Origin of the sequence: Nonomuraea sp. NPDC049624, assembly GCF_040675255.1 — a bacterium.
Taxonomy (GTDB): domain Bacteria; phylum Actinomycetota; class Actinomycetes; order Streptosporangiales; family Streptosporangiaceae; genus Nonomuraea.
Genome location: NZ_JBFAOR010000006.1, coordinates 109757 through 223773, shown reverse-complemented (window position 1 = coordinate 223773; position 114017 = coordinate 109757). Strand labels below are relative to the sequence as shown.

103 protein-coding genes and 1 tRNA gene (1 of these 104 cut by a window edge) are annotated in these 114017 nt (G+C 71.7%); 67 read left to right on the top strand and 37 right to left on the bottom strand.

Going from position 1 to position 114017, the window contains the following annotated elements; genetic code table 11:
• From AB0J76_RS25695 to AB0J76_RS25630, 14 genes are all read left to right on the top strand, one after another.
• A protein-coding gene (locus tag AB0J76_RS25695) for a UDP-N-acetylmuramoyl-L-alanyl-D-glutamate--2,6-diaminopimelate ligase (protein WP_352325066.1) crosses the window boundary here: on the top strand, window positions 1–126 show its 3' portion. 1407 nt of this gene lie to the left of the window's left edge; the window shows 126 of its 1533 coding nt (coding positions 1408–1533); the start codon falls outside the window, past its left edge; its stop codon occupies window positions 124–126.
• Complete coding sequence (murF, locus tag AB0J76_RS25690) at window positions 123–1553, top strand: UDP-N-acetylmuramoyl-tripeptide--D-alanyl-D-alanine ligase (RefSeq protein ID WP_352325067.1); 1431 nt, start codon at window positions 123–125, stop codon at window positions 1551–1553. The genes AB0J76_RS25695 and murF overlap by 4 nt, the downstream gene beginning before the upstream one ends.
• A complete protein-coding gene (mraY, locus tag AB0J76_RS25685; RefSeq protein ID WP_352325068.1) occupies window positions 1550–2608 on the top strand; it encodes a phospho-N-acetylmuramoyl-pentapeptide-transferase in 1059 nt (352 codons plus the stop codon). Before murF ends, mraY begins: the two co-directional genes overlap by 4 nt.
• Window positions 2605–3975, top strand: a complete 1371-nt coding sequence (gene murD / locus AB0J76_RS25680) for a UDP-N-acetylmuramoyl-L-alanine--D-glutamate ligase (RefSeq protein WP_352325069.1) — start codon at window positions 2605–2607, stop codon at window positions 3973–3975. Before mraY ends, murD begins: the two co-directional genes overlap by 4 nt.
• A 94-nt stretch (window positions 3976–4069) precedes the next feature.
• Window positions 4070–5275, top strand: coding sequence for a putative lipid II flippase FtsW (gene ftsW, locus AB0J76_RS25675; protein WP_352325082.1), 1206 nt, complete (start codon window positions 4070–4072; stop codon window positions 5273–5275).
• Between the two features lie 12 nt (window positions 5276–5287).
• Window positions 5288–6364: an undecaprenyldiphospho-muramoylpentapeptide beta-N-acetylglucosaminyltransferase gene (gene murG, locus AB0J76_RS25670; protein WP_352325070.1), complete on the top strand. Its 1077-nt coding sequence runs from the start codon at window positions 5288–5290 to the stop codon at window positions 6362–6364.
• On the top strand, window positions 6361–7758 hold the full coding sequence (gene murC / locus AB0J76_RS25665) for a UDP-N-acetylmuramate--L-alanine ligase (RefSeq protein ID WP_352325071.1): 1398 nt from the start codon (window positions 6361–6363) through the stop codon (window positions 7756–7758). The genes murG and murC overlap by 4 nt, the downstream gene beginning before the upstream one ends.
• A gap of 73 nt (window positions 7759–7831) precedes the next feature.
• A complete protein-coding gene (locus tag AB0J76_RS25660) occupies window positions 7832–8494 on the top strand; it encodes an FtsQ-type POTRA domain-containing protein (RefSeq protein WP_352325073.1) in 663 nt (220 codons plus the stop codon).
• Between the two features lie 335 nt (window positions 8495–8829).
• The gene (gene ftsZ, locus AB0J76_RS25655; protein WP_352325074.1) at window positions 8830–10335 is read left to right on the top strand and encodes a cell division protein FtsZ; all 1506 of its coding nucleotides are present in this window, start codon (window positions 8830–8832) and stop codon (window positions 10333–10335) included.
• A gap of 151 nt (window positions 10336–10486) precedes the next feature.
• Window positions 10487–11179 (top strand): YggS family pyridoxal phosphate-dependent enzyme, encoded by a 693-nt coding sequence (locus AB0J76_RS25650; RefSeq protein ID WP_352325075.1) that lies wholly within the window; start codon window positions 10487–10489, stop codon window positions 11177–11179.
• Between the two features lie 138 nt (window positions 11180–11317).
• Window positions 11318–11818: a cell division protein SepF gene (gene sepF / locus AB0J76_RS25645; protein WP_125630470.1), complete on the top strand. Its 501-nt coding sequence runs from the start codon at window positions 11318–11320 to the stop codon at window positions 11816–11818.
• Between the two features lie 80 nt (window positions 11819–11898).
• Entirely contained in the window at window positions 11899–12192 is a 294-nt protein-coding gene (locus tag AB0J76_RS25640) for a YggT family protein (protein WP_125630468.1), read from the top strand.
• Window positions 12193–12300: 108 nt separating this feature from the next.
• On the top strand, window positions 12301–13176 hold the full coding sequence (locus AB0J76_RS25635) for a DivIVA domain-containing protein (protein WP_352325076.1): 876 nt from the start codon (window positions 12301–12303) through the stop codon (window positions 13174–13176).
• Window positions 13177–13238: 62 nt separating this feature from the next.
• The gene (locus tag AB0J76_RS25630) at window positions 13239–15053 is read left to right on the top strand and encodes a hypothetical protein (RefSeq protein ID WP_352325077.1); all 1815 of its coding nucleotides are present in this window, start codon (window positions 13239–13241) and stop codon (window positions 15051–15053) included.
• A 140-nt stretch (window positions 15054–15193) separates the two neighbouring features.
• On the opposite strand, the gene AB0J76_RS25625 is transcribed toward AB0J76_RS25630, so the two are convergent.
• Complete coding sequence (locus AB0J76_RS25625; protein WP_352325078.1) at window positions 15194–15700, bottom strand: hypothetical protein; 507 nt, start codon at window positions 15698–15700, stop codon at window positions 15194–15196.
• A gap of 179 nt (window positions 15701–15879) precedes the next feature.
• Window positions 15880–19020, bottom strand: a complete 3141-nt coding sequence (ileS, locus tag AB0J76_RS25620; RefSeq protein ID WP_364390657.1) for an isoleucine--tRNA ligase — start codon at window positions 19018–19020, stop codon at window positions 15880–15882.
• A 428-nt stretch (window positions 19021–19448) separates the two neighbouring features.
• Here ileS and AB0J76_RS25615 point away from each other — a divergent pair, with 428 nt between their 5' ends.
• From AB0J76_RS25615 to AB0J76_RS25605, 3 genes are read left to right on the top strand one after another with little or no spacing between them, the layout of a single operon-like run.
• Complete coding sequence (locus tag AB0J76_RS25615) at window positions 19449–19850, top strand: TraR/DksA C4-type zinc finger protein (RefSeq protein WP_352324926.1); 402 nt, start codon at window positions 19449–19451, stop codon at window positions 19848–19850.
• 26 nt (window positions 19851–19876) lie between these two features.
• A complete protein-coding gene (gene lspA / locus AB0J76_RS25610; protein ID WP_352324927.1) occupies window positions 19877–20422 on the top strand; it encodes a signal peptidase II in 546 nt (181 codons plus the stop codon).
• Window positions 20415–21344 carry an RluA family pseudouridine synthase gene (locus tag AB0J76_RS25605; RefSeq protein ID WP_352324908.1) on the top strand — a complete coding sequence of 310 codons (930 nt, stop codon included), beginning with the start codon at window positions 20415–20417 and terminating at the stop codon, window positions 21342–21344. The genes lspA and AB0J76_RS25605 overlap by 8 nt, the downstream gene beginning before the upstream one ends.
• A gap of 8 nt (window positions 21345–21352) precedes the next feature.
• Here AB0J76_RS25605 and AB0J76_RS25600 read toward each other — a convergent pair whose 3' ends face one another.
• Genes AB0J76_RS25600 through AB0J76_RS25575 form a run of 6 tightly spaced genes read right to left on the bottom strand, consistent with a single transcriptional unit; the run spans window position 21353 to window position 28099 of the window.
• Complete coding sequence (locus AB0J76_RS25600; RefSeq protein WP_352324910.1) at window positions 21353–22651, bottom strand: protein kinase; 1299 nt, start codon at window positions 22649–22651, stop codon at window positions 21353–21355.
• Window positions 22652–22660: 9 nt separating this feature from the next.
• On the bottom strand, window positions 22661–22972 hold the full coding sequence (locus AB0J76_RS25595; protein ID WP_352324911.1) for an AzlD domain-containing protein: 312 nt from the start codon (window positions 22970–22972) through the stop codon (window positions 22661–22663).
• Window positions 22969–23631, bottom strand: a complete 663-nt coding sequence (locus AB0J76_RS25590) for an AzlC family ABC transporter permease (RefSeq protein WP_352324912.1) — start codon at window positions 23629–23631, stop codon at window positions 22969–22971. Before AB0J76_RS25590 ends, AB0J76_RS25595 begins: the two co-directional genes overlap by 4 nt.
• Before the next feature lie 10 nt (window positions 23632–23641).
• Window positions 23642–24505 (bottom strand): AraC family transcriptional regulator, encoded by an 864-nt coding sequence (locus AB0J76_RS25585; protein ID WP_352324913.1) that lies wholly within the window; start codon window positions 24503–24505, stop codon window positions 23642–23644.
• On the bottom strand, window positions 24502–26250 hold the full coding sequence (locus AB0J76_RS25580; RefSeq protein WP_352324915.1) for a protein kinase: 1749 nt from the start codon (window positions 26248–26250) through the stop codon (window positions 24502–24504). Before AB0J76_RS25580 ends, AB0J76_RS25585 begins: the two co-directional genes overlap by 4 nt.
• Window positions 26251–26260: 10 nt before the next feature.
• Complete coding sequence (locus tag AB0J76_RS25575; protein WP_352324916.1) at window positions 26261–28099, bottom strand: serine/threonine-protein kinase; 1839 nt, start codon at window positions 28097–28099, stop codon at window positions 26261–26263.
• A gap of 286 nt (window positions 28100–28385) precedes the next feature.
• On the opposite strand from AB0J76_RS25575, the gene AB0J76_RS25570 reads away from it, so the two are divergent.
• Window positions 28386–29276: a chorismate mutase gene (locus AB0J76_RS25570; RefSeq protein WP_352324917.1), complete on the top strand. Its 891-nt coding sequence runs from the start codon at window positions 28386–28388 to the stop codon at window positions 29274–29276.
• Window positions 29277–29353: 77 nt separating this feature from the next.
• Here AB0J76_RS25570 and AB0J76_RS25565 read toward each other — a convergent pair whose 3' ends face one another.
• Together AB0J76_RS25565 and AB0J76_RS25560 are read right to left on the bottom strand one after the other, a co-directional pair.
• Complete coding sequence (locus AB0J76_RS25565; protein WP_352324918.1) at window positions 29354–30490, bottom strand: SGNH/GDSL hydrolase family protein; 1137 nt, start codon at window positions 30488–30490, stop codon at window positions 29354–29356.
• Window positions 30491–30679: 189 nt separating this feature from the next.
• The gene (locus AB0J76_RS25560) at window positions 30680–32041 is read right to left on the bottom strand and encodes an amino acid permease (protein WP_352324919.1); all 1362 of its coding nucleotides are present in this window, start codon (window positions 32039–32041) and stop codon (window positions 30680–30682) included.
• Window positions 32042–32210: 169 nt separating this feature from the next.
• Here AB0J76_RS25560 and dnaE point away from each other — a divergent pair, with 169 nt between their 5' ends.
• On the top strand, window positions 32211–35738 hold the full coding sequence (gene dnaE / locus AB0J76_RS25555; RefSeq protein ID WP_352324920.1) for a DNA polymerase III subunit alpha: 3528 nt from the start codon (window positions 32211–32213) through the stop codon (window positions 35736–35738).
• A gap of 214 nt (window positions 35739–35952) precedes the next feature.
• Window positions 35953–37323, top strand: a complete 1371-nt coding sequence (locus tag AB0J76_RS25550; protein WP_352324921.1) for an amidase — start codon at window positions 35953–35955, stop codon at window positions 37321–37323.
• On the opposite strand, the gene AB0J76_RS25545 is transcribed toward AB0J76_RS25550, so the two are convergent.
• Window positions 37320–37832, bottom strand: a complete 513-nt coding sequence (locus AB0J76_RS25545) for a hypothetical protein (RefSeq protein ID WP_352324922.1) — start codon at window positions 37830–37832, stop codon at window positions 37320–37322. The two genes, AB0J76_RS25550 and AB0J76_RS25545, sit on opposite strands and share 4 nt — an antisense overlap.
• Before the next feature lie 63 nt (window positions 37833–37895).
• On the opposite strand from AB0J76_RS25545, the gene murA reads away from it, so the two are divergent.
• Together murA and AB0J76_RS25535 are read left to right on the top strand one after the other, a co-directional pair.
• Window positions 37896–39206, top strand: a complete 1311-nt coding sequence (murA, locus tag AB0J76_RS25540) for a UDP-N-acetylglucosamine 1-carboxyvinyltransferase (protein WP_352324923.1) — start codon at window positions 37896–37898, stop codon at window positions 39204–39206.
• A gap of 52 nt (window positions 39207–39258) precedes the next feature.
• On the top strand, window positions 39259–41484 hold the full coding sequence (locus tag AB0J76_RS25535; RefSeq protein WP_364390651.1) for a transglycosylase domain-containing protein: 2226 nt from the start codon (window positions 39259–39261) through the stop codon (window positions 41482–41484).
• A gap of 17 nt (window positions 41485–41501) precedes the next feature.
• On the opposite strand, the gene ybaK is transcribed toward AB0J76_RS25535, so the two are convergent.
• The gene (ybaK, locus tag AB0J76_RS25530) at window positions 41502–41957 is read right to left on the bottom strand and encodes a Cys-tRNA(Pro) deacylase (RefSeq protein ID WP_352329324.1); all 456 of its coding nucleotides are present in this window, start codon (window positions 41955–41957) and stop codon (window positions 41502–41504) included.
• A 62-nt stretch (window positions 41958–42019) separates the two neighbouring features.
• Entirely contained in the window at window positions 42020–42757 is a 738-nt protein-coding gene (locus tag AB0J76_RS25525) for a helix-turn-helix transcriptional regulator (RefSeq protein WP_352329320.1), read from the bottom strand.
• A 55-nt stretch (window positions 42758–42812) separates the two neighbouring features.
• Between AB0J76_RS25525 and AB0J76_RS25520 the strand changes: the two genes are divergently transcribed.
• On the top strand, window positions 42813–44039 hold the full coding sequence (locus AB0J76_RS25520; protein WP_352329318.1) for an MFS transporter: 1227 nt from the start codon (window positions 42813–42815) through the stop codon (window positions 44037–44039).
• Here the strand turns inward: AB0J76_RS25520 and AB0J76_RS25515 are convergent.
• From AB0J76_RS25515 to AB0J76_RS25505, 3 genes are all read right to left on the bottom strand, one after another.
• Complete coding sequence (locus tag AB0J76_RS25515; protein WP_352329316.1) at window positions 43966–45699, bottom strand: trypsin-like peptidase domain-containing protein; 1734 nt, start codon at window positions 45697–45699, stop codon at window positions 43966–43968. The genes AB0J76_RS25520 and AB0J76_RS25515 overlap by 74 nt on opposite strands.
• A gap of 103 nt (window positions 45700–45802) precedes the next feature.
• Window positions 45803–46804 carry a non-homologous end-joining DNA ligase gene (gene ligD, locus AB0J76_RS25510; protein WP_352329315.1) on the bottom strand — a complete coding sequence of 334 codons (1002 nt, stop codon included), beginning with the start codon at window positions 46802–46804 and terminating at the stop codon, window positions 45803–45805.
• A gap of 48 nt (window positions 46805–46852) precedes the next feature.
• Complete coding sequence (locus AB0J76_RS25505) at window positions 46853–47047, bottom strand: hypothetical protein (RefSeq protein WP_352329314.1); 195 nt, start codon at window positions 47045–47047, stop codon at window positions 46853–46855.
• Window positions 47048–47415: 368 nt separating this feature from the next.
• Here AB0J76_RS25505 and hisD point away from each other — a divergent pair, with 368 nt between their 5' ends.
• From hisD to hisF, 9 genes are read left to right on the top strand one after another with little or no spacing between them, the layout of a single operon-like run.
• Window positions 47416–48732 (top strand): histidinol dehydrogenase, encoded by a 1317-nt coding sequence (gene hisD / locus AB0J76_RS25500; protein ID WP_352326345.1) that lies wholly within the window; start codon window positions 47416–47418, stop codon window positions 48730–48732.
• Window positions 48729–49817: a histidinol-phosphate transaminase gene (locus AB0J76_RS25495; protein WP_352326346.1), complete on the top strand. Its 1089-nt coding sequence runs from the start codon at window positions 48729–48731 to the stop codon at window positions 49815–49817. Before hisD ends, AB0J76_RS25495 begins: the two co-directional genes overlap by 4 nt.
• The gene (gene hisB, locus AB0J76_RS25490; protein ID WP_352326348.1) at window positions 49814–50407 is read left to right on the top strand and encodes an imidazoleglycerol-phosphate dehydratase HisB; all 594 of its coding nucleotides are present in this window, start codon (window positions 49814–49816) and stop codon (window positions 50405–50407) included. Before AB0J76_RS25495 ends, hisB begins: the two co-directional genes overlap by 4 nt.
• Window positions 50404–50559 carry a hypothetical protein gene (locus AB0J76_RS25485; protein WP_352326349.1) on the top strand — a complete coding sequence of 52 codons (156 nt, stop codon included), beginning with the start codon at window positions 50404–50406 and terminating at the stop codon, window positions 50557–50559. Before hisB ends, AB0J76_RS25485 begins: the two co-directional genes overlap by 4 nt.
• Window positions 50556–51191, top strand: a complete 636-nt coding sequence (gene hisH / locus AB0J76_RS25480) for an imidazole glycerol phosphate synthase subunit HisH (protein WP_352326350.1) — start codon at window positions 50556–50558, stop codon at window positions 51189–51191. Before AB0J76_RS25485 ends, hisH begins: the two co-directional genes overlap by 4 nt.
• Window positions 51188–51517 (top strand): hypothetical protein, encoded by a 330-nt coding sequence (locus AB0J76_RS25475; RefSeq protein WP_352326351.1) that lies wholly within the window; start codon window positions 51188–51190, stop codon window positions 51515–51517. The genes hisH and AB0J76_RS25475 overlap by 4 nt, the downstream gene beginning before the upstream one ends.
• Entirely contained in the window at window positions 51518–52240 is a 723-nt protein-coding gene (priA, locus tag AB0J76_RS25470) for a bifunctional 1-(5-phosphoribosyl)-5-((5-phosphoribosylamino)methylideneamino)imidazole-4-carboxamide isomerase/phosphoribosylanthranilate isomerase PriA (RefSeq protein WP_352326353.1), read from the top strand.
• 32 nt (window positions 52241–52272) lie between these two features.
• Entirely contained in the window at window positions 52273–52662 is a 390-nt protein-coding gene (locus AB0J76_RS25465; protein ID WP_352326354.1) for a Rid family hydrolase, read from the top strand.
• Window positions 52659–53420 (top strand): imidazole glycerol phosphate synthase subunit HisF, encoded by a 762-nt coding sequence (gene hisF, locus AB0J76_RS25460; protein ID WP_352326355.1) that lies wholly within the window; start codon window positions 52659–52661, stop codon window positions 53418–53420. The genes AB0J76_RS25465 and hisF overlap by 4 nt, the downstream gene beginning before the upstream one ends.
• A 207-nt stretch (window positions 53421–53627) precedes the next feature.
• On the opposite strand, the gene AB0J76_RS25455 is transcribed toward hisF, so the two are convergent.
• The 3 genes from AB0J76_RS25455 to AB0J76_RS25445 form a co-directional block, all read right to left on the bottom strand.
• Window positions 53628–54989, bottom strand: a complete 1362-nt coding sequence (locus AB0J76_RS25455) for a glutamine synthetase family protein (protein WP_352326356.1) — start codon at window positions 54987–54989, stop codon at window positions 53628–53630.
• A 62-nt stretch (window positions 54990–55051) separates the two neighbouring features.
• Window positions 55052–55213 carry a hypothetical protein gene (locus AB0J76_RS25450; RefSeq protein WP_185844438.1) on the bottom strand — a complete coding sequence of 54 codons (162 nt, stop codon included), beginning with the start codon at window positions 55211–55213 and terminating at the stop codon, window positions 55052–55054.
• A gap of 163 nt (window positions 55214–55376) precedes the next feature.
• A complete protein-coding gene (locus AB0J76_RS25445; protein WP_352326357.1) occupies window positions 55377–56036 on the bottom strand; it encodes a TIGR03085 family metal-binding protein in 660 nt (219 codons plus the stop codon).
• A gap of 117 nt (window positions 56037–56153) precedes the next feature.
• Between AB0J76_RS25445 and AB0J76_RS25440 the strand changes: the two genes are divergently transcribed.
• Complete coding sequence (locus AB0J76_RS25440; protein WP_352326370.1) at window positions 56154–57956, top strand: ABC transporter ATP-binding protein; 1803 nt, start codon at window positions 56154–56156, stop codon at window positions 57954–57956.
• Window positions 57953–59731 carry an ABC transporter ATP-binding protein gene (locus tag AB0J76_RS25435; RefSeq protein WP_352326359.1) on the top strand — a complete coding sequence of 593 codons (1779 nt, stop codon included), beginning with the start codon at window positions 57953–57955 and terminating at the stop codon, window positions 59729–59731. Before AB0J76_RS25440 ends, AB0J76_RS25435 begins: the two co-directional genes overlap by 4 nt.
• 10 nt (window positions 59732–59741) lie before the next feature.
• Here AB0J76_RS25435 and AB0J76_RS25430 read toward each other — a convergent pair whose 3' ends face one another.
• Complete coding sequence (locus tag AB0J76_RS25430; protein ID WP_352326361.1) at window positions 59742–60131, bottom strand: ATP-binding protein; 390 nt, start codon at window positions 60129–60131, stop codon at window positions 59742–59744.
• Window positions 60124–60960: an MEDS domain-containing protein gene (locus AB0J76_RS25425; RefSeq protein WP_352326362.1), complete on the bottom strand. Its 837-nt coding sequence runs from the start codon at window positions 60958–60960 to the stop codon at window positions 60124–60126. Before AB0J76_RS25425 ends, AB0J76_RS25430 begins: the two co-directional genes overlap by 8 nt.
• Window positions 60961–61101: 141 nt before the next feature.
• On the opposite strand from AB0J76_RS25425, the gene AB0J76_RS25420 reads away from it, so the two are divergent.
• The 9 genes from AB0J76_RS25420 to trpA all read left to right on the top strand — a co-directional run bounded on the left by AB0J76_RS25420 (window position 61102) and on the right by trpA (window position 67605).
• Window positions 61102–61476 (top strand): STAS domain-containing protein, encoded by a 375-nt coding sequence (locus AB0J76_RS25420; protein WP_352326364.1) that lies wholly within the window; start codon window positions 61102–61104, stop codon window positions 61474–61476.
• A gap of 8 nt (window positions 61477–61484) precedes the next feature.
• Window positions 61485–61820, top strand: a complete 336-nt coding sequence (hisI, locus tag AB0J76_RS25415) for a phosphoribosyl-AMP cyclohydrolase (protein WP_352326366.1) — start codon at window positions 61485–61487, stop codon at window positions 61818–61820.
• A 10-nt stretch (window positions 61821–61830) separates the two neighbouring features.
• The gene (locus tag AB0J76_RS25410; RefSeq protein WP_352326367.1) at window positions 61831–62475 is read left to right on the top strand and encodes a TIGR02234 family membrane protein; all 645 of its coding nucleotides are present in this window, start codon (window positions 61831–61833) and stop codon (window positions 62473–62475) included.
• 107 nt (window positions 62476–62582) lie between these two features.
• Window positions 62583–63356 (top strand): DUF4190 domain-containing protein, encoded by a 774-nt coding sequence (locus tag AB0J76_RS25405; protein WP_364390643.1) that lies wholly within the window; start codon window positions 62583–62585, stop codon window positions 63354–63356.
• A 144-nt stretch (window positions 63357–63500) separates the two neighbouring features.
• On the top strand, window positions 63501–64070 hold the full coding sequence (locus tag AB0J76_RS25400; RefSeq protein ID WP_364390641.1) for a CD225/dispanin family protein: 570 nt from the start codon (window positions 63501–63503) through the stop codon (window positions 64068–64070).
• A gap of 20 nt (window positions 64071–64090) precedes the next feature.
• On the top strand, window positions 64091–64522 hold the full coding sequence (locus AB0J76_RS25395; RefSeq protein ID WP_352331286.1) for a DUF2752 domain-containing protein: 432 nt from the start codon (window positions 64091–64093) through the stop codon (window positions 64520–64522).
• Between the two features lie 119 nt (window positions 64523–64641).
• Window positions 64642–65481 carry an indole-3-glycerol phosphate synthase TrpC gene (gene trpC / locus AB0J76_RS25390; protein ID WP_125630391.1) on the top strand — a complete coding sequence of 280 codons (840 nt, stop codon included), beginning with the start codon at window positions 64642–64644 and terminating at the stop codon, window positions 65479–65481.
• A 38-nt stretch (window positions 65482–65519) separates the two neighbouring features.
• Window positions 65520–66725, top strand: coding sequence for a tryptophan synthase subunit beta (trpB, locus tag AB0J76_RS25385; protein ID WP_364390904.1), 1206 nt, complete (start codon window positions 65520–65522; stop codon window positions 66723–66725).
• A gap of 85 nt (window positions 66726–66810) precedes the next feature.
• Complete coding sequence (gene trpA, locus AB0J76_RS25380) at window positions 66811–67605, top strand: tryptophan synthase subunit alpha (RefSeq protein ID WP_352331346.1); 795 nt, start codon at window positions 66811–66813, stop codon at window positions 67603–67605.
• 83 nt (window positions 67606–67688) lie between these two features.
• Here the strand turns inward: trpA and AB0J76_RS25375 are convergent, their stop codons facing one another.
• Window positions 67689–69416, bottom strand: coding sequence for a beta-galactosidase family protein (locus AB0J76_RS25375; RefSeq protein ID WP_352329687.1), 1728 nt, complete (start codon window positions 69414–69416; stop codon window positions 67689–67691).
• Window positions 69417–69522: 106 nt separating this feature from the next.
• Between AB0J76_RS25375 and AB0J76_RS25370 the strand changes: the two genes are divergently transcribed.
• From AB0J76_RS25370 to AB0J76_RS25340, 7 genes are all read left to right on the top strand, one after another.
• On the top strand, window positions 69523–70362 hold the full coding sequence (locus tag AB0J76_RS25370) for a helix-turn-helix transcriptional regulator (protein ID WP_352329685.1): 840 nt from the start codon (window positions 69523–69525) through the stop codon (window positions 70360–70362).
• A gap of 144 nt (window positions 70363–70506) precedes the next feature.
• Complete coding sequence (locus AB0J76_RS25365) at window positions 70507–71016, top strand: MauE/DoxX family redox-associated membrane protein (RefSeq protein WP_352329684.1); 510 nt, start codon at window positions 70507–70509, stop codon at window positions 71014–71016.
• Complete coding sequence (locus tag AB0J76_RS25360; RefSeq protein WP_352329682.1) at window positions 70988–71752, top strand: thioredoxin domain-containing protein; 765 nt, start codon at window positions 70988–70990, stop codon at window positions 71750–71752. Before AB0J76_RS25365 ends, AB0J76_RS25360 begins: the two co-directional genes overlap by 29 nt.
• 27 nt (window positions 71753–71779) lie before the next feature.
• A complete protein-coding gene (gene lgt, locus AB0J76_RS25355; protein ID WP_352329680.1) occupies window positions 71780–72796 on the top strand; it encodes a prolipoprotein diacylglyceryl transferase in 1017 nt (338 codons plus the stop codon).
• Complete coding sequence (locus AB0J76_RS25350) at window positions 72793–73497, top strand: VIT1/CCC1 transporter family protein (protein WP_352329678.1); 705 nt, start codon at window positions 72793–72795, stop codon at window positions 73495–73497. The genes lgt and AB0J76_RS25350 overlap by 4 nt, the downstream gene beginning before the upstream one ends.
• Window positions 73498–74330: 833 nt before the next feature.
• The gene (locus tag AB0J76_RS25345) at window positions 74331–75338 is read left to right on the top strand and encodes a hypothetical protein (protein WP_364390637.1); all 1008 of its coding nucleotides are present in this window, start codon (window positions 74331–74333) and stop codon (window positions 75336–75338) included.
• Entirely contained in the window at window positions 75338–75928 is a 591-nt protein-coding gene (locus tag AB0J76_RS25340) for a hypothetical protein (protein ID WP_352327947.1), read from the top strand. The genes AB0J76_RS25345 and AB0J76_RS25340 overlap by 1 nt, the downstream gene beginning before the upstream one ends.
• Before the next feature lie 48 nt (window positions 75929–75976).
• On the opposite strand, the gene AB0J76_RS25335 is transcribed toward AB0J76_RS25340, so the two are convergent.
• A complete protein-coding gene (locus AB0J76_RS25335; RefSeq protein ID WP_352327946.1) occupies window positions 75977–77518 on the bottom strand; it encodes a bis-aminopropyl spermidine synthase family protein in 1542 nt (513 codons plus the stop codon).
• Between the two features lie 313 nt (window positions 77519–77831).
• On the opposite strand from AB0J76_RS25335, the gene gltB reads away from it, so the two are divergent.
• The 7 genes from gltB (at window position 77832) to pyk (ending at window position 89710) form a co-directional block, all read left to right on the top strand.
• A complete protein-coding gene (gene gltB / locus AB0J76_RS25330) occupies window positions 77832–82337 on the top strand; it encodes a glutamate synthase large subunit (RefSeq protein WP_352327945.1) in 4506 nt (1501 codons plus the stop codon).
• Window positions 82338–82350: 13 nt separating this feature from the next.
• Window positions 82351–83829, top strand: coding sequence for a glutamate synthase subunit beta (locus tag AB0J76_RS25325; protein ID WP_352327944.1), 1479 nt, complete (start codon window positions 82351–82353; stop codon window positions 83827–83829).
• Between the two features lie 102 nt (window positions 83830–83931).
• A complete protein-coding gene (locus AB0J76_RS25320) occupies window positions 83932–84513 on the top strand; it encodes a helix-turn-helix domain-containing protein (protein ID WP_352327607.1) in 582 nt (193 codons plus the stop codon).
• Between the two features lie 90 nt (window positions 84514–84603).
• A complete protein-coding gene (locus AB0J76_RS25315) occupies window positions 84604–86049 on the top strand; it encodes an MDR family MFS transporter (protein ID WP_352327606.1) in 1446 nt (481 codons plus the stop codon).
• 150 nt (window positions 86050–86199) lie between these two features.
• On the top strand, window positions 86200–87897 hold the full coding sequence (locus tag AB0J76_RS25310) for a S8 family serine peptidase (RefSeq protein ID WP_352327605.1): 1698 nt from the start codon (window positions 86200–86202) through the stop codon (window positions 87895–87897).
• Window positions 87894–88244 carry a DUF2784 domain-containing protein gene (locus tag AB0J76_RS25305; RefSeq protein WP_352327604.1) on the top strand — a complete coding sequence of 117 codons (351 nt, stop codon included), beginning with the start codon at window positions 87894–87896 and terminating at the stop codon, window positions 88242–88244. The genes AB0J76_RS25310 and AB0J76_RS25305 overlap by 4 nt, the downstream gene beginning before the upstream one ends.
• A 35-nt stretch (window positions 88245–88279) precedes the next feature.
• Entirely contained in the window at window positions 88280–89710 is a 1431-nt protein-coding gene (gene pyk, locus AB0J76_RS25300) for a pyruvate kinase (RefSeq protein ID WP_352327603.1), read from the top strand.
• A 102-nt stretch (window positions 89711–89812) separates the two neighbouring features.
• Here pyk and dapD read toward each other — a convergent pair whose 3' ends face one another.
• The gene (gene dapD / locus AB0J76_RS25295; protein WP_352327602.1) at window positions 89813–90775 is read right to left on the bottom strand and encodes a 2,3,4,5-tetrahydropyridine-2,6-dicarboxylate N-succinyltransferase; all 963 of its coding nucleotides are present in this window, start codon (window positions 90773–90775) and stop codon (window positions 89813–89815) included.
• A 24-nt stretch (window positions 90776–90799) separates the two neighbouring features.
• A complete protein-coding gene (locus tag AB0J76_RS25290; protein ID WP_352327601.1) occupies window positions 90800–91222 on the bottom strand; it encodes a pyridoxamine 5'-phosphate oxidase family protein in 423 nt (140 codons plus the stop codon).
• Window positions 91223–91452: 230 nt separating this feature from the next.
• Here AB0J76_RS25290 and AB0J76_RS25285 point away from each other — a divergent pair, with 230 nt between their 5' ends.
• Window positions 91453–92046 (top strand): TIGR03086 family metal-binding protein, encoded by a 594-nt coding sequence (locus tag AB0J76_RS25285; RefSeq protein WP_352327600.1) that lies wholly within the window; start codon window positions 91453–91455, stop codon window positions 92044–92046.
• Between the two features lie 96 nt (window positions 92047–92142).
• Here the strand turns inward: AB0J76_RS25285 and AB0J76_RS25280 are convergent.
• Window positions 92143–92215: transfer RNA gene (locus tag AB0J76_RS25280), tRNA-Leu, on the bottom strand.
• An 89-nt stretch (window positions 92216–92304) separates the two neighbouring features.
• On the opposite strand from AB0J76_RS25280, the gene AB0J76_RS25275 reads away from it, so the two are divergent.
• The 3 genes from AB0J76_RS25275 (at window position 92305) to AB0J76_RS25265 (ending at window position 95896) form a co-directional block, all read left to right on the top strand.
• A complete protein-coding gene (locus AB0J76_RS25275; RefSeq protein WP_352327599.1) occupies window positions 92305–92889 on the top strand; it encodes a response regulator in 585 nt (194 codons plus the stop codon).
• Between the two features lie 151 nt (window positions 92890–93040).
• Window positions 93041–94333 carry an ABC transporter substrate-binding protein gene (locus tag AB0J76_RS25270; RefSeq protein ID WP_352327598.1) on the top strand — a complete coding sequence of 431 codons (1293 nt, stop codon included), beginning with the start codon at window positions 93041–93043 and terminating at the stop codon, window positions 94331–94333.
• A 255-nt stretch (window positions 94334–94588) separates the two neighbouring features.
• Window positions 94589–95896: an ABC transporter substrate-binding protein gene (locus AB0J76_RS25265; protein WP_364390631.1), complete on the top strand. Its 1308-nt coding sequence runs from the start codon at window positions 94589–94591 to the stop codon at window positions 95894–95896.
• Between the two features lie 3 nt (window positions 95897–95899).
• Here the strand turns inward: AB0J76_RS25265 and AB0J76_RS25260 are convergent, their stop codons facing one another.
• Window positions 95900–96568 carry a hypothetical protein gene (locus tag AB0J76_RS25260; protein WP_352331106.1) on the bottom strand — a complete coding sequence of 223 codons (669 nt, stop codon included), beginning with the start codon at window positions 96566–96568 and terminating at the stop codon, window positions 95900–95902.
• Window positions 96569–96938: 370 nt separating this feature from the next.
• On the opposite strand from AB0J76_RS25260, the gene AB0J76_RS25255 reads away from it, so the two are divergent.
• A complete protein-coding gene (locus AB0J76_RS25255; protein WP_364390629.1) occupies window positions 96939–98234 on the top strand; it encodes an ABC transporter substrate-binding protein in 1296 nt (431 codons plus the stop codon).
• Window positions 98235–98292: 58 nt separating this feature from the next.
• On the opposite strand, the gene AB0J76_RS25250 is transcribed toward AB0J76_RS25255, so the two are convergent.
• The 6 genes from AB0J76_RS25250 to AB0J76_RS25225 all read right to left on the bottom strand — a co-directional run bounded on the left by AB0J76_RS25250 (window position 98293) and on the right by AB0J76_RS25225 (window position 103571).
• On the bottom strand, window positions 98293–98694 hold the full coding sequence (locus AB0J76_RS25250) for a hypothetical protein (RefSeq protein WP_352331021.1): 402 nt from the start codon (window positions 98692–98694) through the stop codon (window positions 98293–98295).
• Window positions 98695–98753: 59 nt separating this feature from the next.
• The gene (locus AB0J76_RS25245; RefSeq protein ID WP_352331023.1) at window positions 98754–99551 is read right to left on the bottom strand and encodes an ABC transporter ATP-binding protein; all 798 of its coding nucleotides are present in this window, start codon (window positions 99549–99551) and stop codon (window positions 98754–98756) included.
• Window positions 99548–100486, bottom strand: a complete 939-nt coding sequence (locus AB0J76_RS25240; RefSeq protein WP_352331025.1) for an ABC transporter ATP-binding protein — start codon at window positions 100484–100486, stop codon at window positions 99548–99550. The genes AB0J76_RS25245 and AB0J76_RS25240 overlap by 4 nt, the downstream gene beginning before the upstream one ends.
• A complete protein-coding gene (locus tag AB0J76_RS25235) occupies window positions 100476–101474 on the bottom strand; it encodes a branched-chain amino acid ABC transporter permease (RefSeq protein WP_364390627.1) in 999 nt (332 codons plus the stop codon). Before AB0J76_RS25235 ends, AB0J76_RS25240 begins: the two co-directional genes overlap by 11 nt.
• A 16-nt stretch (window positions 101475–101490) precedes the next feature.
• On the bottom strand, window positions 101491–102651 hold the full coding sequence (locus tag AB0J76_RS25230; protein ID WP_352328460.1) for a branched-chain amino acid ABC transporter permease: 1161 nt from the start codon (window positions 102649–102651) through the stop codon (window positions 101491–101493).
• Window positions 102652–103169: 518 nt separating this feature from the next.
• Window positions 103170–103571 carry a hotdog fold thioesterase gene (locus AB0J76_RS25225; RefSeq protein WP_352328462.1) on the bottom strand — a complete coding sequence of 134 codons (402 nt, stop codon included), beginning with the start codon at window positions 103569–103571 and terminating at the stop codon, window positions 103170–103172.
• A gap of 80 nt (window positions 103572–103651) precedes the next feature.
• On the opposite strand from AB0J76_RS25225, the gene polA reads away from it, so the two are divergent.
• The 3 genes from polA (at window position 103652) to rpsA (ending at window position 109234) form a co-directional block, all read left to right on the top strand.
• Window positions 103652–106342 carry a DNA polymerase I gene (gene polA / locus AB0J76_RS25220; protein ID WP_352328459.1) on the top strand — a complete coding sequence of 897 codons (2691 nt, stop codon included), beginning with the start codon at window positions 103652–103654 and terminating at the stop codon, window positions 106340–106342.
• Window positions 106343–106504: 162 nt separating this feature from the next.
• Window positions 106505–107560: a polysaccharide deacetylase family protein gene (locus tag AB0J76_RS25215; RefSeq protein ID WP_352328458.1), complete on the top strand. Its 1056-nt coding sequence runs from the start codon at window positions 106505–106507 to the stop codon at window positions 107558–107560.
• Between the two features lie 192 nt (window positions 107561–107752).
• Window positions 107753–109234: a 30S ribosomal protein S1 gene (gene rpsA / locus AB0J76_RS25210; protein ID WP_352358288.1), complete on the top strand. Its 1482-nt coding sequence runs from the start codon at window positions 107753–107755 to the stop codon at window positions 109232–109234.
• A gap of 108 nt (window positions 109235–109342) precedes the next feature.
• On the opposite strand, the gene AB0J76_RS25205 is transcribed toward rpsA, so the two are convergent.
• Window positions 109343–110092: an SDR family oxidoreductase gene (locus AB0J76_RS25205; protein WP_352328857.1), complete on the bottom strand. Its 750-nt coding sequence runs from the start codon at window positions 110090–110092 to the stop codon at window positions 109343–109345.
• 127 nt (window positions 110093–110219) lie between these two features.
• Window positions 110220–110960, bottom strand: coding sequence for an SDR family oxidoreductase (locus AB0J76_RS25200; protein WP_352328855.1), 741 nt, complete (start codon window positions 110958–110960; stop codon window positions 110220–110222).
• 123 nt (window positions 110961–111083) lie between these two features.
• Here AB0J76_RS25200 and AB0J76_RS25195 point away from each other — a divergent pair, with 123 nt between their 5' ends.
• Window positions 111084–111683: a TetR/AcrR family transcriptional regulator gene (locus tag AB0J76_RS25195; protein ID WP_352328853.1), complete on the top strand. Its 600-nt coding sequence runs from the start codon at window positions 111084–111086 to the stop codon at window positions 111681–111683.
• Between the two features lie 142 nt (window positions 111684–111825).
• On the opposite strand, the gene AB0J76_RS25190 is transcribed toward AB0J76_RS25195, so the two are convergent.
• Both AB0J76_RS25190 and AB0J76_RS25185 read right to left on the bottom strand, forming a co-directional pair.
• Window positions 111826–112032 (bottom strand): 4-oxalocrotonate tautomerase family protein, encoded by a 207-nt coding sequence (locus AB0J76_RS25190; protein WP_352328851.1) that lies wholly within the window; start codon window positions 112030–112032, stop codon window positions 111826–111828.
• A 196-nt stretch (window positions 112033–112228) separates the two neighbouring features.
• Window positions 112229–112963, bottom strand: a complete 735-nt coding sequence (locus AB0J76_RS25185; protein ID WP_352328850.1) for an SDR family oxidoreductase — start codon at window positions 112961–112963, stop codon at window positions 112229–112231.
• Between the two features lie 111 nt (window positions 112964–113074).
• On the opposite strand from AB0J76_RS25185, the gene AB0J76_RS25180 reads away from it, so the two are divergent.
• The gene (locus AB0J76_RS25180) at window positions 113075–113779 is read left to right on the top strand and encodes a TetR/AcrR family transcriptional regulator (protein WP_352328848.1); all 705 of its coding nucleotides are present in this window, start codon (window positions 113075–113077) and stop codon (window positions 113777–113779) included.
• Window positions 113780–114017 lie beyond the last annotated feature (238 nt).

The window sequence follows — 114017 nt, the reverse complement described above, 5'->3', positions numbered from 1 at the left end:
ATCGTCGTCGCGGGCAAGGGTCACGAGCAGGGCCAGTACGTCTCAGGCGAAGTGATCCCGTTCGACGACCGCGAAGTGGTCGCCGAAGCGATCGACGCACGCAAGGAAAGCAGGAAGCACCGATGATCCCGTTGCCGCTGGCCAGGATCGCCGAGATAACCTCGGGCGCCCTGTCGGGCATGGCAGACCCCCGCGCCGTGGTGCGCGGGCCCGTAGTGATCGACTCACGCGCGGTGGAGCCGGGATCGCTGTTCGTCGCCCTCGCCGGCGAGCGGGTCGACGGCCACGACTACGCCGCGCAGGCGATCCGGGCCGGAGCGGTCGCCGTCCTGGCCTCCAGGCCGGTCGACGCGCCGGCGGTGATCGTCCCCGACGCCGCGGTCGCGCTGGCCGCGCTGGCCGCCGCCCAGGCCGCCGCGCTGCCGCAGGCCACCGTGATCGGCGTGACCGGCTCGGCGGGCAAGACCAGCACCAAAGACCTGCTGGCCAGGCTGGCCGGCCGGATGGGCCCGACCATCGCGCCCGTCGGCAGCTTCAACAACGAGCTCGGCCACCCGCTGACCGTGCTGCGCGCCGACGTCGACACCCGGTTCATGGTGCTCGAACTGGCCGCCCGCAACATCGGCCACATCGCGGACCTCACCCGCATCGCGCCGCCGACGATCGGCGTGGTGCTCAACGTCGGCACCGCCCACCTCGGCGTGTTCGGCGGCAAGGAGGCCATCGCCAAGGCCAAGGGCGAGCTGGTGGAGGCGCTGCCGCGCACCGGGGTGGCGGTGCTCAACGCCGACGACCCGCTGGTGTCGCAGATGGCCGCGCGCACCGACGCGCGCGTCACGTACTTCGGGCGCGGCGAGGGCGCGGCCATCAGGGCCGAGCAGGAGACGGTCGACGGGCGCGGGCGCGCCTCGTTCACGTTGCGCACCCCGTCCGGGGCCGCGCCGGTCACGCTCCAGCTCTACGGCGCCCACGCGGTGGAGAACGCCCTGGCCGCCGCCGCCGCGGCCTACGAGCTGGGCCTGCCGGTCGCCACGATCGCCGAGGAGCTGTCGGAGGCCACGCCGCGCAGCCGCTGGCGCATGGAGGTCACCGACCGGCCCGACGGCGTCACGGTGGTCAACGACGCCTACAACGCCAACCCCGACTCGATGCGGGCCGCGTTCGACATGTTCGGCGTGATGGGGCAGCAGCGGCGGCGGTTCGCGGTCATCGCGGCGCTGCGCGAGCTGGGCGAGGAGAGCGCGGCGCTCAACGCCGAACTGGGGCGGCTGGCGGGCGGTTCGGGCCTGACGGGCCTGGTCGTCGTCGGTCCCGACGCGGGCCCGGTGCTGGAGGGCGCGAACGAGGCGGCCTCGGCCGCCGCGGGACCGCCAGGTGGCGAAGGGCCATATGCTCCCCAGATGACCCGGATCGTACACGTCCCTGATGCCGAGGCAGCGGCGGCCGCACTGGCCGGCCTGCTGCGCCCCGGCGACGCGGTGCTCGTCAAGGGCCCCCGCGCGATGGGCCTGGAACGCACGGCGGAGCTCCTTCTCGGAGGTGCCGCTCAGTGATCAACATCGTCATCGCCGGCGCGGTGGGCCTGGTCCTGTCGATGCTGGGGACCCCCTTGGCGATCAGGCTGTTCTCGCGGCGCGGCTACGGCCAGGAGATCCGCGAGGAGGGAGTGCAGGCCCACCTGGGCAAACGCGGCACCCCGACCATGGGCGGCATCGTCTTCGTGCTGGCCGCGCTGCTGGCCTACGGCGGCTCCCACCTGGCCACGCTGTCGCCGCCGACGGTGTCGGGCATGCTCGTGCTGTTCCTGATGACCGGCCTCGGCGCGGTCGGCTTCCTCGACGACTTCATCAAGATCTACAAGCAGCGCAGCCTGGGCCTGCGCAGCGGCGCCAAGGCCCTGGGCCAGCTCGTCGTCGGCGCCGTGTTCGCCGTGCTGATCACCCGCCAGCCCAACGTCTACGGCATCACCCCCGCCGAGACCCGGCTGTCGTTCCTGCGCGACATCGGCCCCTCGATCGGCATCGTCGGCTTCACCATCTGGGTGCTGTTCATGATCGTCGGGTTCTCCAACGCCGTGAACCTCACCGACGGCCTCGACGGCCTGGCCAGCGGCGCGACCGGCGTCGTGCTCGGCGCGTACGTGCTGATCGGCAACTGGCAGCTCCGCAACAACTGCATCGACCAGCTCGGGCCCAACTGCTACTGGGTGCGCGACCCGCTCGACCTGTCGGTGGTGGCCGCGGCCGTGCTGGGGGCGCTGGTCGGGTTCCTGTGGTGGAACGCCCCGCCGGCGAAGATCTTCATGGGCGACACCGGCTCGCTGGCCCTGGGCGGCGTGCTGGCCGGCCTGGCCATCGCCACCCGTACGCAGCTCCTGCTGATCATCCTGGCCGGGCTGTGCGTGATCATCACGGCGTCCGTCATCATCCAGGTCGGGTTCTTCAAGATGACCGGGAAACGGGTGTTCAGGATGGCGCCGCTGCAACACCACTTCGAGCTGAAGGGCTGGGCCGAGACCACGATCGTGGTGCGGTTCTGGCTGATCGCCGGGCTCTGCGCGGCGCTCGGGCTCGGGCTGTTCTACGTCGAGTGGATGCCCAAGCCATGACGTTGACGTGCGTGGCCGGGCTCGGCGTCTCCGGCACCGCGGTGGCCGGGGCGCTGGCCGCGCGCGGCGAGCGGGTCGTGGTCGTGGAGGCCGTGGAGGGTGAGCGGCAGCTGGCCGCCGCGGCCGAGCTGGCCCGCGCCGGGGTCGAGACCAGGTTCGGCGAGATGGTGCTGCCCGAGGGCACGACCAGGCTCGTCACCACCGGCTGGGCCCCGCACCACCCGCTGGTGGCCGCCGCGCTGGCGGCCGGCGTCGAGGTCGTCGGCGAGGTGGAGCTGGCCTGGCGGCTGCGCCCCTCGCACGCCGCCCCCTGGCTCGCGCTGACCGGCACCAACGGCAAGACCACGGCCGTGCGCATGCTCACCTCGATCCTCCAGGCCGCCGGGCTCGACGCCCTGGCCGTGGGGAACGTGGGCGTCCCGGTCGTCCAAGCCGTCGCCGAGCCGTACGACGCCCTGGCCGTCGAGCTGTCGAGTTTCCAGCTCCACTGGTCCAGCAGCCTGGCCCCGCACGCCGCGGCGATCCTGAACATCGCCCCCGACCACCTCGACTGGCACGGCTCCATGGCCGAGTACGCCGCCGCCAAGGGCCGCATCTACGAACGCGCCGGCACCGTGATCTACAACGCCGACGACCCCGAGTGCGCCCGCCTGGCCGAGCCGTACGAGGGCGCCGTCGGCTTCACGCTGCGGGCGCCGCGCAGCGGCCAGCTCGGCGTGGTCGAGGACCTGCTGGTCGACCGGGCGTTCGTGGAGGACCCGGTCGAGGCGGCCGAAGAGCTGGCCACCTTCGCCGACATCCGGCCCCTGGCTCCCCACAACGTGGCCAACGCCCTGGCCGCCGCCGCCCTGGCCCGCTCGCTCGGCGTCCCGTCCGAGGCCGTGCGGCTGGGCCTGCGCGCCTTCAAGCCCGACCCCCACCGCCTGGCCCACGTCGACCGGGTCGGCGACGTCGACTACGTCGACGACTCCAAGGCCACCAACCCGCACGCCGCCGCGGCCGCGCTGAGCGCCTACCCCTCGATCGTGTGGGTGGCGGGCGGTCAGCTCAAGGGCGCCGACGTCGACGACCTGGTCCGGCGGGCGGCGTCCCGGCTGCGCGGCGCGGTGCTGCTGGGCGCCGACCGCGCGGCGATCGCCGAAGCACTCGCGCGACACGCGCCGAATGTCCCCGTCGTGGACATCCCGGGCCAAGACACTGGTGTGATGGACACCGTCGTCACCGAAGCCGCGCGCCTGGCCTCCCCCGGGGACACCGTGCTGCTCTCCCCAGCGGGCGCCTCGCTCGACATGTTCCCCGGCTACCCGGCACGAGGGGAGGCCTTCGCCCGTGCCGTCCACGAGCTGAGGCGGCGGCGTGAGCAGTAGCACCGGCACCGCCGGCGCCCGTCCGGCCGCCGGCGAGCCCGCCCGGTCCAAGGCCCAGGAGGGCCCGGCCAGCTGGGTCCGCGAGCAGCGCGCCGTGCTGAAGGAACTGCTCGACAAGCCGCTGACGACCTACTACCTGATCATCATGTGCAGCGCGCTGCTGCTCGCGCTCGGGCTCATGATGGTGTTGTCGGCCTCCGCGATCGAGGCCCAGCAGAAGACCGGCAACCCGTTCTCGTGGTTCATCAAGCAGTCGTTGTCGGCCGGCGTCGGCGTGCCCGTGATGTACGCCTGCTCGCGCCTGCCGCCGAAGTTCTTCCGCTGGGCGGGCTACCCGCTCATGGCGCTGGCGGTGCTGGCGCTGGTCATGGTGCTGTTCATCGGCGAGTCCGAGCTGGGCGCGCAGCGGTGGATCTACCTCGGCCCGTTCACCCTCCAGCCGTCGGAGCCGGCCAAGCTGGCGCTCGTGCTGTGGGGGGCCGACCTGCTGGCCAGGCGGGCCAGGCAGGGCCGGATCGAGTGGCGGCAGATGCTGATCCCGCTCATGCCCGGCACCGCGATCCTGGTCGTCATGGTCCTGCTCGGCCGCGACCTGGGCACCACCCTCGTGCTCTTCATGATCTTCCTGGCGCTGCTGTGGGTGGTGGGGGCGCCGGTCAAGCTGTTCGGCGGCATCCTCGCGCTGGCGGTGCTGGCCGCGGTCATCATGATCAAGGTGGAGCCGTACCGGATGGCGCGCATCGGGGCCTTCCTCGACCCGTGGGCCGACGCCCAGGGCGCCGGCTACCAGGCCGTGCAGGGGCAGATCGCGATGGGCTCGGGCGGCTGGTTCGGGCTCGGCCTGGGCAGCAGCCGCCAGAAGTGGAGCTGGCTGCCCCACGGCGAGAGCGACTTCATCTTCGCCATCCTCGGCGAGGAGCTGGGCCTGATGGGCACGCTGATCGTGGTGGCGCTGTTCGGCCTGCTCGGCTACGCGGGGCTGCGGGTCGCGGTCCGGGTCAACGACGGCTTCGTCCGCCTGGCCGCGGCCGCCATGGTGGCCTGGATCGTCGGGCAGGCGACCGTCAACATGGGCGCCGTGCTCGGCGTGCTGCCCATCACCGGCATCCCGCTGCCGCTGGTCTCCTACGGCGGATCGTCCCTGCTCCCCACGCTCGCCGCACTGGGCATCCTGCTGTCGTTCGCCAAACGCGAGCCCGGCGCGCGCGAAGCCTTGGCCGCGCGTGGCCCCGGACCCGCCGCACGGGGCCTAAGCTGGCTGGGCCTGGGGGGTACGTCCAGAGGCCGAGTGAGACGTTAGGGAGTGACCGAGATGAGGGTGGTCCTCGCCGGTGGGGGGACGGCCGGGCACATCGAGCCCGCGCTCGCCCTTGCGGACGCGCTGCGCCATCTTGACCGGAGCGTCGGCATCACCTGCGTGGGCACCGAGCGCGGCCTGGAGACGCGGCTCGTGCCCGCCAGGGGCTACGATCTCGAACTGGTGCCGGCCGTGCCGCTGCCCAGGGCGATCACCCCGAGCCTGCTGACCGTGCCGGGCCGGCTGGCCGGGGCGATCAACGCCGTGTCGGGCGTGCTCGACCGGGTCGGCGCCGACATCCTGGTCGGGTTCGGCGGCTACGTCGCCACGCCCGCCTACCTGGCGGCCAAGCGCAAGGGCCTGCCGATCGTCGTCCACGAGGCCAATCCCCGTCCCGGTCTGGCCAACCGGCTGGGCGCCCGGCTGACCGACCACGTCTTCACCGGCTTCCCCGACGCCGCGCTGCCCAAGGCCGAGTTCATCGGCACCCCGCTGCGCCGCGAGATCGTCACCCTCGACCGGCTGTCCACCGGCGACAAGGCGCGCTCCTGGTTCGGGCTGGAGAACGACCGGCCCACGCTGCTGGTGTTCGGCGGCTCGCAGGGCGCCAGGTCGCTCAACGAGGCCGCGCTGGCCGCCGCGCCGGTGCTGCGCGGGGCCGGCATCCAGGTGCTCCACGTGCTCGGCCTGAACAACACCGTCGAGCACGAGCCGCCGCCCGGCGACCCCCAGTACGTGCTGCTGCCCTACGTCGACCGCATGGACCTCGCCTACGCCGCCGCCGACGTCGCGCTGTGCCGCAGCGGGGCCCTGACCTGCGCCGAGCTGACAGCCGTGGGGCTGCCGGCCGCGTACGTGCCGCTGCCGCACGGCAACGGCGAGCAGACCGTCAACGCCGAGCGCGTCGTGCGCGGCGGCGGCGGCCTGATGGTCGGCGACGCCGACCTGTCACCCGATTGGATCATCCAGAACGTGCTGCCCATGCTCCACGACCCCGAACGGGTCGCCGTCATGTCGGAGGCCGCCTCCCGGCTGGGGCGCAAGGACGCCGATATCATGCTTGCCAGGAAAGTGTTGGAGATAGCCCGATGAGTCTCGTCAAGCTGGTCGATCCCGTAGCCGTCGAAGACCTCGGCCGCGTGCACTTCATCGGCATCGGCGGCGCGGGCATGTCGGGCATCGCCCGCATCCTGCTCAAGCGCGGCGTCCGCGTCACCGGAAGCGACGCGCGCAGCTCCGAGCTGGTGACCGAGCTGCGCGAGCTGGGCGCGACCGTGCACATCGGGCACGCCGCCTCGCACATCCGGGACGTCGACACCGTGGTCGTCTCCACCGCCATCCGCGACTCCAACCCCGAGCTGGGCGAGGCGCTCAGGCAGGGCCTGCGGATCATCCCGCGGGCCGCCGCGCTGGCCTCGGTGATGGGCGGCCGCACCGGCGTGGCCATCGCCGGCACCCACGGCAAGACCACCACCACCTCCATGCTGACCGTGGCGCTGCAGAAGTGCGGCGCCGAGCCGTCCTACTGCGTGGGCGGCCAGCTCGTCACCACCGGGCTGGGCGCCGACGAGGGCGCGGGCCGGGTGTTCGTGGCCGAGGCCGACGAGAGCGACGGCTCCTTCCTCATGCTGGCCCCCGACATCGCCGTGGTGACCAACGTCGAGGCCGACCACCTCGACAACTACGGCGACCCGCGCGCGGTGCACGACAGCTTCGCCCGCTTCGCCGACCGGGTGGGCTCGCTGCTCATCGTCTGCGCCGACGACCCGGGCGCCGCCGAGCTGGCCGGGCGGGCGCGCGAGCGCGGGCTGCGGGTCAGGACCTACGGCGAGCGGGGCGAGGACTACCGGGTGACCGGCGTGCGCCCCGACGGCTTCGGCACGGTCTTCTCCATCGAGGGCAGGGGAGACGTGCGGCTGGCCGTCCCCGGGGCGCACAACGCCCTCAACGCCACCGCCGCCATCGCCGTGGCCGACGAGCTGGGGCTGGCGTTCGAGGACATCAGAGACGGCCTGGCGGCCTTCACGGGGGCCAAGCGGCGCTTCGAGGCCAAGGGCGAGGCGGGCGGCGTCGCGGTGTTCGACAGCTACGCCCACCACCCGACCGAGCTGGCCGCCGACCTGCGGGCCGCGCGCGACGTCGTGGCCTCCTACTCGGGCACCGGCCGGGTCATCGCGATCTTCCAGCCCCACCTGTACTCGCGCACCCGGTTCTTCGCCGACGAGTTCGGCGCCGCGCTCGGGCTGGCCGACGAGGTCATCGTGCTCGACGTCTACGGCGCGCGGGAGGACCCCGAGCCCGGCGTGTCCGGCGCGATGGTGGCCGGGCGCGTGCCGCTGCCCGCCGAGCGGGTGGCCTACGCCCCCGACCGGGCGGCGGTGCCCGACCTGGTGGCCGGGCGGGCGCGTCCGGGTGACATCGTGCTCACGATGGGGGCGGGCGACGTGACCGAGCTCGGGCCGCAGCTCGTGGCGCGCCTGTCCTGAGCCGTGCGGGCGTGGCGGGCGGGCGCCGGGCGGTCCGGCGGCGTACGTTCGAAGCCGGCGTGCGAGGAGGGCGATGAAGGCGCGTAACGCGTTCCTGGTGCTGTTGACGGCGGGGGTGGTCGGCTCGGCCGCCTGGCTGGTGTTCTTCTCGCCGGTGCTGGGCGTGCGGTCGATCGAGATCGTGGGAAATCTCACAGTCACCAGCGAGCGCATCAAGCAGCAGGCCGCCGTGCCCGACCTGCACCCGCTGGCCACGGTCGACCTGGCCGACGTCCAGGCGCGCGTGCTCGGCATCCGGCAGCTCGCGACGGCGAAGGTCGACCGGGTGTGGCCGGGCACGCTCAGGATCGAGGTGGTCGAGCGCGAGCCGGTCGCGGTGATCCCCGCGGGCGGCCGGTTCGCGGTGGTCGACAAGCAGGGCGTGGTGATCGAGGTCAAGGACACGTCGCCGTTCATGCTGCCGTTGCTCAAGGTCGACCGGCCGGCCGCCGGTGACCCGGCGACCATGGCGGCGCTCCAGGTCGTCCAGGCGTTGCCGCCCGTGGTGGCGGGCAAGGTCCGTCAGGTGCGCGCCGCCTCGGCCGAGGGCGTGACGCTGGAGCTGTCCGACGGCCGTACCGTCCTGTGGGGCGGGGCCGACAGGCCGCAGGAGAAAGGCCGCATCCTGGTCTCGCTCCTGAGCCGCAAGGCCACCCTGTACGACGTCAGCTCTCCCGACGTCGTCACCTTGAAGTGATCACGAGTGTCAGGGTCTGGCAACTCCGTGGCAAGGGCATCGCGTGCCTGTGCGAGGTGGGGGTCGCGGCGTGAGAGCCTGTAGATCGGAGCTTCGGCACAGGAAGGCCCCGACCAGGCGCGACTCCGGAGCGAATCGGACAGCCCGCGACACGCCGGACGTGCTTGCGGCGCGGTTAGTTGACCCGCCTGGTAGGGGCCTCCTACTGTCCGTATCAATCCTCAGGTTGACATAAATCTAAATCTCAACCTGAGGTTGAGAGTTACGAAAACTGAGAAAAAGCGGAGACGATCCGCACCGAAATGGCAAGTCAACGAGCGGAAAGGCCCCTCGTCGTGGCAGCACCGCAGAACTACCTCGCGGTCATCAAGGTCGTCGGCATCGGCGGCGGCGGAGTGAACGCCGTCAACCGGATGATCGAAGAGGGACTCAAGGGCGTCGAGTTCATCGCCATAAACACCGACGCCCAGGCGCTGCTGATGAGTGACGCCGATGTGAAACTCGACGTGGGCCGCGAGCTCACGCGCGGACTGGGCGCCGGAGCCAACCCCGACGTGGGGCGCAAGGCGGCCGAAGACCACCGTGAGGAGATCGAGGAGGTCCTCAAGGGGGCCGACATGGTCTTCGTCACGGCCGGCGAGGGCGGCGGCACGGGCACCGGCGGCGCGCCGGTCGTGGCCAACATCGCCCGCTCGCTCGGCGCGCTGACGATCGGCGTGGTGACCCGGCCCTTCAGCTTCGAGGGACGGCGTCGCGCCTCGCAGGCCGAGGCCGGCATCGAGACACTGCGCGACGAGGTCGACACCCTCATCGTGATCCCCAACGACCGGCTGCTGTCGATCTCCGACCGCCAGGTGAGCGTGCTCGACGCGTTCAAGGCGGCCGACCAGGTGCTGCTGTCCGGTGTCCAGGGCATCACCGACCTGATCACCACGCCCGGCCTGATCAACCTCGACTTCGCCGACGTCAAGTCGGTCATGTCGGGTGCGGGCTCGGCGCTCATGGGCATCGGCCACGCGCGCGGCGACGACCGGTCGGTCGCCGCCGCCGAGATGGCGGTCTCCAGCCCGCTGCTGGAGGCGAGCATCGACGGCGCCCACGGCGTGCTGCTGTCGATCGCGGGCGGCTCCGACCTCGGCCTGTTCGAGATCAACGAGGCGGCCCAGCTCGTCTCGATGGCCGCCGCGCCCGACGCCAACATCATCTTCGGCACGGTCATCGACGACGCGCTCGGCGACGAGGTGCGGGTCACCGTGATCGCGGCGGGCTTCGACGACGTGCCGCCGCCGGTCGAGAAGCCGCTGCCCAGGCCCGCGGCCCGGCCGGCCGCGCAGCCCGCGGCGCCGGTGTCGTCCTCGGCACTGCGGCCCGGGGTCCCGGCTTCGCCCAGCGTGAAGTCCGAGCCGCCCGCGCCGCGCCCTGAGCCGAGGCCGGAGCCGCGTCCTGAGCCGCGTGCCGAGCTGCGGCCGGAGCCGCGCCAGGAGTTCAGGCCCGAGCCGCGCCAGGAGTTCAGGGCGGAGCCCCGGCAGGAGTTCAGGCCCGAGCCGCGCCCCGAGCCGCGTCCGGAGCCGCGCGAGTTCAGGCCGGAGCCGCGTCCCGAGTCCCGCCCGGAGCCGCGTCCGGAGCCGGTGCGCCCGGTGGAGTCGGTCCAGCCCGCCGAGCCCGTCGCCGCACTCGGCGACGACGAGCCGCAGGCCCCGGTCTCCATCCCGAGGCCCACGCCCGAACCGGCCAACCCGCCCACGCCCATCACCTCCCGCATGTCGGAGCCTCCCAAACGTCCTCGGGTGATCTTCGAGGAGCAGGAGGAGGAGCTCGACGTCCCCGACTTCCTCAAGTAGCTCACCACCCACCGCCGCTCCCCGCAGGCATCCGGGAGCGGCGCCGTCGTGTGTGCCGGGATCCGACCCGCGGCACGGAAAGGGGGCCATCGTGGCGTACGGCGTGCAGGCCGAACTGCGAGGCGATGGAGGCAGGGAGAGGGAGGCAGGCGTGCGGAGGGACGAGATCGCGGCCGGTCTCACCGAGATCGAGGCCCGCATCGGCGCGGCCTGCCACGCGGTGGGCCGCGACCGCGGCGAGGTCACCCTGATCGCGGTCACCAAGACCAGACCGGCCGAAGACGTGCGCATCCTGTGCGAGCTGGGTGTGCGCGACGTCGGCGAGAACCGCGACCAGGAGGCCGCGCCCAAGGCGCACGAGCTGGCCGGCCTGCCGCTGACCTGGCACTTCGTCGGCCAGCTGCAGACCAACAAGGTGCGGTCCGTCGTCGGGTACGCCGACGTGATCCACTCGCTCGACCGCCTCCGGCTGCTGGAGGCGATCAGCAAGGAGGCCGTGCGGCAGGGTCGCAAGGTCGGCTGCCTGATCCAGGTGGCGCTCGACGACGACCCCTCCAGGGGCGGCGCCCGGCCCGCCGACGTGCTCGCGCTGGCCGACGAGGTGGCGCTGGCCGACGGGGTGTGGCTGGGCGGCGTCATGGCGGTCGCCCCGCTGGGGGTGGAGCCCGGCCGCGCGTTCGCCGTGCTGCGCGAGGTCGCGACCCGCGTCCAGGAGCAGCATCCGCGGGCCACGATGGTCTCCGCGGGCATGAGCCAGGACCTCGACGAGGCGGTCGCGTACGGTGCGACACACGTGCGGATCGGTACGGCGTTGCTCGGCCGTCGCAAGCCCTTCGTCAGGTAATGTCCCCTCAAGTGGGTCTTCAGGCCCATGATCAAGTAGAGGTCGATCCGCGGTGAGCTCCAAGGGGGTACGGCTGCCGCCTCGGCCCCGGCGACGGGTCCGAGCCAGTGCGACCATGAGCAGGAGGACGACGTAGCGATGGCCGGCGCGATGCGCAAGATGGCGGTCTACCTCGGTCTCGTGGAGGACGACCGCTACGAGAGGTACGAGACCTACACCGACGAGTACGCCTACGACGACGATGTCCAGCGGACCGGCGAGGAACGGCCCGTGGCGGTCCAGGACCGCGACGAGGAGGCCGACTCCGGGGTCCCCGCGCCCAGGCCCGCCACGACGATCCTGGAGCGCCGTACGACCGACCTGGCGCGCATCACGACCCTCCATCCCCGGACCTACAACGAGGCCCGAACCATCGGAGAGCACTTCCGCGACGGCACCCCGGTCATCATGAATCTGACCGAAATGGTTGACAGCGACGCGAAGCGGCTCGTGGATTTCGCGGCAGGTCTGGTCTTCGGCCTACATGGAAGCATTGAACGTGTTACCAACAAGGTGTTCCTGTTGTCCCCTGCCAATGTCGAGGTGACCGCCGAGGACAAGGCCCGAATCGCGGAACGCGGGTTCTTCAACCAGAGTTAGAGTCTCTGTATGTCCATCGCACCCAACCGGGTCCACGCGCGGCCGGGAGGGCACACCAGAAGTGGAGGCGCGGCCGGGCCGTGGAGATCGTGAGTGGGATCTTGGTCGTAGTCCTGTCTCTGTATTTGGTACTGCTCATCGGCAGGATGATCTTTGAGACGGTGCAGGCGTTCGCCCGGCAGTGGCGGCCTTCCGGGGTCGTGCTGGTGCTGGCGGAGGCCACGTACACCGCGACAGACCCACCTCTCAAATTCCTCCGCCGTTTCATTCCTCCGCTCCGGTTGGGTACGGTGGCCTTTGACCTAAGCTTCACTGTCCTGTTCATCGTCGTTCTGATCTTGATCCAGATCGCTGGGTCACTGGGCGGCCGGTGAGGCGGGCTGGTGGGGTGGCCGGTCGTGATCCAACTCGTGTCCGCGCTGAAGTGATTCGGGTTCACCGTCCCTCCGGACAGACTCCAAGCGCGCCAAGGAGACCAAAAAATGCCGCTGACGCCCGCTGATGTGCGGAACAAGCAGTTCAGTACCACCCGGCTGCGGCCGGGCTACGACGAGGAGGAGGTCGATGCCTTCCTCGACGAGGTGGAGGCTGAGCTCGACCGCCTGATCCAAGAGAACGAGGAGCTACGCGCCAAACTGGCCGAGTGCCTGCGTGGGAAGGTGCCGGGCGGCATGGGCATGCCCATGGCCTCCGCGCCCGTCCAGGAGCAGCCGAAGCCGGAGATGATGGCGCCGCCGCAGCCGGAGCCCATGCGGGCCCCCGAGCCGCAGCCGATGCGCGCCCCCGAGCCGCAGCCCGTGGCCATGAGCATGCCTCCCGCCGAGGACAACATGGACACCGCGGCCCGCGTGCTGGCCCTCGCCCAGCAGACCGCCGACCAGGCGATCGCCGACGCCCGCCGGGAGGCGGACGAGACGGTGACCCGCGCCCGCCGTGAGGCCGACGAGATCCTCACCAAGGCCCGCCGCCAGGCCGAGCAGGTCATCGGCGACGCCCGTGCCCGCGCCGAGACGCTCGAGCGCGACGCGCAGGAGCGCCACCGCCAGGCGATGGGCTCGCTGGTCCAGACCCGCGACGAGCTCGAGCGCAAGGTCGAGGAGCTGCGCAGCTTCGAGCGCGAATACCGCAGCCGCCTCAAGCTCTACCTGGAGAACCAGCTCGCCGAGCTCAACGTCTCCGCGGAGGGCAGCGGCGGGTTCCCGGTCATGTCCGGTCCGCAGGGTCAGGCTCCCGCCATGTCGCACGCGGTTCCCCAGGGTGGTCAGCAGCCTCTTCCCGGTGGCCCCAACCCGTTCGGCGGCGAGGCTCCGCAGGGCGCCTTCCCCGGCGGCGACGGTCCGCACAACGACCGCCGGTAAAGTAACGGGTCACTAGGACCTGTCACTCGAAAGAGCCCCCTGTGATCCTTATCAGTGCTGGTTTGGTGCTCGCGGCGGTCGTGCTGCTGATCGCGGGCTTCGTACTGGCTAAGCCGTTCCTGATCATGTGGTCCATCGTGGTCAGCGTGCTGTCCGCGCTGTTCCTGGTGATCGGGGCGTTGCTGCGGCGTCACGAGCTGTTTCCCGGTGGTGGGCGGGCCGCTGCGCCGGCCACCCCTCCGGCCCCGCTCCCGCCGCCCGGCCTGCCGTACAACCAGACCGGTCCTGCCGGGCCCCAGCCGCACCCGCGGCCACAACCCCACCCGCATCCGCACCCGCAGACGCTTCAGCGGACCGCCGTTCCGGCCTCCGCGCCTCGCCGCCCCGCGGCGAGCGGCATCTCGCCGGACGCGATCGTGCTGGTGATCCCGGGCCGCAAGAGATACCACGTGCCGGGCTGCCGCCAGCTGGCCGGACGGGATCACGAGGAGCTCACCCACGAGGAGGCACGCGAGGAGGGCTTCACGCCCTGCACCACGTGCCTTCCGGACGCCGCGCTCGGCGGACGGCAGTTGCCGCCTGCCGCCGACCCCGAGCCCGTCGTCGCCCCCGGCCCCGGTGCCACCCCCTCCGCCGTGGCGGAGAGCCGGGCCGAGACCTCCGCGGAGACCCGGGACCTGCGCCCGCCGGTCGTACCGCCGAAGCCCGACACGAAGGCTTCCACCCCCACCCCGGAGCCCGCCGCCCCCCGCGAGGAGGGCGCCACCGGGTGGTTCGGCCGTCCGGCCGCCGCCGCGCAGGCGAGCGACCCGGCCAAGTCCCCCTCCTCCGCCGCCGCGCCCGATTCCGAGGCCGGTCCGGACGACGAGCAGGGGGAGATCCAGACTTCCTACTTCCGGCCGCCGTCGGAGCGCGAGCGGCCCGCGCGTCCCTCTTCGCCTTCGCCGGACGACGCCAAGGGCCCGTCGGCCGCCCCTTCGAGCCCTGCTGCGGCCTCCACGACTGCGGCCTCCACGAGTTCGCCGGCCCCTGGCCCGTCCAAGAGCGCGCCCAAGAGCCCGTCCGAGAAGCCGTCGGCTGTTGGGGCGGTTGAGGGTGAGGCTCCGGCTTCGTCGGCCAAGGGCGCGGCTCCCGCCAAGCCCGGTGCGGGTGCGGCGGCTTCAGGGCAGACGGGCGGTGAGGCGGCTGTTTCCGGCAAGCCGGCGGTTGAGAGCAAGCCGGGCAAGCCGTCCTCGGCCGCCCGGCCGTCGCCCACCGACCGGCCCGCCGACCGGCCAGCGCCGGCTGCTGACCGGCCCGCCGACCGGCCCGCGCCGACTGCTGACCGCCCCATCGACCGGCCCGCGCCGGCTGCTGAGCGGCCCGGACGGCCCGCCGAAGCGTCCGCCGACGACGGCGACGACATGTCCGATCCCGACACGGCGCCGCAGCCTCGCGTGACGGCCTCCGGGCTGCCTGTGCAGCCGGAATCCTCGGGTGGGGCTGCCGGGGCGTCCGAGCGGCCTTCTGGGGCTGCGCCGGCCCCTTCCGCCCGTCCGGCGGGAACGGCCGCCCCGGCGCCGAAGGCCGAGGGCAAGGACGCCAAGCCCGGCACGGCCGCCGGCAAGGAGAGCGCGGCGAAGGGCGAGACGTCCGGCGGCAAGCCCGGCAACACGGGCGAGGGCTCGAAGGGCGAGACCGGCGGCACGTCCGGGCCCGGCGGGAGCTCAAGGACGGTCAAGGTCATCACCGGCACCCGTCGCTACCACAGCGCCACCTGCCCACTGATCAGGGGCGCGGGGGAGACGGGCGTGGAGACCATGACGATCCCCGAGGCCGAGGACGCCGGCCTGACCAGCTGCCCGGTGTGCCAGCACGACCGCGACCCGGCCGAGTAACACCCGCCCACCCCGGCCCCGCTGCGCATCCGCCGGCGGGCCGGGCTCAGGGACGTCCACGTCCATCTGGCCATTTGTCCGCCCTTCTCTGGACGAGGTACCGCCGGGAAGGCCCGAACGCCCCCGCGACCGGGCGGAGCTCACCGCGCTCTCCACGCGGCCGCCGTCCGGCTGGTGGACTTGGCTGTGACGGGACCGGCCTGGGGGGCGGGCCACACCTGGATCAGGTACTCCTCGACGGGGGCGTCGTCGTCCCGGGGGTCGCCGTCGTCGCGGTTGCGTCCGTGGACGCGCAGCCGGTAGTCGCCGGGGCCGGGCAGTTCCAGCTGTGCGGCCGGGTTCTCCCCGCCGCCCGTCGTCGCGAAGTCCATGAACGCGGAGCGCCAGGCCACCGACACCTCGGCGACGTCCTGCCAGTCGTCGGCGGCCAACGGCGGGGCGGCGTCCCACAGTTCGGCGGTGACGCCGATGTCGCCGATCTCCTGGCCGCACACGACGCGCGCGCCGTCACCGCCAGGATCGGCCTGGACGAGGCCCGTCGCGGTCATGTCCCACTCGAACTCCGCCACGAGCTCCTCGCCGGTCAGATCGACGGTGGACGCGTCGACGAACACCTGAGCGGAAGCACGGCGGATCAGACTCGGCACGGGACCGGATCCCTTCGTCACGCGGCAGGAGGCGGCCACACGCGTCGGGGACGCCACCGAGGTGATCGGTGGCGCCCCGCGCGGTGGCCGGTCGGACCGTGCCCGCCACGCCGTCGACCGGTCCGGGAGCGAGGGCTCCGCGGGCCGGTCCGGGAGCGAGGGCTCCGCGCAGGCCGGGGTCAGGCGCGGCGGAGGTGGAACGTCAGGCCCAGGTCCTCGTCGCGGTGGGCCGGGAGGTCCTCCTGGGCGCCCTCGGTGAGGGACGCGGCCAGGACCTCCTCGGCGACCGTGCCGCCGCCGGAGCGCAGCGCGGCGGCCAGGTCGGGCGAGGAGGCCGTCCACCACAGGTCGATGCGGTCGGTGATCGACAGGCCGGAGGACTTGCGGGCCTCCTGGACCAGGCGGATCACCTCGCGCAGCAGGCCCGCGCGGCGCAGCTCGTCGGACAGCTCCAGGTCGAGGGCGACGGTCTCGCCGGTGCCGGTGCCGATGGCGCCGGTCTCCACGGCCCAGCCCGCGCGCGGCTGCTCGGTGACGATCACCTCGTCGGGGCCGAGCATGATCTCGCCCAGCTCGTCCGCCTCGATCATGACGGGGGTGCCGCCACGCAGCGTGCGGGCCACGCGGGTGGCGTCGGCGGCGGTCACCGCGGCGGCCACCAGCTTGGTACGCGACCCGAACCGCTTCCCGAGCGCCCGGAAGTTCGGCTTCACCGTGTACGACACGAGATCGGCGTCGAATCCGGACATGTCCTCAAGGGCCTGGACGTTCAGCTCGTCCGCCACCAGCCCCCGCAGCTCGGCGGGCAGCGACGGCCAGCCGTGCGCGCCCACCAGCGCCCGGCGCAGCGGCTGCCGCGTCTTCACGCCGGAGGAGGCGCGCGCCGAGCGGCCCAGCTCGACCAGCCGGCGCACCAGGGCCATCTGGTCCGACAGCGCCGGGTCGAGCAGGTCCTCGCGCACCTGCGGCCAGCTGGTCAGGTGGACCGAGGAGGGCGCGCCGGGCGCGCGCAGCACGTCCCAGAGGTAGTCGGTGACGAACGGCGTGATCGGCGCCATCAGCCGGGTGACCGTCTCCAGGCACTCGTACAGGGTGGCGAACGCCTCGCGCGAACCCTGCCAGAAGCGGCGGCGGGAGCGGCGGACGTACCAGTTGGACAGGTCGTCGAGGAAGTCGGCCAGGCGGCGGCCGGCGCGCTGGGTGTCGTACTCGTCCAGGGACGCGGTGACCTCGGCGACCGTCCGGTGCAGCTCGGCCAGCACCCAGCGGTCCAGCAGCGGACGCTCGGCGGCCGGGGGAGCGGGCTCGGACGGGCTCCAGGACTCGGCGTTGGCGTACAGGGTGAAGAAGGAGGAGGTGTTCCACAGGGTCAGCAGGACCTTGCGGACGATCTCCTCCAGCGCGTTGTGCCCCACCCGGCGGGCCGCCCACGGCGATCCGGAGCAGGCCATGAACCAGCGCAGCGCGTCGGCGCCGTGCTGGTCCATCAGCGGGATCGGCTCCAGGATGTTGCCCAGGTGCTTGCTCATTTTGCGGCCGTCCTCGGCCAGGATGAGGCCGAGGCAGAGCACGTTCTCGTAGGAGGACTGGCCGAAGACCAGCGTGCCGACCGCCATCAGCGAGTAGAACCAGCCGCGGGTCTGGTCGGTGGCCTCGCAGATGAACTGCGCGGGGTAGACGCCCTCCGGCTTGCCGTGCTCGCCCCACTGCGCGAACGGCATCGAGCCCGAGTCGTACCAGGCGTCGATGACGTCGGGCACGCGGGTGGCGAGCGCGCCGCAGAAGGGACAGTCGAAGGTCACGTCGTCGACGTAGGGGCGGTGCGGGTCGAGCGCGGAGACGTCCTGGCCGGCCAGCGTGCCCAGCTCGGCCAGCGAGCCGACACAGGTGACGTGGCTCTCGTCGGCCGAGCACACCCACAGCGGCAGCGGCGTGCCCCAGTAGCGCGAGCGCGACAGCGACCAGTCGACGTTGTTGCGCAGCCACTCGCCGAACCGGCCCCACTTGATGGTCTCGGGGAACCAGTTGGTGTTGGCGTTCTCCGACAACATCTGGTCCTTGACCGCGGTGGTGCGGATGTACCAGGACGGGAGCGCGTAGTACAGCAGCGCGGTGTGGCAGCGCCAGCAGTGGGGGTAGGCGTGCTCGAAGTGCGTGCCCCGGTACAGCAGGCCGCGCCGGCGCAGGTCCTCGGTGAGCTCCTCGTCGGCGTCCTTGAAGAAGCGGCCGCCGACCATGGGGACGTCGTCGAGGAAGCGGCCGTCGGGGCCGATCGGGTTGACGATCGGCATGTCGTACCGCTTGATGACGGCCATGTCGTCGGCGCCGAAGGCGGGGGCCTGGTGGACCAGGCCGGTGCCGTCCTCGACGGTGACGTAGTCGCCCAGCACGACGTAGTGGGCGCCGGGGATGTCGACCAGGTCGAAGGGGCGGCTGTAGCGGGTGCGCTCCAGCTCGCGGCCCGTGCAGCGGGCCACCTCGGTGACGTCCTCGCCGAGGACGGACAGCAGCGGCTCGGCCACCACCAGCACCTCGCCGTCCGCGGTCCTGGCCGCGACGTAGGTGACGTCGGGGTGCACGGCGACGGCCGTGTTGGACACCAGCGTCCAGGGCGTGGTGGTCCAGATCAGCAGCGCCGCGCCCAGCTCGGCCAGCGGCCCGGACGTCACGGGCATGCGCACGTAGACCGACGGGCTGGAGACGTTCTCGTAGCCGCCCGGCTGGCCCAGCTCGTGGTCGGACAGGCCGGTGCCGCAGCGCGGGCAGTACGGCGTGATGCGGAAGTCGCGGAACAGCAGCCCCTTGTCGAAGACGACCTTCAGCGACCACCAGACCGACTCGATGTAGGACGGGTCCATCGTCCGGTACGCCTGGGACAGGTCGATCCAGTAGCCCATGCGCTCGGTCATCTGCTCGAACGCGTCGACGTGCCGCAGCACCGACTCGCGGCACTTGGCGTTGAACTCGGCGATGCCGTAGTCCTCGATGTCCTTCTTGCCGGTCAGGCCCAGCTCACGCTCGATGCCGACCTCGACGGGCAGGCCGTGGCAGTCCCAGCCGGCCTTGCGCGGGACGCTGAAGCCGCGCATCGACTTGTAGCGCGGGAACAGGTCCTTGAACACCCTGGCCTCGACGTGGTGCACGCCGGGCAGGCCGTTGGCGGTGGGCGGGCCCTCGTAGAACACCCAGGCGGGGTTGCCGGCGTTCTGCTCGACGGACCGCTCGAAGATCTTCCCGTCCCGCCAGCGGTCGAGGACCTCGCGCTCGAGCGCGGGCAGGTCGACCTGCGCGGGAAGAGAGCGGAATGATGGGGAAGACATGTCGGGCGGGACCTCCACGCGTCGTCGGCCGGTTGTGGCGTGCGCGAAGGGACGAAGCCTCGCGGCTCCGCGGTACCACCCTTCTTGGCCTCCGGAGGAGGCCCTCTTCATTCGCTTGCTGCCGGGTCTAGTGAGCTCTGCCGAGCCGTTCTTCCGGCGGCTCCGGGGTGATATCCCTCACAGCGGGGCCCCATCAACGCCTTGCAGTCTCAAACCATAACGCAGAGTGGAGCCGAAGACTTCCAGGTTTCCTCCCGCAGGCGGCGGCGTTGGTAGGCAAGGAGGAAATTTGTGGGAATGGACGTCCCCGGGGAGGAGTTGAACGGGCGAGGCGGGATAGTACGGGTGAGGTAAACCATCCGGCGGGTCGTTTGCCGTTCCGTTATGAGGATCCTAAGCTGCCCGCACCATTCACGGCCTTGATCAGCATGGAGGCAGCCATGGCGGCAGTCACGCAGACCGCTACACCGTCGATGTGGTCGGAAGAGGAGCTGGCCGAGGTACGCGGCCGGCTGCGGACCGAGATCGACGAGCTCGAGGCCGACATCCTCCGCCACGAGTCGGAGATAGCCTCTGGTGACGTGACCCAGGGCGCGGGCGACGACCAGGCGGACGCCGGCGCCAAGACGTACGAGCGCGAACGCGAGATCGCCCTTACCCTGAATGCGCGCGATCTGGTCGCGCAGAACGAACGTGCGATCGCCAGGATCGACGCAGGGACCTATGGAGTGTGCGAATCGTGCCACAAGCCGATCGGCAAGGAACGTCTTCAGGCGTTCCCGAGGGCGACGCTGTGCGTGGCCTGCAAGCAGAAGGAGGAACGCCGCTAGGCAGGCCACGCGGACGTCTCCTCGCGATCCTCACCTCGCTGGCGGTCGTCGTCTACGCGGCTGACCTGATCAGCAAGACGATCGTGCTGCGAACGCTCGAAGGCAAGGCGCCGCTCGTCGTCCTCCAGGACGTCCTGCAGTTCCGGGTGATCTTCAACTCGGGCGCGGCGTTCAGCATCGGCACGGGGATGACGTTCGTGTTCACGTTCATCGCGGCGGGCGTGGTGGTGGCGATCGTGCGCACCGCGCGCAAGCTCCACAGCCTGCCGTGGGCGATCACCCTCGGGCTGCTCCTCGGCGGGGCGCTCGGCAACCTGACCGACAGGCTGCTGCGCTACCCGTCGGGGTTCGGCCGCTCGACGCAGCTCCAGGGGCACGTCGTGGACTTCATCGAGGTGCTGCCCGGGCACTTCCCGGTGATCGACTACTTCCCGGTGTTCAACGTCGCCGACTCGGCGATCGTCTGCGGCGGCATCCTGGCGGTGCTGCTGGCCTGGCGCAACGTGCAGATCGACGGCACCAGGGAGACCGACACCACCGCGGGGACCGGGAAGGAGCCCCAGGATGGCTGAGCGGCGGAGTCTGCCCGTCCCCGACGGGCTGGAGGGCGAGCGCGTCGACGCGGCGATCTCGCGGCTGTTCGGCTTCTCGCGCACCCGCGCGGCCGAGCTGATCGCCGCCGGCGAGGTGCAGGTCGACGGCGGGCAGCCGGCCAAGTCCGACCGCGTGCACGCCGGCGCCTGGCTGGAGGTGACGCTGCCGCCCCCGGTCAGCACGCCGATGCCGGTGGCCGAGCCGGTGCCCGGCATGACGATCGTCTACGAGGACGACGACATCATCGTGGTCAACAAGCCGATCGGGGTGGCCGCCCATCCCACCGTCGGCTGGACCGGCCCGACCGTGATCGGCGGCCTGCTCGGCGCCGGCCACACGATCGCCACCAGCGGCGCGGCCGAGCGGCAGGGCATCGTCCACCGGCTCGACGCCAACACCACGGGCGCGATGGCCGTGGCCAAGAGCGAGCACGCGTACTCGGCGCTGAAGCGGGCCTTCAAGGAACGCACGGTCGACAAGCGCTACCACGCGCTGGTCCAGGGCCACCCCGACCCGTTCAGGGGCACCGTCGACGCGCCCATCGACCGCCACCCCTCGGGCGAGGGCAAGTTCGCCGTGGTCGCGGGCGGCAAGCCGTCGGTCACCCACTACGACACGATCGAGGCGTTCCGGGCGGCCTCGCTGCTCGACATCAAGCTGGAGACCGGCCGTACGCACCAGATCCGCGTGCACATGTCGGCCCTGCGCCACCCCTGCGTCGGCGACATGCTCTACGGCGCCGACCCCACGCTCGCGGCCCGGCTGGGCGTCACCCGGCAGTGGTTGCACGCGGTCTCGCTCGGCTTCGAGCACCCGGCCACCGGCGAGTGGATGTCCTTCAGCACCGACTACCCCGAGGACCTGCAGAAGGCGCTCGACGCCGTCGCCGCCGACACCTGAGCCGGCCGCTACTCCTCGCCGTCCTGCGACGGGTCGACCTGGCCGGGGGTCCTGGAGGGGGCGTCGTCCTTCTTGTCCTCCTGCTCGTCCCGCTGGGCCGCCGACCTGGTCGGCGTCGGCTTCTTCGCCGGGGACTTCGCGGGGGTGCTGGTCCGTTCACCGCTGGTGGGCGAGGGGGCGCTGCGCCGGGGCGCGGCGGACCGCGAGGGAGGCGAGGTCGCGGGGGCGGGCTCGGAGTCGGTGACGGCGGTCTTCGGCGCGTCCGTCGGGGCGTCGGTCGGGGCGTCGCTGCCGGGCGGGGTGACGACCGCCGGGATCGTCGGGGCGCGGCCCTGCACCGGCTGGTCCGACTGCTTCGTCCACCAGGCCGCGCCGCCGGTGACCAGGCCCACGAGCAGCGCGCCCGCCGCGATGGCCAGGATCGGCGTCCTGCGCGGACGGCGTACGGCCATGGGGGGCACCGGCACCGGGCCGGTCTGCTCCAGCGGCCCGCCGGTCAGGACCAGTCTCAGCCGCTGCTCGGCCTCCTCCAGCGACATGCGCTGCGCGGGGTTCTTGCGCAGCAGCCCGAGCAGCACGGGGGCGAGCACGCCCGCGCGGGCCAGCGGTTCCGGCTCGGCGTGCATGACCGCGCCGAGCGTGGCCAGGGCGTTGTCCCGGTGGAAGGGGGAGTGGCCCTCGACCGCCATGTACAGCGTCACGCCCAGCGACCACAGGTCGGAGGCGGGCCTGGCCTGGCCGCCGGCCGCCCGTTCCGGGGCCATGAAGGCGGGGGTGCCGATGAGGATGCCGGTCCTGGTGACGGGGGCCTCGTCCTCGGTGGTGGCGATGCCGAAGTCGGTGAGCACCGCCCGGCCGTCCTCGGTCAGCAGCACGTTGTCGGGCTTGACGTCACGGTGCAGCACGCCCGCCGCGTGCGCGGCGCGCAGCGCCTCCAGCAGTTGCAACCCGATGGCGGCGACCTTGGCCGGCGGCAGCGGGCCGTCGGCGCGGATGGTCTCGCCCAAGGTACGGGAGTGCACGAGCTGCATGACGATCCACGGATGCCCGCCCTCCTCCAGCACGTCGTAGACGGCCGCCACCCCCGGATGCGCCACCCGGCCGGCCGCCCGCGCCTCGCGGAACGTGCGCACGGCGAACACCTCGCGCTCAGGGCCGCTCAGGTCCGGCGGCGGCAGCACCTCCTTGACGGCCACGTCACGGCCGAGCACCTCGTCGTGCGCCTGCCACACGGTTCCCATACCGCCCTGGCCGATCGTCCTGAGCAGCCGGTAGCGGCCACCGACCATCCCCGCAGAATCGGACATGCACGGCGACTACCCAAGAAACATCCGGGCAAGCGCGGTGACGACGGCCGCCGCCGCCAGGATCACCAGGAACGGCGCCCGCAGCACCAGGGCGACCACGGCCGCCACCAGCCCCGCCGTACGCGCCGGGTCGAACGCGAGCCTGCCCTGCTCGGTGAACATCTGCACCGCGATCAGCGCCGACAGCAGCGCCACGGGCACCAGCTCGGCGAACCTGCGCACCGCCGGATGGTCCAGCACCCGGCGCGGCGCGGCCAGCCCGGCCAGCTTGAGCGCGTAGCAGCCGAGGCAGACCGCGACGATCGCCCACCACACCGTCATCGCACCATCACCGCCAGCACCGCGACCGCCGACAGCAGCACCGGCACGCCCGGCGGGAAGAACGGGCTGGCCGCCAGCGCGACCGCCGCCCCGGCCACCGCCAGCACCCGCAGCCGCCCGCTGCCGGCCAGCCGCGGCCACAGGATGGCCAGGAAGGTGGCCGGGCCCACGGCGTCGAGCCCGAGCACCCGCGGGTCGCCCAGGAAGGACGTGCCGACCGCGCCGGCCAGGGTGGTGAGGTTCCAGGTGACGTACAGGCTGGCGAAGGTGGTGAGGAAGCCGGTGCGCGCCGACGGCTCGTCCGGCTGGGCCAGCGTGACGGCCGTGGTCTCGTCGATCACGCCGTGGGCGGCCAGCAGCCGGCGCGGGCCGCGGACGTTCAGCAGGTCGGCCAGGCGCAGGCCGTAAAGGGTGTTGCGGCCGCCGAGCAGCAGCGCGCCCGCGGCCGCGGCCGTCAGGTCGCCGCCCGCGCCGATCGCCCCGGCCAGCGCGAACTGCGAGGCGCCGGTGAAGGCCAGCAGGCTCAGCACGCACGCCTGGGGCACGCTGAGCCCGGCGGTGATCGCCGCCGCGCCGAACGCGAGACCGGACAACCCCACGGCCAGACCCACACCGAGGCCGTCACGCACCGCGGCGGAACGGCGAGTTGTCGTTTCCATGGGAAACAGCTTATGAACTGGGCAAATATCCGGTCTTGTACGTTCCTGCGGCCTTTTGGTAGGCGGCGGGTGGCACGCCCACGACGCGCTTGAAGTGCCGGTTCAGGTGGGCCTGGTCGGTGAAGCCCACGTCCGCCGCCACCTGCGCCGGACGTACCCCCTCAAGGAGCAGCCGGCGGGCCTGCCGCACACGCAGCGAGGTGAGATAGGCGTGCGGCGGCAGGCCCGTCACGGCCTTGAACGCGCGCAGCAGCGGGAACGGCCGCACCCCCACCGCCGCCGCCAGCGCCTCCAGCGTCGGCGGGTCGAGCAGGCTCTCGTGCAGCAGCGCCATCGCCTCGCGCACCGCCCGCCGGCCCGCGCCCGGCGGGCTCGCGTCCGGCCTGGGCGCGGCGTGCCTGCTCAGCAGCCGGGCGAACAGCGTGCGCGACAACGTGGAGGCGGCCAGCGCGTCGCCGCGCTCGGCCGCCTGGTGCGCCCGCCCGAGCAGCGCCGCCACCTCCGGGTCGCGCACCACCTGCTGAGGGAAGTACGGGGTGGCCAGGGGCGCGTCGAGCTCGGCCGCGATCCCGGCCAGCGCCTCGACCGACGGATACAACATCCGGTACGCCCACCCGCCCGGCGTGCCCGCCTGGCCGGTGTGCACCGAGTCCGGGTTGACCAGCACCAGCTCGCCCGCGCCCGCCCGGTGCAGGGTGCCGCGGTAGTCGAACTCCTCCACGCCCGCCACGATCAGCCCGATGGCGTACCCGTCGTGGACGTGCCGGGAGAAGCGGTGGGTGACGTAGCGGGCCTTGAGCAGGTCGGTCTCGGGGACCGCCGGATGCCGCCAGAACCGGGCCCGCTCGCGCTCGCCGTCGTGCTCCGGCGTCATTCCGGGCGGAAGGTCTTGACGAAGGTGTCGAACCAGTGCCGGTCGGCGGCCCAGCGGGAGTCGAGGGTCTCCCAGTACAGGGCGTACGGGCGGCCGGCCGCGGTGTGGAAGCCGCGGTTGATGACGTGGATGAGCTGCCCCTTGCGCATCTGGGTGAACTCCCAGTCGGAGGCGCGCAGGCCGAGGTATTCGGTGGGGGTGATGCCGATCCTGGTGTAGTGGTCGAACTCGCCCTTGGCCTTGATCTCCTTCTCCAGGCCGAGCCAGTGCTGTTGCGGGTCCTTCCACGGGATGTCGGGGACGGTCCACTCGACGATCATCGCGCCGGGGGTGCCGGGGCCGGACAGGCGGATGCTGTCCCTGGTGGGGTTCTTGGCGGCGGTCCAGGTCTTGGGGATGGCCATGGAGAAGTGGCCGGCGGCGCTGGTGAAGGGCCGCCAGCCGGCGGGCACCGCCGGGGCCGTGGCGGTCGGCTCGCCGGTGGGTTCGCCGGTGGGTTCCTCGGTCGGCTGCGGGCTCGGCTCGGGCGTCGGGGACTTCGACGGGGACTTCGACGGCGGTGTCGAGGGGGCGGGGACCGGTTCGCCGGTGGCGGGCGGCTGGGCGCCGGCCGTCGGGGTGGGCGTGGCGGACCCTGACAACCGGTCGTAGAGCAGCACGCCGCCGCCGCCCAGGAGCGCCAGGGCGGCCACCGTGGCGGGCACCGCGATCCACATCGTCCGGCCGCGCCGCCGCGGGTCTCCCGGGACCGTCCGGTGCGGCGGCCGCGCGTCGCCGGTGACGGGCTGCGCTCCCTGCGGCGGCGGGTAAGGGCCGCTGGGGGCGGCGGGCGGGCCGTGCGGGGGTCGGCCTTGGGGGTACGGGCCGGGGGCGGCGGGAGTCGGGGCGGGGGCCGGGAAGGGGGCCGACCACATGGGGGTCTGGTCGGCCAGCAGCGGCTGGCCGGTCGCCACCTGGTGGAGCAGCCGCGCCGCCTCGCCGGCCGGCATCCTGGCCGCCGGGTCGCGCCGCAGCAGCCCCATGACGACCGGCTGCAACGCCCCCGCCCGCACGGGCGGTTCGGGCTCGTCGCGCAGCACCGCCGCCACCGTGGCCGCCCACGAGTCGCGCTTGAACGGCGGCCGCCCCTCCACCGCCGCGTACAGGGTGGCCCCCAGCGACCATAGGTCGGACTCCGGACGGGTGGCCTCGCCGTTGAGCCGCTCCGGCGGCATGTACGCCGGGGTGCCCACCAGCCCGCCGGTCGCCGTCAGCCCCGACTCGGCCTCCAGCGCGGCGATGCCGAAATCGGTCAGCACGACCCTGCCGTCGTCGGCCAGCAGCACGTTCTCGGGCTTCACGTCACGATGGAGCACCCCGGTGGCGTGGGCGGCCCGCAGCGCGTCGAGCACCCGGCCGCCGACCATCGCCACCAGCGCCGCCGGCAGCGGCCCGCGCTCGCCGATCACCTCGGCCAGCGAACGGGACCGGACGAGCTGCATCACGATCCACGGCCGCCCGTCCTCCTCGACGACGTCATGGATGACGATCACCGACGGGTGGTCGAGGCGGCCGGCCGCCCTGGCCTCCCTGATGGTCCTGCGGTTGAGGTCGGCCCGCTTGGCGTCGCCGACGCCCGTGTAGCGGACCTCCTTGATCGCCACCGTACGGTCGAGCAGCTCGTCGTAGGCACGCCAGACCACCCCCATGCCGCCCTCCCCGAGGGGCTCGATGAGGCGATACCGGTTGCTGACCTGCCTTTCCACGCAGGGAAGCCTACTTGGCGGGTTTGAAGGTCGCGGCGAAGCCCTCGAAGAAGTGGTAGTCCTTCTTCCAGTGGCTGTTGAGGGTGTGCCAGTAGATGGCGTACGCCTTCCCGTTCTCGGTGATGAAGCCGCGGTCGCGCACCCGGGTCTTGCCCGTGTTGGTGTTCCAGGTGAAGTCCCAGTCGGCGGCGGCCTTCATGTAGTCGACCTTCTTGATGCCGATCTTCTTGTAGCCGCCGAAGTTGTGCTTGAGCGACGGCTCCTGCTTCTTCCAGTCCTTGTACGGGTCCTTGCCGGGCTTGGCCGCCTCCTCGATCATCAGGTAGGCGTTCGAGGCCGCGCCGGGGCCCTTGAACTTGACCTGCCGGCCGCCGCGGTCCCAGACGTCCCAGCCCTTGGGCAGCCCGATGGAGAAGCCGAGCTCCTTGTCCTTGTACATCTTCCAGCCGCTGGGCAGCGGGTCGGCGTCCTCGGTCTTGTCCGGCGTGGCCGAGGGCGAGGAGGACGGCGAGGAGGACGGCGTGCTCGTGGCCGGCGGTTTCGACTCGGTGCCCGAGGCGGGCGCGGACGTCGAGGTGTGGGCCTTGGCCGACTGCCTGGCCTGCGGCGGCCTGGCGGAGTGGTCCTCGGGGGCCGAGCGCAGGCCGAGATAGCCGCCGACCCCGGCGACCAGCACGACCGCCGCGGCGGCCAGCGCGATCGGCCCGAACTTGCGGCCCTCCTGGCGGCTGCCCACCGTGGGCTCGCCGGTGGGCTCGTCGGGAAGCGCGGAGTCCCTGGTCGCGGGCGGGATCCGGCGGCCGGTCCCGACGGGCGGCGGCGTGCCGGCGGCCCTGCTCCTCGGCGTGGGCGCGGTCCGGGGCGCGGGCCTCGGCGTGGTCCGGGGCGTGGTGCGGGGGGCGGACCTGGGCGGGGGGACGGCCAGGTCGGGGTCGGTCGGGGTGTCGTCCTCGTCCTCGACGGGATCCGGGGCGGGGACGGCGGCGCGCAGCTTCCGGCTGGGGAACCGCCTGGTCTCCGCCGGGCTCGACGCGGTGGCGGCTTCGCGCAGCATCCGCGCGGCCTCCTCGTACGTCAGGCGCTGCACCGGCTCCTTGACCAGCAGCCCGCTGATCACCCCGGCCAGCGGCCCGGCGTGCGGCGCGGGGTCGGGCTCGTCGGTCAGGACGGCGTGCATGGTGGCCAGCGCCATGCCGCGCTCGTGCGGCGAGCGGCCCTCCACGGCCGTGTAGAGCGTCGCGCCCAGCGACCACAGGTCGGACTCGCGGCGCGCGGGCAGCCCCTTGAGCCGCTCGGGCGCGATGAAGGCGGGGGTGCCCGCCAGGCCCGTCACGGTGAGCTGCGTCTCGGTCTCCAGCGTGGCGATGCCGAAGTCGGTCAGCACGACCCTGCCGTCGTCGGCCAGCAGCACGTTCTCGGGCTTGACGTCGCGATGGAGCACCCCGGCCTCGTGCGCCCGGTGCAGCGCGTCGAGCACGGCGACGCCGATCTCGGCCACCCGCTCGGGCGGCAGCGGCCCCTCCTGCTTGATCACCGCCCCCAGGGAGCGCGACTGGACCAGCTGCATGACGATCCAGGGCCGGCCGTCCTCCTCGATCACGTCGTGGACGACGATCACGTTGGGGTGCTCGAACCTGGCCGCGGCCCGCGCCTCGCGCATCGTGCGCCGGTTGAGCAGCTGCACCTCGTCGCCCAGGGCAGCGGCGTAGCGGACTTCCTTGATGGCGACGGTGCGGTCGAGGAGCTCGTCGTGGGCGCGCCAGACGATGCCCATGCCGCCCTTGCCGATGGGCTCCAGCAGCTCGTACCGGCCGGCGATGCGGCGTCCGTCCTGCTTGCGATCCGACATCAACGGCCTCAAACCCTCCCTCTCGGCCAAGAAATACTCCCATAGCGAGGGATCATCGGCGACTCGCCGGAAGGTCAGTCCGCCATATGAGAAGGAACGTCCAGCAGGTGGAGGCGGGTGTAAGGTTTCAGACATGACTTGTCGCTACACCTTTACCGAGCCGGCTCCGGGAGGGCCGGTCGTCAGCTAGCGACCACCTGGAGTCGGCACAAGGCAGAGACGCCCCGTCTCTGCCTTTTTGGTTTTCCTGCCGGCTTCGCTGGGCCGGCCCGAGTGGGGAGTCGAGATGACAACGACCTTGGAGCGGCACATGGTGACGATCGGCGGGCTGCGCGTGGGCCACGGCCCGGCCGTGGTGATCGGCGGGCGGGTGAGCCTGCGCCCGCATCGCGGGCAGGTCGACGCGCGTGAGGCGCTGGGGGAGCGGGCCACGCTGGTGGAGCCGTACTCGGCGGCCGACCTGCCGGCGATCGCGGCGCTGGCCGACGCCGTGGTGGTGGGGGCCACGTGGACGCGTGACATCCCGCTGGTGCGGGCCGCGGCCGGGCTCGGGCTGCCGGTGGTGGTCGAGCGGCGGCCGTCGGCGTCGGTGGAGGAATGGGTGGGCCTGGCCGGCTACTGCGCCGCCGAGGGGAACGATCAAGTGGTCCTGTGCGAGGGGGGCCGGCTCGACCTCGGGGTGCTGCGGGCGGCGCGGGCCGCGTCGGGGCGTCCGGTGCTGGCCGACGTCTCGCGCGACCCGGGGCTGGCGGCGGCGGCCGTGGCGGCGGGCGCCGACGGCCTCGTGGTCGCCGGGCCCGCCGGTACCGGCGGCTCCGGCGCGGCCGGGCGGGCGGAGGAGGCTGCGGACGTGCGGGCGGCCGAGGAGGCCGTGACGCTGGTCGGCGCGTTGTTGCGGCCCGAGTCGCCGGCGACGCTGGCCGAGTGCCGGGAGGCGATCGACCGGGTCGACGCGGCGCTGGCCACCCTCCTGGAGCGGCGCGCCGCCCTGGCGGGGGTCGTGCAGCGGCTCAAGCCGGTGGGCGGGTTCGCGGGGCGCGACCTGGCGCGGGAGCGGGCGCTGGTGGCGCGGATGGCGGCGCGGGCGCCCCAGCTGGGCGAGGAGCGGCTGGCGTCCGTCATGAACGCCGTCATCGAGGCGGGCCTCCACCTGGCCGAGGAACGCGCCCGCTCCTGAACCCCGGTGCGCCGGCCCCGCCGACGGCGTGTGGCGGCGGGGCGGCGGCGGCCTGCCGAGGGCGGGCCGCCCGCGGCTCAGGGGGTGGTGAGGCGGTAGTTGTGCAACGGGCGGCCGGGGCCGGCGGCGATCTGCTGGTTGATCAGCTCGGCGAAGCGGCGGTAGCCGTCGCCGGTGGGGTGGAAGCTGCGGGCGTTGACGGTCAGCGGGTCCATGTCCACGGCCAGGCTGTTGAGGTACGGCTGCGGCGTGCCGGCCTCGTGGCCGGTGAACGCCTCGTAGGCGTCGACGTACTCGACGCTGCCGGGGGCGCCGAGGCCGGCCAGGCCGCGGTCGTGCTCGGCCGTGACGGCGCCCACCGTGTCGTTGAGCCGGCGCGTGACGGTGTTGAGCCACCGCTGGTCGGCCACGCTCAGGTTGTCGACCGTGCGGACCGGCGAGACGGGGAACGGCCTGGGGTAGCCGAGGACGATGACCCGGGCCCCCGGCGCGCGGGCGCGCAGCTCGCCGAGCACCCTGGTCAGGCTGGGCCGCAGCTCGGCGATGCGCCGGGCGACGGCGGCGTCCTGGTTGACGCAGGCCGACGACCAGGGCAGCTTGACGATGCACCCGGTCAGGACGTCGGTGAACCCGGCGTCGTTGCCGCCGATGCTCAGCGTCACCAGGCTGGCCGACGGGCCGACGCGGGTGATCTGGGGCTGTTGGCCGTACTGGCCGGACAGGAGCTGGCGGGTGGTGGCGCCGCTGCAGGCGTAGAAGGCGCTGCCGCCGGTGAACGGGTGGGCCTGCGCCACCAGCGGGACGTAGGAGCCGCGGGCGCGGTGGCAGCGGTCGGCGCCGTCGTTGACGGGGCCGGCGTCCTGCTCATAGACGCCCTCGCCGGAGGAGTAGGAGTCGCCGAGCGCGACGTACGTGCCGCTCAGCGCGGCCTGGACGGGCGTCAGCCGGGTCAGCCGCGGCAGCCGGCCGCGCGGCTCCTGGAGCGGCCCGCAGCCGGGGGAGAGCACGGCGCAGGCGAGCTTCGGGTAGACGCCCAGCGGCACGCCGATCAGCGCGAGCGCGGCTCCCACCGCCGCAGCCGCCGCCACGACCCGCCACACCTGCCGCCCCCGCCCCCGCCGCTCCGCCCCGACCCCGACCGGGGCTGCGGGCTCGACGGCGGGCCCACTGGACGGCCCGGTTGCGGGCCCGGGGGCGGACACGGGGGCGGGCACGGTGAGGGGCATGGTGGCGGGCCCAGGGGCGGACACGGCGAGGGGCCCGGTTGCGGGCTCGGGCTCCGCGGTGTGCGGCGGCCCGGCGACGGGGACGGCGGTCGCCGCCCAGCCGAGCGCGGGATCGAGTGTGTCGTCCAGCTTGTCCAGTGTGGCCTCCCCCGAGCGGCGACTCCTGCCCGGACGAGACTAACCCGCCTCCCGCGCGGCCGCCCGCGTCCGGCGGCGGCGTACCACCAGCCAGCCGAGCGCGATGCCCGCGACCAGGGCCGGGATGAGGAAGAAGGCCACCCGCTGATCGCGGTCGGCGAACGGCATCAGCAGGATCACCAGCGCCAGGAACCCGAGCGTCAGCCAGTTGGTGTACGGCGAGCCCGGCATGGGGAACGCCGACCGGTGCCCGGTGGCGCGCAGCCGGGTCTGGCAGTGGACCAGCACGCCCCACGTGGTGATCACCCCGAGCGAGGCGACCGCCGTGGCGATGTTGAAGGCGCGCTCGGGCAGGTAGTAGAACAGCGCCACGCCGCCGAGGAACATGGCCGCGGTGAACACGATCCCGCCGATCGGCACGTGCCGGGAGCTGAGCGTGGCGGCGAAGGCGGGGGCCTCCCGCTTGGTGGCCATCGACCGCAGGATGCGGCCGGTGGCGTACAGGCCCGAGTTGCAGGACGAGAGCGCGGCCGTGATCACCACGAGGTTCATCGCGTCGGCCGCCCAGGGCACCCCGAGCCCGGCGAAGAACGTGACGAACGGCGAGGTGCCGGCGCTGTAGGCCGTCCAGGGCAGGACCATCGCCAGCAGCAGCACCGAGCCCACGTAGAAGATCGCGATGCGCCAGACCACGCCGTTGATCGCCCGCGGCATGACCTCGTGCGGCCGGGCGGTCTCGCCGGCGGTGATGCCGACCAGCTCGATCGAGGCGTAGGCGAACACCACCGACTGCAGGCTCATCAGCACCAGCGGGAAGCCGGTGGGGAAGAAGCCGCCGTGCGCGACCAGGTTGCGCGGCCCGGCGTCGCCGACGGTGAAGACCACCAGCACCAGCGCGACCACCAGGAAGATCACGATGGCCAGCACCTTGAGCATCGCGAACCAGAACTCCAGCTCGCCGAACACGCGCACCGACAGCAGGTTGACCGCCAGCACGAACCCCAGCGCGAGCAGCGCGGTCAGCCACTGGGGGAATCCGCCGGCCCAGTAGTGGACGTAGGCGGCGATGGCGGTCAGTTCGGCGATGCCGGTGAAGGCCCAGTTGACCCAGTACATCCAGCCGCTGGCGAAGGCCGCCCACGGGCCGATGAACTCGCCGGCGTACTCGACGAAGGAGCCCGAGGCCGGGCGGTAGAGCACCAGCTCGCCGAGCGCCCGCATGACGAAGAAGGCGGCCAGCCCGGCGGTGGCGTAGGAGAGCACGAGCGCGGGCCCGGTGGCGGCCAGGCGGCCGCCCGCGCCGAGGAAGAGGCCGACCCCGATCGCGCCGCCGATCGCGATCATCTGGATCTGGCGGTTGCCCAGCGCGTGGCTGTACCCCTCGTCGGACTGCGTGCGCACCCGGTGTCTCCTTCATTACTTTGAGTGAGGGAGACGATATCGAGGCCGGTGGCCGCGACGCTTCCGGCGCGCCGGTCCCGCGGGGCGCGCGAGGCGGCTCCGGGATGTCGGTCCGGCCCACTAGAGTCGGAGCGCACCATCGCATCCAGACCCGGGGAGGCGCCGCTCCATGTCGTCCAGCGACTCGTTCGTCCATCTGCATGTGCACACCGAATACTCCATGCTCGACGGGGCCGCCCGGCTCAAGCAGATGTTCAAACAGGTCGGCGACCTGGGCATGCCCGCCATCGCGATCACCGACCACGGCAACATGCACGGCGCGTACGACTTCTACAAGCAGGCCACGGGCGCCGGCATCAAGCCGATCATCGGCATCGAGGCCTACGTCGCGCCGGAGCTGCGGCACAACAAGAAGCCCGTGCTGTGGGGCGAGCCGCACCAGAAGAAGGACGACGTCTCGGCGGGTGGCTACTACACCCACATGACGATCTGGGCGCGCAACAAGACCGGCCTGCACAACCTGATGAAGCTCAGCTCGCGCGCCTACACCGAGGGCTTCGTGCGCAAGTGGGCCCGCATGGACGCCGAGATCCTGGCCGAGCACGCCGACGGCCTGATGGCCACCACCGGCTGCCCGTCGGGCGAGGTGCAGACGAGGCTGCGGCTCGGCCAGTACGACGAGGCGCTCAAGGCCGCCGCGAAATATCAGGAAATCTTCGGCAAGGACAATTTCTTCCTGGAGATCATGGACCACGGCCTCGACATCGAGCGCCGGGTCCGCGACGGCCTGACCCGCATCAGCAAAGAGCTCGCCATCCCGCCGCTGGTGACCAACGACTCCCACTACACCTACGAGTCCGACGCCGCCTCCCACGACGCCCTGCTGTGCATCCAGACCGGCAAGCAGCTGTCCGACCCCGACCGCTTCCGCTTCGACGGCTCCGGCTACTACATCAAGACCGCCGACGAGATGCGCGCCGTCGACTCCTCCGACCTGTGGGCCGAGGGCTGCCGCAACACGCTCCTGGTGGCCGAGAAGGTCGATCCGACCGGGTTCTTCGAGTTCAAGAACCTCATGCCCACCTACCCCATCCCCGACGGCATGACGGAGAGCGAGTTCTTCCGCAAGACCGTCTGGGAGGGCATGGACCGCCGCTGGCCCGAGGGCTACGACGACGAGCACAAGCGGCAGGCCGAGTACGAGATCGGCATCATCGAGCAGATGGGCTTCCCGAGCTACTTCCTCGTGGTCGCCGACTTCATCATGTGGGCCAAGCAGAACGGCATCCCGGTCGGCCCGGGCCGTGGCTCGGCGGCCGGCTCGCTGGTGGCGTACGCGATGGGCATCACCGACCTCGACCCGCTCCCGCACGGCCTGATCTTCGAGCGCTTCCTCAACCCCGACCGCGTCTCCATGCCCGACGTCGACATCGACTTCGACGAGCGCCGGCGCGGCGACGTGATCCGCTACGTGACCGAGAAGTGGGGCGCCGACAAGGTCGCCATGATCGCCACGTTCGGCACCATCAAGGCGAAGGCCGCCATCAAGGACGCCGGTCGCGTCCTGGGCTATCCCTACGCGCTGGGCGACAAGGTGTCCAAGGCGTTCCCGCCGGCCGTGATGGGCAAGGACATCCCGCTGTCGGGCATCTTCGACAAGGACCACCCGCGCTACAACGAGGCGGGCGAGCTGCGCCGGCTCTACGAGGAAGACGTCGACGTCAAGGCGACGATGGACCTCGGCAAGGGCCTGGAGGGCCTGATCAGGCAGACGGGCGTGCACGCCGCCGGCGTGATCATGTCCCGCGAGGTGATCACCGACCACATCCCGATCATGCGCCGCGACTCCGACGGCGCGATCATCACGCAGTTCGACTACCCGACCTGCGAGACGCTCGGCCTGCTGAAGATGGACTTCCTGGGCCTGCGCAACCTCACGATCATCGACGACTGCCTGAAGATGATCGAGTCCACCACCGGCGAGCAGATCGACCTGCTGAAGCTGCCGCTCGACGACCGGAAGACGTACGAGCTGCTGGGCAGGGGCGACACGCTAGGCGTGTTCCAGCTCGACGGCGGCGGCATGCGCTCGCTGCTGCGGCTGATGAAGCCCGACAACTTCGAGGACATCTCGGCCGTCGGCGCCCTCTACCGTCCCGGCCCGATGGGCGCCAACTCCCACACCAACTACGCCCTGCGCAAGAACGGCCAGCAGGAGATCACCCCGATCCACCCCGAGTTCAAGGACTCACTGGCCGAGATCCTCGACACGACCTACGGCCTGATCGTCTATCAGGAGCAGGTCATGGCCATCGCGCAGAAGGTCGCCGGGTTCTCGCTCGGCAAAGCCGACCTGCTGCGCCGGGCGATGGGCAAGAAGAAGAAGGCCGAGCTGGACAAACAGTTCGAGTCCTTCGAGAGCGGCATGAAGAGCAACGGCTACTCCGCCGAGGCCGTCAAGACGCTCTGGGACATCCTGCTGCCCTTCTCCGACTACGCCTTCAACAAGGCCCACTCGGCGGCCTACGGCCTGGTCTCCTACTGGACGGCCTACCTCAAGGCCAACCACCCGGCCGCGTACATGGCGGCGCTGCTGTCGAGCGTCAAGGACGACAAGGACAAGTCGGCCCTCTACCTCAACGAGTGCCGCCGCATGGGCATCAAGGTGTTCCCGCCCGACGTCAACGACTCCGACTTCGACTTCACCCCGCGCGGCACCGACATCCGCTTCGGCCTGTCGGCGGTGCGCAACGTCGGCGGCAACGTCGTCGACGGCATCATCTCGGCGCGCAAGTCCAAGGGCCGCTTCGCCGACTTCAAGGACTTCCTGCGCAAGGTGCCCGCGATCGTGTGCAACAAGCGCGTGATCGAGTCGCTGGTCAAGGCCGGGGCCTTCGACTCGCTCGGCCACGTGCGCAAGGGCCTGGTCATGGTGCACGAGCAGGCCGTCGACGCGATCATCGACATCAAGAAGAACGAGGCCATCGGCCAGGACTCCCTGTTCGGCGCGATCGACGGCGGCGAGGACCAGACCTTCGACGTGCAGATCCCGCCGGGGGAGTGGGACAAGAACACGCTGCTGCAGTTCGAGCGGGAGATGCTCGGCCTCTACGTCTCCGACCACCCGCTGTTCGGCGTGGAGCACATCCTGGCCGCGGGGGCCGACTGCTCGATCGCCGCCGTCCAGGACGAGAGCCGGGCCGACGGGCAGGTCGTGACGCTGGGCGGCATCCTGAGCGGGGTGCAGCGCAAGGTCACCAAGAAGGGTGACACGTGGGTGCTCACCCAGCTCGAGGACCTCGAAGGCGCGATCGAGGTGATGATCTTCCCGTCGGCGTACCAGCTGTGCTCGACGATCCTGGCCGAGGACGCGATCGTCTTCGTCAAGGGGCGCATCGACAAGCGGGAGGACGTCGCGAAGGTCATCGCCATGGAGGTGACCGCGCCCGACCTGACCCAGGAGGCGGGCGGGCCGCTGCTGGTGAGCCTGCCGCTGACCCGGTGCACGCCGCCGGTGGTCGGGCGGCTGAAGGAGATCCTCACCACGCATCCGGGCACCTCGGAGGTGCATCTTCAGGTGCACAACGGGCCGAAGACGACCGTCATGCGGGTCGACGACCGCCTGCGGGTCTCGCCGTCGCCGGCGCTGATGGGCGACCTCAAGCAACTCCTCGGCCCGGCCTGCCTGGGCGCCTGACCCTCCGGAGCGGCCGGGTCCGCCTGGGCGCCTGACCCTCCGGAGCGGCGGGCCCGCCTGAGGGGCTGACCCTCCGAATGCGGCCCGGCCCGCCTCGGCGCCTGATCGCGCCGGGGCGGCCGGGTCCGCCTTGTGGGCGGGTGCCAAGGCGGGCCGGGGAGGTGGGCAAAGGTCGCCGTCGTGTCCCGGCGCGCGGGTGGGGCAGGATCGCAGGGTGAGCGAACTGCACTACCTGACCGCGACCGAGATGGCCCGCCTGATCAGGGCCGGGCAGGTGAGCGCCGTGGAGCTGCTCCAGGCCCACCTCGACCGCATCGAGCAGGTCAACCCCCGGGTCAACGCCATCGTGACGCTGGTGGCCGAGCAGGCGCTGGAAGCTGCCAGGGCGGCCGACGCGGCCGAGCCCGAGGGGCCGCTGCACGGCGTCCCGGTGGCCCACAAGGACCTGGTGGACACCGCGGGCATCCGCACCACGTACGGTTCGCCGCTGTTCGCGCGGAACGTCCCCGACAAGGACGACCTGATCGTGCGCCGCCTGCGCGCCGCCGGGGCGATCACGATCGGCAAGACCAACACGCCCGAGTTCGGCACCGGCTCGCACACCGTCAACGAGGTCTTCGGCGCCACCAGGAACCCCTACGACCTGGCCAGGTCGGCCGGCGGCAGCAGCGGCGGGGCCGCGGCGGCCCTGGCCACCGGCATGGTCCCGCTGGCCGACGGCTCAGACATGGGCGGCTCGCTGCGCAACCCCGCGTCGTTCTGCAACGTCGTGGGCCTGCGCCCCACGCCGGGCCGCGTCCCCGACCCCTCCGACACGGCCGCCTGGTACACGCTGGCGGTGCCGGGGCCGATGGCGCGCACGGTCGACGACCTCACGCTGATGCTGGGGGCCGTCGCCGGGTTCGACGCCCGCTCGCCGTTCGCGATCAAGGAGCGGTTCGCGCCAGAGCCCGAGCAGGGGGTGCGCGGGATGCGGGTGGCGTGGAGCCCCGACCTGGGCGGGCTGCCGGTCGATCCGCGCACGGCCGCGGTGACCGCGACGGCGCCGGCCGTGTTCGAGGAGCTGGGGGCGCACGTGGAGCAGGTCGCGCTCGACCTGTCCGACGCCGAGGACGCCTTCCGGATCTACCGCGCCTGGTACTACGCCCTGTCCTTCGGCGACCTGACGGGCCTCGGCCCCAACACGAGCTGGAACGTCGAGCGGGGCCGCACGGTCACCGGCGCCGACCTGGCCCGCGCCGAACGGCTGCGCAGCGGCCTCTACCAGCGCATGGCCGGCTTCTTCGACACCTACGACGTGCTGCTCGCGCCGGTCAGCCAGGTGCCGCCGTTCCCGGTGGAGCAGCCGCACGTGAGCGAGATCAACGGCGAGCCGCTGCCCGACTACCTGGCCTGGATGCGTTCGGCGTACTGGATCAGCGTGCTGCACGCGCCGGCGGCCTCGGTGCCGGCCGGGTTCACGCCCGAGGGGCTGCCGGTCGGGGTGCAGATCGTCGGGCGGCCGTTCGCCGACGCCAGGGTGCTGCGCGTGGCCCGCGCGTTCGAGCAGGCCACCGGCCACGGCCTGCGCCGCCCGCCGCTCTAGGGCTCGATGCCGTACGGGTGCCGCAGCGGCGACTCGCGGTAGCCGTGCATGCCCTCCAGCAGCCCGAACAGGCCGACCGCGAGCAGCGGCCAGGCCACCAGCACCCCCTCGGCGGTCAGCTTCAGCGCCCCGGGGACGATCCGCACCCCGGGCTCGGCCGCGGCCTCCACGGCCACCGCGCCGATCGTGAACGTGGACCCGGCCCACAACGTGAGGAAACTGCCCGCCACCCCGCCCGCGCACAACCCGAGCAGCACCGCCAGCATCCAGCGCCGCCCGGCGAACCACGCCAGACCGCCGCAGAGCAGCCCCAGCGCGCCCGTGATCACCGCGAACCAGCCGTCGGCCGCGATCAGCGCCTGCGTGGTGAGGTCGGCCAGCACCAGGCCGTGCTCGGTCACCTGGTACGGGGCCCGCGGCGAGATCGCGGACCAGCTCAGCCCGGCGGCGACCCCGAGAGTGGCGAGTATGAGGACAGTTACCGCAAAAGCGCGTACTTCCCTCGTCACGCCATTCCCCCTCACAACTGCATCTGAACCAGCTCGATGGTATCTCCCGGTTAGGCTCGCTTCGTGATTGCAGAAGAGGTCTGGCTGATCGAGCCCTCCGGCCCCCTCCGCGGGGACGTCGTCGTACGGGGCTCCAAGAACGGTGTGTCCAAGCACATGGTCGCCGCCATGCTGGGCAACGGCGAGAGCAGCATCCACAACGCCCCCGACGTGGGCGAGGTGGGCATCACCGCGGCGATGCTGGAGGCGCTCGGCATCCATGTCGAGATCGCCGGCCCCGAGATCCGCATCGAGCGCGGGGCGGAGATCAGGCCGCGGGTGCCCGACGCGTTCACCGGGCTCAACCGCATCCCCATCCTCATGCTCGGGCCGTTGCTGCACCTGGCGGGGGAGGCGTTCGTGCCGCTGGTCGGCGGCGACCCGATCGGGCGGCGGCCGGTGAATTTCCACGTGGAGGCGTTGCGCTCGATGGGGGCGGAGGTGGAGGTGGGCGACACCGGCATCTCGGCCAAGGCCAAGCGGCTCAACGGGGCCCGGCTCGAACTGCCGTACCCCAGCGTGGGGGCGACGGAGACGATCCTCATGTCGGCGGTGCTGGCCGAGGGGAAGACCGTGCTGAAGAACGCCGCCATGGAGCCCGAGGTGGTGGAGCTGGCGCTGTTCCTGCAGCGCATGGGCGCCCGGATCGAGCTGTCGCCCGACCGCCGGATCGTCATCGAGGGCGTCGAGCACCTGCGCGGCGCCTCCACCTGGCTGACCGGCGACCGCATCGAGGCGTTCTCCTACCTGGCGGCCGGGCTGATCACCGGGGGAGAGGTGCGGGTGCACGGCTGCCCCCAGGACCGCCTGGTGACCGCGATCACCACGCTGGCCAGGATGGGCGCCCGGTTCGACATCAACGACGAGTACCTGTGCGCCACCGCCCCGCCCGAGGGGCTGCGCTCGGCGGCCGTGCAGACCGACACCCACCCCGGCTTCATGACCGACTGGCAGACGCCGCTCATGGTGCTGTTCACGCAGAGCCAGGGCATGTCGGTGCTGCACGAGACGGTCTTCGAGAACCGCCTGGTCTACGTGCCCGCGCTGCAGCGGATGGGCTGTGAGATCGAGGTGTTCGACCAGTGCCTGGGCGGGCCGGCCTGCCGCTACCACGACACCAACGCCCGGCACTCGGCCGTGGTGCGCGGGGTCTCCAAGCTCAGGGGCGCCGACGTGACGCTGCCCGACATCAGGGCCGGGTTCTCGGCCGTGCTGGCCGCGGCGGTGGCCGACGGGACGTCCACGCTGCGCGGCGTGCACCACATCGAGCGGGGCTACCACCGGCCGTACGAGCAGTTCGCCTCGCTTGGTCTGAACATCCGAAGAGAACGGTAAAGACCGGGGAAGTGGGCGTTTGCCGATGATCTGCTGGTTGCAGATCATCTGCGTGACCGTACTCAGATCCATCGGTGGCCTCGCCATGGCGGGGGCGCTCGGCGGGGTGCTGGCGGCGGCACTGGCCGTTCCCGTGGTGAGCGGCGGCGGCCTGGCCGCCAAGAACGTCGCCGACACCTTCGTCGACCTGCCGCCCGCGCCCCGCGAGGAGCCCCTGGCGCAGGTGACCAGGCTGCTGGACAAGGACGGCAGGCAGTTCGCCCAGTTCTACGAGGCCAACAGGACGGCCGTGCCGCTCGGGGCCGTCGCGCCCCTGATGCGCAAGGCCATCGTGGCCATCGAGGACGCCCGCTTCTACGAGCACGGCGGCCTCGACGTCCGGGGCACGTTGCGGGCGCTGCTCACCAACACGCAGGCGGGCGGCATCCGGCAGGGCGGCTCGTCGCTGACGCAGCAGCTCGTCAAGAACATCCTGGTCGAGAGCGCTCGCACCGATGCCGAACGGGACAAGGCGCGCGCCCCCAACCTGGCCCGCAAGATCACCGAACTGCGGTACGCGATGGCCCTGGAACACAAGTACCGCAAGGACGAGATCCTTGAGCGCTACCTCAACATCGCCTACTTCGGCGCCGGCGCCCACGGCGTGGAGGCGGCGGCCCGGCGCTTCTTCTCCACCACCGCCTCCAAGCTGACGCTGACCCAGGCCGCCACGCTGGCGGGGGCGGTGCGGATGCCGTACTCGACCGATCCCTCGCTCGGCCGCTCGCACGAGGCGCGGCTGAAGGAGCGGCGCGACCTCGTGCTGGACCGGATGGCCGGGCTCAAGCTGATCACGCAGGCCCAGGCGAACGCCGCCAAGAGCGCGCCGCTGGCGCTGCGGCTGAAGCCCGAGCCGGGCGGCTGCGGGCAGAGCGCGTACCCCTACTACTGCCTGTACGTCCAGAACGAGATGTTGTCGAACCCGGCGTTCGGCAACACCCCGGCCGAGCGGCGGGCCAGGATGGCGAGGGGCGGCCTGGTGATCAGGACCGGCCTCGACCCGGTCGCGCAGCGCGCGGCCGAGCGGGCGATCCGGCGGCACGTCTCGCCGGAGGACACCGAGGTCGCCGCGGAGGCCATGATCGAGCCCGGCACCGGCCGGATCAGGGCGATGGCGGCCAGCAAGGAGTTCGGCCGCAACCGCGGCAACAAGAAGAACGGCCCGAGGACCACCTTCAACCTGCCCGCCGACGTGGCGCACGGCGGCGGCCAGGGCTTCCAGGCCGGCTCGACGTTCAAGGTGTTCACCCTGGCCACGGCGTTGCAGCAGGGCTGGCGGTTCGGCGACGGCTTCCAGACGCCGGGGGAGCTGGTGCCCGCGCAGGGCTACCGCAACTGCGACGGCCGGCCGGTCAACGACCCCGGCACGCGCATACTCAACGCCAGCGGCGAGGGCTCGGGCGGCCCGCACAGCATCGAGACCGGCACCTGGAAGTCGGTGAACATCTTCTACATGATGCTGGAGCGCAAGGTCGGGCTGTGCAACGTGGTCAAGACGGCCAGGGCGCTCGGGGCGGTGCGGGCCGACGGCCGGCCGCTGCGCGAGGTGCCGACGTTCACGCTGGGCGTCAACGAGATGGACCCGGTGACGGTCGCGGGGGCCTTCGCCACGTTCGCGGCCCGCGGCGTGCACTGCCGGCCGCTGGCGATCGTGGAGATCACCGACCGGAGCGGCCGGCGCGCGCACGTGCCGCCGTCCTGCGAGCAGGTCATGGAACGGCCGGTCGCCGACGCCGTCAACCACGTCCTGTCCGGGGTGTTCGACAAGGGCACCATGCAGGGGCAGAGCATCGGCCGCCCGGCGGCCGGCAAGACCGGCACCAACAACGGCTACACCTCGGCCTGGTTCGCCGGGTACACGCCGGACCTGGCGGCGGCGGTGAGCCTCGGCGACATCCGGGGCTCCTACCGCTACCCGCTGCAGGGCGTGCAGATCGGCGACCAGTACTACGGCGCGGTGCAGGGGGCGTCACTGCCCGGCCCGATCTGGGTCGAGTCGATGCAGCAGGCGCTGGACCACACCGAGCCGAGGGGCTTCCCCGGGCCGGACATGGGCCGGTTCGGCGGCGGGTTCACGCCCGGCCTGAAGGAGGCCGAGGCGCTGGAGCAGGACAAGAAGAAGAACCGGCGGCAGGGCGAGCGCGCCTTCTTCCGGCATCACCGGCGGTTGTTCGAGTGGCTGCTCGGACAGGGCCCGCCCGACCCGTCGTTCCGCCGGCCGCGCCACCGCTCCCGGTAGCCGCCCGGCCGGACGCCTCAGCCCGCCTTGCCGATGGGGGCGGTGACCGCGCGGGTGAGGGTGATCAGGTTGTCGGGGGCGGTCTCGATCTGGAGCCCGCGCCGGCCGGCCGAGAAGTAGATCGTCTCATGGTCGAGCGCCGAGGAGTCGACCACGGTGGGAAGCTGCTTGCGCTGGCCGAGCGGGCTGATGCCGCCCACCACGTAGCCGGTCACCCGCTCGACCTTGGCCGCCTCGGCCATGGCGGCCCGCTTGCCGCCCAGCGCCGAGGCCAGGGCCTTGAGGTCGAGCTTGCCCGACACCGGCACGACCGCCACCGCGAGGCCGCTCTCGGTCTCGGCGACCAGCGTCTTGAAGATGCGGTCGTAGGGCACGCCGAGCGCGTCGGCGGCCTCCTCGCCGTAGGCCTGGGCGTTCGGGTCGTGGTCGTAGGGGTGGAGCGTGAAGTCGGCCTTGGCCTTGGTCAGCGCCATGGTGGCCGGGGTGCCGCCGCCCTTGCCTTTCGTTTTGCTCACGTCTGACAAGTGTAGCGAATCTACATTGTAAAGGCGCGGCCCGGCGTGTACCCCAGCGCCCGCCGGAAGACGTCGATGAACGCACTGGCCGAGGCCCAGCCGCAGCGATGGGCGACCACGGTCACCGGCAGGCCGTCGGCCAGCAGCAGCAGCGCCTGGTGCAGGCGGACCTGGGTGCGCCACTGGGGGAAGCTCATGCCCAGCTCGCGGCGGCACAGCCGGGCCAGCGTGCGCTCGCTGGTGCCCGCCAGGGCGGCGAGGGTGGCCAGGGTGCGCCCGTCGGCGGGGTCGTCGTGCAGGACGGCGCAGACGGCGGCCAGGCGCGGGTCGCGCGCGGCGGGCACGTGGAAGGGCTGCTCGGGGGCGCGTCTGAGCCGGTCGAGCAGGACGGCGAGCAGCCGTTCGCGCTCTTCGCCCACGGGGGCGTCGTCGTCGGTGCAGGCCATGACGAGCTCGCGCAGCAGCGGGCCGACGGCGAGGACGGCGGGCCGGTCGAGGCCGAGCGGGTTGTCGGTGAGCCCGACCAGGCGCAGGTCGGTGCTGCCGTGGGCGCGGTGTTCGTGCACGGTGCCGGCGGGCACCCAGATGGCGCGGTTGGCGGGGGCGACCCAGGTGCCGGCGTCGGTGGTGACGGAGAGCATGCCGGCGCAGGCGTAGGCGATCTGGTGGGTGTCGTGCCGGTGGGCGTCGATGCCCGTGCCGGGGGCCAGGGGGCGGCGGCCGGTGGGCGCCACGGGGGTGTGGCGGATATTCGGCATAGGTTGGCACTTTATCGGAAGCAGGCCAGGTCGGGCCGGGGACATCATCGGTGGCGTGAACAGGATCCGGTCGCTGGCGGCGGGGCACGCGTGCGTGGACTTCTACCAGGGCGCGGTGCCCGCGCTGGTGCCGTTCCTGGTGTCGGGGCGGGGGTACGGCTATGTGGCGGTGTCGGGGATCGTGCTGGCGGCCACGTTGTCGTCGTCGGTCGTGCAGCCGGTCTTCGGGCTGCTGACGGACCGGTGGCGGATGCCGTGGCTGATCCCGTCGGCCACGGTGGTGGCGGGGGCGGGCGTGGCGTGCGCCGGGGTGACGGGGTCGTACGCGGTGACGTGGCTGGCGGCGGCGGTGTCCGGGCTGGGGGTGGCGGCCTACCATCCGGAGTCGGCGCGGCTGGCCAGGATCGCCAGCGAGGGCGGCCATGTGCGGATGAGCTGGTTCTCCTTGGGCGGGACTCTGGGGTTCGCCTCGGCGCCGGTGCTGGTGACGCCGCTGTTGTCGGCGTGGGGGCTGGGGGCCTCGCCGCTGCTGGCCGGGCCGGCGGTGCTGGGGGCGGTGCTGACGCTCCCGGCGGTGCGGGCCCTGGCGGGCGGCCGGGGCGGGGCGCGTCCGGCGGGGCGGGCGGCGGGCCGTGACGACTGGCCGGGGTTCGCCCGGCTGACGTCGGTGATCGTCTTCCGGTCGGTGGTGTACGTCGGTCTGAGCGCGTTCGTGGCCCTGTACGTGGGCGGCGGCGCGGCGGGCGCGGCGGCGTTGTTCGTGCTGTTCGCGGGCGGGGCGGCGGGCACGGTGCTGGGGGGCCGGCTGGCGGCCCGGTGGGGGCGGGTGCGGGCGATGCGGGCGGCGTACGCGGCGGCGGCGCCCGCGGTGGCCGGGGTGGTGCTGGCGCCGGGCCCGCTGGTCTACGTCTTCGTCGCCGCGTCGTCGGTCGCCCTGTACGTCCCGTTCTCGCTGCACGTGACCCTGGGGCAGGATCTCCTGCCGAACCGGGTGGGCACGGCGAGCGGCGTCACGCTGGGGCTGGCGGTGAGCGTGGGCGGCCTGACCAGCCCGCTGGTGGGCGCGGTGGCCGAGGCCGCCTCGATCAGGACGGCGCTGGCCTGCCTGATCGCCTTCCCGGTGCTGGCCTGGCTGCTGGCGCGGACGCTGCGGGAGCCGGCGCCGGACCCGGCTCAGCCAGTGGCGGTGCGCAGGCGCAGGACCTGGCTCAGCCGGCGGCGGTGCGCAGGCGCAGGACGGCGGAGTTGTCGCGCTGGGCGGGGTCGAGGCGGGTGGAGGTGACGTGCATGGTGACCGGCAGGGCGGCGTCGGCGTCGCGGCCGACGGCGACCTTGGCGGAGATGCGGACCGGCCGGCCGGGGTGGATGACGTCGATCACGCATTCGGCGCGGTGGTCGCCGTGGCGGCAGGTGGCGCCGTCGACGGAGGCCAGGGTGGCGCCGGTCGGGAGCGTGAGGGTGACGGGCACCTGGGCGGCGGCCATGAGCCCGCGCATGGTGACGGTCGCGGTGACGGTGGCGGTGCCGCCGCGGCGGACGGGCGCGCCGGGGCCGGCGGCGTCGAGGGAGAGGGAGTCGTAGACGCCCTTGGGGTCGGCCTGGCGGACGATCGCGCCGTAGCCCTCCACGTTGAGCGCGGTGGCGACGGAGTTGCCGTCAGGCTCGCCGTCCTCCTTGCCCGCCGACAGCACGCCGACCAGGTCGTCGCTGCCGCGGACGACCCACGGCCCGCCGCTGTGGCCCTTGGCCAGGTGGCAGTTGTAGGTCTCCATCCGTCCGGCCGGGTCGGCGGCGCCGGCCAGCCGGGCGGCGAGCAGGTCGCCGGTGGTGTTCTCGCCGCGGGCCTGCTGGGTGCGGCCGAGGCACCAGAGCTGGTCGCGGCCGTCGTAGGGCCGGCGGCCGAGCACGCCGGGGTAGCCGGGGGCGGCGATGGTGAAGCGGCCGCCCTCGTTGCGCAGGGGGGTGAAGGCGCCGACGGTGTCCTGCAGGGTGCGGTTGCGGCCGCCGACCTCGACGAGCGCGACGTCGTAGACGGAGTTCCAGTCGCCGCCGGTGCGTCCGGTGTAGGCGTCGGGCTTCCAGGCGCGGCGTCCGCCCCATCTGCCGTACGGCTCGCGCTGCGCGGCGGTGGCGGCGCGGCCGTCGTAGGCGGGGACGAAGGCGAAGTTGGTGTGCCAGGTGCCGGACGCTGAGCCGTCGGGGCTGCTGTAGACGCAGTGGGCGGCGGTGATGACCAGCAGCCTGCTGGCCGAGCGGACGACGGAGGCGCTGCAGGAGTCGTCGCGGCCGGTGGCGTTGACGAAGAACAGGCGCCCGGTGACGCGGCTGGTGCCGTCGGCGGTGTACGGCCGGCGCACGGGGGCGTAGCCGTTGGCGTCGCCGCCGGGGGTGAGCCGTTTGGCGCCCGGCACGCTGCGCCGCTCGGCCGCGCTGGGGTCGGCCGTGCTGGGGCCGGCCGTGCTGAGGCCGGGGGTGCTGGGGGCAGTGGTGCTCTGGGCGGTGGCGCCGGGGTCGGCCGCGTTGTGGTCGGTGGCGTTCTGGGCGGCCGTGTCGTGGCCGGTCGTGCTGAGGGGGAGGGCGGCGGCCTTGGCCTTGGCCTGTTTGCCGGGCGTCCAGTAGCGGGTGGCGCGCCCCGGGCGCATGAGCGGCGACGACGCGGCGCCGGGGCTGCGGTCCCGGCTCCGCGCAGGGCTCGGGGCGGGACGCTGAGCAGAGCGCTGAGCGGGGCTCTGGGCGGGACGCTGGGCAGGGCTCTGCACAGAGCCCTGCGCGGCGGGCGCTTTGAGCGGCGGCGGTTCGGCGGTGGCGGGCGCGGCGACGAGGGCGGTGGCGGGCGCGATGGTGAGCGCAGTGGTGAGCGCCGTGGTGAGCACGGTGGCGAGTGTGGTGGCGAGCGAGACGCCGGCGAACGCGGCCAGCGTGGTGACCAGAGTCTTCGACACGATGTCCTCTTGAGCGGTCCGAAGCGATTCCGATCACTGTAAGTCATGACTTCATCGCTCAACGTGGCCGAAGGGGACGTGTCGCGCCATGTCCTGCGCCCGGTCAGCCCGCCGCGGCGTCCCCCGGGGCGAGGAACTCGGCGGTGCTCGCCTCGCCGGGTTCGCGGTCGGGCCGCAGGCCGCGCCAGGAGGGGTGGCGCAGGCGGCCGTCGCCGGTGACCTCGGCGTACTGGACCTCGCCGACGACGCGGGGCTCGACCCAGCGGGCGTGGCGGGCGTGCTCGCGCGGGACGGGCTCGTCGAAGGGCGGGCCGGGGCGTTCCAGGGGGGCGAGGAGGTCCTGGAGGTCGCGCAGCATCTGCTGGGTGAACCCGGTGCCGACATGCCCGACGTACAGCAGGCGGCCGCGCGGGTCGTAGGCGCCGAGCAGCAGCGAGCCGATCATGCCGGACCGCCGTCCGCCGCCGGGGTGCCAGCCGCCGATGACGACCTCGGCGGCGCTGACGTTCTTGACCTTGGTCCATTCGCCGCTGCGCCGGCCGGGCCGGTAGGGGGAGCCGAGCCGCTTGCAGACGATCCCTTCGAGCCCGAGCTGCCGGGAGGAGTCGAAGGCGCGGTCGGCGTGGTCGGCGAACCACACGGGCACCTCCCAGCGGAAGCCGGGCCGCAGGGTGCCCTCCAGCAGTTCGCGGCGTTCGCGGTAGGGGCGGCCGATCAGGCTGTCGGCGTCGAGGTGCAGGATGTCGAAGGCCATGAACGTCACCGGCACCGCCCGGGTGAGCTCGGCGACGGTGGCGGGGTTGCGCTGGTGCATGCGGGGCTGGAGGGCGGCGAAGCTGGGGCGTCCGGTCTCGTCGAAGGCGACGATCTCGCCGTCGATCACGGCCGCGTGCCGGCCGGTGGAGCCGGCCATGAGCTGCAGCTCGGGGTAGGCGGGGGTGATGTCCTTGTTGTTACGGGACATCAGGCGCACCGAGCCGCCTTCGACGTAGGCGAGGGCGCGTACGCCGTCCCATTTCATCTCCACGGCCCAGCCCTCGCCCTGGACGGAGGTCAGGGTGCCCAGCTGGGCCATCATCGGCGCGTAGGCCGGCAGCCCCACCATGGACCATGCCGTACCCCGGGGGGTTGATCGACAGTGGCGGGCCGGGGTCTACAAATGGTCAAGCGGGCTGTCTTCCACCAGTTCGCCGAGGTCCACGCCGTGTTCGTCGAGTTCGGAGACCGTCTTGCAGTAGCCGCGCAGGTACGTCCGGCCGTTGACGCGGTGGGAGACGCGCAGCAGTGGGCGATCATCGAGGATGATCGCCTCCACCAGGATGCCGCCGGGGGCTCGCCACTGTCCCATGCCGCCCAGGGTAGGCGAGTGGACATAATGGACATGTAATGAGAAAGGCGTTATGAACCGCCTACGCCGCGCCGAGCGGGGCAAACAGCCGCAAGATTATTTTTAACTCACCGAGAGTTTTCTTTGCCGCAGGGTGTTAGACACCTGGCGGGCCGGGCAGGAGGGGGCCAGGCCATTCTCCCGGCCGTGACCGCGCCCCCGTGGCGGCCACGGCCACTCGGCCCCGGCTTGGCCCGGTCCGGGGCTCTGGCGGCCGCGAGCGCGGCGTCCGGCGAACGCCGCGCTCGCGGCCCCCGTAACGTGTCCAACCTGCGTCCCGCATTCTGGACAGAAGCGGATGCGGGGCCCGGACTCCGTAGACTGTCAGGGTGATTTCCCGTATTGACATGCGCGGTTCCCTTCCTGCGGACCTGCGCGACGTGCTGCCCCGCGCCGAGCTCGACGTCGAGGCCGCCCTGGAGAAGGTGCGGCCCATCTGCGACGACGTGCGCCATCGCGGGGCGGCAGCCGTACGGGAGCTGACCGCCAGGTTCGACGGTGTCGAGATCGCCTCCGCCCGCGTGCCCGCCGACGCCGTCCGGCGGGCGCTCGACGAGCTCGACCCCCGGGTCAGGGCCGCGCTGGAGGAGTCGATCAGGCGGGCCCGGCTGGTCCACCGCGACCAGCGCCGCTCCGACGTCACCACGCAGGTCGTGCCCGGCGGCACGGTGACCGAGCGCTGGGTGCCGGTCGACCGCGTGGGCCTCTACGTGCCCGGCGGCCGTGCCGTCTATCCCTCCAGCGTGGTCATGAACGTCGTCCCGGCCCAGGAGGCGGGCGTCGCCTCGCTGGCCGTCACCAGCCCGGCCCAGAAGGAGTTCGGCGGGCTGCCCCACCCCACCATCCTGGCCGCGTGCGCGCTGCTCGGCGTCGACGAGGTCTACTCCGTGGGCGGGGCGCAGGCCGTGGCCATGTTCGCCTACGGCACCGAGGAGTGCCCGCCCGCGACCATGGTGACCGGCCCCGGCAACATCTGGGTCGCCGCCGCCAAGCGCCTGCTCAAGGGCCGCATCGGCATCGACTCCGAGGCCGGCCCCACCGAGATCGCCATCCTGGCCGACGAGACCGCCGACCCGGTGCACGTCGCCGCCGACCTGATCAGCCAGGCCGAGCACGACACGATCGCCGCCGCCGTCCTGGTCACCACCAGCCTCGAGCTGGCCGAGGCGGTCGAGAAGGAGCTGCCGGGCCAGGTCTCGGCCACCCGCCACTCCGAGCGCATCACCGAGGCGCTGGGCGGCCGGCAGTCGGGCATCGTGCTGGTCTCCTCGATCGACGACGGCATCAAGGTCGTCGACGCGTACGCGGCCGAGCACCTGGAGATCCACACCGCCGGCGCGGCCGAGGTCGCGGCCCGCGTCCGCAACGCCGGAGCGATCTTCGTCGGCACCTACGCGCCGGTCTCGCTCGGCGACTACCTCGCCGGTTCCAACCACGTGCTGCCCACCGGCGGCTGCGCCTGCCACTCCAGCGGCCTGTCGGTGCAGTCGTTCCTGCGTGGCATCCACGTCGTCGACTACACCCGCGACGCGCTGGCCCGCGCGGCGGCCCACGTGTCGGTGCTGGCCGACGCCGAAGACCTGCCGGCGCACGGCGCCGCGATCCGCGCCCGCTTCGACTGGCGAGTCCCCACGGAGACCGAGTGAACGCGTCCGACGACCTGACCCTCGCCGACCTGCCGATCCGCGACGACCTGAAGGGCCGCTCGCCCTACGGCGCGCCGCAGATCGACGTGCCGGTCCGGCTCAACACCAACGAGAACCCCTATCCGCCCTCGCCCGCGCTGGTCGCCGACCTGGCGCGGGCCGTGGCCGCGAACGCGGGCGAGCTCAACCGCTACCCCGACCGCGACGCCACCGAGCTGCGCGCCGACCTGGCCGCCTACCTGGGCCACGGGCTGAGCCCCGAGCAGGTGTGGGCGGCCAACGGCTCCAACGAGGTGCTCCAGCAGATCCTGCAGGCCTTCGGCGGCCACGGGCGCACCGCCATCGGGTTCGAGCCGTCGTACTCGATGCACCCGATCCTCACCACCGGCACCAGCACCGAGTGGATCAGCGCCGTCCGCGAGGACGACTTCTCCCTCGACCCCGGCAAGGCCGTCGCGGCGATCGAGGAGCACCGGCCCGACATCGTCTTCCTGGCCTCGCCCAACAACCCGACCGGCACCGCGCAGCCGCTGTCGACGATCGAGGCCGTGCTGGCCGCCGCGCCGGGCGTGGTGGTGATCGACGAGGCCTACGCCGAGTTCGCCCGCCAGGGCACTCCGTCGGCGCTCACGCTGCTGCCGCGCCACCCGAGGCTGATCGTCACCCGCACGATGTCCAAGGCGTTCGCCATGGCCGGCACCCGCCTCGGCTACCTGGCCGCGCACCCGGCCGTGGTGCAGGCGCTGCTGCTGGTGCGGCTGCCGTACCACTTGTCCACGCTCACCCAGACGGCCGCCCGGGTCGCGCTGCGCCACCGCGCCGAGCTGCTCGGCACGGTCGACGCGCTGCGCGCCGAGCGCGACGCCACGGTCGCGTGGCTGCGCGGCAAGGGGCTGTCGGTGGCCGACTCCGACGCCAACTTCGTGCTGTTCGGGCGGTTCCCCGACCGGCGCAAGGTGTGGGAGGGGCTGCTGGCGCGCGGTGTGCTCATCCGCGAGGTGGGCCCGCCAGAATGGCTGCGTGTGTCGATCGGCACCGGCGAGGAGATGGCGGCCTTCCGCGCCGCGATGGAGGAGGTTCTGTGAGTCGCGTAGGGCGCGTGGAGCGGGCAACGAAGGAGACCTCGGTGCTGGTCGAGGTGGGCCTCGACGGCACCGGGCTGGTCGACGTCTCGACCGGGGTGGGCTTCTTCGACCACATGCTGGCCCAGCTCGGCAAGCACGGTCTGTTCGACCTGACCGTCAAGACCGAGGGCGACCTGCACATCGACTCCCACCACACGATCGAGGACACCGCGCTCGCGCTGGGCGCGGCCTTCCGCCAGGCGCTGGGCGACAAGTCCGGCATCCGGCGGTTCGGCAGTGCGTCGTGCCCGCTGGACGAGTCGCTGGCCCAGGTCACGGTCGACCTGTCCGGGCGGCCGTACCTCGTGCACACCGAGCCCGCGGGCATGGCCCCGATGATCGGCCCCGACTACGACACGACGATGACCCGGCACATCCTGGAGTCGCTGGTGGCCCAGGCGGCCATCTGCCTGCACGTGCACGTCCCGTACGGGCGCAACGCCCACCACATCGTCGAGGCCCAGTTCAAGGCGCTGGCCAGGGCGATGCGCGAGGCGTCCGAGCTCGACCCGCGCGCCTCGGGCGTGCCGAGCACCAAGGGCGTGCTATGACCGACAACCTCATCGCGGGCGTGATGGTGTTCCTCGGGCTGTTCCTCGCCGGAGGCGTGTTCTCGCTGGCCAAGCAGGGGCTCAAGGTGGGCGCGGCGTGCTGCGCGCTCGGCGCGGCGATGGCGATCACGGCGGGGGTGTTGTGGTGGTGAGCAAGAACATCGTGGTGCTCGACTACGGCTCGGGCAACCTGCGCTCGGCCGAGCGGGCCCTGGCCAGGGTGGGCGCGGACGTCACCGTGACCGCCGACTTCGACGCGGCGCTCGACGCCGACGGGCTGGTCGTGCCGGGCGTCGGCGCGTTCGCGGCCTGCATGGCCGGGCTCAAGGGCGTGCACGGCGACCGGGTCATCGGCCGCCGGCTGGCCGGCGGGCGTCCGGTGCTGGGCATCTGCGTCGGCATGCAGATCCTGTTCGCGCGGGGCGTCGAGCACGGCGTCGAGACCGAGGGCTGTGGCGAGTGGCCGGGCACGGTCGAGCGGCTGGAGGCGCCCGTGCTGCCGCACATGGGGTGGAACACGGTCAAGGCGCCCGCTGACAGCGTGCTGTTCGCCGGGCTCGACGCCGACACCCGTTTCTACTTCGTGCACTCCTACGGCGTGCGCGAGTGGGAGCTGCAGCCGGCCGACCCCGGTTTCGCCGCGCCCGTGGTCACCTGGGCCGAGCACGGCGTGCAGTTCGTGGCCGCCGCCGAGAACGGCCCGCTCATGGCCACCCAGTTCCACCCGGAGAAGTCCGGCGACGCCGGAGCCGCCCTGCTGAGGAACTGGCTAGAGACGGTATGAGCAAGGAGCGGGCGCGCCGGCGGGCCGAGCGGGAGGCCGGGCGGGCGCGCGCGATCCGGCTCAACGAGGAGCGGCAGGCGCGCCGCGCCCGGCGCCGCGCCCTGACCGCCCGCCTGATCCCGCGCCCGGTGAGGTTCGCCCGGCAGGGCGGCCTGATCGCCCGCCGCCATCGCGCCCAGAACGTCGCGGTGGCGCTCGGCTTCCTGATCGTGCAGGCGATCGTGTGGCTGGTCTGGGGCTCGCCGGCGGTGAGCCTCGCCGTGTTCGTCTTCTCCCTGCTGCTCGCACCTGTTGTCGTGACCCTCGCTTTCGACCGGAGGACCTGAATGTCGCTCGTATTGCTTCCCGCCGTGGACGTCGCCGATGGCCAGGCCGTACGCCTCGTCCAGGGTGAGGCCGGGACCGAGACCGGCTTCGGCGAGCCGCTCGCCGCGGCGCTGGCCTGGCAGGAGGCGGGCGCCGAGTGGATCCATCTGGTCGACCTCGACGCCGCGTTCGGCAGGGGCTCCAACAAGGAGCTGATCAGCGAGGTGATCGGCAAGCTCGACGTCAAGGTCGAGCTGTCCGGCGGCATCCGCGACGACGAGTCGCTGGCCGCCGCCCTGGCCACCGGCTGCCGCCGGGTCAACATCGGCACCGCCGCCCTGGAGAACCCCGACTGGTGCCGGAAGATCATCGCCGAGCACGGCGACCGGATCGCGGTGGGCCTCGACGTGCGCGGCACCACGCTGGCCGCCCGCGGCTGGACGAAGGAGGGCGGCGACCTGTGGGAGGTGCTCGACCGCCTGGAGGCCGACGGCTGCCCCCGCTACGTCGTCACCGACGTGACCAAGGACGGCATGCTGCAGGGTCCCAACCTCGACCTCTACCGGCGGATCTGCGCACACACCGACAAGCCCGTGATCGCCAGTGGCGGCGTGTCCAGTCTTGACGACCTGGTGGCACTGGCTTCTCTCGTCCCGGACGGAGTGGAGGGAGCCATCGTGGGCAGGGCCCTGTACGCTCACGCGTTCACTCTTGAGGACGCGCTGGCCGCGGTACGCGTTTAGCTTCGCCGGGAGGGGGCGGAATGAGCGTCAGCATGGAAAGCACCGGTCCGAGGGTGTTTTCGGGCGGCATCTGGGAGGAGAAGTACGGCTACGCCCGCGCCGTGGTCGTGGGCGAGCGCGTGATCGTCTCCGGCTGCACGGCCACGATCGACGGCGAGGTGCGCCACGTCGGCGACGCCTACCGGCAGAGCCTGACCGCCATCGACATCGCGCTCGACGCCGTCGAGGTCGGCGGCCTGACCCGCGAGGACGTCGTCATGGTCCGCTACTACGTGGTGGAGCAGCGCCACTTCGACCTCGTCGGCCGGGCCATCTACGAAGTCTTCGGGCACGTGCGGCCCGCCTGCACAGGAGTGAGGGTCGCCGGGCTGGTGGACCCTCGAATGCTGGTCGAGATCGAAATCGAGGCACTGCGAGCATGACCGTAGCGGTAAGAGTGATCCCCTGTCTCGACGTCGACGCCGGACGGGTCGTCAAGGGCGTCAACTTCGAGAACATGCGCGACGCGGGAGATCCGGTCGAGCTGGCCAGGCGCTACGACGAGGAGGGCGCCGACGAGCTGACCTTCCTCGACATCACCGCCTCCTCGGGCGAGCGGGAGACCATGCTCGACGTGGTGCGCAGGACCGCCGAGCAGGTGTTCATCCCGCTCACCGTGGGCGGCGGCGTGCGCGCGGTCGACGACGTCAACCGGCTGCTGCGGGCCGGGGCCGACAAGGTGTCCTTGAACACCGCGGCCATCGCCAGGCCCGAGCTGCTGACCGAGGCGTCGCGGCGGTTCGGCGCGCAGTGCGTGGTGCTGTCGGTCGACGCCCGCCGGGCGCCGGGCATGCCCAGCGGGTTCGAGGTCACCACCCACGGCGGCCGGCGCGGCACCGGCATCGACGCGGTGGAGTGGTCGGCGCGCGGCGAGGAGCTGGGCGTCGGCGAGATCCTGCTCAACTCCATGGACGGCGACGGCACCCTCGACGGCTACGACCTGGAGCTGCTGCACGCGGTGCGCGCCGCGGTGCGGGTGCCGGTGATCGCCAGCGGCGGGGCCGGCCGGCTGGAGGACTTCCCGCCGGCGATCGCGGCCGGGGCCGACGCCGTGCTGGCCGCCAGCGTGTTCCACTTCGGCACGCTGAAGATCGGCGACGTCAAGGAGACGCTGCGGATGGCGGGCCACCCGGTCCGCTGAGAGCACCCGATCCGTTCTCGAGGTCACCCGGTCCGCTGGGGCCGCCCGGTCCGTTCTCGAGGTCACCCGGTCCGCTGGGGCCGCCCGGTCCGTTCTCGAGGTCACCCGGTCCGCTGGGGCCGCCCGGTCGGTTGCGGTCCCCGGTCCGTTGAGGCCGCTCGCCGGCCCCGCCCGCGCGGGGTCGGCGGCGCTGGGGCCGGCAGGCGGTCAGAACACGCGCATGTGGTGGAAGAGCTCGTAGGAGGCGTCCTTGGCGGCGAACGCGGCCGCCTCCGAACGTTTGACCGCCAGGTACGCCCTGCGCCGCAACGGCCCGAGCGCCTCCATGAGCACCTCGTCGGCCTCCAGCGCGTCGAGCGCCTCCTCCAGGGAGCCGGGCAGGCGGGGGTAGCGGTCCGGCATGGTGTCGGGATCGATGTCCACGGCCTCGCCCGGGTCGAGCTTGCGGCGGACGCCGTCGAGCCCTGCGTGGATGACCGCGCCGAGCGACAGGTACGGGTTGGCCGAGGAGTCCGACGGCTTCAGCTCCAGGTTCGGCTCGCCGCTCTCGCCCAGCGGCGAGCACACGCGCACGGCCGCCTCCCGGTTGTCGGGGCCGTAGACCGCGTAGGCGCTGGACCACATGCGGGGTGCGAGCCGGCGGAAGCTGTTGACGCTGCCGCAGGTCAGGGCGGTCAGGCCGGGCAGGTGGGCGAGCAGGCCGCCGATGAAGTGCGCGCGTTCCGCGCCGTCCTCGGCGAACAGGTTCTGGGTGTCGCGCCACAGCGACAGGTGCAGGTGGGCGCCGTTGCCGGCCTGGTCGGCCAGGGGCTTGGGGGCCAGCGAGGCCCACATCGACATGCGCATCGCCACGCCGCGCACGGTCTCCCGGTAGAGCACGTGGTTGTCGGCGGCGCGCAGCGCGGGCGCGTGGCGCACCGACAGCTCCTGCTGGCCGGGGCCGAGCTCGGGGTGGTAGTGCTCGACGCGCAGGCCCTGGGTCTCCAGTGCGCGCATGAGCTTGATCGTGTAGTCGTGCGCGGTGTCGAAGCCCGTGCCGGCATAGCAGAGAGAGTCGTCGAGCGGCACCAGCCGGTCGGGGCCGCCATTGGGGTCGGGCAGGCGGCGGCCGAGCGTGAACTCGGGCTCGAAGGCCGCCTCGATCCGGTAGCCGTCGCCGGCCAGCTCCGCCACGGCGTCCTTGAGGAACGTGCGGGCGCAGGCCTCCCACGGTGAGCCGTCGGGCCGGCGCAGGTCCGACAGCATCGCGGCGGCGCCCGGCGCATGGGGCAACGGGACGAACGTGGCCGGGTCGGGGACAATGCGAACCTCGCCCACCGGACCCAGGTGCTCGACCTCCTGGAGCTGGTCGAGCATGTTCATCGCCATCATGGCCACCGTGTGCCCGATGCCCGAGTTGAGCCGTTCGGCCAACCGGGACCGGGACGCCGCCTTGCCACGGACCACGCCACCGTGGTCGGCGTACAGGAAACGGATCAGCTCGATGCCCTCAAGCTCTGCCCGTTCGAGGACGCGCCGGGCCTGCGGATCGAGCTGATTGATCTTGTTGCCGCTGGGGCGATCTCTCATCCTGCCTGCGTAACACGATCTGTCAGCGCGTGGAAGCACCTAGCGCGGACAGAACGCGAACATCAGGTCAGAACATTCGTAAAGAAGACCGCCAATTGGTTGGCTCCTTGGACAATTCCGTCAAACACGCCGTTGACCGCGGCCGCCGCCTGGGCCGGCCGGGTGAACAGGTAGAAGACCACGAACGCCACCAGAACGTACGTAGCCACCTTCTTGACCTGCATGGGGGGCCTCCTGCAGTCCATTCCCAGCCGTATATACCCGGATCTGGGCGATCACGGTCATCTTCTGTGAAGATGTCCAAGATCCTAACCGGGGGGCTTCTTTCCTGTGCCATCGTACGGGCTGGAGGTTTAAGACGAGGGGTTTCTGGGCCGAGGGTTTCGGTCAGAATCCGAGCCGGGCTTCGGTTGCCCGGCTCACCGCCGCGTCGTCGCCGGTCAGCTCCACCCTGGCGTGCTCCTGCCGGCCGAAGCAGAACAGCAGCAGCTCCTGGGCCGTGCCGGTGACCTGAACCTTGGCGCCCTCCCGCGCCCCGCCGAGCGCCACCCCGCCGCCTGCCGCACCGCCGCCCGCCGCACCGCCTCCCGCGCGGCGCAGCACCAGGCGCACCGGCGAGCGGCGCAGCATGAGCCGGGCGCCCGCCGACACCCGCTTCCAGATGAGCTCGTCGAGGTCGGCCGGCAGCTCGCGCGGCTCCCATCCGGGCTGGGCGCGGCGCACGTCCTCGTGGTGGACGAAGAACTCCAGGGTGTTGACCGCGGTGTCCAGGAAGGGCAGCAGCCCGTAGACGCCGCCGGGCCGCCGCACGATGCCCACCAGCTCGGGGTAGGGGTGTCTGGCCTTCAGGCCGTTCTGGACCGAGGCGGTGTAGCCCGCCAGCGCGCTGATCGCGATGCCGCCCATGGCGTCCGGCCGGCGCTCGCGCAGCACGAGGTGGGCGGCCAGGTCGTAGGTGGTCCACCCCTCGCACAGGGTGGGCGCGTCGGGGCCGAGCCGGTCGAACAGGTCGCAGAGCGCGGTGCGTTCGCCACGAGCGTGAGTCACCCCGCCAAGCCTACCTGTGGGAATAAGGAGATGATCGGTCGTGATAGGGACATAGATAGAAATATCGACGTTTGAAGGGAAAAACACGGAGTGGCGAGCAAGGTCACCTCGGCCGTCATGCGTCAAGGGCTGCGTGTCCTTGGGGTGGCCATTCGCACGGAGAGAGCCGTGTTCGCGATGGCCGCGCTGGCCAGCGCGGTCTACGGCGGCATGACCGTCGCCTCGGCCTGGGCACTGGGCTGGGCGACGCAGAACGTGGTGCTGCCCGCCTTCGATCAGGGCCGGACCTCCGCCGGCGCCCTGTGGACGGGAGCGCTGCTGATCATCGGCACCGCCCTGCTCAAGGCGATCGGCGTGGCGGGACGGCGCATCCTGGCCGGCGTCGTGCAGTACCGCATGCAGGCCAGGTCGCGCAGGGACGTGACCAAGCAGTACCTGCGGCTGCCGCTGTCCTGGCACCACCGGCACCCGACCGGGCAACTGCTGTCCAACGCCAGCGCGGACGCCGAGGCCGCCTGGGCGCCGCTCGCGCCGCTGCCGATGGCCGTCGGCGTGCTGGTCATGCTGTTCACCGCGGCCGTCGCCATGCTGTTCACCGACCTCGTGCTCGCGCTGGTGGGCTTCCTGATCTTCCCGGCCATCGCCGTGCTGAACCTGGTCTACCAGCGCAGGCTCAGCCCCCTGGCCACCCGCGCCCAGCAGCTGCGCGCCGAGGTGAGCGAGATCGCGCACGAGAGCTTCGACGGCGCGCTGGTCATCAAGACCCTCGGCCGCGAGGAACTGGAGACCGACCGGTTCCGCCGCCGCGCCCACGAGCTGCGCGACGCCAACATCGCCGTCGGCCGGGTGCGCGGGCTGTTCGACCCCATGCTGGAGGCGCTGCCCACGATCGGCGTGCTCGCCGTGCTGGGGGTCGGCGCGCTGCGCCTGTCCACCGGCTCGATCGACTCCGGCGACCTGGTGCAGGTCGCCTACCTGTTCACGCTGCTGGCCTTCCCGATCAGGGCGCTGGGCTGGGTGCTGGCCGAGCTGCCGCGCAGCGTCGTCGGCTGGCAGCGGGTGCAGGCCGTGCTCGACGCCGACGGCTCCATGGACTACGGCGACACGCCCGTGGCCTCGTCCGGGCCCGCCGAGCTGAAGGTGGCCGGCGTGTCCTACGCCTACGGCCAGGCCGAGGTGCTGCACGACGTCACCTTCGACGTGCCGCCCGGCCGTACCGTGGCCCTGGTGGGGCCGACCGGGTCGGGCAAGTCGACGCTGGTCCAGCTCCTGGTCCGGCTCGTCGACCCCGACTCCGGGCAGGTGCTGCTCGACGGCGTCGACGTGCGCGACCTGCCCTACGGCGCCATCGCCGGCTCGGCCGCGCTGGTGCCGCAGCAGACGTTCCTGTTCGACGACACCGTACGCGGCAACGTCGCCCTCGGCCTGGACGCCGGCGACGAGGACGTGTGGGCGGCGCTGCGCCTGGCCCAGGCCGACGGTTTCGTCGGCCGCCTGGGCGACGGGCTCGACACCCGCGTCGGCGAGCGCGGCGCGTCGCTGTCCGGCGGTCAGCGCCAGCGCATCGCGCTGGCCCGCGCGGTGGTCCGCCGCCCGCGCCTGCTCATCCTCGACGACGCCACCTCCAGCGTGGACCCCCAGGTCGAGGCCAAGATCCTGCACGGGCTGCGCGACAGCGCGGAGGCCTCCACCGTCGTGGTCGTCGCCTACCGGATGGCCACCATCGCCCTGGCCGACGAGGTGGTCTACCTCGACCACGGCCGGGTCGAGGACCGCGGGACCCACGAGGAGCTGCTCGTGCGCTGTCCCGGATACCGCAACCTGGTGACCGCCTACGAGCGCGAGGAGGCCGAACGGGCCGCCATCGACCTGTCGCTGGCCCAGGACGCCGAAGAGGAAGAGGAAGAGGTCAGCGCATGAGCGAGGCGCTCCAGGGCAACGTCGAGCGGTCGGCGCTGGCCACCATCTGGCACGGCCTGTCGCTGACCCCCGAGTTCCGCAAGGGGCTGGCCGGCACGCTCGGGCTGGCCGTCGTGGCGACCATCGGCAAGATCATCGTGCCGATCGCGGTGCAGCAGACGATCGACACCGGCATCAAGAGCGGCACGCCGGACCTGCCGTACATCACCCGGGCCGTCCTGGTGTGCGCCGCGGCCGTGCTGCTGACCGCGCTGGCCGGCTACATCATGAACGTGCGCCTGTACAAGGCCACCGAGTCGTCGCTGGCCAGCCTGCGCGTGCGCGGGTTCCGGCACGTTCACGACCTGTCGGTGCTCACCCAGAACAGCGAGCGGCGCGGCGCGCTGGTCTCGCGGGTCACCAACGACATCGACCAGATCAGCACGTTCATGCAGTGGGGCGGGCTGATGATCATCGTGGCGTTCGGCCAGCTCTTCGTGGCCAGCGTGCTCATGCTGGTCTACTCCTGGCAGCTCACGCTGCTGGTGTGGGTGTGCTTCGTGCCGTTGATGATCGCGCTGCCGCGGTTCCAGCGGCTGTTGTCGCGGGCGTACACGACCGTGCGCGAGCGGACCGGCGACATGCTCGCCGCGGTCAGCGAGTCCGTCGTCGGCGCCGCCGTCATCAGGGCCTACGCCTCCGAGCGGCGTACCGCGGACCGCATCGACAAGGCCGTGGACGCCAACAGGAGCGCGCAGATCAAGGCCCAGACCATCGTCGGCTTCGTCTTCCCGCTGACCGAGATCGTGGCCGCGCTGGCCATCGCCGGCATCGTGCTGCTCGGCGTCCGGCTCGGCGTGTCCGGCGACATCACCGCGGGCAAGCTGGTGGCCTTCCTCTTCCTGGTCACGCTGTTCGTCTCGCCGCTGCAGACCGCCACCGAGGTGCTGAACGAGGCCCAGAACGCGGTCGCCGGGTACCGCCGCATCCTGGGCGTGCTGGACACCCCGCCGGACGTCGCCGACCCCGGCGAGAAGGGCGTGCAGCTGCCCAGGGGCCCGATCTCGGTGGCCTTCGAGAACGTGCACTTCTCCTACCCGGGCGGCCCGCCCGTGCTGCGCGAGGTCTCGCTGGAGATCCCGCCGCGCTCGCGCGTCGCCGTCGTCGGCGAGACCGGGTCGGGCAAGACCACGTTCGCCAAGCTGCTGACCCGGCTCATGGACCCGGTCGGCGGCCGCGTCACGGTGGACGGCCACGACCTGCGCGACGTGCGCTTCTCCTCCCTGCGCGAACGCATCGTCATGGTCCCCCAGGACGGCTTCCTGTTCGACGGCACCCTGGAGGACAACGTCCGGTACGGCAGGCCGCCGGCGACCCGCGAGGAGATCCAGCTCGCGATGACCGAGCTGGGCCTGGCCGACTGGGTCGAGGGCCTGCCCGCGGGCCTGGACACGCCCGTCGGCCAGCGCGGGGAGTCGCTGTCGGCGGGCGAGCGCCAGCTCGTCGCCCTGGCCCGCGCCTACCTCGCCGACCCCGACCTGCTGCTGCTGGACGAGGCCACCTCGGCCGTCGACCCGGCCACCGAGGTGCGCCTGGCCCGCGCGCTGGAGGGCGTCACCCGGGGCCGCACGGCCGTCTCGATCGCCCACCGGCTGTCGACGGCGGAGAACGCCGACGAGGTGCTGGTGTTCGACGCCGGCCGCCTGGTGCAGCGCGGCCCGCACGCCGAGCTGGTCACCCAGCCCGGCGTCTACGCCGACCTGCACGCCTCCTGGGTCTCGGCGGCGCACTCCTGAGCGCGCGTCCCTAGTCGAGGGCGGCGGCGAACGTCACGCTCGTGCCCGCGGGACCGGACACGATCGTGATGTGGTCGCACAACATCCGGGTCAGCCACAGCCCCCGCCCGCGGAACTCCAGCCCCGCGGGCGGGCGCGCCTCGCCCATCCAGCCGGGCGGCAGCCCCGGACCCTGGTCGGTGACCTCGCACCACAGCCGTCCCTCGCCCGACCACAACCGCAGCCGCCCCTGGCCGCCGCCGTGCAGGACCGCGTTGGTGGTGACCTCGTTGACCGCCAGCACGAAGTCCTCCAGCCGCCGGCCGCTCAGCCCCTCGTAGGCGGCCTGCTCGGCCACGGCCCTGCGCAGGAACGTGATGCGCCCGCGCGCGAAGGTCGCCCGGAGCACCTGCCTACCCATCGCCCACCCGGCGGACGACGACGTGCGTGTCGGCCCTGACCAGCCGGAGCACCCGGGCCACCCGCTCGGCGCAGACGACCACGGTCGAGCCGTACGGCCTGGCCGCGGCCGTGACGGTCAGCAGCCTGGCCGAGCCGGCGTCGATGAAGTCGAGGTGGGAGGCGTCGATCACGACCTGGCCCGGCTCCTTCTCCAGCGGCGACAACACCGAGCCGAACGCCGGCCGGTTGGTGAGGTCGACGTCGCCCCACACCCGCAGCCCCGGCGGCGAGGAGGTGCTGGCGAAGCGCAGCAGGGCCTGCTCGGGCGCGATGGGGTGCACCGCGGTGGCCCGCTCGATGGCGTCGAGGGGGAACAGCTCGCGGTCGTACTGGCACACCGCGGCCAGCCAGCGCTCGCCGAACAGCTCGTTGGCGGTGGCCTCGAACGCCGCCTGGGCCTGCGCGTCGCGCGCTCCCCAGGAGGCGTCGATCAGGGCGTAGACGCCGTGCTGGCCGTGCCGGCGCGCCCGGTGGTGGGCGTCGGCCAGGGCGTGCAGCAGGCGGTCGGGGTCGAGGCGGCCGTCGGTGAAGTGCGTGTCGGCGCAGGACAGGATCTCCACCTGCCCGGCCGCCTCGGCGTCGTCGAAGCCCGGGACGAGCGGCGCCAGCCGGCCCCGGGTGCGCTCGGGGGTCTCCGCATGGGTGATGATCACCACCTTGGTCCGGCGGCGCAGCCCGTTGAGTGTGAACTGCCTGGTCGTCGTCATGCGCTCCCGCTCGCCCTCGAACGGCAGGCAGACGTGGTCCCCCAGATCGGGGTCGAGGACCGAGCCCGCGACGTGCACCACGATGTGTCCTCCCTAGCACGCGTCGCCTAGAAATTACCGTGATGCCCGCGATCACGTAACGCGTTCTCGGCAAAACACACCGTCACCCGTTCCGCCGGTGTACGTTTTCGGCGGGGCCGCCCAGGAAGGGTCATGAAAGGCATGGGCGTGAACGTTCTGGAGACGACGCACAGCAGGCACGGGGACATCGTGGTGGTCGCCCTCACGGGCGAGGTCGACGTGGACAACGTCGCCCGGGTCAGGAGGTGCCTGGACGAGGCGGTGGCGGCCGACGGCACGCGGCTGGTGGTCGACCTGACGGGGCTGACCTTCATCGACACCACGGGGCTCGGGGTCCTGGTGCGCCAGCTCGCCGCGTTGCGCGACAGGGACGGCACGATGGCGCTGGTGGCCTCGGACGGCCAGGTGCTGCGGCGGCTGCGCAGGACGAACCTGGCGGCCCTGTTCCCGATCCATGACACCTTGTCGCAGGCGCTGGCCCAGCCGGAGGCGGGAGCACGGGGGAGGGCTGGTTGAATGGCACCATGTCCCTCGACCCCGAGATCGCCGCACGGCTGAAGCGCAACGCGGACGGCCTCGTGCCCGCCATCGCCCAGCAGCACGACACCGGCGAAGTGCTCATGATGGCCTGGATGAACGACGAGGCGCTGCATCTCACGCTCACCACCGGCCGGGCCACCTACTGGTCGCGCAGCCGCGACCGGCTGTGGGTCAAGGGCGACACCTCCGGGCACGTCCAGCACGTCAAGAGCGTGGCCCTCGACTGCGACGGCGACACCATCCTGGTCAAGGTCGACCAGGTCGGCGCCGCGTGCCACACGGGCGACCGCACCTGCTTCGACGCCGGTCTGCTCGGTTAGCGGCTCCGGCATGACGTCTGGCGAGGGTTCCGGCAAGGGCTCCGGGAACGGGCGGCGCGAGTTGTGGGCGTGGCTGGCGCTGACCGTCCTGGGCAGCTGCCTGGTGCTGCTGGCGGCCGGTCAGGTCTGGGTGCGGGTGCTCGGCGCGCAGGCCGCCGACGCGGTCGCGCCGACCGGCGGCGACCTGAGCCCCGTGCTCTCGCCGCTGGGGCTGGCCGGGCTGGCGGGCGTGGTGGCCGTCCTGGCGACCAAGGGCGCCGGGCGCCGGGTCGTCGGCGCGCTGGTGGCGCTCTGCGGCGCGGGCGCGGCGGCGGGCACGTGGGCGGGGCTGGCCTCGGCCACCGTGACCGGCTGGCTGCGCGAGCACAACGCGGTCCGCGCGGTGGCCGGCCTGCCCTGGGAGCCCGTGCCGGGCTGGCCGGTGGTGGCCGGACTCGGCGCGTTCCTGCTCCTGGCCGGCGGCGTGCTGGCCGCGGTGCGCGGCGGCAGGTGGGCGGGCATGTCGTCGCGTTACGACAGGGCGGCTGACGCGACGGGCGAGCGGGCGGGCGAGCGGGCGGGCGCGGTCGCGGCCCGCAGGGGCCATGAGGACCGCGAGTTGTGGGACGCGCTCGACCGCGGCGACGACCCGACGGAGTCCCCGGAACCCCGTTGAGGGCGGTAGTTACGAAATCTCCACGGTTCTGAACCTCTGTCTGCTCGGCAAACGTTTTCTCAATAAGCTGCCGGTGCAACTCGTCAGAAGACAAGAGGAGCCAGCTCATGAGCTACGGGGACCAGGGCGGCAGCGGGGGCCACGGCGGGCAGCCCCCCGGCGGCGGCTACGGCCAGCAGCCGCCCACCGGCGGCGGCTACGGCCAGGGCCCGGGTTACGGCCACCAGCCCCAGAGCGGCGGCTACGGTCAGCAGCCCCAGAACGGCGGGGGTTACGGCCAGCAGCCCCAGAGCGGCGGCTACGGTCAGCAGCCCCAGAACGGCGGGGGTTACGGCCAGCAGCCGCAGAGCGGCGGGGGTTACGGCCAGCAGCCGCAGAGCGGCGGCGGCTACGGCCAGCAGCCGCCCAGCGGCGGCGGTTACGGCTACAACCAGCAGCCGCCGAGCTACCCCCAAGAGCCCCTCGGCTACGGCCAGCAGCCGCAGCCCCCGAGCGGCGGCTACGCCCAGCCGGGCTACGGCCAGCAGACCTACGGGCAGCCGGGCTACGGCCAGCAGGGCTACGGCCAGCAGGGCTACGGCCAGTACGGCGCCCCGCAGCAGCCCCGCTCCACCAACGGCATGGCGGTGGCCTCGCTCATCCTGGGCATCGTCGGCCTGGTCACCTGCGGCGCGACCAGCATCGTCGGCGTCATCCTCGGCCACATCGCGCTCAACCGCATCAAGCGCACGGGGGAGGAGGGCCAGGGCATGGCGATGGGCGGCCTGGTGACCTCCTACATCATGGTCGTGCTGTTCGTGCTCTTCTGGATCCTGTTCGGCGGGTTCTGGCTGACCCTGATCGGCATCGGCTCGGCGGCCTCCGTCAGCGACTACTCGTGAACGGGCGGGGCGCAGCGTGACGCCCCGCTTGCGGTGTGATTACGAATTGTCCGCAACGTGGGCGTTAGTCCACGTAGGGGATGCTTTATCGCTAGGCTGCCGCGCGCAACTCGCTTCACGCTGACGACATGAGGAGTCACGAGCATGAGTTACGGAAACCAGGGCGACGGCGGTTACGGCGCCCAGCCGCCCGGCGGCGGTTACGGGCAGCAGCCGCCGAGCGGTGGTGGCGGCTACGGCCAGCAGCCGCCCAGCGGCGGTGGTTACGGCGGCGGCTACGGCCAGCAGCCCCCGAGTGGCGGCGGCTATGGTGAGCAGCCCCCCGGTGGCGGTTACGGGCAGCAGCCCCCGAGCGGTGGCGGCTACGGCCCGCCCCCCGGCGGCGGTTACGGGCAGCCGCCCGGTGGCTACCCCGGTGGCGGTTACGGCCCCGGCGGCGGCACCCCGCCGGACAACCAGCTGGTCCCGGCGATCCTCACCACCCTGTTCTGCTGCCTGCCCCTCGGCATCGTGGCCATCGTGAAGTCGTCGCAGGTCAACTCCAAGTGGCAGGTCGGCGACGTCCAGGGCGCCATGCAGGCCGCCGAGGAGGCCAAGACCTGGTGGAAGCGCAGCCTGATCTTCGGCATCATCGCCATCGTCCTGCTCATCATCTTCTACGTGGTGGTGTTCATCCTGCTCGCCGCCTCGACGAGCAGCTACGGCTCGTACTGACGGACGGGGATACTGACAGCATGGACATCGCAACAACCGGGCGGCGGGGGACGGGGCGGCTGAAGGGCCTGCTCGCGCCGCTCGGTGTTGCGGCCGCGGCGGGAGCCGTGTTCGGCGTGGTCGGCGTGGTCGACCCCAACCAGCCCGGCCACTACCCGACCTGCCCGTTCCTGTGGGTCACCGGCCTCTACTGCCCGGGCTGCGGCACGTTGCGCACCATCCACGCGCTGGCCCACCTCGACCCGGTGGCCGCCCTGGGGCTCAATCCGCTGGCCGTCGCCATGATCCCGTTCCTGCTGTTCTGGTGGGGCCGGTGGGTCGTACGGGCGTGGCAGGGCAGGCCGCGGCGCACCACTTTGGCCCATCCGGCGTGGCTGTGGGCCTTCCTCGCGGTCGTGATGGTCTACTGGGTCGTCCGAAACCTCCCCTTCGGGGCGTTCCTCGCGCCGTAGTACGGGCCCTGTGGCGAGGTGACCCCGGTGGGGCCGATACCATCGCAGGACAAGGCCGAGAGCGGACGCGAGGCGAACTCTCTGCCACCCCCACTGTCAACCGGAGGGACCTCAAGCGCGTGAGTGAGCGGACGGAAGGACCGAGTGTCCTCGACGACATCCTCGAAGGGGTGCGCGCCGATCTCGCCGCACGTCAGCAGGCCGTGTCGATCGACGAGCTCAAGCGGCGAGCCGAGCGGGCCCAGGGGCCGAGAGACGCGATGGCCGCACTCGGGGGTGACAGGATCTCGGTGATCGCCGAGGTCAAGCGGTCGAGCCCGTCCAAGGGCGCGCTCGCCGCCATCGCCGACCCCGCCGCGCTCGCGGCCGACTACGAGGCCGGCGGCGCCCACGTGATCAGCGTGCTGACCGAGCGGCGCAAGTTCGGGGGCAGCCTGGAGGACCTGGCGGCCGTCCGCGCCCGCGTCGACATCCCCATCCTGCGTAAAGATTTCATCCTCACCTCCTACCAGCTCTGGGAGGCCAGGGCCCACGGCGCCGACCTGGCGCTGCTGATGGTCGTCTGCCTGGAGCAGGAGGCGCTGGTGTCGCTGATCGAGCGGGCCGAGTCCATCGGGCTCACCCCGCTGGTCGAGGTGCACACCGAGGAGGAGCTGGAGCGGGCGGTCGCCGCCGGGGCGCGGGTCATCGGGGTCAACGCGCGTAATTTGAAGACTCTTGAGGTCGACCGCGACGTCTTCGCGAAGCTGGCGCCGAAGATCCCGGATAATGTGATCAAGATCGCCGAGTCGGGCGTGCGCGGCCCGCACGACCTGCTCGCCTACGCCAGGGGTGGCGCCGACGCCGTCCTGGTGGGGGAGAGCCTGGTCACCGGCAAGGATCCGCGCAAGGCCGTGGAGGCGTTGGTGACCGCCGGCGCTCACCCGTCGACGCGCCCCGACCACTCAGCAGAGGGATAGCAGTGGCTAACGAAGGCTCCATCCTCAGCGCCGCCGACCTGGCCGGCGGCGCCGCGTACGGCAACGACCCCGACCTGCACGGCAAGTTCGGCATCTTCGGCGGCCGCTACGTGCCCGAGGCGCTCATCCCCGCGCTCGACGAGGTGGCCGCCGTCTACGACAAGGCCAAGACCGATCCCGAGTTCCTGCGCGAGTTCGACCACCTGCTGCGCACCTACGCCGGCCGGCCGACCACGCTGACCGACGTGCGGCGCTTCAGCCAGGAGGCCGGCGGCGCGCGTATCGTGCTCAAGCGGGAGGACCTCACCCACACCGGCGCCCACAAGATCAACAACGTGCTCGGCCAGGCGCTGCTGACCAGGCGCCTGGGCAAGAAGCGGGTGATCGCCGAGACCGGCGCCGGCCAGCACGGCGTGGCCACGGCCACCGCGGCCGCCCTGCTCGGCCTGGAGTGCGTCATCTACATGGGCGCGGTCGACTGCGAGCGCCAGGCGCTCAACGTGGCCCGGATGAAGCTGCTCGGCGCGACCGTGGTGCCCGTCCACAACGGCTCCAAGACGCTGAAGGACGCCATCAACGAGGCGTTCCGCGACTGGGTGACCAACGTCGACACCACCCACTACCTGTTCGGCACCGTCGCCGGGCCCCACCCGTTCCCCGAGATCGTGCGCGACTTCGCCCGCATCATCGGCGTCGAGGCCCGCCGCCAGATGCAGGAGCTGACCGGCGGGCTGCCCGACGCGGTGTGCGCGGCGGTCGGCGGCGGCAGCAACGCCATCGGCATCTTCCACGCCTTCATCGGCGACGAGAACGTGGCCCTGCACGGCTACGAGGCGGCCGGCCACGGCCTGGAGAGCGGCGAGCACGCGCTCACCCTCACCGCCGGCTCGGTGGGCGTGCTGCACGGCTCACGCACGTACGTGCTCCAGGACGACGAGGGCCAGACGATCGAGTCCCACTCGATCTCGGCCGGCCTCGACTACCCGGGCGTCGGCCCCGAGCACGCCTGGCTGAAGGACTCCGGCCGCGCCACCTACCACGGCGTCACCGACGACGAGGCCATGGCGGCGTTCTCGCTGCTGGCCAGGACCGAGGGCATCATCCCGGCCATCGAGTCCTCCCACGCGCTGGCGGGCGCGCTGAAGCTGGGCCGCGAGCTCGGCCCCGACTCGACGATCCTGGTCAACCTGTCCGGGCGCGGCGACAAGGACATGGGCACCGCCATGAAGTACTTCAACCTCTGACGCCCCCGGCAGCGCGGCGCGGGTGACCGGGAGACGGCCTGCGGCAGGGCATCATGGTGGGACTCGACCTTCGAAACGGACAGACATGACGACTCTTCAGACGGTTTTCGCCAAGGCGAAGGCGGACAACCGGGCCGCGCTCGTCGGCTACCTGCCTGCCGGCTTCCCGTCCAAGGACGGCGCGATCGCCGCCGCCGCGGCCCTGGTCGAGGCGGGCTGCGACGTCATCGAGATCGGCCTGCCCTACTCCGACCCGCTCATGGACGGGCCGACGATCCAGGACGCGGTGCACCGCTCGCTGGTCAACGGCACCCGCATCGCCGACGTGATGCGCACCGTCGAGGGGGTCGCCGCCACGGGGGCCGCCACGCTCGTCATGACGTACTGGAACCCGATCGACCGCTACGGCGCCGACCGGTTCGCCCGTGACCTGGCCAACGCGGGCGGCGTCGGCACGATCACGCCCGACCTGACGCCGGAGGAGTCCGAGCCGTGGCGCACGGCCTCGGCCGAGGCGGGCATCGACACGGTGTTCCTGGTGGCGCCCAGCTCCACGGAGGAGCGCATCAAGGCCGTGGTCGACTGCTGCACCGGCTTCGTCTACGCCGCCTCGCTGATGGGCGTCACAGGCGCCAGGGAGAGCGTGAACTCGGCGGCCGAGGGCCTGGTCAAGCGCACCCGCGCGCACACCGACCTGCCCGTCTGCGTGGGCCTGGGCGTCGGCACGGGCGCGCAGGCGGCCGAGGTGGCCCGCTACGCCGACGGCGTGATCGTGGGGTCGGCGTTCATCCGCCGCATCCTCGACGCGCCCGACGAGGCCGCCGGGCGCGAGTCGATCATGGCGCTGGCCGGCGACATGGCCCGCGGCGTGCGCCGCTGAGCCCTCGCCGGGCCGTCCCAGTCCGTCGCGAAAGGCGCGTCCCCCAGTGGGGGCGCGCCTTTCGTCATGTCGTGCCGCCGGGGTCAGCCCAGGTCGGGCTCGGTGCGCAGTTCCAGGGCCGGGCCCACCTGGTCGAGCTCCAGGACGACGATCTCGTTCGTCCCGGCGCGCAGCAGCGGGGCCGGGACGTAGAGGGTGCGCTGCGGGCCGCGCTCCCAGTAGCGGCCCAGGCAGAAGCCGTTCACCCAGACGTACCCCTTGCCCCAGCCGGGCAGCGCGAGGAACGTGTCGGCGGGCTCGTCCACCTCCAGGACGAACCGGAAGAACGACCTGGGCCCGGCTTCCGGGCCGCCGGCGAACGGCACCGCGGAGACGTCCGCCAGCGGGATCGGCCGCGCGCTCCACCCGTTCAGGTACTGCTGGTGGTGCAGGACGCCGCCGGTCAGGCCCTTGCTCTCGCCGGTCAGCGGCCCGTAGTTCGTCCGTCCCATCGACTCCACCAGCAGTTCCACCGTGGCGGGGCCGGACACCGTCACCTCCGGCTCCTCGGCGTCGCGCTCGAACACCCCGGCGAGCCGGCCGTCCACGAACACGTGCGCCCGGTCGCGCAGCCCCGGCAGCCGCAGCCGGTACGCACCGCGCGGCCCCGGCACCTGCGCCCGGTACAGCACCAGCCCGTGCTCCAGCCCCAGTTCCTCGAACGACGGCGGCACCGGCGCGCTCGTCACCGGCCCCGCCACCGCCTCCAGCGCCTCGCCCAGCGGCACCGACTGCACCGGCCGCAACGTCGCCGGCGGCAGCACGGCCGGGACCGGCGGCACCGCCGGCGGCTCGCCCGCGTACCGCGACAACACCTCGCGGAAGCGCCAGAACTTCTCGGTGGGCGCCCCGCGCTCGTCGATCGGCGCGTCGTAGTCGTAGGAGGTGACGGTCGGCCGCCAGTCGCCCATCGCGCGCTCGCCGGCCTGGTTGGCGCCCGCCCAGGTGCCGAAGTTGGTGCCGCCGTGCGCCATGTACAGGTTCACCGACGCGCCGAGTTCGAGTATGCGCTCCAGGACGGCGGCCGCGTCACCGGCGTCCCTGGTCACGTGCTCGTGGCCCCAGTGGTCGAACCAGCCGCACCAGAACTCCATGCAGAACGGCGGGTCGTCCGGCCGGTGCTCGCGCAGCACGGCGAAGGCCCGGTCGGGATCGGAGCCGAAGTTCACCGTGGCCAGCACGCCCGGCACGGTGCCGCCGGTCAGGTACCAGTCGGCCGGGCCGTCGGAGGTGAACAGGGGCACCTCGACGCCCCTGGCCGCCAGGCCGTCGGCCAGGTGGCGCAGGTAGGTCAGGTCGCTTCCGTAAGAGCCGTACTCGTTCTCCACCTGGACCATGATCACGTTGCCGCCGCGGGTCACCTGCCGCTCGACGACCTGCGGGAGCAGCCGGTCGAAGTAGCGGTCCACGTGGCCCAGGTACTCGGGGTCGCAGGTCCTGATCCGGCCGGTGAGCCAGGCCGGCAGGCCGCCGTTGTCCCATTCGGCGCAGATGTAGGGGCCCGGCCGCACGATCGCCAGCAGCCCCTCCTCGGCCGCCGCGTCCAGGAACGCGCCCAGCTCCTCCATCCGGCGGAACTCGCCCCTGCGCGGCTCGTGCAGGTTCCACGGCACGTACGTCTCGACGGTGTTCAGCCCCATCGCCCGCAACATCGCCAGCCGGTGCCGCCACTGCCCGGGATGCACCCGGAAGTAGTGCATGGCGCCCGACAACACCCTGAACTCCGCGCCGTCGAGCCGGAACACTCCGTTCTCGACCGAGAAAACACCCATAACTCTTCCTCCGATAGGATTTCGCGCCCCGCAACCCTGCCAAGACCGCAGGTCAACGGCCATGGACAAACCCAGACAACCTGTTGGACTCAACCGCGGAGACCGGATGACCCCGCCCTACGGCAAGTGGATGCAGTACCTGACCCCGGGGCCCGCCCATCGCGGGCTCGGCCTGGTGTGCCTCGGCGTCGGGCGCCAGGAGGGGCGGCTGCCCACGGTGGGGCCGCGCACCCTGCAGCACCACGTGGCCGTCCTGGTGACCGCGGGCCGCGGGTGGTTCCGCCAGGGGGAGGGGCCCGTCGTCGACGTCGTCGCGCCCGCCGTCATCTGGCTCCTGCCCGGCGTACGCCACCACTACGCGCCCGACGAGGCCGGCTGGGACGAGTGGTTCGTCGACTTCACCGGCCCCGCCGCCACCGCCTACCAGGACCTCGGCTTCGTGGACGCGGGCAACCCGGTCACCCCGCTCACCACCGCGGAACCGGCCGCCCACGCCATCGGCCGCATCGCCCAGGCGTGCCGCAGGGGAGGCCCGTACCTGGAGGTGGAGACCTCGGCCATCGTGCACGAGGTCCTGGTCGCCCTCAGGCGCGGCCGCGCCGACGAGGACCCCTACGGCGACCCGGTGCTGGCCGGGCTGGCCAGGGACGCCTGCCTGCCGGTGCCGGTCGCCGAGCACGCCAGACGCCTCGGCATGCCGCTCACCGAGCTGCGCCGCGCCGTGCGCCGGCTGGCCGGGTGCAGCCCCAAGGACTACGTGCTGTCCATCAGGCTCAACCGGGCCAAGGACCTGCTGGCCACCACCGACCTGCCGGTCGCCGCCGTGGCCCGGCGCGTCGGCTACGACGACCCGGCCTATTTCACCAGGTTGTTCACCCGCCGCGCCGGTCTGCCGCCGAGCGAATTCCGGGCGCAGCAGTATCGTGGACTTCCTACCATTTCGTGAACGGGACTCTGCCTTAGCCGACGCTTATCCCGAGCGTGATCGGATGATGTCCCGGTACTGTGCGCATTCCCGGCGCAGAGGAAGAGGAGATCACCCGTGGCCGCGTCACAACCGTCACACAACGGCAGATCGGCGATACTGTGGGTGACGACCGTCGCCCGGCTGATCCTGGGGGGCGTGCTGATCGCGGCGGGCGCGCTGAAGATCGGCAATCCGTCCGACTCCGTGGTCGCGGTCAAGGCGTACCAGTTGCTGCCCGAGTCGATCGCCGAGATGGTGGGCTACGTCCTGCCGATCCTGGAGATCGTCGTCGGCGTGCTCCTGGTCGTCGGTCTGCTGACCAGGGTGGCAGCGGTGGTCGCCGCGCTACTCATGTTCGCCTTCGTGTTCGGCATCGCCTGGGCCTGGGCGCACGGCCTGCGGATCGACTGCGGCTGCTTCGGCGGCGGCGGCCAGCTGGAGACAGGACAGGAGCCGGCCTACCTGCTCGACATCCTGCGCGACTTCGGCCTGGTGCTGCTCGGCGCATGGACGGCCCGCTTCCCGCCGGGACGGTTCGCCCTCGACGGGGCGCTCGGACTGGCGGGTGCCGAGGAGGACACAGGTGACGAAGAGGAGATCGAGGATGAGCAAAGCGCAGCGCACCAAGTCTGACCAGAACATGTCGGCGCGCGAGAAGATCAGGGAACAGCAGGCCGCCGCCCGCGCCCAGGAGAAGCGCAAGAAGGTGGTGACCTACACGACCGCGGCCGTGGTCGCGGTGGCCGCGGTCGGCCTCGGCGCCTGGTACACGATCAGCTCCTCCAAGTCGGAGCAGGCCGGAGCCGAGCTCGCGCCGATCACCCTGCAGCCCGACGGCAGCGCCGTGATGGCCAAGGCGGGCGTGACGCAGCCGGTGGTCGACATCTACGAGGACTTCCAGTGTCCCGTCTGCAAGGAGCTGGAGCGGGTCAGCGGCTCGACCTTCAAGAACCTGGCCGCCGAGGGCAAGGCCAAGGTCGTCTTCCATCCGATCACGATCTTCTCCAGGGAGCCGACGAAGGGCAACTCCGTGCGCGCCGCGGCGGCCGCCCGCTGCGTCGCCGACGGCAAGCAGTGGATGGCCTTCCACGACCTGATCTACAAGAACCAGCCGGCCGAGACCGTCGAGGGGTTCAAGACCGGCCAGCTCGTCGAGTGGGGCAAGGAGGCCGGGGTCACCTCGCCCGATTTCGAGAGTTGCGTCACGTCCCAGAAGCACGCTCCCGCCGTGCTGACGGACAGTGCGAAGATCATGTCGGCGCAGTCGATCGAGGGCACGCCCACCGTGAAGGTCAACGGCACCAGCATCGGCGAGGCGGCGTTCTCGCCGCAGCAACTTCGCGATGCGGTCACGAAGGCCGCCAAGTAGCCGCAGGCTGCGCTACCCTCACCTGACATGCCCCTAGCCTCGATTCCCAGCCCTTCCCAGGGGGTCTGGTATCTCGGAATCATCCCGATCCGGGCCTATGCACTGTGCATCGTGCTCGGCGTCGTCGTCGCCGTCTGGCTGAGCGAGCGGCGCTGGGTCGCCCGCGGCGGCCAGAAGGGGACGATCATCGACATCGCGGTCCCCGCGGTGATCTTCGGTCTGATCGGCGGCCGGCTCTACCACGTCATCACCGACTGGCAGACCTACTTCGGCAGCCGTGCGATCAAGAAGCCGTACCAGGCCCTGTTCATCTGGGAGGGCGGGCTCGGCATCTGGGGCGCGATCGCGCTCGGCGGCGTCGGCGTGTGGTGGGCCGTGCGCAAGCGCGGCATCTCCATGAGCGCCGTCGCCGACACGGTCGCGCCGGGCATCGCCTTCGCGCAGGCCATCGGCCGCTGGGGCAACTGGTTCAACCAGGAGCTCTACGGCGGCCCGACCACGCTGCCGTGGGGCCTGGAGATCGACGTCGACCACGGCGGCGAGCCGGGCGTCCTGTACCACCCGACCTTCCTGTACGAGTCGCTGTGGGACGTCGCGCTCGGCTTCCTGCTCATCCTGGCGGGCAAGCGGTTCGCGCTGCGGCACGGGCGGCTGTTCGCCCTCTACGTCGCCGGCTACACGCTGGGCCGCTTCTGGATCGAGGGCCTGCGCATCGACCCGGTCGGCGGGGTCGACCACGCGGTGACCTTCCTCGGCCTGCGGCTCAACCAGTGGACGTCCATCGTGCTGTTCGTCGGCGCACTGGTCTACCTCTGGCTGACCAGGAACAAGGACACCGAGGAGCGGGTCGTGCCGCTCGACCTGGCGGTGGATCCGGCGCACGAGAGCGGTCAGGCCGATCCCGGCTCGTCCGACGCGCCGGCCGCCGTGCCGGCCGAGCCAGCCGATCACGGCGAGAACGGCGACGATCGCGACGGCCCCGCCGAACCCTCCGACACCGACGCGGACGACGATGCCGCGGCGAAGGAGAAGAACCCGCGATGACCGGCGGCGCGGAGATCCACCATCGCCATCGCGACGTCAGCGGGGGCTGGTTGCGGCCCTCGGTGTTCGGCGCGATGGACGGCCTGGTGTCGAACTTCGCGCTCATCGCCGGCGTCGCGGGCGGCACCGCCAGCACCAGGGTCGTCGCCCTCAGCGGCGTGGCCGGGCTGGCGGCCGGGGCCCTGTCCATGGCGGGCGGCGAGTACGTCTCCGTGGCCAGCCAGCGCGAGCTGGCCCAGGCCGAGATCGCCGTGGAGCAGCGGGAGCTCGCCGGCAACCCGGAGGCCGAGCTGGCCGAGCTGGCTCAGTCGTTCGTGGACAAGGGGGTGGAGCCCGGCCTCGCCGCGGCGGTGGCCCGGCAGATCTCCCGCAATCCCGAGCGGGCCCTTGAGGTCCACGCCCAGAACGAGCTGGGTGTCGTTCCCGGCGCGCTGCCCTCGCCGAAGGTGGCGGCGGTGTCGTCGTTCCTGTCGTTCAGTGTGGGGGCGGTGCTGCCGCTCCTGCCGTACCTGTTCGGAGTCGAGGGGCTTACCTTGTCGGCCGTGGTGTCGTGCGCGGCGTTGTTCGGGGCGGGCGCGCTGGTGTCCGCCGTGACGGCGCGCAGCTGGTGGTACTCGGGGTTGCGTCAGCTCGTGGTGGGCGCGGTGGCCGCGGGGATCACGTACGGGCTGGGCAACCTGATCGGGGCGTCAGGGCTGTGAGATCGGGACGACGCTCCGGCGACCCCGCCGACAACACCCCGGGCCCGGGCGGCCCCTTCGCCTCCGGCGGCGCTTCCGGCGGGTACGGCGGTGCTCCCGGCGCCTACGACGGTTCCGGCCGTTCCAGCGGGGTTCCCGGCGCTTATGACGGTTCCGGCCGTTCCAGCGGGGTTCCCGGCGCTTATGACGGTTCCGGCCGTTCCGGCGCGCCTGGTGCTGCTGCCGGGGCCGGCGACGGGCGAGCCGGCGGTTCGCGTGGCGGGCGTGGCACGGGGTCCGGCAGGGCTCGTCGCCGCTCCGCCGCTCGCGCCGCCGAGGCCGCGGCCTCCGCTGCTCGTGCCGCCGAGGCCGCGGCCCCCCAGCAGCCGGCGACCGGCGGCGACGGCGGACAGGACCTCTGGGCGGCCCGCCGCGCCGCCCGCCCCCAACAGCCCGCCGACGCCGGCTGGGCCGCCCGCCCGTCCGTCCCCCAGACCCCCGACGCTTCCTGGCCCTCCCACCCCGCCCCTCAGGGCTCCGACGCACAGTGGCCTGCCGGTCCCGCCGCCTCCCAGGGGTCGAACGCGCAGTGGCCCGCTGGTTCCGGCTCGCAGGGCTCGGTCGCGCAGCCCGCTGCGCCAGGCGCGGCAGCGGCCGCCGACGACGCCGAAGCGCCCCGCGGCAGACGTTCCCAGCGGGGCAGACGTGCCCAGGCAGGCGCGGAGACCGGCCGGGGCCGGCGTGCCCAGGAGGGCGGAGAGGCGTCCCGGGGCAGACGCGCCCACGACGGTGGGGAGACGGCTCGCGGGAGGAGGCGGGCGCCGGACAACGACGACTCCGTCTGGGCCGCGAGCATGGACGACCTGGCGGAGGCCGCCCGTACGGGCCGCCGCAGCGCGGCCACCGGCGGCGGCGAGCAGTCCCGTCCGGGACGCCGGAGCGCCCCCGCCGACGACGGCGGGCACGACGACGCGGCTGAGGGGTTCGCCGGGTTCGGGGCGTCGGGATCGTCCGCGGAGTCCGGCAGGACCGGGGAGTCCGCCGAGTTCCCGACCGGCTCCGGGTCACGCAAACGGCGCCGCACACCGCGCTCCGACTGGCAGTTCCCGGTGCTCACCGAGTGGGGCCTGCGTCCGCAGCAGCAGCGGCTGATCGTCATCATCGCCACCGTCATCGGCGTCGTCGCGGGCGCGGCGGGGCTGGTGGCGGTCGTCGGCTCGCTCGGCGAGTACGCCCCCGAGCGGGAGGCCAGCGCCGCCGTCCTCGGCCCGGACGCCGCCATGCCCATGTCCTACCAGGGCTGGAGCTCGCCCAAGCTGTTCGCGGCCCTGGCCGACCGGGCCAAGGACAGCCGGGAGCTCACCGACAAGGAGGTCTTCGGGCAGAGCGAGCTCGCGGTCTCCAAGAAGCTCACGCTCAAGCTCGCCGCCAAGCGCATCGACGCCGACTGCTCGGCCGCCCTGTGGGGCACGGCCCTGCTGGAGAAGGTGGCCGACGCTGACTGCCTCCAGGCGGCCCGCGGCCTGTACGTCAGCTCCGACGGCCGCTACGTCGGCCAGTACACGCTGCTCAACCTCAAGGACGGCCAGTCGGCCGGCGACCTGGTCGAATCCCTGAAGACGCTCTACCGGGGCGGCTGGGCACGGCCGTTGACCTCGTCCAAGGCGGCCTTCCCGGCGGGCGGCTACTCCGAGGGCGGCGGCTACGCGCTCGGCCACTACGTCGGCCTCGTCTGGCTGGGCAAGACCGACGGCCTCGACCCCACCGCCCGGGACGACTTCGTCTCCGTCACCCTGGCGCTGCGCGGCGCCGAGAAGTCCGTCTACCGCCGGGTCGTCGCGATCACGGGGCCGGCCTCGTGATGTCCCGTCGTGTGGTCGTGGTGGCGGGGGCGGCCGTGGGGGTGCTGGCGGTCGCCGTGGCCGGGTGGTTGTGGCTGCGTCCGGGGGAGCCGCGGCCGGCCGCCTTCCGGGGCGAGCCCACCTCGGCCTTCTACGCGGCCGTCGACTCCCGTCAGGCCGACGCCGCGCCGCTGACCGCGCAGGAGGTCTTCACCGCCGAGACGCAGACGCTCGGCGCGCTGCGGCGGGTCTCCACGCAGGAGCACGACGACTGCGACGAGGTCCTGTGGGGAGCGTCGGCGTCGGGGTGCACGCAGGTGCTGGCGGCGGCGTACGAGGGCGACGGGCTGGCCGGGCAGTTCGCCATCTTCAACCTGCCCGACGGGCGCGCGGCCGACGCCCTGGTGGCGGCCCTGGGCAAGGACGGCTTCGTCCGGCAGGACGCCGCGTTCGACGCCGCCCGCAGCCGGGCCCAGGCGCGTGCCATGGGCCACTACGTGACGGTGAGCTGGGCGGGCGGCACGGTCTCCGCCGACGGCCTGGTCACGGCCCTGGTCGCCCTCGACGGTCTCGGCCGCGTGGTCCAGAACCGCATCCTCGCCGCCACCTGACCGTCCGCCCCCGTCCGGCCGCCTGCCGCCCGGTGTGTCGCCGACAGGTCAGGGGGTTGTGGTGGTGAGGGCGGTGACGGTGGTGGAGACGGCGGCGGGCAGGCCGGTCAGGCGGTGGAGGGGGGCCTCCAGCACGGTCAGGTCGTCGGACCAGGGAGCCGTCTGGCGGATGAGGGTGCGGGCCTCGTTCTTGGTGAGCGCCGTGCCCTGGTCGCGGGCCACCGCGACGAGGGCCTCCCGCCAGGTGTTGGCGAGTTTGGCGTGGCCGTTGTCGAGGATCCGGCGCAGCGCCGCCTCGGCCGCACCGGCGGGTTGCGGGCGGCGTACGGCGTCGAGCGCCCCGCCCGTGCGGCGGAACTCGTAGACGGCGGACAGCGCCTCGGGCAGCGGCGGCAGGTCGGACCCCCACACGCGCACCTGCGCGGCGCGGGTGGCGAGCAGCACGCGGGGCAGCGCCGCCTCCAGCCCCGGCGGCAGCACGACGGCCACCCGCTCGACGGCCGCCGCGTAGGGTTTGGCCAGCCAGGTAGCCAGCCGCACCCGGGGCTGGGGAAGCTCCTTGGGGCACTCGCCCACCAGCAGGTCAGCCTCGAACCCGGCCAGCTCGGGCGCCGGCGCCGCCGCGGGGGCCGACTCGACCGACTGGGGGCCCTGGGTGTAGATGGCCGTGGCCTGACGGCCCAGCCGGGCGTTGACCGCCGGGCGGGTCTTGGTCGTGGGACGCAGCAGGTAGAGGTCGGCCGCCGAGCCGATCGCCTCCGCCCCGAAATAGCGATTGAAATCCGGATAGATCGCCTCGTAGGCGAGGTTGAGCTCCGCCAACGCCTGCTGGACCTTGAACGCCAGCATCGGCGTGCGCTCGCTGGCCCCGTACGCCACCAGCACCCGCCCGTCGTCCTTCAGCCCCTCCACGGCCCGCGCCGCGAACAGCCCGATCCCCTCCGGCGTGTACGGCGGGTCGGTGAACGCCAGGTCGTGCTCCCGCGCCGAGGCCGGCAGCCCGAGCCGCAGGTCGGCCCAGCGCGTGCGCACCCCGAGCCCCTGCTCGTCGATGTAGGCCAGGATGCGCTCGTCGACGTCGACCACCGTGACGTCGGTCTCGGGATGGACCAGCTTGACGGCCAGCGAGGTCAGGTCGTGGTCGCCGACGCACAGCAGCCGCGCCCCGGGCAGCCAGAACCGCGCCCCGAGTAGCAGCGCGCGCCGCAGGGCCGTCTCGGGGGTGGCCGAGACGTGGTCGAGCACGTGACGGGCCCGCGGCGCGCCCGCGACCAGCGCGGTCAGCCGTTCGAGCACGCCGGGGTAGTGGGGGAGCAGGTGGGCCACCGGGTCTTCGGGCGGCGGCGCCATGGCCAGCAGATCCTGGTAGGCGGGTGTGTCGCCGGGCGGCACCCGGAATTTCTCGCCCGAGCGTTCCAGGCGCACCTCGCGCAGCAGGGCCTCGACGGTCCGCCTGGAGGTGGCGGTCTCCCTGACCAGGCCGGCCAGGGACCACCACTGGCCGTCGCACAGGAGGGTGAGGGCGTGCCGCAGCCGCCTGCCGTCGACGCCCGCCTCGGCGAGCAGGCGCTCCACCCCGTCACGATCCATGCGCCAACCCTATCGAGGGGCGGGGCCGGGTCCGGCCGCCCGCCGGGGAGGGCCGGGCTCGTCCGCGGTGAGCTTACGAGGCTCCTGAGGGTCATGGGACAACAGGGGCGTGACCTGGGAATTCTGATGGCCGGGTCCGGGGTTTGGGATGGTGAGTTCGGATGCTGGAACCTTGCGCAATGTTCGCAATGCGGACGTGGCGGGCACCATTCCGGCAGCGTGCGGTAATCTCTACCCACGATATGCAGCAGGGCCAACGTCGTCCCCGCCTGTAGAGCAGTTCTTGACAGACGAAGACGACGGGAGGGATTCAATGCCTGCTGCCCACCTCGGATTCCCCGAGCCTCAGGGCCTCTACCACCCCGCCAACGAGCATGATGCCTGCGGTGTCGCCATGGTCGCCGACGTCGCCGGACGCCGTGGGCACACGATCGTGGTCAAGGCGCTGACGGCGTTGTGCAATCTCGATCACCGGGGAGCCAAGGGTAGCGAGCCGGACACCGGCGACGGAGCCGGGATCCTGACGCAGATCCCCGATGGGTTCTACCGCGCGAGCGTGCCGTTCGCGCTGCCCGAGGCCGGCGCGTACGCGACCGGCATCGCCTTCCTGCCGGCCGACGAGCAGGCCAGGGGCGTGGCCACCGGCCTGATCGAGGAGATCGCGGCCGAGGAGGGCCTCACGGTGCTGGGCTGGCGGGACGTCCCCGTCGACCGCGACCTGCCGGGCCCGAGCGCCCGCGCCGTCATGCCGCACTTCGCCCAGCTCTTCGTGTCGAGCCCCGGCGGCGAGCAGGGCCTCGACCTCGACCGGCTGGCCTTCTGCCTGCGCAAGCGGTCCGAGCACGAGGCGGACGTCTACTTCCCCTCGCTGTCGGCCCGCACGGTGGTCTACAAGGGGATGCTCACGCCCGACCAGGTGGAGCCGTTCTTCCCCGACCTGAGCGACGAGCGTTACGAGAGCGCGATCGCGCTGGTGCACTCGCGCTTCTCCACCAACACCTTCCCGAGCTGGCCGCTGGCCCACCCCTACCGGTACGTGGCGCACAACGGCGAGATCAACACGGTCAAGGGCAACCGCAACTGGATGCGGGCCCGCGAGGCGATGCTGGCATCGGCCCACATCCCGGGCGACATCTCGCGGCTCTTCCCGATCTGCGACCCCGACGGCAGCGACACCGCCAGCTTCGACGAGGCTCTTGAGCTGCTGCACATCGGCGGCCGGAGCCTGCCGCACGCGGTGCTGATGATGATCCCCGAGGCGTGGGAGAACCACACCGAGATGGATCCGGCGCGCCGGGCCTTCTACGAGTTCCACTCCTCCCTGATGGAGGCGTGGGACGGCCCGGCCTCGATCACGTTCACCGACGGCACCCTGGCCGGGGCCGTGCTCGACCGCAACGGGCTGCGTCCGGGGCGTTTCTGGGTGACCGCCGACGGGCTGGTCGTGCTGGCCTCGGAGGCCGGCGTGCTGGACTTCAAGCCCGAGGACGTCGTCCGCAAGGGCCGCCTGCAGCCGGGCCGCATGTTCCTCATCGACACCGCCCGCGGCAAGATCATCGAGGACGACGAGATCAAGGCCGAGCTGGCCGCCGCGCACCCGTACGAGGAGTGGCTGCACGCCGGGCTGGTCAGGTTCGAGGAGCTGCCCGCCCGGCAGCGGGAGATCCCCACGCACGAGGCGCTGGTCAAGCGGCAGCAGACCTTCGGCTACACCGAGGAAGAGCTGCGGATCATCCTGTCGCCGATGGCCAGGACCGGCGCCGAGCCGATCGGCTCGATGGGCACCGACACGCCGGTCGCGGTGCTGAGCGAGAAGCCGCGGCTGCTGTTCGACTACTTCACGCAGCTGTTCGCGCAGGTCACCAACCCGCCGCTGGACGCCATCCGGGAGGAGCTGGTCACCTCGCTGGCCAGCGTGCTCGGCCCCGAGGGCAACCTGCTCGACCCGGGCCCGACCTCCTGCCGCCAGCTCGTGCTGCCGTACCCGGTGATCGACAACGACGAGCTCGCCAAGATCATCCACATCAACGACGAGCACGACCTGCCGGGCTTCCACCCGCACGTCATCAGCGGCCTGTACGAGGTCGCCGGCGGCGGCCAGGCGCTGCTCGGCCGCCTTGAGGAGATCAGGGCCGAGGCGTCCAGGGCCATCGCGAACGGCGCGCGCATCATCGTGCTGTCCGACCGCGGCTCCTCCGACACGCTCGCCCCGATCCCGTCGTTGCTGCTCACCGGGGCGGTGCACCACCACCTGATCCAGGAGAAGACCCGGACCAAGATCGGGCTGGTCATCGAGACCGGCGAGGCCCGCGAGTGCCACCACATGGCGCTGCTCATCGGCTACGGCGCCGGCGCGGTCAACCCGTACCTGGCGATCGAGACCGTCGAGGACCTGGTCGACACCGGTGTGCTGCAGATCGGCAAGCACAAGGCGGTGCGCAACCTGATCAAGGCGTACGGCAAGGGCGTCATCAAGGTCATGTCCAAGATGGGCGTGTCCACGGTGGCCTCCTACACCGGCGCGCAGATCTTCGAGGCGCTCGGCCTGAGCCAGGAGGTCATCGACGCCTGCTTCACCGGCACGACGTCCCGCCTGGGCGGCGTCGGCTTCGACGTGCTGGCCGAGGAGACCGCCCAGCGCCACCGCCACGCCTACCCGCGGGCGGAGAACGCCCACCGCAGGCTCCAGGTCGGCGGCGAGTACCAGTGGCGGCGCGAGGGCGAGCCGCACCTGTTCAACCCCGAGACCGTCTTCAAGCTGCAGCACGCCACCCGCACCCGCCGCTACGAGATCTTCAAGGAGTACACGAGCCTCGTGGACTCCCAGGCCGAGCGGCTGATGACCCTGCGCGGCCTGTTCAAGCTGCGCAAGGGGCAGCCGGTCCCGATCGACGAGGTCGAGCCGGTCGAGAGCATCGTCAAGCGGTTCTCCACGGGCGCGATGTCGTACGGCTCGATCTCGATGGAGGCGCACGAGACGCTCGCCATCGCGATGAACCGGCTCGGCGCCAAGTCCAACACCGGCGAGGGCGGCGAGGACCCCGAGCGCCTGTACGACGCCACCCGCAGGTCGGCGATCAAGCAGGTCGCCTCCGGCCGGTTCGGCGTCACCAGCGAATACCTGGTCAACGCGGCCGACCTGCAGATCAAGATGGCCCAGGGGGCCAAGCCCGGCGAGGGCGGCCAGCTCCCCGGCCACAAGGTCTACCCGTGGATCGCCAAGACCCGGCACTCCACGCCCGGCGTCGGCCTCATCTCGCCGCCGCCGCACCACGACATCTACTCGATCGAGGACCTGGCCCAGCTCATCCACGACCTGAAGAACTCCAACCCGGAGGCCAGGGTCCACGTGAAGCTGGTGGCCGAGGTCGGCGTCGGCACGGTCGCGGCGGGCGTGTCCAAGGCGCACGCCGACGTGGTGCTCATCTCCGGCCACGACGGCGGCACCGGCGCCTCGCCGCTGACCTCGCTCAAGCACGCGGGCGCGCCCTGGGAGCTCGGCCTGGCCGAGACCCAGCAGACGCTGCTGCTGAACGACCTGCGCGACCGCATCGTGGTGCAGGTGGATGGCCAGCTCAAGACCGGCCGCGACGTCGTCATCGCCGCCCTGCTGGGCGCCGAGGAGTACGGCTTCGCCACCGCCCCGCTGGTCGTCTCCGGCTGCGTGATGATGCGGGTCTGCCACCTCGACACCTGCCCGGTGGGCGTGGCCACGCAGAACCCCGAGCTGCGCAAGCGCTTCAGCGGCAAGCCCGAGTTCGTGGTCAACTTCTTCGAGTTCATCGCCCAGGAGATCCGCGAATACCTGGCCGAGCTGGGCTTCCGCTCGCTCGACGAGGCGATCGGGCACGTCGAGATGCTCGACACGACGGCCGCCGAGAACCACTGGAAGGCCGGCGGCCTCGACCTGTCGCCGATCCTGCACCAGCCCGACCTGCCCGCGGGCACGCCCAGGCGGCGCACCGTCGAGCAGGACCACGGCCTGGAGCACGCCCTGGACAACACCCTGATCCAGCTCGCCGAGGGCGCGCTCGACGACGGCACCCCGGTCACGCTGGAGCTGCCCATCCGCAACGTCAACCGCACGGTCGGCACCATGCTCGGCTACCAGGTGACCAAGCGGTACGGCGGCCAGGGCCTGCCCGAGAACACCATCGACATCGGCTTCACCGGCTCGGCGGGCAACTCCTTCGGCGCGTTCGTGCCCCGCGGGATCACGCTGCGGCTGACCGGCGACGCCAACGACTACCTCGGCAAGGGCCTGTCGGGCGGGCGGATCACCGTCCGGCCGCACGAGGAGGCGCCGCTCGACGGGCACATCATCGCCGGCAACGTCGCCCTGTACGGCGCCACGTCCGGTGAGGTGTTCGTCCGCGGGGTGGTCGGCGAGCGGTTCTGCGTGCGCAACTCCGGCGCGACGGCGGTCGTCGAGGGCGTGGGCGACCACGGGTGCGAGTACATGACCGGCGGCCGGGTGGTCGTGCTCGGGCCGACCGGGCGCAACTTCGCGGCCGGCATGTCCGGCGGCGTGGCGTACCTGCTCGACCTGCGGCCCGAGCGGGTCAACCGGGAGATGGTCGCCATCGAGACGCTGACCGAGCAGGACGCCGAGTTCCTGAAGGAGACGGTCGAGAAGCACTTCGCCGAGACCGCGTCCCCGGTGGCCAAGCAGCTGCTGGCCGACTGGGACGCCGCGCTCGCCCGGTTCGGCAAGATCATGCCGACCGACTACAAGAGGGTGCTGGCGGCCGCCGAGGCCGCCCGCGCCGAAGGCAGGGACATCGACGAGGCCGTCATGGCGGCTGCGGTTCAGGGCTAGGGAGGCGTACTCGATGGCTGACCCCAAGGGTTTTCTCACGCACGAGCGGGAGCTGCCGGCGCGCCGCCCGGTCGACGTCCGCATCAGCGACTGGCGGGAGGTCTACCAGGACTTCCCGCAGGAGAAGCTGACCAGGCAGGCGGCCCGCTGCATGGACTGCGGCATCCCGTTCTGCCACAACGGCTGCCCGCTCGGGAACCTCATCCCCGAGTGGAACGACCTCGTGTACCGCACCGACTGGCGCGAGGCGATCGAGCGGCTGCACGCCACGAACAACTTCCCGGAGTTCACCGGCAGGCTCTGCCCGGCTCCGTGCGAGGCGGCGTGCGTGCTCGGCATCAACTCCGACCCGGTGGCGATCAAGCGGGTCGAGGTCGAGATCATCGACCGCGCGTTCGCCGAGGGCTGGGTGACCCCGCAGCCGCCGCGGGTGCGCACCGGCAAGAAGGTGGCCGTCGTCGGCTCGGGCCCCGCGGGCCTGGCCGCCGCCCAGCAGCTCACCCGGGCCGGGCACGACGTGGTGGTGTTCGAACGCGCCGACCGCATCGGCGGCCTGCTGCGGTACGGCATCCCCGAGTTCAAGATGGAGAAGCGCCACATCGAGCGGCGCCTGGAGCAGATGCGGGCCGAGGGCACCCGGTTCCGCACCGGCGTGAACGTCGGCGTCGACGTCACCGCGGCCGAGCTGCGCGAGCAGTTCGACGCGGTGGTGCTGGCGGGCGGCGCCACCCAGTGGCGTGACCTGCCGGTCGCCGGGCGCGAGCTCAAGGGCGTCCACCAGGCGATGGAGTACCTGCCGCCGGCCAACAAGGTCCAGGAGGGCGACTACGAGGTCGCGCCGATCTCGGCCGAGGGCAAGCACGTCGTGGTGATCGGCGGCGGTGACACCGGGGCCGACTGCATCGGCACCGCGATCCGGCAGGGCGCCGCGTCGGTGACCCAGCTGGAGATCATGCCGCAGCCGCCCGCGTCCCGGCCCGGCAGCCAGCCGTGGCCGACGTTCCCCATCCTGTTCAAGATGGAGAGCGCGCACGAGGAGCTGGCCGACGGCGGCGGGGAGCGCGTCTACGCGGTCTCCACCACCGAGTTCGTCGGCGACGACGAGGGCAACGTCAGGGCGCTGCGCCTGGTCGAGGTCGAGGGGCCGCAGAACGGCTTCAAGCCGATCCCCGGCACCGAGCGGGAGATCCCGGCCGAGCTGATCACGTTGTCCATGGGCTTCCTGGGGCCGGAGAAGGGCGCCCTGCTGGAGGACCTGGCCGAGGTCGCGGGTGAGGGCTTCTACGACGCCCGCGGCAACGTCGCCCGGGACAAGACGTACATGTCGAAGGTGGACGGCGTGTTCGTGGCCGGTGACATGGGCCGCGGGCAGTCGCTCATCGTGTGGGCCATCGCCGAGGGCCGTTCGGCCGCCTCGGGCGTCGACCGGTACCTGAGCGGGGAGACGGCGCTGCCGTACCCGATCCTGCCGACGGCGCGTCCGCTGGTCTGACCTGCGCGAAGGGCCCCGGAGCCGGACGGCTCCGGGGCCCTTCGTCATTTGCACACTCTGCAAGTCTTGCAGAGTGTGCAAATTCTGCGTAGAGTGCAACACATGGAGAGTCCGGAACAGCGCCGTGAGCGCCGCCGGGCCGAGAAGCGGCAGGCCATCCGGCTGGCCGCGGTGCGGCTGGCGCTCGACGAGGGCCTCGACGCCGTGACCGTCGAGGCCGTCAGCGCGGCGGCCGACATCTCGCCCCGCACGTTCTTCAACTACTTCGCCTCCAAGGAGGAGGCGCTCGTCATGGAGCCGATCTGGCGGCCGGACGACATCGTCGCCCTGCTCGCCGACCGGCCGGCCGACGAGCCCGCCTTCCGCTCGCTCAAGGCGGTGGCCCGGGAGCTCGCCGTGCGCGTGCGCCCGATCTGGGACACCATGCAGCCGTTCATGGAGCTCAGCAACCGCCATCCCGAGCTGGCCGCCCGGGCGCGCGCCGCCGACCAGACCCAGATCATGGAGACGGTCCTCGGCGCCGTGCGGGCCAGGCCCGGGGTCACCGGCGGCATCCACGCCCGGATGCTGCTCATCACGACGTTCGGCGCGATGATCTCGGCCATCCAGGAGTCGGCGGCCACGGATCAGCCGGTCGAAGAACTGCTCGACGAGGCGTTCGCGCTGCTCGAACGCGGACTCTGACACATCGGGAAAGAAAGCGGCGATCGGGGTGGCACCCCCGACCGCCGCGGATTCCTCCTGCCCTCGCGAAAGAAGCAAGGAGACAACTGAATGGTATCGACAATCGCCCAGGAGGCCCCACCGCGGCGCGGCCTCCTGCTCAGCATGGGCTCGCTGCTGCTGTGCCTGTTCCTGGCCGCCGTCGACCAGACGGTGGTGGCCACGGCCACCCCCACCATCGTGGGCGAGCTGAACGGCCTGGAGAACGTGTCGTGGCTGGTCACGGCCTTCTCCCTGACCTCCGGCATCGTCGCGCCGCTCTACGGCAAGCTCAGCGACATGTACGGCCGCCGCCGCCTGTACCTGTCGGCCATCGGCCTGTTCCTCGCCGGCTCGGCCCTGTGCGGGCTCGCCCAGACGATGGCCCAGCTCATCGCCTTCCGCGCCTTCCAGGGCATCGGCGCCGGCGGCCTGATGGTGCTGACCCTGGCGATCTCGGCCGACATCGCCACCCCGCGCGAGCGCGCCAAGTTCCAGGGGCTGTTCGGCGCGGTGATCGGCGTGGCCGCCGTCCTCGGGCCGGTCATCGGCGGCTACCTCACCGAGCACGTCTCGTGGCGCTGGATCTTCTACATCAACCTGCCGCTCGGGGCCGTCGCGCTGGCGGTCGCGTTCGCCGTGCTCCGGCTGCCGCGGCGCACCTCGCCGCACCGGATCGACTGGCCGGGGGCCGCGCTGATCTCCGGGGTGCTGACCTGCCTGACGCTGTTCGCCTCGTGGGGCGGGACGACGTACGCCTGGACCTCGCCGGTCGTCGTCGGGCTCGGCCTGGGGGCGGTCGTGCTGGCGGGGCTGTTCGTGCTGGTGGAGCGGAGGGCGAAGGAGCCGGTGCTGCCGCTCGGCCTGTTCCGCGACCGCACGCTCACGATCGCCACGGCGACCATCGTGCTGATGGCCACCGGGATGGTGGGGGCGGCCACCTTCCTCCCGCTCTACCTGCAACTGGCCGCCGGGGCCAGCGCGTCGAACTCCGGGCTGCTGCTGCTTCCCCTGATGGCGGGCATGATCGCCGCCTCGGCCGTCGCCGGGCGGGTGGTGACCCGGCTGGGGACGTACAAGTGGGTCGTGGTGACCGGGGCGGCGCTGGCGACGGTGGCCGCGTTCCTGTTCTCGACCATGGGGCTGGGGACCGGGGCGGTCACGTCCGGGCTGTACATGGTGCTGTTCGGGGTCGGGCTCGGCATGGTGCTGCAGAACCTCATGCTGGCCGTCCAGGTCAGCGCGCCCGCCGCCGACCGGGGCGCGGCCACGTCGGTGGTGTCCTTCGCCAGGAACGTGGGCGGCGCCGTGGGGGTGGCCGTGCTCGGGGGCGTCTTCAGCGGCAGGCTGGGGCAGGCGGCCCTGGCCTCGGGGGTCGCGGGTGCGGTGCCCGAGTCCGTACGGCCGGCGTTCGCCGAGGCGGTCACCGGGGTCTTCGCGTGGGTCACGCCGGTCATGCTGGTCGGCGTCGTGCTGCTGGCCTGCCTGCCGAACGTGCGCCTGCACCGCGACGCCTGACCCCGTACGGCCTCCGGCTGAGCGGGCTCCGCACGAAAACCCCCAGAGCCCGCTTAGCCCCCCATCTGGCGAAATTTCACACCTAAGTTGCATCAGCCGTTGAGTGTCGGGAAGATGCAGATTCTGCGACAGTCGGTGGATGGGGGAGCAATGCGGCGAGTCGCCTCTGGCCTGACGGCGCTGGCCGTCGCCGCCGCCCTGACCGCGTGCTCGGCCGCCGCCGGCGACCGGGCCACCCCCGAACAGCCCGCGCAGGACGGCCCCACCGGCTCCGCGCAGCCCACCGCGACCCCTCGCACCGGCCAGAACCAGAACCTGGTCTTCTACGCCGACGGCAAGCAGGGCGAGGCCCTGGCGGCCGTCAAGCGCGCCGGCGGCACGGTCGTCGAGGAGGACGGCAAGCTCGGCTACGTGCTCACCCAGGGCGGCGGCGACGGCTTCGCCGAGAGCGTCGGCGCCGACCCGGCCGTCGTCGGCGTCTCGCCCGACCGCCGCGTCATCGGCTCCGCCTCCTCCCGCGCCGCCCGTCCCACCGGCCGGGGCTTCCCCGACGCCGGAGCCATGGCCGGGAAGGGCCTGAGCCAGGAGCCGCTGGCCCACCTGCAGTGGGACATGAAGATGATCGGCGCCGACCGGGCCAACGCCAAGGCCCCCGGCGACAAGAAGGTGCTGGTCGGCGTCATCGACACCGGCGTCGACGGCAAGCACCCCGACATCGCCCCCAACTTCGACCGCGAGCTGAGCCGCAACTTCGTCACCGACAAGCCCAAGGACGAGCGCGGCGAGACCCTGGACGGCCCCTGCGAGGTCCCCACCTGCAAGGACCCCGTGGACGAGGACGACGACGGCCACGGCACCCACGTCGCCAGCACCATCGCCTCCCCGATCAACGGCATCGGCATCGCCGGCGTCGCCCCGGACGTGCGGATCGTCAGCATCAGGGCCGGCCAGGACTCCGGCTTCTTCTTCCTCAAGCCCAGCCTCGACGCCCTCACCTACGCCGCCGACATCGGCGTGGACGTCGTCAACATGAGCTACTACGTCGACCCCTGGCTGTTCAACTGCGCCGCCAACCCCGCCGACACCAAGAAGGAACAGCTCGAACAGCGGGCCGTCGTCGTCGGCATGCAGCGCGCCCTCGACTACGCCCGCGGCAGGGGCGTCACGCTCATCTCCGCCCTCGGCAACGGCTCCACCGACCTCGGCCACCCCACGGCCGACAAGCAGAGCCCCGGCTACCCGCGCGGCGACGAGAAGACCCGCAAGATAGACAACTCGTGCGTCAACGTGCCCGCCGAGTCCAAGGGCGTGATCTCGATCTCCGCCGTCGGCCCGTCCGGACGCAAGGCCGTCTACAGCGACTACGGCCTGGAGCAGACCGACCTGGCCGCCCCCGGCGGCGACGCGCTGGACGGCAAGGGCGCCGCGGCCACCCGGTCGATCCTGGCCGCCGCCCCCGAGCACGTGCTCAAGGCCGGCGGCCGGATCGACGCCGCCGGCAAGCCCAAGGGCTCCGACGTCGTGCGCGACTGCCACAAGGGCGCCTGCTCCTACTACCAGTACCTCGACGGCACCTCCATGGCCGCCCCGCACGCCACCGGCGTCGCGGCCATCCTGATCAGCCGGTTCGGCAAGCCCGGCCCCGGCGGCCTGTCCATGGACCCCGCCACCGTCGAGGACCTGCTCTACCGGACCGCCACCCCCGTGGCCTGCCCGACCCCGCGCGCCTACGTCTACAAGGTGTACGGCGAGGACGAGACCCACCAGTGCGAGGGCGACCAGGCCAAGAACGGCTTTTACGGGCACGGCGTCGTGAACGCCTGGAAGGCGGCCACCATAGAGCCATGATGTACCGCCTGCTCGCGGACGCGGTGATGGTGACGCACTTCGCCTTCCTCGCCTACGTGGCCGTGGGCGGCTTCGTGGCCTGGCGGTGGCGGCGGACGATCTACCTCCACCTCGCGGCCGTCGGCTGGGCCGTGGTGACGCTCGTCACCCACGTGGACTGCCCGCTGACCGTCGCCGAGGACTGGGCGCGGCGCAGGGGAGGGCTGCCGGGCCTGCCGCCGAGCGGCTTCGTCGACCACTACATCGAAGGCGTCGTCTACCCTGAACAGTACGCGAACTTGGTACGGCTCGGACTCGCCGTTCTCGTGTTGTTCTCCTACGTCGGGTACGTTCTCCGTCGTCAGTGACTGCCAAGTGGTCTGTACCAATTAAGGTAGGACTCGTGACTCGTCGCGCGAAAATCGTCTGCACCCTAGGCCCAGCCACTTCGTCCAAAGAACGCCTCCACGAGCTGATCTCCGCGGGCATGGACGTGGCACGGTTCAACCTCAGCCATGGCAACCATGACATGCACAGAGAGGTCTACGACCGGGTCCGGGAGGTGGCGGCCGACCTCGGCCGCGGTGTAGGCGTGCTCGCCGACCTGCAGGGCCCCAAGATCCGCGTCGGCACCTTCGAGGAAGGGCCGGTGCGCCTCGGCTTCGGCGACGTCTTCACCATCACCACCGAAGACGTGCCCGGAGACCGCGAGCAGGTCTCGACCACCTACAAGGGCCTGCCCGGCGACGTGCGTCCCGGTGACAAGATCCTGGTCGACGACGGCCGCCTGGTCCTGGAGGCCACCCGCGTCGACGGCGACCGCGTCATCACCCGCGTCGTCATCGGCGGCATGATCTCCAACAACAAGGGCCTCAACCTGCCGGGCGTCAACGTCAGCGCGCCCGCGCTCACCGACAAGGACGAGGCCGACCTGCGCTGGGCGCTGCGCACCGGCTTCGACATGATCGCGCTGTCCTTCGTCCGCCGTCCCTCCGACGCCGACGTCGTGCGCAACATCATGGAGCAGGAGGCCGTCCGCCTGCCGCTGCTCGCCAAGATCGAGAAGCCGCAGGCCGTCGACCGCCTGCCGGAGATCGTCGAGGCCTTCGACGGCATCATGGTCGCCCGCGGCGACCTCGGCGTGGAGCTGCCGCTGGAGCAGGTGCCGATCGTGCAGCGGCGCATCATCGGGCTGTGCCGCGAGAAGGCCCGCCCGGTCATCGTCGCCACCCAGATGCTCGACTCCATGATGAGCGCCCCGCGCCCCACCCGCGCCGAGGCCAGCGACGTCGCCTACGCCGTCATGGACGGCGCCGACGCCGTCATGCTGTCGGGCGAGACGTCGGTCGGCAGCTACCCCATCGAGTCGGTCGCGACGATGGACCGCATCGCCTGCGCCGCCGAGAAGTCGTCCCTGCACGCCACCCACAGCCTGGAGCGCCTGCCGGAGACCACCGGCGGGGCCATCGCCAGGGCCGCGGCCGAGGTCGGCGCGATCGTCGGCGCCAAGGCGCTGATCGCGTTCACCATGTCCGGCGAGACCGCCCGCCGACTGGCCCGCTACCGCTCGCCGATCCCGCTGCTGGCCTTCACCTCGGCCCCGCACGTGCGCGGGCAGCTGTCGCTGACGTGGGGCGTGGAGACGTTCCACGTGCCGTTCGTGCACCACACCGACGACATGGTCCGGCAGGTGGAGGCGTCGCTGCTGTCGCTTGGGCGGCTGGAGAAGGGCGACAAGGTGGTCATCGTGGCCGGCTCGCCTCCCGGCACGCCGGGCAGCACCAACGCGCTGCGGGTGCACACCATCGGCTCCGCGGTCTCCCACGCGAACTGACCCGCCACGTTCCGCGCAGGCTCGCCCGGACGGGTGAGCCTGCGCCGGGACGTCCTGTGGGCCCCCTCCGTGGCGACGGCCGGCGGAGAGGGCCCCTGACGGTCAGTGGGCGTGCAGGGCGGCGTTCAGGGTGATGCCCGAACCGGTGCGGGGCAGGGCCTCCACCGCGCCCGACTGCGAGTTGCGGCGCAGCAGGATCCCGTTGGAGCCCGACAGCTCCGCCGCCTTGACCACCGTGCCGTCGGGCAGTGTCACCCGCGTGCCCGCGGTCACATACAGGCCCGCCTCCACCACGCAGTCGTCGCCCAGCGAGATGCCGATGCCGGCGTTGGCGCCCAGCAGGCAGCGCTCGCCGATCGAGATGACCTGCTTGCCGCCGCCCGACAGCGTCCCCATGATCGAGGCGCCGCCGCCGACGTCGGAGCCGTCGCCGACCACCACGCCCGCCGAGATGCGCCCCTCGACCATCGAGGTGCCCACCGTGCCGGCGTTGAAGTTCACGAAGCCCTCGTGCATGACGACCGTGCCCGACGCCAGGTGGGCGCCCAGCCGCACCCGGTCTGCGTCGGCGATCCGCACGCCCTCCGGCAGCACGTAGTCGACCATCCGCGGGAACTTGTCCACCCCGTACACCGTCACCACGCCCCTGGCCCGCAGGCGCAGCCGGGTGCGCTCGAAGCCGGGCACCGGGCACGGCCCGAAGTTGGTCCACACCACGTTGGCCAGCAGGCCGAACTGGCCGTCCAGGTTGACGCCGTGCGGCCGGACGAGCCGGTGGGAGAGCAGGTGCAGCCGCAGGTAGACGTCGTGCGCGTCGACCGGCGGCTCGGAGAGCTTGGCGACGCCCGTGCGCACCGCCACCACCTCGACGCCCCGCGCCGCGTCGCGGCCGGTCAGCGCGGCCAGCTCGCCGGCCTCCTCGGCGGAGATCCGCTCGGTGCCCGTCGCGGGCGGCTCGCCCAGCTCGGGAGCCGGGAACCAGGTGTCGAGAACGGTGCCGTCGTCGGCGATGGTGGCGAGGCCGACGCCGTACGCGCCGGTCGAGGTGGGATCGATTGCAGTCACGAGCCAAAAATACCGGGCGCCCGCTCAGCCCAAGGAGCCCAGGTCCGCCGAGAGCCACCGCTCGGGCCGCATCCGGAACGTCACCAGGACGTGCAGGTCCGAGCCGTGCACGTAGCCCGTCACCGCCTCCTGCGGCAGGTAGCGGGCGGCGATGCGGGTCAGCTCCTCGATCGTCGTGGGGTCGGAGCGCACCACCGGGCCCTCGACCGACACGTACCGGTAGGTCGGGCTGGCCCGCTGGACCAGCATCGTGAACCGGCCCGCCTTCGCCACCAGCCGCGCCTTGCGCGACTCGCTGTCGGTCAGGAACCTGATCTCGCCGCCGGGGCTGTAGTCGTACCAGACGGGCACGGCCAGCGGCGACCGCCCCGCGCCCGTCTCCACCGCCAGGCTGGCGATGTGCGGCTCGGCCAGGAACGTCTCCCGCTCGGTCACGCTCAACGGCATCCCCCGCCACCCCCGTCTCGTCCGTCGCAACTCGTCACAAGGGACTGTTCCCGGCGAACCGCCCGCGAAATCCCACCCGGCCGCCCCGCCGGCTCCTTGATCGCCTCGGCGCCCGCACCGGTGAAAACCACTCGCACCGCCGCCGAGGGGACGCCATCATCGACAGGCTGGCCACCCTCGGGCCGGTCGGGCCGGCCGGGTGGGTTCTTCGACGATGACGGGACATCGCCTTGGCAGACATCATCGAGCTCAACCGGCGGTCGGTGCGGGCCACCGTCGACCTGGTGAACACGATCAAGCCCGCCGACCTCGACCGGCCGACGCCCTGCGCCGGATGGGCCGTCCGCGATCTGCTGGAACACCAGATCGTGCAGAACCACGGCTTCGCCCTGGCGGCCTCGGGCGCGCGCTCGGAACTGGCGAGCTGGCAACCACGTCCCCTGGGCGAGGACCACGTGGCCGAGTACGCCGCCTCCGCGCAGGCCGTCGTCGCCGCCTTCGCCGCGGACGGCGTGCTCGACCGGGCCTTCCACCTGCCCGAGATCCGCGACGGCGGCCCGTTCCCGGCGGCCATGGCGATCGGCTTCCACTTCATCGACTGCGTCGTGCACGCCTGGGACTTCGCCAGGGCTTGCGGCGTGCCGCCCGGCATCGACGACGACCTCGCCGCGGCCGCGCTCCCGCTGGCCGCGCAGGTGCCCGACACGCCGGAATCGCGCGGTTCGGGGAAGGCGTTCCTGCCCGGCGTCGCTCCCGGCGGCGCTGCCACGGCCCTCGACCGGGTGGTCGCCCTGCTCGGCCGCTCGCCCTCCTGGACGCCCTGACCCGGTCAGCCTTTTCGGGCCTGCCGTCGATCCGGCAGTCATGGGTGGGAAACGGAAAACCGCCCGGCCTACGAGGGGGCCGGGCGGTCAGGCCGGTGCCCCGGGTGGGATTCGAACCCACACTGTATGGATTTTGAGGCCATCGACTCTGCCGTTGGTCTACCGGGGCGACTTCGTCCGGTTGGTGATCTCGCAGCGTAATGCCCGAGGCCGCACCGGCGTGGATCTAATCTACCGGACGTCTGTACTCTTCTGCTCGTGAGTACGCAGCGGCGAGTAGTGATCGCGGAAGACGAGGCCCTGATCCGCCTCGACCTCAAGGAGATGCTCCAGGAGGACGGTTACGTCGTCGTGGGCGAGGCCGGTGACGGGGAGCAGGCGATCCAGCTCGCCGCCGACCTGCGGCCCGACCTCGTCATCCTCGACGTGAAGATGCCCGTGCTCGACGGCATCTCGGCGGCCGAGCGCATCGTGGCCGACCGGATCGCGCCGTGCCTGATCCTCACCGCTTTCTCCCAGCGTGACCTGGTGGAGCGGGCCCGCGACGCGGGGGCGATGGCCTACTTGGTGAAGCCGTTCACCAAGGCCGATCTGGTGCCGGCGATCGAGATGGCGGTCAGCAGGCACGAGGAGATGGTGGCGCTCAGCGCGGAGGTGTCCAGCCTTTCCGAGCGGCTGGAGACCCGCAAGCTGGTCGAGCGGGCCAAGGGTCAGTTGATGGCCCAGCACGGCTGGACGGAGCCGCAGGCGTTCCGGTGGATCCAGAAGGCGTCGATGGACCGGCGGCTGAGCATGCGGGAGGTTGCTCAGATCGTTATAGACGACGCGGCCGAGCGGGCATGAAAAGCGCCTATATCAGGTGATTTAGCCCCGCGGGTTGTGGCCCGGTCACGACTGGGCATCCAACCGGCTTCGGCTTCTTTCTGCGCAGGCGTCCCGGCGCATGCTGATGGGCGGACGGAAGGTCCGCTCATCTCGAACGGAGACGCTTTCGATGATCCGCATTTCCCGCGCGCTGGCCGTCGCCGCAGCGGCGAGCCTGGCACTGGCGGCGTGTTCGACCGGCGGCACGACCGCCGGGACGGGCGCCACCGGCGCCGCGTCCGTGAAACCCTCCTCGGCCGCCGCGGTCAAGGGGGACGGCACGTTGACGATCGGCACCGTGCTGCCCCAGACGGGCAATCTCGCCTATCTGGGACCACCCGAGTTCGCCGGGGTCGACCTGGCGCTCAAGGAGATCAACGACGCCGGGGGAGTGCTCGGCAAGCCGGTGGCGAAGATCGACACCGACTCGGGCGACACCACGACCAACATCGCCTCGCAGTCGGTGGACAAACTGCTCGGCCAGAAGGCCGACGCGATCATCGGCGCGGCGTCCTCGTCGGTGTCGGAGTCGATCGTGGACAAGATCACGCGGGCCGGCGTGGTGCAGTTCTCGCCGGCCAACACCTCCGACAAGTTCACCACGATCAACGACCAGGGCCTGTACTTCCGCACGGCGCCGCCGGACAAGCTGCAGGGCCGCGTGCTGGGCGACCTGGTGGCCGCCGACGGCAACGACACGGTCGCCGTCCTGGCCATGCAGGACTCCTACGGCTCCGGCCTGGCCGACCAGGTGACCAAGACGGCAGAGGAGGCCGGCGCGAGCGTGGTCGAGCGGGTCGACTACGACCCCAAGGCGGCCGAGTTCTCCGCCGACGTGGCCAAGGTCAAGGCCAAGAACCCGAAGGCGATCGTGCTGATCGGCTTCGAGGAGACGGCGAAGGTCGTGCAGGAGCTGGTCAAGCAGGGCCTGACGGCCGACAAGGTCAAGTGGTACATGGTGGACGGCAACATGTCGAACTCCAACTACCTCAAGATGCCCAAGGGCACGCTCAAGGGCGTCAAGGGCACGATCCCGGGCGCCGCGGCCCCGGAGGCGTTCCAGAAGCGGCTGCTGACGGTGAACCCCAAGCTGACGAACTACACCTACGCGGCGGAGTCGTACGACGCGGCGACCCTGATCGCGCTGGCGGCCGAGGCGGCCAAGGACGACTCGGGCACCGCGCTGGCCCCCAAGCTGATCGAGGTCAGCAAGGGCGGCGAGAAGTGCCAGGACTTCAAGTCGTGCGCCGACCTGCTCAAGGCCGGCAAGGACATCGACTACGACGGCGTGAGCGGCCCGGTGGACTTCAACGACGCCGGTGACCCGTCGGTCGCGACGATCGGCGTCTACCAGTACGACAAGGACAACAAGTACGACGCGGCCAAGGCGCTCGAATATCGCAAGGGCAACATCGCCGGCTAGGCACTGGCGGGCCCACCAAGCCGGACAACCCGCCATACAACCACCCCAGTCCCGAAATTTCGGGCTGGGGTGGTTCATATGGAGTCATGACCGTAACGCTGATGAAACATGCAATTACAGAGAGTGATTGCGACATTACAAATTAGCATAAAAGTACCCGAAATCCCCACATCTCCCCGTCAAAGAGGCATGCTGAGCTCGGAAAACGCAGCGAGGGAGATCGTTCCCCCGCTGGGAATAAGGGGAGTCTCTTTTATGATCCGCATTGCTCCAGCAGGGCGCTTCCTGGCCGTCGCGGCAGCGGCGAGCCTGGCCCTGACGGCCTGTGGCGGCGGTGGCGACACGGCCGCGCAGCAGACCACGTCCGCGGCGCCGTCCTCGTCGGCCCCGGCCACCCAGACGGAGGCGGCCAAGGGCGACGGCACGCTCACGATCGGCACCGTGCTGCCCCAGACCGGCTCGCTGGCGTTCCTCGGCCCGCCCGAGTTCGCCGGCGTCGACCAGGCCGTCAAGGAGATCAACGACGCGGGCGGCGTGCTCGGCAAGCCGGTCACCAAGATCCACACGGACTCGGGTGACACCACCACGAACGTGGCCTCGCAGTCGGCGGACAAGCTGATCGCGCAGAAGGCCGACGCCATCATCGGCGCCGCCTCCTCGTCGGTGTCGGAGTCGATCATCGACAAGGTCACCGGTGCCGGCGTGGTGCAGTTCTCGCCCGCCAACACCTCTGACAAGTTCACCACCATCAGCGACCAGGGCCTGTACTTCCGTACCGCGCCCCCGGACAAGCTGCAGGGCCGCGTGCTGGGCGACCTGATCGCCGCCGACGGCAACGACACCATCGGCATCCTGGCCATGCAGGACTCCTACGGCTCCGGCCTGGCCGACCAGGTGACCAAGACCGCCGAGGCAGCCGGCGCCAGCGTCGTGGAGCGCGTGGACTACGACCCGAAGGCGGCCGAGTTCTCCGCGGACGTCGCCAAGATCAAGGCCAAGAACCCGAAGGCGATCGTGCTGATCGGCTTCGAGGAGGGCGCCAAGGTCATCCAGGAGCTGGTCAAGCAGGGCCTGACGGTCGACAAGGTCAAGTGGTACATGGTGGACGGCAACATGTCGAACACCAACTACCTCAAGATGCCCAAGGGCACGCTCAAGGGCGTCAAGGGCACGATCCCCGGCGCCGAGGCTCCGGAGGACTTCCGCAAGAAGCTCCTGGAGATCAACCCCAAGCTCGAGGACTACACCTACGCCGCCGAGTCCTACGACGCCGCGATCCTCATCGCCCTGGCGGCCGAGGCCGCTAAGGACGACAGCGGCAAGTCCATCGCCGCCAAGCTGCCCGAGGTCAGCAAGGGCGGCGAGAAGTGCAAGACCTTCAAGGAGTGCGCCGACCTGCTGAAGGCCGGCAAGGACATCGACTACGACGGCATCAGCGGCCCGATCGAGTTCAACGACGCCGGTGACCCCGCCGTGGCCACCATCGGCGTCTATCAGTACGGCGACGACAACAAGTACGCGTCCAAGGCCCTGGAGTACCGCACGGGCAACATCGAGGGCTGACCCTTACCCGCCGCCCAGGCCGCACACGCGCAACGAGTACTGGATCAACCGGTCCTGCAGCGGCTTGGGCGGCACCACGATCACCACCCGCTCGGGCCCGCCGTCCACGGTGGCCCGCACCGGGAACAGGAACGCCTTCTTGGCCTCGGCGAAGGCGTGCGGGTCGCAGCGGCCGGGGGTGAGCGTCACCGGCACCTCCGTCCGCTGCTGCCCGGCCTCCAGCACGGCCACGGGCCGCCCGCCGGCGTCCGGTGTGATGATGTAGTGCGTGGTGCCGTCGAGCTCGGTCAGCGTCACCTTGCCGGCGCCGCGCCGGGTGACCACCAGCTTGCCCCGCATCTCCTTGCCCACCTGCTTCCAGTCGGGCCCGAACTCGATGCCGGCGGCCTCCTTGATGAGGAATTCCGAGCATTCGTCCCGTAGCAGGCGGGTCAGCAGCGGGCTGGGGTGCGGCACCTTGAAGACCACCCGGCGCGGCTGCTCGCCGCTGGCGCGGATGTTGGCCACCACGGTGGCGGGCTGGAGCTGCGGCAGGCCCGCGGGCAGGCAGTTGGCCGCGCCGTAGGTGATGCGCAGGTCGGTGCGCTCCGTCCGCTTGATCGTGGCGTCCGTCTTTTCCGGCGGCAGTGTTTTGAACGACGGCGTCACGAGCTGGACGTCGGCGAAATACACGGGTATGCCGCTGGTATTACGGACGGCCACCTCCAGCGCGTGCACGGGCTCGTCGGAACGCCATTGCTCCAGCGTGACCGATACGCCGGCGGGAGGATCCGAGGAAGGCGGCGGGGGCGGCGGCGACGAGGCGCACCCGGCAAGAAGGACCACCGTGAACAGGACTGGCGTAAAACGCTTCACCCGTCGCACATTAAGCCTGCTAGCGCAGGTCCGTAAGTTGAGGACTGATTACGACTCCGCATCCAAGTGCCGACAGTTCACCCCGCCATCTGGTTCGAGTACACGGCGATTTTGTACGTTTCCGTCATTCGATCGGGAGCGCTCGGCGGTGCTGACGATCCCGGCCTGGAAATGAAGGAGACACTTCATGATCCGCATTGCTCCCGTGGGACGGGCGCTGGCCGTCGCGGCCGCCACCAGCTTGGCCCTGACGGCCTGCGGCGGTGGCGGCAGCAACACCGCCACGCAGTCCTCGCAGCCGGCCGCGCCATCCTCGTCGGCTCCCGCGGCCAAGGGCGACGGCACCCTCACGATCGGTACGCTGCTGCCCCAGACCGGTTCGCTCGCCTTCCTCGGCCCGCCCGAGTTCGCCGGCGTCGACCTGGCCATCAAGGAGATCAACGAGGCCGGGGGCGTGCTGGGCAAGCCCGTCACCAAGTACGACACCGACTCGGGCGACACCACCACGAACATCGCCTCGCAGTCGGTGGACAAGCTGCTGGCCCAGAAGGCCGACGCCATCATCGGCGCGGCGTCCTCCTCGGTGTCGGAGTCGGTGATCGACAAGATCACGGGCGCGGGCGTCATTCACTTCTCGCCCGCCAACACCTCCGACAAGTTCACCACGATCGAGGACAAGGGCCTGTACTTCCGCACCTCGCCGCCCGACAAGCTGCAGGGCCGCGTGCTCGGCGACCTGGTGGTGTCCGACGGCAACGACACCGTCGGCATCCTGGCGATGCAGGACTCCTACGGCACCGGCCTGGCCGACCAGGTGCAGAAGACGGTCACCGACGGCGGCGGCGAGGTCGTCGAGCGCGTCGACTACGACCCCAAGGCCGCCGACTTCTCCGCCGACGTGGCGAAGATCAAGGCCAAGAACCCCAAGGGCATCGTCCTGATCGGGTTCGAGGAGACCGCCAAGGTCATCCAGGAGCTGGTCAAGCAGGGCCTGCCGGCCGACAAGCACAAGTGGTACATGGTCGACGGCAACACCTCCAACACGAACTACATCAAGATGCCCAAGGGCACGCTTGAGGGCGTCAAGGGCACCATCCCGGGCGCGGCCGCTCCGGAGGAGTTCCAGAAGAAGCTCCTCGGCATCAACCCCAAGCTGGAGGACTACAGCTACGCCCCCGAGTCCTACGACGCGATGAACCTGCTCGCCCTGGCCGCCGAGGCCGCCAAGAGCGACGCGGGCACCGACATCGCCGCCAAGCTGGCCGAGGTCAGCAAGGGCGGCGAGAAGTGCAAGGACTTCAAGAGCTGCGTCGACCTGCTCAAGGCCGGCAAGGACATCGACTACGACGGCGTGAGCGGCCCGGTCGAGTTCAACGACGCCGGTGACCCCGCGGTGGCCACCATCGGCATCTACCAGTACGGCAAGGACAACAAGTACGCCACCAAGGCGCTGGAGTACCGCACCGGCAACATCGCCGGCTGATCGGCCTCCCGCAGCACCCTTCGAGAAGGGCCCGGTCCGCGCGGACCGGGCCCTTCCGTCATGCGCAGCCGGCCACGATCTGGTCGGCGGCGGCCCGGTACTGCCGCAGCAACGCGACCTGCCGCGCGTGCGGCACGTCGTTCCTGGACAGGCCCGCGGTGGCCGCCTCGACGCTCTGGACGGCGTCGTGCAGCGAGGCCGGCAGCCGGTCGCCGAACTGGAGCGTGATGCCGCGCAGCTCGGCCAGCCGGCCGATGACGGCGTCCTCGAAGTACTGCTGCTCCTCCTGGCCCTTCGGCTTGAGCATCAGGCCGGCGTACCCGATGGCCGAGACCACGCGCGCGCACGGGCTGTCGGTCGGGTCGCCGCCGGTGCTGTACCGCTGCGCCGAGGAGGCGTCCTCCTGGCAGCCGACGAGCAGGACGGGCAGGACGAGCGCCACTGTCAGCATTCGTTTCACAGCGTTCATTAAAAAACGGAGAAGGGACCCCGGGGGAGCCCCTTCTCCGTTCGATTCGGTTACGCCTTGGCCAGCGTGCCCAGGTACAGCTCGATGACCTTGGGGTCGTTGGCGAGCTGCCTGCCGGTGCCGGTGTAGGCGTTGCGGCCCTGGTCGAGCACGTAGCCGCGGTGGCAGATCTGCAGGCAGCGGCGGGCGTTCTGCTCCACCATGATCACCGTCACGCCCGCCTTGTTGATCTGCTGGGCCTGGATGAAGACCAGGTCCTGGAGCTTGGGCGACAGGCCCGCCGACGGCTCGTCCAGCAGCAGCACCGACGGCTCGGTCATGAGCGCCCTGGCCATGGCCACCATCTGCCGCTCACCGCCGGACAGGGAGCCCGCGCGCTGCTTGCGCCGCTCCTTGAGCGCCGGGAAGAGCTCGGCGACGAACTCGAAGCGCTCCTTGAACTTGCCGGGCACCTGGAAGGCGCCCATCTCCAGGTTCTCCTCGATGGTGAGGCTGGGGAAGACGTTGTTGGTCTGCGGCACGTAGCCGACGCCGCGGGAGACCAGCGAGTGCGCCTTCATGTTCGTGATGTTCTCACCCTTGAGCAGCACCGTGCCGCTGCGGATGTTGACCAGCCCGAACATGGCCTTCAGCAGCGTCGACTTGCCGGCGCCGTTGGGGCCGATGATGCCGATCAGCTCGCCCTCTTTGACGTAGAGGTCGGAGCCGTTGAGGATGTTGACGCCCGGCAGGTAGCCGGCGATCAGCTCGTCGCACCGCAGCACGGCGTCTTCGGCGCCCTCCAGGTGCGCGGTGCGGTCGGTGACGGCCGCCTGCGACTCGGGGGCGGCCTCGGGGGCGTCGCTCACTTCTGCGTCTCCTCTTCGATCTCGGCCTCCAGGGCCGCCTCGGCCTCGTGGAGCTGCGACTCCAGTTCGGTGTCCGAGAGCGGGGCGTCGTGGTGGGCGCCGAGGTAGGCGTCGATCACGCGCTCGTCCGACATGATCGTGTCGGGCGGGCCCTCGGCGATCACGGCGCCCTGCGCCATGACGATCACCCAGTCGCTGATGTCGCGGACCATGTCCATGTCGTGCTCGACGAACAGCACCGTCATGCCCTGCTCGCGCAGGTCCTTGACGTGGCCGAGCAGCGACTGGGTCAGGGCCGGGTTCACCCCCGCCATGGGCTCGTCCAGCATGACCAGCTCCGGCTGGACCATGAGGGCGCGGGCCATCTCCAGCAGCTTGCGCTGGCCGCCGGACAACGAGCCGGCGAAGTCGTCCCGCTTGGCGCCGAGCTTGAAGCGTTCGAGGAGCTCCTCGGCGCGGGCGGTGATCTCGTCCTCCTGGCCGCGCCACATCGACGGGATGAGCGCCCGCCAGAACGTCTCGCCCTTCTGCCGCTGGGCGCCCAGGCGCATGTTCTCCATGACGGTCAGGCGGGACAGCGCTTTGGTGAGCTGGAAGGTGCGCACCATGCCGGCGCGGGCGACCTTGTGGGCCGGCACCCCGCTCATGCTGCGCCCGTTGAACGTCCACGAGCCGGAGTCGGCCGTGTCGAAGCCGGTGAGCTGGTTGAAGAAGGTCGTCTTGCCGGCGCCGTTGGGGCCGATCAGCGCGGTGATGGAACCCCGCTGGATCTCGACGTGGCCGACCTCGACCGCGGTCAGGCCGCCGAAGCGGCGCACGACGTTGTCGACGGTGAGGATCGGGTCTGGCTTCGGCACGCCCGGGTCGCGGGCCAGGTCCTTGAAGGCGGCCAGCGCCGCGGCCTTGCGCTCGGTGGCCGTGGTTTCAGCGTGCATTGATTGCTATCTCCCTCTTGTCGCCGAAGATGCCCTGTGGCCGGAAGATGAGCAACAGGACGAGACCCAGGCCGACCAGGATCCAGCGGACGGCGCCCACCTGGTTCGTGTCCATGAAGGTGATGATCCCGGCGCCGACGGCCTCGGACAGCACGCCGTAGATCAGGACGAGCAGCACCCAGAAGATCGACGCGCCCACGACGGGACCGAGCACGCGGGCGGCGCCGCCGAGGATGACCATCGTGTACGCGTAGAACGTGGTCTCGGTGCCGAAGATGTCGGGCTGGACCGAGGCGTAGGCCAGGCCGTAGATGAAGCCGCCCAGGCAGCCCACGACGCCGCCCAGGATGAGCGACTGCATCTTGTAGGAGAAGACGTTCTTGCCGAGGCTGCGCACGGCGTCCTCGTCCTCGCGGATGGCCTTGAGCACACGGCCCCACGGGCTCTTCATCAGCAGGTAGACCAGCCCGCAGCACAGGGCGATGAGCACCCAGCCGACGGTCAGCACCCACAACACCCGGTGGTTGAAGAACAGGGGGATGGAACCGAGGTTGAAGCCGTACTGGCCCTCGGGGTAGGGGTTGAGCGCGTAGAAGCCGTCGGAGAAGCCGCGCTGGCCGTCCGAGCCGCCGAAGACGCTCTTGAACGCCACCGAGCGGAACACCAGCCGGACGATCTCGGCCGCCGCGATGGTCACGATGGCCAGGTAGTCGGCGCGCAGCTGGAGGGTCGGGATGCCGAGCAGGATCGCCAGGAGCACCGCGGCGAGCAGGCCGACGATGATGCCGACCCAGAACGGCAGGCCCATGACGGTGACGGTGACGGCCAGGCCGTAGCCGGCCACGCCCATGAACGCCGCCTGGCCGAAGTTGAGCAGGCCGGTGTAGCCGAATTGGATGTTGATGCCGATCGCGGCGAGCGCGTACAGCACGGTCTCGACGCCGACCGCGGACTTCAGCGTCGTGCTGATGATCGTGATCCAGTCCATTCTGATCCTCCCCCGATCAGCCGATTCGCTCGCGGCGGCCCAGGATGCCCTGGGGCCGGACGAGGAGCACGATGATGAGCACGACCAGCGCGCCGACGCTCTTGAGCTCCGGCGGCACCCACAGGGTGGAGACCTGGATGAACAGGCCGACCACCAGCGAGCCGACCAGCGCGCCGAAGGCGGTGCCGAGCCCGCCGAGCGTGACGCCGGCGAAGATGAGCAGCAGGATGTCCTGGCCCATCGTGTACTTCAGGTTCTGGGAGAGCCCGAGCATGATGCCGGCCAGCGCCGCGATGGCGCCGCCCAGGGTCCAGATGATCCGGATGACCCGGTCGACGTTGATGCCGGACGAGGCCGCGAGCGCGGGGTTGTCCGACACGGCCCTGGCCGCCTTGCCGGTACGGGTGCGCAGCAGCGCGAAGCCGACCAGGAGCAGCACGGCCAGCTCGATGCCCATCGCCACGAAGTTCTTGGGCGCCGCGGAGATCGGCCCGACCTCGATGCCCGGCTGGGCCGTGTACTGGGCGTAGGCCTCGTTCTGGCCGCCGAAGAAGATCAGCATGACGTAGCGCATGACCAGCGCGACGCCGATGGAGACGATCATCATGGCGACGATGCCGGTGCCGCGTTTGCGCAGCTGGCCCCAGAAGAGGCGGTCCTGGGCGTAGCCGAACGCGCCGCCCAGCGCCACGGCGAGCACCGCGGCAGGTATGAGATGGAGGCCGAAGCCCACGTTGAACATGTACGCCAGCACCGCGCCGAGCGTGACCAGCTCGCCGTGGGCGAAGTTGGTCAGGCCGGTCGTGCCGTAGATCAGCGACAGGCCGAGCGCGGCCAGGGCGATGATCAGCCCGAGGTTGAGGCCCTCGAAGGCGAGCTGCGCCGCGGTGTCCCAGACGCTGCTCTCCCCGCTCCCGTCGTCTCCCTGCGGCTGCCCGGCGACACCCTTGGCCTGCAACGCGAACAGCACGGTCGAGCAGTTGCCCTCGAAGACGGTCGGCGTGCGCACGTTGCTGCCACCGCGCACCTCGGCGTTCTTCGGAAGGGAGTTCGGGTCAAGGGTGACCTTGAACTTGCCCTTGTCGGTAGGAACTTCCCACGTGCCCTGTGCGTTGGTTGTGACCTCCTTGACGGGTTGTCCGCCCTCGGTGGTCACGACGATTTTGACGCCGTTCACTGGCTGGCCTTGGAGTTTGAGCGTCCCCTTCAAACCCTGGCATCCGGCCGGCCCCGCCTGCGCGGGACTGGCCAGCAGGAAGATGAGTCCACCCAGGAAGGCCGTGAACGCGATCACGGCTCTGCGCAATGGTGCTCCCTCAAATAGGTCAAGGCGGGGTTGTACCCCTCCATCTCGACACGCGAGCATCGCAGGCACAACTGGGATGCAATGGCGGGAGCTTATTCCGCAGACGCCCGTTTCAGTATGGTTCGTCACCAATTAGTGACATGCGTGTGCCACACATGTGAGCAAACAACGCGGCAGGTCAGGGGCTAAATGAGGGAAGACGCCTGGCTGCGCCGAAAACGAAACGGTAACGATGGGGAGAAAACGTGGACGAGCCCGCGGAGCGGCCTTTGGGGCCATGTAAGGCTTCCCCGGCCGTACACGTTATCTACCGGGCCTCCCCGCGGGCTCTGTTCGGACAACCGTAGCGATCGTTGGGGCCGCTGCGCAAAGGTTCGGTCAAAGTGACGTCAGGGGCGCTGGTCGCGCAGCATGCACGTCAACCTGGAGGTGCACACCCGCCGTCCCTCCTCGTCGGTGATCTCGATGTCGTACGTCGCCAAAGTGCGTCCGCCGTGCAACCGCGTCGCGACCCCCGTCACGTACCCGGAGGTCGCCGAGCGGTGGTGGGTGGCGTTGATCTCGATGCCGACGGCGATGCGGCCGGGGCCGGCGTGGATCGCCGCGGCCACCGAGCCCAGCGTCTCGGCCAGCACCGCCGACGCGCCGCCGTGCAGCAGGCCGTAGGGCTGGGTGTTGCCCTCGACCGGCATCCTGCCGACGACGCGCTCGGGCCCGGCCTCGACGAACTCGATGCCCATGCGGTGGGCCAGCGTGCCTTCGTGCACCGCGCCGTACGCGGAGAAGTCCAGCGGATCGGTCTGCGTCAAGGGGATGTCTCCACTCTTCCGAGCTCGGGTTTTCTGTCGTTGACGCAGACTAGGCTGCGTACGTGCCGAAGAGTGAAGTGACCCCCAGCCGCCCGTGCCTGTTGCTGCTTGACGGGCATTCCCTGGCCTACCGCGCCTTCTACGCGCTCAAAGACGCCAACCTCATGACCACCGACGGTCAGCACACCGAGGCGGTCTACGGGTTCACCTCGATGCTGACGAACATCCTGCGCGACGAGCAGCCGACCCACGTGGCGGTGGCCTTCGACCGGTCGGAGCCGACGTTCCGCCACGAGGAGTACTCCGACTACAAGGCCAACCGGAGCGAGACCCCCGAAGACTTCCGCGGCCAGATGCAGCTCATCTACGAGCTGCTCGACACGCTGCGCATCCCGCACCTGTCCAAGGCGGGCTTCGAGGCCGACGACCTCATCGCCACCCTGGCCACCCGCGCGGCCGCCGAGGGCATGAACGTCCTGATCGTCACCGGCGACCGCGACGCCCTGCAACTCGTCGACGAGCACGTCACCGTGCTGATGACGCGCCGCGGCATCAGCGACATGACCAGGTTCACCCCCGAGGCGGTCGAGGAGAAGTACGGCCTGACCCCGGCCCAGTACCCCGACTTCGCCGCCCTGCGCGGCGACCCCAGCGACAACCTGCTGTCCATCCCCAGCGTCGGCGAGAAGACCGCGGCCAAGTGGGTGCGCGAGTTCGGCTCCCTCACCGCGCTGGTCGACCGCGTCGACGAGGTCAAGGGCAAGGTCGGCGACAAGCTGCGCGAGCACGTCGCCCAGGTGCTGATGAACCGCCGCCTGACCGAGCTGCTGCGCGACGTGCCGCTCGACGTCGAGCTCGGCGACCTCACCCAGGGCGCGTGGGAGCGCGAGGAGATCAACAAGCTGTTCGACACCCTGCAGATCCGCGGCGAGCTGCGCGAGCGCGTCTTCAAGGTGCTCGGCACCGGCGAGGCCGAGCCCGAGCAGGGCTTCGAGGTCGAGACCGTCATCCTCGGCCCCGACCGGGTGGCCGGCTGGCTGGCGGCGCTCCCGCAGGGCCGCGCCGGGCTGGCCTTCAAGGGCTCCTACGGCAGCGGCTCGGGCCGCATCGACGGCATCGCCGTCGCGTCGCCCGACGGCACCGCCGCGCACATCGACCCCGTCAAGCTCACCGAGGCCGACGAGGCGGCGCTGCGGGCCTGGCTGGGCGACGAGAGCAGGCCCAAGGCCGTCCACGACGCCAAGGGGCCGATCCTGGCCCTGTGGGCCCAGGGCATGGAGCTGCGCGGCCTGAGCTGCGACACCGCGCTGGCCGCCTACCTCGCCATGCCGGGCCAGCGCACGTTCGCACTGGAAGACCTGGCCAGGCGCTACCTCCACCGCGACCTGCGGGCCGAGGAGGAGTCCGGCGGCCAGGCCGCCCTGTTCGGCGACGACGAGGACGCGCCGGCCAAAGACCTCGCGCTGCGCGCCCACGCCGTGCGCGAGCTGGCCGACTCCCTGGAGGGCTTCCTGGCCGGCCGCGGCGGCACCCAGCTCCTGGCCGACGTCGAGCTGCCGCTGCTGTCGGTGCTGGCCGAGATGGAGCGGGCCGGCATCGCCGTCGACAGCGAATACTTCGCGGGCCTGGAGGCCGAGTTCGGCGCCGCCGTCAAGCACGCCGTGGAGGAGGCCCACCGCTCCGTCGGCGAGCAGTTCAACCTGGGCTCGCCCAAGCAGCTCCAGGAGATCCTGTTCACCCGGCTCAACCTGCCGAAGACCAAGAAGATCAAGACCGGCTACAGCACCGACGCCGACCAGCTCGCCTGGCTCGCCACCCAGACCGAGCACGAGCTGCCGACGATCATGCTGCGCCACCGCGACCAGCAGAAGCTGCGCACCACGGTCGAGGGCCTGATCAAGGAGGTCGGCGACGACGGGCGCATCCACACCACGTTCAACCAGATCATCGCCGCCACCGGCCGCCTGTCGTCGGAGAAGCCCAACCTGCAGAACATCCCGATCCGCACCGCCGAGGGCCGCCGCATCCGGCAGGGCTTCGTGGTCGGCGAGGGCTACGAGCGGCTGCTGACGGCCGACTACAGCCAGATCGAGCTGCGCATCATGGCCCACCTGTCCGGCGACGAGTCGCTGATCGAGGCCTTCGAGTCCGGCCACGACTTCCACCAGGCCACCGCGGCCCGGGTGTTCGACCTGCCGCCCGAGCAGATCGACAGCGAGCTGCGGGCGCGCATCAAGGCGATGAACTACGGCCTGGCCTACGGCCTGTCCGACTTCGGCCTGTCCGGGCAGCTCAACATCCCGGTCTCGGAGGCGCGGGCGCTGAAGGAGGAGTACTTCACCGAGTTCGGCGGCGTGCGCGACTTCCTGCAGGCCATCGTGGCCCAGGCGCGCACCGACGGCTACACCGAGACGATCATGGGCCGCCGCCGCTACCTGCCCGACCTGACCAGCGACAACCGCCAGCGCAGGGAGATGGCCGAGCGCATGGCGCTCAACGCCCCCATCCAGGGCTCGGCGGCCGACATCATCAAGGTCGCCATGCTCCACGTCCACCAGGCCATCGCCGAGGAGGGGCTGGCCTCGCGGATGTTGCTGCAGGTCCACGACGAGCTGGTGTTCGAGGTCGCGCCGGGCGAGCTGGAGACGCTGCGGCAGCTCGTGTGCGACCAGATGAACGCCGCCTACCACCTGCGCGTTCCGCTGGAGGTCTCGGTGGGCGTCGGGCGTACGTGGCAGGACGCCGGCCACTGACGATGTTTATCCCGACACGGCGGGGCAGTCCGACATATCGCGAACGGCGTGGCCCCGCCGTCTCCGGGGCTTCTCGTCTACGCTGAAGACAGTTTTGGCCGAGATGCCGGGAGTTTTGTGCGGGTACCAGCGTCCTTCACGCGGATCATCGCAATCGCGAACGTGGCCGTGGTGACCGTGGCCGTCGTCGGGCTGAGTCTCTTACCCGACGGTGAGACTCCTACTACCCAGGCGTCGGCCCGGGTCGGCGTGATCGCCCCCGTCTCACCCCCGCAGGGGCAGCCCCAGGACACCTCCCAGCCTCCGGGCGTGGTCGCCACCCCCGGCTTCGCCCGGCAGGTGCGCGCCAACGAGGCGGGCATGGTGCCGATCATCATGTACCACCGGATCCTGCGCAAGCGCGTGGCCTCCATCGACCGCACCCCCGCCCAGCTCAGGCAGGAGCTGGAGAAGCTGGCCAGGCAGGGCTACGTGCCCATCACGGCCAGGGAGTTCGCCACCGGCGACATCCGGGTGCCGGCCGGGCGCTTCCCGGTCGTGCTGACGTTCGACGACGGTCATCCGAGCCACTTCGCGCTCGACGACGCGGGCAACCCCGAGCCCGACACCGCCGTCGGCGTGATCCTCGACGTGGCCGCCCGATACCCCTCGTTCCGGCCGGCCGCGACGTTCTGGATCAACCGTGAGCCGTTCGGGCTGCGCGACCCGGAGCGGCAGGCGGCCGCGGTGCGGTGGCTGGTCGATCACGGCTTCGAGGTCGCCAACCACACCTGGTCCCATCCGGACCTGCGGCGGCTGGGCAAGAAGAAGGTGCGCGAGCAGATCGTCCGGCTGGAGCGTCTGCTCAAGAAGCTGGGGGCGCCGCCGGACAGGACCCTGGCCCTGCCGTACGGGTCGCTGCCGCGGCCCAAGAAGCTCGCCCGTACCGGCTCCTGGGACGGGACCCGCTATGATTTCGCGGGCGTGTTCCTCGCCGGGGCCCAGCCGTCCCTTTCGCCCTTCGCGAAAAAGTTCGACCGTGGGGCGATCCAGCGGATCCAGAGCAACGGCAAGCGGGGAGAGTGCCGCAAGTGGTGCTCGCAGTACTGGCTGGAGTGGCTGAACAAGCACCCCGGCGAGCGCTACGTCTCGGACGGCGATCCCACGCGGATCTCCGTCCCGCGCGGACTACGGGGTAATATCAACCCCAAGCGGGAGTCCCAGATCATCGCGTACTGATGTGCCTCCGGATTGACCCCGTGGCCAAGGTCTCATATGCTGATCGCTGCGCTGTGGGCTCGCGCGCGCCTCAGACGGAGCGGGCTCGCGCTCGGTCACGTCGATGTCGTAATTCCTCGGCTTGATGCGGAAGAGGGCCTGCCGCGCATCCGCCACATCGACATCCTGTCCGCGTTCGGAGCAATTCCACACATGACGTCCAGCACTGAGGCCACCTCGAGCACCCCGCAGGTAGCGGTCAACGACATCGGGTCCGAGGAAGCCTTCCTCGCAGCGATCGACGAGACCATCAAATACTTCAACGACGGCGACATCGTCGAGGGCACCGTCGTCAAGGTCGATCGAGACGAGGTCCTTCTCGATATCGGCTACAAGACCGAGGGTGTCATCCCCTCGCGCGAGCTTTCGATCAAGCACGATGTCGACCCTGCTGACGTCGTGGAGGTCGGGGAGCACGTCGAGGCCCTGGTTCTCCAGAAGGAGGACAAAGAGGGCCGCCTGATCCTGTCCAAGAAGCGCGCCCAGTACGAGCGCGCCTGGGGCACGATCGAGAAGATCAAGGACGAGGACGGCATCGTCACCGGTACCGTCATCGAGGTCGTCAAGGGTGGTCTCATCCTCGACATCGGCCTGCGCGGCTTCCTCCCCGCCTCCCTGGTCGAGATGCGACGCGTCCGCGATCTGCAGCCGTACGTCGGCCGCGAGCTCGAGGCGAAGATCATCGAACTCGACAAGAACCGCAACAACGTGGTTCTCTCCCGCCGCGCCTGGCTGGAGCAGACGCAGTCCGAGGTTCGCCAGACGTTCCTCAACACCCTGCAGAAGGGCCAGGTCCGCAAGGGCGTCGTCTCTTCGATCGTCAACTTCGGCGCCTTCGTCGACCTCGGCGGGGTCGACGGTCTGGTCCACGTGTCCGAGCTGTCCTGGAAGCACATCGACCACCCGTCCGAGGTCGTCGAGGTGGGCCAGGAGGTCACGGTCGAGGTCCTCGACGTCGACATGGAGCGCGAGCGCGTCTCCCTGTCGCTCAAGGCCACGCAGGAAGACCCGTGGCAGCAGTTCGCCCGTACCCACCAGATCGGCCAGGTCGTGCCGGGCCGCGTCACCAAGCTGGTGCCGTTCGGTGCGTTCGTCCGGGTCGAGGAGGGCATCGAGGGCCTGGTCCACATCTCCGAGCTGGCCGAGCGCCACGTGGAGATCCCGGAGCAGGTCGTCCAGGTCGGCGACGAGATCTTCGTGAAGATCATCGACATCGACCTTGACCGTCGTCGCATCAGCCTCTCGCTGAAGCAGGCCAACGAGGGTGTCGGCACCGAGGTCGAGTTCGACCCGACCCTCTACGGCATGGCGGCCACGTACGACGACCAGGGCAACTACATCTACCCCGAGGGCTTCGACCCGGAGACCGGGGAGTGGCTCGAGGGCTTCGACAAGCAGCGTGAGGAGTGGGAGCGGCAGTACGCCGAGGCCCAGACGCGCTTCGAGGCTCACCGCAAGCAGATCGAGGAGGCCCGCAAGGCCGAGGCGGAGGCCGGCGAGGCCGCTCCCTCGTCCTACAGCGGCGAGACCGCTCCTCCGTCGGGCAGCTCGTCGTCGGCTCCGGCCAGCGGCGCGCTCGCCTCTGACGAGGCGCTCGCAGCCCTCCGCGAGAAGCTCGCGGGCGGCCAGAGCTAAGGCTCAGCCTTGAAAAGCCCCGCACGGGTTTCCGTGCGGGGCTTTTTCATGCCTTTCTCTGGGACGGGCCTCGCGGAGGAGCTCTGCCAGGCCGCTGACAGACGGAGGTCAGTAGGCGAGTTCCCCGATGCCGCCGTCGACGCGCAGGACGGTGCCGGCGGTGTAGGCGGACTCGTCGGAGGCCAGGTAGACGGCCGCCTTCGCCACCTCGGTGGTGGTGCCGATGCGATGCAGGGGCACGGTCTGCCGGAGTTCGTCGTAGATGGCGGCCTGCCGCTCGGGGCCGAGCGACTTGAACGTGTCCGTGAGGGTCGGCCCCGGGCTCAGCCCGTTGACCCGGATGCCCCGGTCCTTCAGCTCATGGGTGAGCCCGCGGGAGAGGGACAGCAGGCCCGCCTTGGCGGCACCGTAGACCGCCGCGTTCTCGTGCCCGACGTAGGCGGAGACCGAGCCGACGAGAATGATCGAGGCCTGCTGTGACAAGAGCGGAAGAAGCGCTCTGACCAGGAAGAACGGCCCCTTGAGATTGGTGGCGACGAGCGTGTCGAACGCCTCCTCGGTCCATTGCTCGATCGGGAGATGGGTGACGTCGGCGGCGTTGCTCATCACGATGTCGAGCTTCGGCCATTCCTGCCGCAACCGCGCCGCGAGCGCCGCCTGGCCGGGGACGTCGCCGGCGTCGCTGACGACGGGCAGCAGCGGGCCGTCCAGCTGCCGGGCGGCCTCGGCCAGCCGTTCCCGTGAGCGGCCGGTGATCGCGACGGTCGCTCCCTCGGCGAGGAACTGACGGGCTGTCTCCAGCCCGATGCCGCTCGTCCCGCCCGTGATCAGTGCGTGCTTTCCTGCGAGACGACCCATGAAAGTCATCCTCCTGACTGCCGCAAGGCGCATGGTGGTGCCGATGACGGGCCGTCCCGCCATCGTGAGGCACCCGCCAGAGGCCGGCCGCGTGCTTCGGACGTGGCTCTGGCGGGTGCGTTCGGGGTCAGATGGCGGTACGTCCGCCGTCGGCGGGCACGACGGCGCCGGTCACGTAGCTGGCCTGGTCGCCGGCGACGAAGGCGATGACGCGAGCGACCTCGGCCGGATCGGCGGCGCGCTTGAGCGCGGTCGTCAGGCCCATGCCGCCGACGTCCGGGCCCATGACCGCCACCACCTTGGAGGTGGCCATCGGGCCGGGCGCCACGGCGTTGACCCGTACGCCGGAGGCGGCGAACTCGGCGGCCCAGGCGCGGGTCAGGGACTCCAGCGCTGCCTTGGTGGCGCCGTAGACCGCCATCGGCGGCATGCCCAGGCCGGCGGCGGTGGAGGTGACGTTGACGATGCTGCCGCCCCCGCCGGCGGCCATCTTCGGCGCGAGCTGGGCGACCAGGATGAACGGCGCACGCACGTTGACCGCGAAGGCCGCGTCGTAGGCGGCGAGGTCCTGGTCGGCGGTCGCGCTGAACGGGACGACTCCGGCGTTGTTGACCAGGATGTCCACCGCCCCGGCCTCCTCGGCCAGCCGCCGCACGGCCTGCGGGTCGGCCAGGTCGGCGCCAATGAAGCGGGCGGTGCCGGTCGCGCCGGTCCGCACGTCGTCCACGACCTGGGCGCCGCGGCCCGGGTCGGTGCCGGTGATGATCACGTTCGCCCCGCCGGCGGCGAGCACCTTCGCCGTGGCGTGCCCGAGCCCGCCGATGGCGCCCGATCCGGTGATCAGCGCCGTCTTGCCGTGGAAGTCCATGTGGTTCGGCCTTTCTCCGCCGGTGCGAGCGCCCGGCGACTTCTGTGCGACCGTTCAATAAGTCGCTCGGCCTTCAACGTACAGACTTTTGTGCAGGCGGTCAAAAAGTCGTAACCTGGGCACATGGCACGGACAGGGCGCCCTCGCGCATTCGACAAGGACCAGGCGCTGCAGCGCGCGCTGCTGCTGTTCTGGTCGCGGGGCTACGGAGAGACCTCCATCCAGGACCTCGTCGAAGCGCTGGATCTGGAGCGGGGCAGCCTGTACGGCGCCTTCGGCGACAAGCGGCAGTTCTACCTGACGGCGGTCCAGCTGTACTGGGACACCTACGAACGCGAGCTGACGGCGGCGCTGGCGTCCGGGCCGGTGCTGCCGGCGCTGCGCGAGGTGCTCGCCAACCCGGCCCGGACCCAGGAGTACGCCTCCGACGCCGGCGTGCCGCAAGGCTGCATGATCGGCAACACCACCGCCGAACTGGTTCCGCAGGACGCCGAGGCCCGCGCGATCGTCGCCCGGTCGCACGACCGCTTCACCCGGATCGTCGCCGACGCCCTGCGCCGCGCGCAGGCCGACGGCGAGGTCGTCCGGACCGCCACGCCCGAGGCCCAGGCGCAGCTGTTGCTGTTCACCGTCCAGGGCCTGTCCCTGGTCTCCCGCGCAGGGCTCGACACCTCCGTCGCGCTCGCCGCCGTGGACGCCCTGATCGACGCCCTCCGCGTCTGACCTGCGGCTTCTGGCCCACCTGACCCCGGGTGTGGTCACTCGCTGCGAGTCGGTGACCGGTCAGACGGTCTCTGCGCTGGGGGCGCCGGGGCGAGGTTCGATGGCAGGCCGGGCCGGGGGTCGGCCCGGCGTCCCGGACGGGTCAGCTGCGGCCGAGCATGTCCGCGGTGAGGATGTTGCCACCCAGACCCCAGCCGCCGTCCGGAACCTCCTCCAGGAGGACCAGGGTGGTGGCCCGGGCTCGTTCTCCGTAGACGGCGGCGTAGGCGTCGGTGACGGCGTCGATGAGCTTCTTCTTGGACTCGGGGGTCAGGGTGTCCGCGGGAACCTTGAGGTTGGCGAATGGCATGTCGGTTTCCTTTCGTGTGGGGATTCAGAGTGAGGCGGCAGGCTTGGATCGTGAATGCCTGGGTGTGCGCGTTGCGGTCCGAGATTCGCCTCATGCCGGAGACGACGGTGTCTCCGCTCGTGTCACGGCCGAAGCCGTCAGCCGGCCGAACCCGCTGAGGGCCCGGTGACGACGACGGCGTGTCGCGCGGCGGCCATCAGACGATCCCGCCGTTGGCGCGCACGACCTGGCCGTTGATCCAGTGCCCGGCCGGGCTCGCCAGGAAGGCGACGACCTCGGCGATGTCCTCGGGGGTGCCGAGCCGTTCCAGCGGCGGTTGCTTGGCGAGCTGCTGGATCGTCGCCTCGTCCTTGCCGTCGAGGAACAGTTCGGTGGCGGTCGGGCCGGGCGCGACCGCGTTGACCGTGATGTTCCGCCCGCGCAGCTCCCGGGCGAGCACCAGGGTCATCGCCTCGACGGCTCCCTTGCTGGCGGCGTACGCCCCGTAGCCGGGGAACTGCAGGCCGACCACGGACGTGGACAGGTTGACGATCGCGCCACCGTCGCGCACGCGGCGCGCGGCCTCCCGGGCCATCACGAACGTGCCGCGGATGTTGGTGCGGTGCAGAGCGTCCAGCTCGTGGAGGTCGAGGTCGGCGATCGGGGACAACGACAGCCGCCCCGCCGAGTTGACGACCACATCGACCCCGCCGAAGGACTTCTCCGTCGCCTCGAACATCTCCGCGACGGCGTCCTCGTCGGCCACGTCGGCCTGGACCGGGATCGCCCGGCCGCCGGACGCCGCGATCTCCTCGACCACCTGCGCCGCGGCCGAGGCCGACCCTTGGAACCCCACTGCGACCGCACAGCCCCGTGCCGCCAGCGCCACCGCGATCGCCTTGCCTATCCCGCGAGAGCCACCGCTGACGACGGCCACACGCTGGTCACTCATGAAAATCTCCTTGCTCCTAGCAGTGATACGAGTTATCCGTATCGGTGTTACGTGAATCGACGGTAGCACAACTTCGTATCGCCGCTAGCGGTTGGCGGTATCATCGATCGCATGGCAGAGACGGACCCGCTTCGCGCGGCGATGATCGAGGCCGCGGAGCGGCAGCTGGCGTCGTCCTTGGACCACGAGGTGGCCACACGCGCGGTCTGCGAGGCGGTCGGCGTGAGCCAGCCCGTGCTCTACCGGTTGTTCGGTGACAAGCGCGGGCTGCTGGACGCCGTCGCCGACCACGGCTACGAGCAATATGCCGCGCTCAAGGCCGCCCAGGAGCAGACCGGCGACCCGGTCGCCGACCTGCACGCCGGCTGGGACGGCCACATGGCGTTCGCCCAGGCGAAGCCGGCCCTCTACCAGCTGATGTTCACTCCGCGGCCGTGGTCGCACTCGACGGCGCGAGATCGCGTGATGGAGCTGCTGGTGGCGGCGCTCACGCGGTGCGCGGCGGTGGGGGCGTTGAAGACCGAGCCGCAGACCGCCGCTCAGCTGATCCTGGCGGCGAACGTCGGCACCGCCCTCGACCACATCGCCAGACCGGCTCTGTTCGACGACCCCGCGCTGTCCCACCGGATGCGAGACGCCGTGTTCTCGCACGTCCTGACCGGTCCGACCGCCCAGAACGACGCCGACCCGCTGTACGCCGCCGCGCTGCGCCTGCACGCACAACTCGATCTCGCCGGGACCGAGGCCCTGGAACCGGCCGAGACCGCCCTGCTGCGGCGATGGCTTGAGCGCATCACGCAACCCGTAAGAGGATGACGGCCGTGCTCGGGAACACGCTGCCGGTCCAAGCCGGATGACATGTCACAGCAGTGCGGGCCATCGCGTGCAGAGTCGTCCCGAGCGGAAGCGCGAAGAGGGCAGCAACGGCGTTCGCTGAGGATTTCCAGGGCTTCAGTCGTGCATTGGCCCGCTCGCCGGGCGCACGGAGCTGGCTCGACGAGCCCCCGGTCGCCGGCTTTCACGGCGTAGCGCCCCGCTGCACGGGTTCGCCTTC

Excerpts from the sequence above, each read along its gene's own strand:
- AB0J76_RS25575 (WP_352324916.1), bottom strand. The coding sequence starts at position 28,099 with ATGTCGGATCGCAAGCAGGACGGACGCCGCATCGCCGGCCGGTACGAG.
- AB0J76_RS25200 (WP_352328855.1), bottom strand. The coding sequence starts at position 110,960 with ATGGACTTCCACGGCAAGACGGCGCTGATCACCGGATCGGGCGCCATC.
- hisI (WP_352326366.1), top strand. The coding sequence starts at position 61,485 with ATGTCCCTCGACCCCGAGATCGCCGCACGGCTGAAGCGCAACGCGGAC.
- AB0J76_RS25585 (WP_352324913.1), bottom strand. The coding sequence starts at position 24,505 with ATGACGCCGGAGCACGACGGCGAGCGCGAGCGGGCCCGGTTCTGGCGG.
- AB0J76_RS25205 (WP_352328857.1), bottom strand. The coding sequence starts at position 110,092 with ATGGGTCGTCTCGCAGGAAAGCACGCACTGATCACGGGCGGGACGAGC.
- AB0J76_RS25340 (WP_352327947.1), top strand. The coding sequence starts at position 75,338 with ATGTCCCGTCGTGTGGTCGTGGTGGCGGGGGCGGCCGTGGGGGTGCTG.
- murC (WP_352325071.1), top strand. The coding sequence starts at position 6,361 with ATGAGTCTCGTCAAGCTGGTCGATCCCGTAGCCGTCGAAGACCTCGGC.
- AB0J76_RS25605 (WP_352324908.1), top strand. The coding sequence starts at position 20,415 with ATGGCTGAGCGGCGGAGTCTGCCCGTCCCCGACGGGCTGGAGGGCGAG.
- AB0J76_RS25345 (WP_364390637.1), top strand. The coding sequence starts at position 74,331 with ATGGACGACCTGGCGGAGGCCGCCCGTACGGGCCGCCGCAGCGCGGCC.
- AB0J76_RS25335 (WP_352327946.1), bottom strand. The coding sequence starts at position 77,518 with ATGGATCGTGACGGGGTGGAGCGCCTGCTCGCCGAGGCGGGCGTCGAC.
- priA (WP_352326353.1), top strand. The coding sequence starts at position 51,518 with ATGTCGCTCGTATTGCTTCCCGCCGTGGACGTCGCCGATGGCCAGGCC.
- AB0J76_RS25405 (WP_364390643.1), top strand. The coding sequence starts at position 62,583 with ATGAGCTACGGGGACCAGGGCGGCAGCGGGGGCCACGGCGGGCAGCCC.
- AB0J76_RS25310 (WP_352327605.1), top strand. The coding sequence starts at position 86,200 with ATGCGGCGAGTCGCCTCTGGCCTGACGGCGCTGGCCGTCGCCGCCGCC.
- AB0J76_RS25185 (WP_352328850.1), bottom strand. The coding sequence starts at position 112,963 with ATGAGTGACCAGCGTGTGGCCGTCGTCAGCGGTGGCTCTCGCGGGATA.
- murF (WP_352325067.1), top strand. The coding sequence starts at position 123 with ATGATCCCGTTGCCGCTGGCCAGGATCGCCGAGATAACCTCGGGCGCC.
- AB0J76_RS25430 (WP_352326361.1), bottom strand. The coding sequence starts at position 60,131 with ATGGGTAGGCAGGTGCTCCGGGCGACCTTCGCGCGCGGGCGCATCACG.
- AB0J76_RS25370 (WP_352329685.1), top strand. The coding sequence starts at position 69,523 with ATGACCCCGCCCTACGGCAAGTGGATGCAGTACCTGACCCCGGGGCCC.
- AB0J76_RS25485 (WP_352326349.1), top strand. The coding sequence starts at position 50,404 with ATGACCGACAACCTCATCGCGGGCGTGATGGTGTTCCTCGGGCTGTTC.
- AB0J76_RS25265 (WP_364390631.1), top strand. The coding sequence starts at position 94,589 with ATGATCCGCATTGCTCCAGCAGGGCGCTTCCTGGCCGTCGCGGCAGCG.
- AB0J76_RS25375 (WP_352329687.1), bottom strand. The coding sequence starts at position 69,416 with ATGGGTGTTTTCTCGGTCGAGAACGGAGTGTTCCGGCTCGACGGCGCG.
- hisF (WP_352326355.1), top strand. The coding sequence starts at position 52,659 with ATGACCGTAGCGGTAAGAGTGATCCCCTGTCTCGACGTCGACGCCGGA.
- trpA (WP_352331346.1), top strand. The coding sequence starts at position 66,811 with ATGACGACTCTTCAGACGGTTTTCGCCAAGGCGAAGGCGGACAACCGG.
- AB0J76_RS25455 (WP_352326356.1), bottom strand. The coding sequence starts at position 54,989 with ATGAGAGATCGCCCCAGCGGCAACAAGATCAATCAGCTCGATCCGCAG.
- AB0J76_RS25660 (WP_352325073.1), top strand. The coding sequence starts at position 7,832 with ATGAAGGCGCGTAACGCGTTCCTGGTGCTGTTGACGGCGGGGGTGGTC.
- AB0J76_RS25315 (WP_352327606.1), top strand. The coding sequence starts at position 84,604 with ATGGTATCGACAATCGCCCAGGAGGCCCCACCGCGGCGCGGCCTCCTG.
- AB0J76_RS25525 (WP_352329320.1), bottom strand. The coding sequence starts at position 42,757 with ATGCCGAATATCCGCCACACCCCCGTGGCGCCCACCGGCCGCCGCCCC.
- AB0J76_RS25465 (WP_352326354.1), top strand. The coding sequence starts at position 52,273 with ATGGAAAGCACCGGTCCGAGGGTGTTTTCGGGCGGCATCTGGGAGGAG.
- AB0J76_RS25270 (WP_352327598.1), top strand. The coding sequence starts at position 93,041 with ATGATCCGCATTTCCCGCGCGCTGGCCGTCGCCGCAGCGGCGAGCCTG.
- AB0J76_RS25435 (WP_352326359.1), top strand. The coding sequence starts at position 57,953 with ATGAGCGAGGCGCTCCAGGGCAACGTCGAGCGGTCGGCGCTGGCCACC.
- ligD (WP_352329315.1), bottom strand. The coding sequence starts at position 46,804 with ATGGTGGGGCTGCCGGCCTACGCGCCGATGATGGCCCAGCTGGGCACC.
- AB0J76_RS25420 (WP_352326364.1), top strand. The coding sequence starts at position 61,102 with ATGGGCGTGAACGTTCTGGAGACGACGCACAGCAGGCACGGGGACATC.
- AB0J76_RS25360 (WP_352329682.1), top strand. The coding sequence starts at position 70,988 with ATGAGCAAAGCGCAGCGCACCAAGTCTGACCAGAACATGTCGGCGCGC.
- AB0J76_RS25635 (WP_352325076.1), top strand. The coding sequence starts at position 12,301 with ATGCCGCTGACGCCCGCTGATGTGCGGAACAAGCAGTTCAGTACCACC.
- AB0J76_RS25235 (WP_364390627.1), bottom strand. The coding sequence starts at position 101,474 with ATGGACTGGATCACGATCATCAGCACGACGCTGAAGTCCGCGGTCGGC.
- AB0J76_RS25320 (WP_352327607.1), top strand. The coding sequence starts at position 83,932 with ATGGAGAGTCCGGAACAGCGCCGTGAGCGCCGCCGGGCCGAGAAGCGG.
- gltB (WP_352327945.1), top strand. The coding sequence starts at position 77,832 with ATGCCTGCTGCCCACCTCGGATTCCCCGAGCCTCAGGGCCTCTACCAC.
- murD (WP_352325069.1), top strand. The coding sequence starts at position 2,605 with ATGACGTTGACGTGCGTGGCCGGGCTCGGCGTCTCCGGCACCGCGGTG.
- AB0J76_RS25615 (WP_352324926.1), top strand. The coding sequence starts at position 19,449 with ATGGAGGCAGCCATGGCGGCAGTCACGCAGACCGCTACACCGTCGATG.
- AB0J76_RS25290 (WP_352327601.1), bottom strand. The coding sequence starts at position 91,222 with ATGCCGTTGAGCGTGACCGAGCGGGAGACGTTCCTGGCCGAGCCGCAC.
- AB0J76_RS25180 (WP_352328848.1), top strand. The coding sequence starts at position 113,075 with ATGGCAGAGACGGACCCGCTTCGCGCGGCGATGATCGAGGCCGCGGAG.
- ybaK (WP_352329324.1), bottom strand. The coding sequence starts at position 41,957 with ATGGCGCTGACCAAGGCCAAGGCCGACTTCACGCTCCACCCCTACGAC.
- AB0J76_RS25410 (WP_352326367.1), top strand. The coding sequence starts at position 61,831 with ATGACGTCTGGCGAGGGTTCCGGCAAGGGCTCCGGGAACGGGCGGCGC.
- ileS (WP_364390657.1), bottom strand. The coding sequence starts at position 19,020 with ATGTCTTCCCCATCATTCCGCTCTCTTCCCGCGCAGGTCGACCTGCCC.
- AB0J76_RS25505 (WP_352329314.1), bottom strand. The coding sequence starts at position 47,047 with ATGGGACAGTGGCGAGCCCCCGGCGGCATCCTGGTGGAGGCGATCATC.
- AB0J76_RS25240 (WP_352331025.1), bottom strand. The coding sequence starts at position 100,486 with ATGCACGCTGAAACCACGGCCACCGAGCGCAAGGCCGCGGCGCTGGCC.
- murG (WP_352325070.1), top strand. The coding sequence starts at position 5,288 with ATGAGGGTGGTCCTCGCCGGTGGGGGGACGGCCGGGCACATCGAGCCC.
- AB0J76_RS25350 (WP_352329678.1), top strand. The coding sequence starts at position 72,793 with ATGACCGGCGGCGCGGAGATCCACCATCGCCATCGCGACGTCAGCGGG.
- sepF (WP_125630470.1), top strand. The coding sequence starts at position 11,318 with ATGGCCGGCGCGATGCGCAAGATGGCGGTCTACCTCGGTCTCGTGGAG.
- AB0J76_RS25590 (WP_352324912.1), bottom strand. The coding sequence starts at position 23,631 with ATGGAAACGACAACTCGCCGTTCCGCCGCGGTGCGTGACGGCCTCGGT.
- AB0J76_RS25400 (WP_364390641.1), top strand. The coding sequence starts at position 63,501 with ATGAGTTACGGAAACCAGGGCGACGGCGGTTACGGCGCCCAGCCGCCC.
- AB0J76_RS25255 (WP_364390629.1), top strand. The coding sequence starts at position 96,939 with ATGATCCGCATTGCTCCCGTGGGACGGGCGCTGGCCGTCGCGGCCGCC.
- AB0J76_RS25190 (WP_352328851.1), bottom strand. The coding sequence starts at position 112,032 with ATGCCATTCGCCAACCTCAAGGTTCCCGCGGACACCCTGACCCCCGAG.
- rpsA (WP_352358288.1), top strand. The coding sequence starts at position 107,753 with ATGACGTCCAGCACTGAGGCCACCTCGAGCACCCCGCAGGTAGCGGTC.
- AB0J76_RS25475 (WP_352326351.1), top strand. The coding sequence starts at position 51,188 with ATGAGCAAGGAGCGGGCGCGCCGGCGGGCCGAGCGGGAGGCCGGGCGG.
- AB0J76_RS25600 (WP_352324910.1), bottom strand. The coding sequence starts at position 22,651 with ATGTCCGATTCTGCGGGGATGGTCGGTGGCCGCTACCGGCTGCTCAGG.
- AB0J76_RS25195 (WP_352328853.1), top strand. The coding sequence starts at position 111,084 with ATGGCACGGACAGGGCGCCCTCGCGCATTCGACAAGGACCAGGCGCTG.
- AB0J76_RS25440 (WP_352326370.1), top strand. The coding sequence starts at position 56,154 with ATGCGTCAAGGGCTGCGTGTCCTTGGGGTGGCCATTCGCACGGAGAGA.
- AB0J76_RS25570 (WP_352324917.1), top strand. The coding sequence starts at position 28,386 with ATGACAACGACCTTGGAGCGGCACATGGTGACGATCGGCGGGCTGCGC.
- AB0J76_RS25325 (WP_352327944.1), top strand. The coding sequence starts at position 82,351 with ATGGCTGACCCCAAGGGTTTTCTCACGCACGAGCGGGAGCTGCCGGCG.
- AB0J76_RS25595 (WP_352324911.1), bottom strand. The coding sequence starts at position 22,972 with ATGACGGTGTGGTGGGCGATCGTCGCGGTCTGCCTCGGCTGCTACGCG.
- AB0J76_RS25450 (WP_185844438.1), bottom strand. The coding sequence starts at position 55,213 with ATGCAGGTCAAGAAGGTGGCTACGTACGTTCTGGTGGCGTTCGTGGTC.
- lgt (WP_352329680.1), top strand. The coding sequence starts at position 71,780 with ATGCCCCTAGCCTCGATTCCCAGCCCTTCCCAGGGGGTCTGGTATCTC.
- AB0J76_RS25395 (WP_352331286.1), top strand. The coding sequence starts at position 64,091 with ATGGACATCGCAACAACCGGGCGGCGGGGGACGGGGCGGCTGAAGGGC.
- dnaE (WP_352324920.1), top strand. The coding sequence starts at position 32,211 with ATGTCGTCCAGCGACTCGTTCGTCCATCTGCATGTGCACACCGAATAC.
- AB0J76_RS25305 (WP_352327604.1), top strand. The coding sequence starts at position 87,894 with ATGATGTACCGCCTGCTCGCGGACGCGGTGATGGTGACGCACTTCGCC.